General features: G+C 60.9%; 98 protein-coding genes, 1 tRNA gene and 1 riboswitch (1 of these 100 cut by a window edge). Of the genes, 60 read left to right on the forward strand and 39 right to left on the reverse strand.

Annotation, left to right across the window (positions count from 1 at the left end; translation table 11 throughout):
* The first annotated feature begins 155 nt into the window (after nucleotides 1-155).
* The 3 genes from NCHU2750_RS18290 (at nucleotide 156) to NCHU2750_RS18300 (ending at nucleotide 6,087) form a co-directional block, all read left to right on the forward strand.
* Nucleotides 156-1,382, forward strand: coding sequence for an efflux RND transporter periplasmic adaptor subunit (locus NCHU2750_RS18290; RefSeq protein ID WP_119941899.1), 1,227 nt, complete (start codon nucleotides 156-158; stop codon nucleotides 1,380-1,382).
* A 34-nt stretch (nucleotides 1,383-1,416) separates the two neighbouring features.
* Nucleotides 1,417-4,527 carry an efflux RND transporter permease subunit gene (locus NCHU2750_RS18295; protein WP_119941901.1) on the forward strand — a complete coding sequence of 1,037 codons (3,111 nt, stop codon included), beginning with the start codon at nucleotides 1,417-1,419 and terminating at the stop codon, nucleotides 4,525-4,527.
* Nucleotides 4,528-4,635: 108 nt separating this feature from the next.
* Nucleotides 4,636-6,087, forward strand: a complete 1,452-nt coding sequence (locus NCHU2750_RS18300; protein WP_119941903.1) for an efflux transporter outer membrane subunit — start codon at nucleotides 4,636-4,638, stop codon at nucleotides 6,085-6,087.
* Between the two features lie 121 nt (nucleotides 6,088-6,208).
* Here the strand turns inward: NCHU2750_RS18300 and efp are convergent, their stop codons facing one another.
* Complete coding sequence (gene efp, locus NCHU2750_RS18305) at nucleotides 6,209-6,778, reverse strand: elongation factor P (RefSeq protein ID WP_119941905.1); 570 nt, start codon at nucleotides 6,776-6,778, stop codon at nucleotides 6,209-6,211.
* Between the two features lie 138 nt (nucleotides 6,779-6,916).
* Between efp and epmA the strand changes: the two genes are divergently transcribed.
* Complete coding sequence (epmA, locus tag NCHU2750_RS18310; RefSeq protein ID WP_245480282.1) at nucleotides 6,917-7,996, forward strand: EF-P lysine aminoacylase EpmA; 1,080 nt, start codon at nucleotides 6,917-6,919, stop codon at nucleotides 7,994-7,996.
* The gene (locus NCHU2750_RS18315; protein ID WP_119941907.1) at nucleotides 7,993-9,039 is read left to right on the forward strand and encodes a lysine-2,3-aminomutase-like protein; all 1,047 of its coding nucleotides are present in this window, start codon (nucleotides 7,993-7,995) and stop codon (nucleotides 9,037-9,039) included. Before epmA ends, NCHU2750_RS18315 begins: the two co-directional genes overlap by 4 nt.
* A gap of 538 nt (nucleotides 9,040-9,577) precedes the next feature.
* On the opposite strand, the gene NCHU2750_RS18320 is transcribed toward NCHU2750_RS18315, so the two are convergent.
* Both NCHU2750_RS18320 and NCHU2750_RS18325 read right to left on the reverse strand, forming a co-directional pair.
* Complete coding sequence (locus NCHU2750_RS18320; protein ID WP_119941909.1) at nucleotides 9,578-11,302, reverse strand: peptidoglycan D,D-transpeptidase FtsI family protein; 1,725 nt, start codon at nucleotides 11,300-11,302, stop codon at nucleotides 9,578-9,580.
* Between the two features lie 129 nt (nucleotides 11,303-11,431).
* A complete protein-coding gene (locus tag NCHU2750_RS18325; RefSeq protein WP_119941910.1) occupies nucleotides 11,432-12,445 on the reverse strand; it encodes a glycoside hydrolase family 5 protein in 1,014 nt (337 codons plus the stop codon).
* Nucleotides 12,446-12,780: 335 nt separating this feature from the next.
* Here NCHU2750_RS18325 and purU point away from each other — a divergent pair, with 335 nt between their 5' ends.
* From purU to NCHU2750_RS18345, 3 genes are all read left to right on the forward strand, one after another.
* Nucleotides 12,781-13,665 (forward strand): formyltetrahydrofolate deformylase, encoded by an 885-nt coding sequence (purU, locus tag NCHU2750_RS18330; RefSeq protein ID WP_119943519.1) that lies wholly within the window; start codon nucleotides 12,781-12,783, stop codon nucleotides 13,663-13,665.
* A gap of 86 nt (nucleotides 13,666-13,751) precedes the next feature.
* The gene (locus NCHU2750_RS18335; RefSeq protein ID WP_162939676.1) at nucleotides 13,752-16,460 is read left to right on the forward strand and encodes an aminotransferase class III-fold pyridoxal phosphate-dependent enzyme; all 2,709 of its coding nucleotides are present in this window, start codon (nucleotides 13,752-13,754) and stop codon (nucleotides 16,458-16,460) included.
* A 401-nt stretch (nucleotides 16,461-16,861) separates the two neighbouring features.
* The gene (locus NCHU2750_RS18345) at nucleotides 16,862-17,059 is read left to right on the forward strand and encodes a hypothetical protein (protein ID WP_119941916.1); all 198 of its coding nucleotides are present in this window, start codon (nucleotides 16,862-16,864) and stop codon (nucleotides 17,057-17,059) included.
* 84 nt (nucleotides 17,060-17,143) lie between these two features.
* Here NCHU2750_RS18345 and NCHU2750_RS18350 read toward each other — a convergent pair whose 3' ends face one another.
* Both NCHU2750_RS18350 and NCHU2750_RS18355 read right to left on the reverse strand, forming a co-directional pair.
* Nucleotides 17,144-17,380, reverse strand: coding sequence for an Lrp/AsnC ligand binding domain-containing protein (locus tag NCHU2750_RS18350; protein ID WP_119941918.1), 237 nt, complete (start codon nucleotides 17,378-17,380; stop codon nucleotides 17,144-17,146).
* Nucleotides 17,381-17,430: 50 nt separating this feature from the next.
* Complete coding sequence (locus tag NCHU2750_RS18355) at nucleotides 17,431-18,354, reverse strand: LysR family transcriptional regulator (RefSeq protein WP_119941920.1); 924 nt, start codon at nucleotides 18,352-18,354, stop codon at nucleotides 17,431-17,433.
* 99 nt (nucleotides 18,355-18,453) lie between these two features.
* Between NCHU2750_RS18355 and NCHU2750_RS18360 the strand changes: the two genes are divergently transcribed.
* The 3 genes from NCHU2750_RS18360 to NCHU2750_RS18370 all read left to right on the forward strand — a co-directional run bounded on the left by NCHU2750_RS18360 (nucleotide 18,454) and on the right by NCHU2750_RS18370 (nucleotide 22,368).
* Nucleotides 18,454-19,737 carry an NAD(P)/FAD-dependent oxidoreductase gene (locus NCHU2750_RS18360; RefSeq protein ID WP_119941922.1) on the forward strand — a complete coding sequence of 428 codons (1,284 nt, stop codon included), beginning with the start codon at nucleotides 18,454-18,456 and terminating at the stop codon, nucleotides 19,735-19,737.
* 83 nt (nucleotides 19,738-19,820) lie between these two features.
* Entirely contained in the window at nucleotides 19,821-21,362 is a 1,542-nt protein-coding gene (gene amaB, locus NCHU2750_RS18365; protein WP_119941924.1) for an L-piperidine-6-carboxylate dehydrogenase, read from the forward strand.
* A 10-nt stretch (nucleotides 21,363-21,372) separates the two neighbouring features.
* Entirely contained in the window at nucleotides 21,373-22,368 is a 996-nt protein-coding gene (locus tag NCHU2750_RS18370; RefSeq protein ID WP_119941926.1) for a P1 family peptidase, read from the forward strand.
* Here the strand turns inward: NCHU2750_RS18370 and cobD are convergent.
* Complete coding sequence (gene cobD, locus NCHU2750_RS18375) at nucleotides 22,365-23,369, reverse strand: threonine-phosphate decarboxylase CobD (RefSeq protein WP_119941927.1); 1,005 nt, start codon at nucleotides 23,367-23,369, stop codon at nucleotides 22,365-22,367. The two genes, NCHU2750_RS18370 and cobD, sit on opposite strands and share 4 nt — an antisense overlap.
* A 19-nt stretch (nucleotides 23,370-23,388) precedes the next feature.
* On the opposite strand from cobD, the gene cbiB reads away from it, so the two are divergent.
* On the forward strand, nucleotides 23,389-24,354 hold the full coding sequence (cbiB, locus tag NCHU2750_RS18380; RefSeq protein WP_119941929.1) for an adenosylcobinamide-phosphate synthase CbiB: 966 nt from the start codon (nucleotides 23,389-23,391) through the stop codon (nucleotides 24,352-24,354).
* Here cbiB and NCHU2750_RS18385 read toward each other — a convergent pair.
* Both NCHU2750_RS18385 and cobO read right to left on the reverse strand, forming a co-directional pair.
* Nucleotides 24,338-25,795, reverse strand: a complete 1,458-nt coding sequence (locus NCHU2750_RS18385; RefSeq protein WP_119941931.1) for a cobyric acid synthase — start codon at nucleotides 25,793-25,795, stop codon at nucleotides 24,338-24,340. The genes cbiB and NCHU2750_RS18385 overlap by 17 nt on opposite strands.
* Before the next feature lie 3 nt (nucleotides 25,796-25,798).
* Nucleotides 25,799-26,368, reverse strand: coding sequence for a cob(I)yrinic acid a,c-diamide adenosyltransferase (cobO, locus tag NCHU2750_RS18390; RefSeq protein WP_502703855.1), 570 nt, complete (start codon nucleotides 26,366-26,368; stop codon nucleotides 25,799-25,801).
* A 269-nt stretch (nucleotides 26,369-26,637) separates the two neighbouring features.
* Nucleotides 26,638-26,884, forward strand: a riboswitch (cobalamin riboswitch).
* Nucleotides 26,885-26,987: 103 nt separating this feature from the next.
* Here cobO and NCHU2750_RS18395 point away from each other — a divergent pair.
* From NCHU2750_RS18395 to NCHU2750_RS18425, 7 genes are all read left to right on the forward strand, one after another.
* Nucleotides 26,988-27,416, forward strand: coding sequence for a DUF1636 family protein (locus tag NCHU2750_RS18395; RefSeq protein ID WP_119941935.1), 429 nt, complete (start codon nucleotides 26,988-26,990; stop codon nucleotides 27,414-27,416).
* Nucleotides 27,413-28,462, forward strand: a complete 1,050-nt coding sequence (cobW, locus tag NCHU2750_RS18400) for a cobalamin biosynthesis protein CobW (protein ID WP_119941937.1) — start codon at nucleotides 27,413-27,415, stop codon at nucleotides 28,460-28,462. The genes NCHU2750_RS18395 and cobW overlap by 4 nt, the downstream gene beginning before the upstream one ends.
* 46 nt (nucleotides 28,463-28,508) lie before the next feature.
* The gene (cobN, locus tag NCHU2750_RS18405; protein ID WP_119941939.1) at nucleotides 28,509-31,805 is read left to right on the forward strand and encodes a cobaltochelatase subunit CobN; all 3,297 of its coding nucleotides are present in this window, start codon (nucleotides 28,509-28,511) and stop codon (nucleotides 31,803-31,805) included.
* Nucleotides 31,802-33,208, forward strand: a complete 1,407-nt coding sequence (gene cobG / locus NCHU2750_RS18410; RefSeq protein WP_119941941.1) for a precorrin-3B synthase — start codon at nucleotides 31,802-31,804, stop codon at nucleotides 33,206-33,208. Before cobN ends, cobG begins: the two co-directional genes overlap by 4 nt.
* Complete coding sequence (locus tag NCHU2750_RS18415) at nucleotides 33,205-33,834, forward strand: precorrin-8X methylmutase (protein WP_119941943.1); 630 nt, start codon at nucleotides 33,205-33,207, stop codon at nucleotides 33,832-33,834. Before cobG ends, NCHU2750_RS18415 begins: the two co-directional genes overlap by 4 nt.
* A 62-nt stretch (nucleotides 33,835-33,896) precedes the next feature.
* Complete coding sequence (locus NCHU2750_RS18420) at nucleotides 33,897-34,586, forward strand: precorrin-2 C(20)-methyltransferase (RefSeq protein ID WP_245480423.1); 690 nt, start codon at nucleotides 33,897-33,899, stop codon at nucleotides 34,584-34,586.
* A complete protein-coding gene (locus tag NCHU2750_RS18425; protein ID WP_119941947.1) occupies nucleotides 34,583-35,347 on the forward strand; it encodes a precorrin-3B C(17)-methyltransferase in 765 nt (254 codons plus the stop codon). The genes NCHU2750_RS18420 and NCHU2750_RS18425 overlap by 4 nt, the downstream gene beginning before the upstream one ends.
* On the opposite strand, the gene NCHU2750_RS18430 is transcribed toward NCHU2750_RS18425, so the two are convergent.
* On the reverse strand, nucleotides 35,311-36,078 hold the full coding sequence (locus NCHU2750_RS18430; RefSeq protein WP_119941949.1) for a cobalt-precorrin-6A reductase: 768 nt from the start codon (nucleotides 36,076-36,078) through the stop codon (nucleotides 35,311-35,313). The two genes, NCHU2750_RS18425 and NCHU2750_RS18430, sit on opposite strands and share 37 nt — an antisense overlap.
* A gap of 19 nt (nucleotides 36,079-36,097) precedes the next feature.
* Here NCHU2750_RS18430 and cbiE point away from each other — a divergent pair, with 19 nt between their 5' ends.
* Genes cbiE through cobM form a run of 3 tightly spaced genes read left to right on the forward strand, consistent with a single transcriptional unit; the run spans nucleotide 36,098 to nucleotide 38,498 of the window.
* The gene (gene cbiE / locus NCHU2750_RS18435) at nucleotides 36,098-37,330 is read left to right on the forward strand and encodes a precorrin-6y C5,15-methyltransferase (decarboxylating) subunit CbiE (protein WP_119941951.1); all 1,233 of its coding nucleotides are present in this window, start codon (nucleotides 36,098-36,100) and stop codon (nucleotides 37,328-37,330) included.
* Entirely contained in the window at nucleotides 37,327-37,713 is a 387-nt protein-coding gene (locus NCHU2750_RS18440) for a cobalamin biosynthesis protein (RefSeq protein WP_119941953.1), read from the forward strand. The genes cbiE and NCHU2750_RS18440 overlap by 4 nt, the downstream gene beginning before the upstream one ends.
* Nucleotides 37,710-38,498: a precorrin-4 C(11)-methyltransferase gene (gene cobM, locus NCHU2750_RS18445; RefSeq protein ID WP_119941955.1), complete on the forward strand. Its 789-nt coding sequence runs from the start codon at nucleotides 37,710-37,712 to the stop codon at nucleotides 38,496-38,498. Before NCHU2750_RS18440 ends, cobM begins: the two co-directional genes overlap by 4 nt.
* Here the strand turns inward: cobM and NCHU2750_RS18450 are convergent.
* Complete coding sequence (locus NCHU2750_RS18450) at nucleotides 38,468-39,595, reverse strand: cobalt-precorrin-5B (C(1))-methyltransferase (RefSeq protein WP_119941957.1); 1,128 nt, start codon at nucleotides 39,593-39,595, stop codon at nucleotides 38,468-38,470. The genes cobM and NCHU2750_RS18450 overlap by 31 nt on opposite strands.
* A gap of 47 nt (nucleotides 39,596-39,642) precedes the next feature.
* Here NCHU2750_RS18450 and cobA point away from each other — a divergent pair, with 47 nt between their 5' ends.
* The 9 genes from cobA to NCHU2750_RS18495 all read left to right on the forward strand — a co-directional run bounded on the left by cobA (nucleotide 39,643) and on the right by NCHU2750_RS18495 (nucleotide 51,268).
* Nucleotides 39,643-40,428 (forward strand): uroporphyrinogen-III C-methyltransferase, encoded by a 786-nt coding sequence (cobA, locus tag NCHU2750_RS18455; protein ID WP_119941959.1) that lies wholly within the window; start codon nucleotides 39,643-39,645, stop codon nucleotides 40,426-40,428.
* On the forward strand, nucleotides 40,425-41,738 hold the full coding sequence (locus NCHU2750_RS18460; RefSeq protein WP_119941961.1) for a cobyrinic acid a,c-diamide synthase CobB: 1,314 nt from the start codon (nucleotides 40,425-40,427) through the stop codon (nucleotides 41,736-41,738). The genes cobA and NCHU2750_RS18460 overlap by 4 nt, the downstream gene beginning before the upstream one ends.
* 349 nt (nucleotides 41,739-42,087) lie before the next feature.
* Entirely contained in the window at nucleotides 42,088-43,677 is a 1,590-nt protein-coding gene (locus tag NCHU2750_RS18465) for an ABC transporter substrate-binding protein (protein WP_119941963.1), read from the forward strand.
* Between the two features lie 92 nt (nucleotides 43,678-43,769).
* Nucleotides 43,770-44,777 (forward strand): ABC transporter permease, encoded by a 1,008-nt coding sequence (locus NCHU2750_RS18470; protein ID WP_162939677.1) that lies wholly within the window; start codon nucleotides 43,770-43,772, stop codon nucleotides 44,775-44,777.
* Nucleotides 44,774-45,601, forward strand: coding sequence for an ABC transporter permease (locus NCHU2750_RS18475; RefSeq protein ID WP_119941967.1), 828 nt, complete (start codon nucleotides 44,774-44,776; stop codon nucleotides 45,599-45,601). Before NCHU2750_RS18470 ends, NCHU2750_RS18475 begins: the two co-directional genes overlap by 4 nt.
* Nucleotides 45,594-47,231: an ABC transporter ATP-binding protein gene (locus NCHU2750_RS18480; protein WP_119941969.1), complete on the forward strand. Its 1,638-nt coding sequence runs from the start codon at nucleotides 45,594-45,596 to the stop codon at nucleotides 47,229-47,231. Before NCHU2750_RS18475 ends, NCHU2750_RS18480 begins: the two co-directional genes overlap by 8 nt.
* Before the next feature lie 21 nt (nucleotides 47,232-47,252).
* Nucleotides 47,253-49,259 carry a CocE/NonD family hydrolase gene (locus tag NCHU2750_RS18485; RefSeq protein WP_502703803.1) on the forward strand — a complete coding sequence of 669 codons (2,007 nt, stop codon included), beginning with the start codon at nucleotides 47,253-47,255 and terminating at the stop codon, nucleotides 49,257-49,259.
* A gap of 73 nt (nucleotides 49,260-49,332) precedes the next feature.
* Nucleotides 49,333-50,031: a peptide-methionine (S)-S-oxide reductase MsrA gene (msrA, locus tag NCHU2750_RS18490; protein ID WP_119941971.1), complete on the forward strand. Its 699-nt coding sequence runs from the start codon at nucleotides 49,333-49,335 to the stop codon at nucleotides 50,029-50,031.
* A gap of 298 nt (nucleotides 50,032-50,329) precedes the next feature.
* A complete protein-coding gene (locus NCHU2750_RS18495; RefSeq protein ID WP_119939839.1) occupies nucleotides 50,330-51,268 on the forward strand; it encodes an IS110 family transposase in 939 nt (312 codons plus the stop codon).
* Between the two features lie 14 nt (nucleotides 51,269-51,282).
* Here the strand turns inward: NCHU2750_RS18495 and NCHU2750_RS18500 are convergent, their stop codons facing one another.
* The 5 genes from NCHU2750_RS18500 to NCHU2750_RS18520 all read right to left on the reverse strand — a co-directional run bounded on the left by NCHU2750_RS18500 (nucleotide 51,283) and on the right by NCHU2750_RS18520 (nucleotide 55,396).
* Entirely contained in the window at nucleotides 51,283-51,693 is a 411-nt protein-coding gene (locus tag NCHU2750_RS18500; RefSeq protein ID WP_119941973.1) for an ACT domain-containing protein, read from the reverse strand.
* Nucleotides 51,690-52,613: an alpha/beta hydrolase gene (locus NCHU2750_RS18505; RefSeq protein ID WP_119941975.1), complete on the reverse strand. Its 924-nt coding sequence runs from the start codon at nucleotides 52,611-52,613 to the stop codon at nucleotides 51,690-51,692. The genes NCHU2750_RS18500 and NCHU2750_RS18505 overlap by 4 nt, the downstream gene beginning before the upstream one ends.
* Nucleotides 52,614-52,751: 138 nt before the next feature.
* Nucleotides 52,752-53,423, reverse strand: a complete 672-nt coding sequence (locus NCHU2750_RS18510; protein WP_205583866.1) for a DUF6946 family protein — start codon at nucleotides 53,421-53,423, stop codon at nucleotides 52,752-52,754.
* A gap of 441 nt (nucleotides 53,424-53,864) precedes the next feature.
* Complete coding sequence (locus tag NCHU2750_RS18515; protein ID WP_119941979.1) at nucleotides 53,865-54,962, reverse strand: Kelch repeat-containing protein; 1,098 nt, start codon at nucleotides 54,960-54,962, stop codon at nucleotides 53,865-53,867.
* A 344-nt stretch (nucleotides 54,963-55,306) separates the two neighbouring features.
* Nucleotides 55,307-55,396 (reverse strand) — tRNA-Ser (locus tag NCHU2750_RS18520).
* Nucleotides 55,397-55,713: 317 nt separating this feature from the next.
* Here NCHU2750_RS18520 and rplU point away from each other — a divergent pair.
* The 4 genes from rplU to NCHU2750_RS18540 all read left to right on the forward strand — a co-directional run bounded on the left by rplU (nucleotide 55,714) and on the right by NCHU2750_RS18540 (nucleotide 57,686).
* On the forward strand, nucleotides 55,714-56,025 hold the full coding sequence (gene rplU / locus NCHU2750_RS18525; protein ID WP_119941981.1) for a 50S ribosomal protein L21: 312 nt from the start codon (nucleotides 55,714-55,716) through the stop codon (nucleotides 56,023-56,025).
* Nucleotides 56,026-56,054: 29 nt separating this feature from the next.
* Nucleotides 56,055-56,324, forward strand: coding sequence for a 50S ribosomal protein L27 (gene rpmA, locus NCHU2750_RS18530; RefSeq protein ID WP_119941983.1), 270 nt, complete (start codon nucleotides 56,055-56,057; stop codon nucleotides 56,322-56,324).
* Between the two features lie 130 nt (nucleotides 56,325-56,454).
* On the forward strand, nucleotides 56,455-57,102 hold the full coding sequence (locus NCHU2750_RS18535) for a GNAT family N-acetyltransferase (protein WP_119941985.1): 648 nt from the start codon (nucleotides 56,455-56,457) through the stop codon (nucleotides 57,100-57,102).
* Nucleotides 57,099-57,686 (forward strand): GNAT family N-acetyltransferase, encoded by a 588-nt coding sequence (locus tag NCHU2750_RS18540; protein WP_119941987.1) that lies wholly within the window; start codon nucleotides 57,099-57,101, stop codon nucleotides 57,684-57,686. Before NCHU2750_RS18535 ends, NCHU2750_RS18540 begins: the two co-directional genes overlap by 4 nt.
* A gap of 36 nt (nucleotides 57,687-57,722) precedes the next feature.
* Here the strand turns inward: NCHU2750_RS18540 and NCHU2750_RS18545 are convergent, their stop codons facing one another.
* A complete protein-coding gene (locus tag NCHU2750_RS18545; RefSeq protein WP_119941989.1) occupies nucleotides 57,723-58,586 on the reverse strand; it encodes an endonuclease/exonuclease/phosphatase family protein in 864 nt (287 codons plus the stop codon).
* Nucleotides 58,587-58,688: 102 nt separating this feature from the next.
* On the opposite strand from NCHU2750_RS18545, the gene obgE reads away from it, so the two are divergent.
* The 10 genes from obgE to NCHU2750_RS18595 all read left to right on the forward strand — a co-directional run bounded on the left by obgE (nucleotide 58,689) and on the right by NCHU2750_RS18595 (nucleotide 68,700).
* Complete coding sequence (gene obgE, locus NCHU2750_RS18550) at nucleotides 58,689-59,750, forward strand: GTPase ObgE (protein ID WP_119941991.1); 1,062 nt, start codon at nucleotides 58,689-58,691, stop codon at nucleotides 59,748-59,750.
* On the forward strand, nucleotides 59,747-60,931 hold the full coding sequence (gene proB, locus NCHU2750_RS18555) for a glutamate 5-kinase (RefSeq protein WP_119941993.1): 1,185 nt from the start codon (nucleotides 59,747-59,749) through the stop codon (nucleotides 60,929-60,931). The genes obgE and proB overlap by 4 nt, the downstream gene beginning before the upstream one ends.
* Complete coding sequence (locus NCHU2750_RS18560) at nucleotides 60,921-62,201, forward strand: glutamate-5-semialdehyde dehydrogenase (RefSeq protein ID WP_119941995.1); 1,281 nt, start codon at nucleotides 60,921-60,923, stop codon at nucleotides 62,199-62,201. The genes proB and NCHU2750_RS18560 overlap by 11 nt, the downstream gene beginning before the upstream one ends.
* 49 nt (nucleotides 62,202-62,250) lie before the next feature.
* Nucleotides 62,251-62,847 (forward strand): nicotinate-nucleotide adenylyltransferase, encoded by a 597-nt coding sequence (locus tag NCHU2750_RS18565; protein ID WP_205583908.1) that lies wholly within the window; start codon nucleotides 62,251-62,253, stop codon nucleotides 62,845-62,847.
* A 132-nt stretch (nucleotides 62,848-62,979) separates the two neighbouring features.
* Nucleotides 62,980-63,429, forward strand: a complete 450-nt coding sequence (gene rsfS / locus NCHU2750_RS18570; protein WP_119941999.1) for a ribosome silencing factor — start codon at nucleotides 62,980-62,982, stop codon at nucleotides 63,427-63,429.
* Nucleotides 63,430-63,532: 103 nt separating this feature from the next.
* On the forward strand, nucleotides 63,533-64,015 hold the full coding sequence (gene rlmH / locus NCHU2750_RS18575; protein ID WP_119942001.1) for a 23S rRNA (pseudouridine(1915)-N(3))-methyltransferase RlmH: 483 nt from the start codon (nucleotides 63,533-63,535) through the stop codon (nucleotides 64,013-64,015).
* Nucleotides 64,016-64,118: 103 nt separating this feature from the next.
* A complete protein-coding gene (locus NCHU2750_RS18580) occupies nucleotides 64,119-65,555 on the forward strand; it encodes a murein hydrolase activator EnvC family protein (RefSeq protein ID WP_119942003.1) in 1,437 nt (478 codons plus the stop codon).
* On the forward strand, nucleotides 65,545-66,876 hold the full coding sequence (locus tag NCHU2750_RS18585; RefSeq protein WP_119942005.1) for a S41 family peptidase: 1,332 nt from the start codon (nucleotides 65,545-65,547) through the stop codon (nucleotides 66,874-66,876). Before NCHU2750_RS18580 ends, NCHU2750_RS18585 begins: the two co-directional genes overlap by 11 nt.
* A gap of 83 nt (nucleotides 66,877-66,959) precedes the next feature.
* Entirely contained in the window at nucleotides 66,960-68,153 is a 1,194-nt protein-coding gene (locus NCHU2750_RS18590; protein WP_119942007.1) for a divergent polysaccharide deacetylase family protein, read from the forward strand.
* Nucleotides 68,154-68,166: 13 nt separating this feature from the next.
* A complete protein-coding gene (locus tag NCHU2750_RS18595) occupies nucleotides 68,167-68,700 on the forward strand; it encodes an RNA pyrophosphohydrolase (protein ID WP_119942009.1) in 534 nt (177 codons plus the stop codon).
* Between the two features lie 63 nt (nucleotides 68,701-68,763).
* Here the strand turns inward: NCHU2750_RS18595 and bfr are convergent, their stop codons facing one another.
* From bfr to NCHU2750_RS18620, 5 genes are all read right to left on the reverse strand, one after another.
* On the reverse strand, nucleotides 68,764-69,249 hold the full coding sequence (gene bfr / locus NCHU2750_RS18600; protein ID WP_162939678.1) for a bacterioferritin: 486 nt from the start codon (nucleotides 69,247-69,249) through the stop codon (nucleotides 68,764-68,766).
* A complete protein-coding gene (locus tag NCHU2750_RS18605; protein WP_119942013.1) occupies nucleotides 69,215-69,526 on the reverse strand; it encodes a (2Fe-2S)-binding protein in 312 nt (103 codons plus the stop codon). Before NCHU2750_RS18605 ends, bfr begins: the two co-directional genes overlap by 35 nt.
* Before the next feature lie 158 nt (nucleotides 69,527-69,684).
* Nucleotides 69,685-73,128, reverse strand: a complete 3,444-nt coding sequence (locus NCHU2750_RS18610) for an error-prone DNA polymerase (RefSeq protein ID WP_119942015.1) — start codon at nucleotides 73,126-73,128, stop codon at nucleotides 69,685-69,687.
* Entirely contained in the window at nucleotides 73,128-74,546 is a 1,419-nt protein-coding gene (locus tag NCHU2750_RS18615; protein ID WP_119943523.1) for a Y-family DNA polymerase, read from the reverse strand. The genes NCHU2750_RS18610 and NCHU2750_RS18615 overlap by 1 nt, the downstream gene beginning before the upstream one ends.
* 40 nt (nucleotides 74,547-74,586) lie before the next feature.
* On the reverse strand, nucleotides 74,587-75,522 hold the full coding sequence (locus NCHU2750_RS18620) for an ImuA family protein (protein ID WP_119942018.1): 936 nt from the start codon (nucleotides 75,520-75,522) through the stop codon (nucleotides 74,587-74,589).
* 171 nt (nucleotides 75,523-75,693) lie between these two features.
* Here NCHU2750_RS18620 and NCHU2750_RS18625 point away from each other — a divergent pair, with 171 nt between their 5' ends.
* Entirely contained in the window at nucleotides 75,694-76,131 is a 438-nt protein-coding gene (locus NCHU2750_RS18625) for a metallopeptidase family protein (protein WP_119942020.1), read from the forward strand.
* 12 nt (nucleotides 76,132-76,143) lie between these two features.
* Here NCHU2750_RS18625 and NCHU2750_RS18630 read toward each other — a convergent pair whose 3' ends face one another.
* Both NCHU2750_RS18630 and NCHU2750_RS18635 read right to left on the reverse strand, forming a co-directional pair.
* The gene (locus NCHU2750_RS18630) at nucleotides 76,144-76,350 is read right to left on the reverse strand and encodes a DUF1737 domain-containing protein (protein WP_119942022.1); all 207 of its coding nucleotides are present in this window, start codon (nucleotides 76,348-76,350) and stop codon (nucleotides 76,144-76,146) included.
* Nucleotides 76,347-77,255, reverse strand: a complete 909-nt coding sequence (locus NCHU2750_RS18635; protein ID WP_119942024.1) for an HpcH/HpaI aldolase/citrate lyase family protein — start codon at nucleotides 77,253-77,255, stop codon at nucleotides 76,347-76,349. The genes NCHU2750_RS18630 and NCHU2750_RS18635 overlap by 4 nt, the downstream gene beginning before the upstream one ends.
* Nucleotides 77,256-77,361: 106 nt before the next feature.
* On the opposite strand from NCHU2750_RS18635, the gene NCHU2750_RS18640 reads away from it, so the two are divergent.
* From NCHU2750_RS18640 to leuB, 3 genes are all read left to right on the forward strand, one after another.
* Nucleotides 77,362-77,589 (forward strand): hypothetical protein, encoded by a 228-nt coding sequence (locus tag NCHU2750_RS18640; RefSeq protein ID WP_119942026.1) that lies wholly within the window; start codon nucleotides 77,362-77,364, stop codon nucleotides 77,587-77,589.
* 137 nt (nucleotides 77,590-77,726) lie between these two features.
* Nucleotides 77,727-78,332, forward strand: a complete 606-nt coding sequence (leuD, locus tag NCHU2750_RS18645) for a 3-isopropylmalate dehydratase small subunit (RefSeq protein WP_119942028.1) — start codon at nucleotides 77,727-77,729, stop codon at nucleotides 78,330-78,332.
* A 108-nt stretch (nucleotides 78,333-78,440) separates the two neighbouring features.
* Entirely contained in the window at nucleotides 78,441-79,550 is a 1,110-nt protein-coding gene (leuB, locus tag NCHU2750_RS18650; protein ID WP_119943525.1) for a 3-isopropylmalate dehydrogenase, read from the forward strand.
* 79 nt (nucleotides 79,551-79,629) lie between these two features.
* Here leuB and NCHU2750_RS18655 read toward each other — a convergent pair whose 3' ends face one another.
* A complete protein-coding gene (locus NCHU2750_RS18655; RefSeq protein WP_119942030.1) occupies nucleotides 79,630-81,513 on the reverse strand; it encodes an MFS transporter in 1,884 nt (627 codons plus the stop codon).
* A 214-nt stretch (nucleotides 81,514-81,727) separates the two neighbouring features.
* Between NCHU2750_RS18655 and NCHU2750_RS30840 the strand changes: the two genes are divergently transcribed.
* The 3 genes from NCHU2750_RS30840 to NCHU2750_RS18665 all read left to right on the forward strand — a co-directional run bounded on the left by NCHU2750_RS30840 (nucleotide 81,728) and on the right by NCHU2750_RS18665 (nucleotide 84,012).
* Entirely contained in the window at nucleotides 81,728-81,865 is a 138-nt protein-coding gene (locus NCHU2750_RS30840; RefSeq protein ID WP_205583867.1) for a hypothetical protein, read from the forward strand.
* A gap of 114 nt (nucleotides 81,866-81,979) precedes the next feature.
* The gene (locus NCHU2750_RS18660; RefSeq protein WP_119942032.1) at nucleotides 81,980-83,014 is read left to right on the forward strand and encodes an aspartate-semialdehyde dehydrogenase; all 1,035 of its coding nucleotides are present in this window, start codon (nucleotides 81,980-81,982) and stop codon (nucleotides 83,012-83,014) included.
* Between the two features lie 185 nt (nucleotides 83,015-83,199).
* On the forward strand, nucleotides 83,200-84,012 hold the full coding sequence (locus tag NCHU2750_RS18665) for a lytic murein transglycosylase (protein ID WP_119942034.1): 813 nt from the start codon (nucleotides 83,200-83,202) through the stop codon (nucleotides 84,010-84,012).
* A 3-nt stretch (nucleotides 84,013-84,015) separates the two neighbouring features.
* Here NCHU2750_RS18665 and NCHU2750_RS18670 read toward each other — a convergent pair whose 3' ends face one another.
* Together NCHU2750_RS18670 and pdxY are read right to left on the reverse strand one after the other, a co-directional pair.
* Nucleotides 84,016-84,702, reverse strand: a complete 687-nt coding sequence (locus NCHU2750_RS18670) for a carbonic anhydrase (protein WP_119942036.1) — start codon at nucleotides 84,700-84,702, stop codon at nucleotides 84,016-84,018.
* Nucleotides 84,703-84,765: 63 nt separating this feature from the next.
* Entirely contained in the window at nucleotides 84,766-85,638 is an 873-nt protein-coding gene (gene pdxY / locus NCHU2750_RS18675; protein ID WP_502703856.1) for a pyridoxal kinase PdxY, read from the reverse strand.
* A gap of 138 nt (nucleotides 85,639-85,776) precedes the next feature.
* On the opposite strand from pdxY, the gene NCHU2750_RS18680 reads away from it, so the two are divergent.
* Together NCHU2750_RS18680 and NCHU2750_RS18685 are read left to right on the forward strand one after the other, a co-directional pair.
* Nucleotides 85,777-90,537 (forward strand): NAD-glutamate dehydrogenase, encoded by a 4,761-nt coding sequence (locus NCHU2750_RS18680; RefSeq protein ID WP_119942041.1) that lies wholly within the window; start codon nucleotides 85,777-85,779, stop codon nucleotides 90,535-90,537.
* Nucleotides 90,538-90,553: 16 nt separating this feature from the next.
* Nucleotides 90,554-91,939: an MFS transporter gene (locus NCHU2750_RS18685; RefSeq protein ID WP_119942043.1), complete on the forward strand. Its 1,386-nt coding sequence runs from the start codon at nucleotides 90,554-90,556 to the stop codon at nucleotides 91,937-91,939.
* Nucleotides 91,940-91,949: 10 nt separating this feature from the next.
* Here NCHU2750_RS18685 and purH read toward each other — a convergent pair whose 3' ends face one another.
* From purH to htpX, 4 genes are all read right to left on the reverse strand, one after another.
* The gene (gene purH / locus NCHU2750_RS18690; RefSeq protein WP_119942045.1) at nucleotides 91,950-93,566 is read right to left on the reverse strand and encodes a bifunctional phosphoribosylaminoimidazolecarboxamide formyltransferase/IMP cyclohydrolase; all 1,617 of its coding nucleotides are present in this window, start codon (nucleotides 93,564-93,566) and stop codon (nucleotides 91,950-91,952) included.
* A gap of 84 nt (nucleotides 93,567-93,650) precedes the next feature.
* Nucleotides 93,651-95,333, reverse strand: a complete 1,683-nt coding sequence (locus NCHU2750_RS18695) for a heparinase II/III family protein (RefSeq protein ID WP_119942047.1) — start codon at nucleotides 95,331-95,333, stop codon at nucleotides 93,651-93,653.
* Between the two features lie 97 nt (nucleotides 95,334-95,430).
* Nucleotides 95,431-96,828, reverse strand: a complete 1,398-nt coding sequence (locus NCHU2750_RS18700; RefSeq protein ID WP_162939724.1) for an RsmB/NOP family class I SAM-dependent RNA methyltransferase — start codon at nucleotides 96,826-96,828, stop codon at nucleotides 95,431-95,433.
* On the reverse strand, nucleotides 96,819-97,793 hold the full coding sequence (htpX, locus tag NCHU2750_RS18705; RefSeq protein WP_119943527.1) for a zinc metalloprotease HtpX: 975 nt from the start codon (nucleotides 97,791-97,793) through the stop codon (nucleotides 96,819-96,821). Before htpX ends, NCHU2750_RS18700 begins: the two co-directional genes overlap by 10 nt.
* Nucleotides 97,794-97,914: 121 nt before the next feature.
* Here htpX and NCHU2750_RS18710 point away from each other — a divergent pair, with 121 nt between their 5' ends.
* A complete protein-coding gene (locus tag NCHU2750_RS18710) occupies nucleotides 97,915-98,133 on the forward strand; it encodes a DUF1674 domain-containing protein (RefSeq protein WP_119942051.1) in 219 nt (72 codons plus the stop codon).
* A gap of 67 nt (nucleotides 98,134-98,200) precedes the next feature.
* The gene (locus tag NCHU2750_RS18715) at nucleotides 98,201-98,644 is read left to right on the forward strand and encodes a thermonuclease family protein (protein ID WP_119942053.1); all 444 of its coding nucleotides are present in this window, start codon (nucleotides 98,201-98,203) and stop codon (nucleotides 98,642-98,644) included.
* A 12-nt stretch (nucleotides 98,645-98,656) separates the two neighbouring features.
* Here NCHU2750_RS18715 and acs read toward each other — a convergent pair whose 3' ends face one another.
* Nucleotides 98,657-100,612, reverse strand: a complete 1,956-nt coding sequence (acs, locus tag NCHU2750_RS18720) for an acetate--CoA ligase (protein ID WP_119942055.1) — start codon at nucleotides 100,610-100,612, stop codon at nucleotides 98,657-98,659.
* 251 nt (nucleotides 100,613-100,863) lie between these two features.
* Between acs and NCHU2750_RS18725 the strand changes: the two genes are divergently transcribed.
* Nucleotides 100,864-101,577: a DUF1013 domain-containing protein gene (locus NCHU2750_RS18725; RefSeq protein ID WP_119942057.1), complete on the forward strand. Its 714-nt coding sequence runs from the start codon at nucleotides 100,864-100,866 to the stop codon at nucleotides 101,575-101,577.
* A 64-nt stretch (nucleotides 101,578-101,641) separates the two neighbouring features.
* On the opposite strand, the gene NCHU2750_RS18730 is transcribed toward NCHU2750_RS18725, so the two are convergent.
* On the reverse strand, nucleotides 101,642-103,576 hold the full coding sequence (locus NCHU2750_RS18730; protein ID WP_119942059.1) for an AMP-binding protein: 1,935 nt from the start codon (nucleotides 103,574-103,576) through the stop codon (nucleotides 101,642-101,644).
* Between the two features lie 88 nt (nucleotides 103,577-103,664).
* Entirely contained in the window at nucleotides 103,665-104,324 is a 660-nt protein-coding gene (locus NCHU2750_RS18735; RefSeq protein WP_119943529.1) for a YggS family pyridoxal phosphate-dependent enzyme, read from the reverse strand.
* 179 nt (nucleotides 104,325-104,503) lie between these two features.
* On the opposite strand from NCHU2750_RS18735, the gene leuS reads away from it, so the two are divergent.
* Genes leuS through holA form a run of 3 tightly spaced genes read left to right on the forward strand, consistent with a single transcriptional unit; the run spans nucleotide 104,504 to nucleotide 108,709 of the window.
* A complete protein-coding gene (leuS, locus tag NCHU2750_RS18740) occupies nucleotides 104,504-107,137 on the forward strand; it encodes a leucine--tRNA ligase (RefSeq protein ID WP_119942061.1) in 2,634 nt (877 codons plus the stop codon).
* Nucleotides 107,130-107,687, forward strand: a complete 558-nt coding sequence (locus tag NCHU2750_RS18745; protein ID WP_245480285.1) for a hypothetical protein — start codon at nucleotides 107,130-107,132, stop codon at nucleotides 107,685-107,687. The genes leuS and NCHU2750_RS18745 overlap by 8 nt, the downstream gene beginning before the upstream one ends.
* On the forward strand, nucleotides 107,675-108,709 hold the full coding sequence (gene holA / locus NCHU2750_RS18750; RefSeq protein WP_119942064.1) for a DNA polymerase III subunit delta: 1,035 nt from the start codon (nucleotides 107,675-107,677) through the stop codon (nucleotides 108,707-108,709). Before NCHU2750_RS18745 ends, holA begins: the two co-directional genes overlap by 13 nt.
* 70 nt (nucleotides 108,710-108,779) lie before the next feature.
* Here the strand turns inward: holA and NCHU2750_RS18755 are convergent, their stop codons facing one another.
* The 6 genes from NCHU2750_RS18755 to rho all read right to left on the reverse strand — a co-directional run.
* Complete coding sequence (locus tag NCHU2750_RS18755) at nucleotides 108,780-109,661, reverse strand: ParB/RepB/Spo0J family partition protein (protein WP_119942066.1); 882 nt, start codon at nucleotides 109,659-109,661, stop codon at nucleotides 108,780-108,782.
* 24 nt (nucleotides 109,662-109,685) lie between these two features.
* Nucleotides 109,686-110,480: a ParA family protein gene (locus NCHU2750_RS18760; protein ID WP_119942068.1), complete on the reverse strand. Its 795-nt coding sequence runs from the start codon at nucleotides 110,478-110,480 to the stop codon at nucleotides 109,686-109,688.
* Between the two features lie 13 nt (nucleotides 110,481-110,493).
* Nucleotides 110,494-111,105: a 16S rRNA (guanine(527)-N(7))-methyltransferase RsmG gene (gene rsmG, locus NCHU2750_RS18765; RefSeq protein WP_119942070.1), complete on the reverse strand. Its 612-nt coding sequence runs from the start codon at nucleotides 111,103-111,105 to the stop codon at nucleotides 110,494-110,496.
* A gap of 5 nt (nucleotides 111,106-111,110) precedes the next feature.
* Nucleotides 111,111-112,988, reverse strand: coding sequence for a tRNA uridine-5-carboxymethylaminomethyl(34) synthesis enzyme MnmG (mnmG, locus tag NCHU2750_RS18770; RefSeq protein ID WP_119942072.1), 1,878 nt, complete (start codon nucleotides 112,986-112,988; stop codon nucleotides 111,111-111,113).
* Between the two features lie 25 nt (nucleotides 112,989-113,013).
* Nucleotides 113,014-114,306: a tRNA uridine-5-carboxymethylaminomethyl(34) synthesis GTPase MnmE gene (gene mnmE, locus NCHU2750_RS18775; RefSeq protein WP_119942074.1), complete on the reverse strand. Its 1,293-nt coding sequence runs from the start codon at nucleotides 114,304-114,306 to the stop codon at nucleotides 113,014-113,016.
* 85 nt (nucleotides 114,307-114,391) lie between these two features.
* Nucleotides 114,392-115,343, reverse strand: partial view of a transcription termination factor Rho gene (gene rho, locus NCHU2750_RS18780; protein ID WP_119942076.1) — the 3' portion only. Its footprint extends 314 nt past the window's final position; only the last 952 of its 1,266 coding nucleotides appear in the window; its start codon lies beyond the right edge, outside the window; it ends in the stop codon at nucleotides 114,392-114,394.

Genomic DNA, 115,343 nt, shown 5'->3' on the forward strand with positions numbered 1-115,343 from the left:
AATCGGCTTGCAAAGTGACGTTTTGTAAATTACGTCACTTTTCTCATCGCGACATCCGGGCGGTAAATTCCGATTCGGTGCCAGCGACCATGATTTCCTGTCGCGCGACCGCCTTGCGGACGAAAGCGATCAAACGCCTGGCCAAGGAAGATGCCATGACCGGTTACAAGACAAACCTGCCTCTCGTCATTTCCCTCACCTGTGTCTCGCTGGCATTGGCCGGCTGCAGCGACCAGGGCGGCAGTCAGGGTGGAGGCCAGTCAGCGGCCCAGCGCCCACCACAGCCTGTCAGCGTCGTGACGATCAGCAGGACGGAACAGCCTCTGACCGCCGTCCTGTCGGGGCGTGCCGAAGCCTATCGTACCGCCGAGATCAGGCCTCGCGTTGGCGGCGTCATCAAGCAGATCGAGGTCAAGGAAGGCAGCTTCGTCAAGGCCGGCGACCTTCTCTACAAGATCGACGACGACACCTATCTTGCGGCGCTCGCGGAAGCGCAGGCAACGGTCGAGAAGGCCGAAGTCAGCGTGCCGGCCGCCCAGGCCAATCTCCAGCGCTACGAGAGGCTCGCCAATAGCGGTGCCTCGCAGCAGGAATATGAAACCGCCCAGACGACGCTCCTGCAGGCGAAGGCATCGGTTTCCGAGGCAAAGGCTGCATTGCAGACCGCACAGATCAACCAGGATTTCACCGAGGTCCGCGCACCTTTCGACGGGGTCACTTCTGCCACGAATTTCTCGATCGGCAATGTCGTCACCGCCAGCCAGACCGATTCGCTGATGACGCTGCGGCAGATCAACCCGATCTATATCCAGCTCAACGAATCGAGCGTCAACATTCTGCGCCTGCGCGACGCGATCGCCGCCAGCAACAAGAAATACAATCTCCCGACCGACAAGACGGATATCCGCCTGACGCTGGAAGACGGCTCGGACTATCCCAAGGTCGGCAAGCTCGACATGTCGGAAATGGCGGTCAGCACCACGACCGGCACGATCTCCATCCGCACCCTGTTCGACAACCCCGATAACCTTATTCTGCCCGGCATGTTCGTGCGTGCGACAGTTACCATCGGTCAGGACAGTGGCTACGCCATTCCCCAGCGTGCCGCCAGCCGCAATGCCAATGGCGACCTGACGGCGAAATTCGTCACGGCCGACAACAAGGTGGAGACCCGGACGTTCCGTTCCAGCCGGCTATCCGGCAATAACTGGCTGGTCAATGATGGTGTCGCCGATGGCGACAAGCTGATCGTCGACGGCTTCCAGTGGATCGCCGACAACGCCGCCGTCACGCCCGTTCCGGCCGAAATCGATGCCAAGGGCTTCATCATCGAAAAACAGGCACCCGCTGCCGGCCAGACCGCGCCGGCGCCAAAATCGTGATGCCCCTGCAAACTCCGTGATCGGGAATTAGAACATGGCTAAATTCTTCATCCGGCGGCCGATCTTTGCATGGGTCATCGCCATCGTCATCATGCTGGGCGGCGTCCTCGCGATCAACACTCTGTCGATTTCGCAATATCCCGAAGTCGCCCCCCCGACCGTACGCATCAGTGCAAGCTATACCGGCGCCAGCGCCGACACCGTGCGCAAGACGGTGACACAGATCATCGAGGACGGTATGACCGGCCTCGACGGCTTGACCTACATGACGTCCTCGTCCACCACGGGCGCGGCCTCGATCACGCTGACCTTTGATAATAGCGTCGATCCCGACATCGCCCAGGTACAGGTGCAGAACAAGCTGCAGCTCGTCACCTCCCAATTGCCCTCCATCGTCCAGCAGCTCGGTATCGAGGTGACCAAGTCGACATCGAGCATCCTTCTCGTCGGCGCGCTCGTCTCAACCGACGGCAAGCGCTCCTCGGCCGATCTCGGCGACATTTTCTCCTCGCAGATCGAGGACCAGGTGAAGCGGCTCGAAGGCGTCGGCAGCATCAACGCCTTCGGTTCTGCCTTCGCCATGCGCGTCTGGCTCGACCCGTTCAAGCTGAAGAAATTCCAGCTGACGCCTGCCGACGTGACCTCGGCGATCGAATCGCAGAACACCCAGGTTTCCGTCGGCTCCGTCGGCGACCTGCCGGCAGTCGAAGGCCAGCAGCTCAACGTCACCATGACGGCCCAGAGTCAGCTGACAACCGTGTCGGATTTTGAGCGAATCATCCTGCGCGTCAACACCAACGGTGCTAATGTCCGCTTGAGCGATGTGGCGAGGGTGGAGATCGGCCAGGAAAGTTATACGACGACCTCGCGCTCGGACCGCCAGCCGGCCTCAGGCTTTGCGGTGAACCTGGCGACGGGCGCCAATGCGCTCGATACCGCGGCTGTGGTCAAGGCAAAGATGGCGCAGATTGCCCCGAGCCTTCCGGCGAACGTCAAGATCATCTATCCTTACGACACCACGCCCTTCGTTTCCCTCTCGATCGAGAAAGTGGTGCATACGCTGATCGAAGCGATCGTACTCGTCTTCGTCGTGCTTCTCGTCTTCCTGCAGAATTTCCGCGCCACCTTCATACCGATGATCGCCGTTCCGGTGGTTCTGCTCGGCACGTTCGGCATTCTTGCCGTGACCGGATACTCGATCAATACCCTGACCATGTTCGCCATGGTTCTTGCGATCGGCCTTCTCGTCGACGATGCCATCGTCGTTGTCGAAAATGTCGAGCGCATCATGGACGAGGAAGGGCTGAGCCCGCTCGAGGCCACCGAGAAATCGATGGGCGAGATTACCGGCGCCATCGTCGGCATCGCCCTGGTCCTGACGGCGGTCTTCATTCCGATGGCCTTCTTCGGCGGCTCGACAGGTATCATCTACCGGCAGTTTTCGATCACCATCGTCTCCGCCATGCTGCTCTCGGCGCTGGTCGCCATCGTGCTGACGCCGGCCCTTTGCGCCACGATCCTGAAGCCCATCAACCACGAGAAGAAGGGCCGTGGCCCCGGCGCCTGGTTCAATCGCGGCTTCGACCGCACCACCAAGGGCTATGTCGGAACGGTCGGCTATCTCCTGAAGCGCCCGCTGCGCGTGATGGTGATGTTTGCGCTGATCGTCGGCGGATGCGCCTTCCTCTTCACCCGCCTGCCCTCATCCTTCCTGCCGCAGGAAGACCAGGGTGCGCTGATGACCATCATTCAGCTGCCCAACGGTGCCACTGCGGCGCAGACGCAGAAGGTCATCGAGAAAGTCGAGAATTACTATCTCGACAAGGAGAAGGAAGGCGTCGATTCGGTTTTCGCCGTCAACGGCTTCTCGTTCGCCGGCCAGGGACAGAACAACGCCATTGTCTTTGCCAGCCTCAAGCCCTTCGACCAGCGCACTGACGCCAAACTTGCCGCAGCCTCGATCGTGCAGCGAGCAATGGGCTATTTCTTCACCATTCGCGAGGCGCAGGTCTTCCCGCTTCTGCCGCCGGCCATCCAGGGCATGGGCACCTCCTCCGGCTTCTCCATGTATCTGGTGGACACCGGTAACCACGGCGCCGACGCATTGGCGCTCGCCGCCAAGCAACTGATTCAGACCGCCAATGCGGGCAGCAAGATCAGCGGCATGCGAGCCAATGACCGCGACGAGGAAAGCCAGGTCAAGCTGCTGCTCGATCAGGAAAAGCTCAGCGCCATGGGTGTCAGCATCGCCGACGCCAACTCGATGCTGACCACTATCTTCGCCGGCAGCCGCGTCAACGACTTTACGCTCAACAACAAGATCAAGCATGTCTACGTGCAGGGCGAAGCACCCTACCGCATGCAGGCAGAGGATCTGAAATATTGGGATGCGCGCAATTCCAATAATGAAATGGTGCCTTTCTCCTCCTTCACCGACACGAAATGGGTGAACGGCCTTCCTTCCCTCTCGGCATTCAATGCCGTCACCGCTTATTCGATGGAAGGCGCGGCGGCAGCAGGTGTTAGTTCCGGCGACGCGATGAATGAGGTGGAACATCTCGTCTCGCAAATGGATGGCGGCTATACCGTCGCATGGCAGGGCATTTCCTATCAGGAACGCCTGTCCGGCTCCCAGGCTCCGTTACTCTATGCACTCTCGGTGCTGATCGTTTTCCTGTGCCTTGCGGCACTCTACGAAAGCTGGTCCATCCCCTTCTCGGTCATCCTCGCCGTGCCGATCGGCGTGCTCGGCGCGCTTGCGGCAGCACACTTCCTCGGCCAGTCGAACGACGTCTATTTCAAGGTCGGCCTGCTGACGACGATCGGCCTCGCTGCGAAGAACGCGATCCTGATCGTGGAGTTCGCCAAGGACCGGCAGGAGGCCGGCATGAGCATGATGGAGGCCGCGCTCGAAGCAGCCAGACTGCGCCTGCGCCCGATCATCATGACCTCGCTCGCCTTCATTCTCGGGGTCGTCCCATTGGCCATCGCCACCGGAGCGGGCTCCGCAGCACAGAACGCAATCGGCATCGGAGTGCTCGGTGGTATGCTTTCTGCAACACTCATCGGAATTTTTTTCGTTCCGACGTTTTTTGTGGTCGTAAGGCGGTTATCAAATCATAAAAAACAGGCGAAGAATGGTTAAATGCGATGACGGATCGATGGCTTTCGGCTGGCGAATCGGATTCTGATTGTCAGTTCAATAGTGTCTGCTCCGCAACGCGGACTAGTTAGTAAGGGCTTTGGGACAAATATGATTTCCACTCGCGCAGCCGCCCCGCTCGTTTTGCTTCTCCTGTCCAGCTGTACGCTCGGTCCCAATCACACGGCGCCGCAGGTTTCCCTGCCGGCAAAGTTCGGTGAAGGGTCGACAGCAAGCAATGGCGACGTCTCCAAGAATGCTTGGTGGACGGCATTTTCCGATAAACGATTGAATGGTTACGTCGCTGACGGTCTTGCACAGAACCTTGATGTTCTGCAGGCCCTCGAACGTATCAACCAGGCACAGGCGAGCGTCATTACCGCTGGCGCCGGCGGCCTTCCGTCTCTCGACGTCTCGGCTGATGCCGGACGCAGCGGCGCCAGAGATATTGGCGGCAACGCTGGCGCTTTGTCTTCGACTTCCGCTCGCACCAGCGTTAGCGGTGGTGCGACGGCAAGCTGGTTCCTCGATCTGTTCGGCCTTTATCGCCGGTCCAAGGAAGCCGCCCTTGATAACCTCGACGCCGCATATGCAAGCGTTGATGTGGCGCGCCTGTCGCTTCTGTCCTCCGTCGCAGACGCTTATATCGACGCGCGTTATTACCAGGAACTGCTGAAGATCTCGAACGACAACTTGAAGTCGCGTCGCGAGACCTTGAACCTGACCAAGCTGCAGCTCGACGCTGGCGCTGCCTCCCGTCTCGACGTCGTTCAGGCCGAAGGTCTGGTCAACTCGACGCTCGCAGGCGTTCCCGGCATCGAGACCTCGTTCCGCACGTCGGCACATAGCCTGGCAACCCTGCTGGCTCAGCCGGCAGGATCGCTGGTCAGCGAATTGCAGAAGGGCGGCCACCAGCCGGTTGCGCGCTTCAGCACCAAGGCCGGTATCCCGGCGGACCTCATTCGCAACCGTCCTGATATCCGCGCGGCTGAACGCACACTCGCAGCAGCCGTTGCCAATATCGGCGTGGCGGAAGCCCAGCTCTATCCGGCCATCACGCTCGGTGGTTCGATCACCCCGTCCTACACGAAGGCCGGCAAGTCCGAGGCAGGCCTGTTGTCCTGGTCGTTCGGCCCGTCGCTCAGCCTGCCGATCTTTGACGGCGGAGCGCTGCGCGCCAACGTCTCGTCGGCCAAGTCGTCTGCGCGCGAATCCTACCTGGCATGGAAGCAGACGGTTCTCACTGCCGTACAGGACGTGGAGAACGCCCTTTCGGCTTATTCGCGTGACGGCCGCACCGTTGCAGCCTATCGCCAGACCGTCAAATCCTACCAGGAAGCTCTGGAACTCGCGACCGCAAGCTATCGCGATGGCGCCTCTTCGCTGCTCGACGTTCTCGACGCCCAGCGTCAGGTATCCGACGCACAGCAGAGCCTCGCAGCCGCGGTACAGACCATGGCAAAGGACTATGTGGCTCTCAACATCGCTGTTGGTGGCGGCTATGCCGTCGGTACGCCCGCCGCAAAGACGGAAGTTGCGTCTGCCAAGGTCATCAAGGACTGAGTTCAGGGCCGGCTCGCCGGCCCTCTTCCGTTTACCGAACAACAAAAGACCTCCGCAGCATCGCTGCGGAGGTTTTTTAATGCCATCTGAATGGCCGGGGACGATGCCCCGGCATAATTTATCAGTTCTTGGCGCGCTCGACGTAGGAATTGTCTTCCGTGGCGATGACGACGCGGGTGCCGGCATCGATATGCGGCGGAACCGCCGTGCGGATGCCGTTCGACAGCATGGCCGGCTTGTACGACGACGAAGCGGTCTGGCCCTTGACGACCGGTTCGGTCTCGGTGATCTCGAGAATGACGTGACGCGGAAGCTGCAGCGCCAGCGCCACACCTTCATGCATCGACAGGATGCAGGTCATGCCTTCCTGCAGATAGGCCTTCTGGTCGCCCATCGTATCGACGTCGACGACGACCTGGTCGTAGGTTTCCGGGTTCATGAAGTGGAAGCCTTCGCCATCCTCGTAGAGGAACTGGAAGTTCACGTCTTCGACGAAGGCGCGCTCGACCTGCTCCGTCGTGCGCCAGCGCTCCGAAACCTTCACGCCATCAACGATGCGACGCATGTTGACCTGGGTGACCGGAGTACCCTTGCCCGGGTGGAAGTTCTCGGCGGTGAGAACCACATAAAGCTTTCCATCGACGTCGATGACGTTGCCCTTGCGGACGGAGGAGGCGATGACCTTGACCATAAGACTTCCTTGTAACTCGGCCTGCCACGTCGTAGAGGACTGGCGAAATGGCCGTAGAGATGCTTTTCAGGTTTCCTTGCCGGCGCAACTAACGCAAAATCCGTCAAATAGCCAGCCCCGGCTTTGTTCGAGACGGCGATGAAGGCCCGATACATGAACCGCCCCGGCACATCAGCATCCCCCTGGTGGACGAAAGACAGCCATGCCGACCGCCGACCCTTCCTGATCGGCCGCAACCGGATCCAGTCCGCCCTGCGCAATTATTTCGGCAGGCGCGACTTCATCGAGGTCGACACCGCGACCCTGCAGGTCTCTCCCGGCAATGAGACGCATCTTCATGCCTTCGCAACGCAGGCCCTGGCGATCGACGGCCGGGCAGCGCCGCTATATCTCCACACCTCGCCCGAATTTGCCGCCAAGAAGCTTCTGGCGGCCGGTGAGAGCCGCATCTTCACCTTCGCCCATGTCTACCGCAATCGCGAGCGCGGCCCGCTGCACCATCCGGAATTCACCATGCTCGAATGGTACCGGGTCGGCGAAACCTATGAACGGCTGATGGCCGATTGTGCCGACATGCTGAAGCTTGCCGCCGAAACGACCGGCACCAGACACTTCTCCTTCCGCGACATGCAGAGCGACCCCTTTGCCGAACCGGAACGTCTGACGCTGGCCGAAGCCTTCGACCGCTTTGCCGGCATCGACCTCCTGTCCTCTGTCGCGACTTCGGGCGAGACTGACCGCGAGGTTCTGGCCCAAGCCGTGATCAGGGCCGGCATGCGCGTGGCCATCGACGACACCTGGGCCGATCTGTTCAGCAAGGTTCTGGTCGAGAAGGTCGAACCGCATCTTGGCCAGGGTCGGGCGACGATCCTCTGCGAATATCCTGTCTGCGAGGCAGCCTTGGCACGGCCTTCCGCCCGCGACCCGCGGGTGGCCGAACGCTTCGAGCTTTATGCCTGTGGCGTCGAGCTTGCCAACGCCTTTGGCGAACTCACCGATGCCGGAGAACAGCGCCGCCGCTTCGAGCATGAAATGGCCGAAAAGGCACGCATATACGGCGAGACCTATCCGATCGACGAGGATTTCCTCTCTGCGCTCGCCGAAATGCCCGAGGCAAGCGGTGCAGCCCTCGGCTTCGACCGGCTGGCCATGCTGGCGACAGGGGCAAGCCGCGTCGATCAGGTCATGTGGGCGCCGGTGGCGGAGGTTCTCGCGTGAGCATCGCCCGCGCCCTGAAGACGCCGGACGAACTGAGGATTGCTGGCCTCGTCTCGACCGAGCGTCTCGATGAAGTCCGCGCCGTCGCCGAGCGCTATGCGATCGCCATCACCCCGACCGTCCTGTCGCTCGTCGATCCGGCCGATCCGGCCGATCCGATCGCCCGGCAATTCGTGCCGGACGTGGCAGAACTCGTCACCGTGCCGGAAGAACGTGCCGATCCGATCGGGGATGCCGCCCATAGCCCGGTCAAGGGCATCGTGCATCGCTATCCCGACCGGGTGCTGCTGAAGGCTGTGCATGTATGCCCCGTCTATTGCCGCTTCTGCTTCCGCCGCGAAATGGTTGGCCCGCAGGGCGACGGCATGCTCTCGCCGGCGGAACTGGCTGCAGCCTTCGATTACATTCGCAATCACTCGGAAATCTGGGAAGTGATCCTGACCGGCGGCGACCCGCTGGTTCTGTCGCCGCGCCGGCTTGCCGAGATTATGCGTGGTCTGGCGGAGATCGACCATGTAAAGATCGTCCGCTTTCACACCCGCGTGCCGGTCGTCGATCCCGGCCATATTGATGACGCGCTGATCGCGGCACTGAAACAGGCCCGCAAGACGGTCTATATCGCCCTTCACGCCAATCACCCTCGCGAGATGACTGCGGAAGCACGTGCCGCCTGCGCCAGACTGGTCGATGCCGGCTTCCCGATGGTCAGCCAGACCGTGCTATTGAGAGGCGTCAACGACGATCCTAATGTCCTCGGCGACCTGATGAAGGCTTTCGTCGAGACGCGGGTGAAGCCCTATTATCTCCACCACCCCGACCTCGCCCCCGGCACCGGCCATTTCCGTCTCGATATCGAGGAAGGACAGAGGATCGTCGCAAGCCTGCGCGGCACCATTTCCGGTCTGTGCCAGCCCACCTACGTGCTGGATATTCCCGGCGGCCATGGCAAGGCCGATATCGGCAGGAGCGCCATAACGGGCGATGACGGCTGCTATTCCGTCAGCGATTTTCGCGGCAACGCGCATCAGTATCCGCCGAGATGAGGCTGCGGTGACCGGCGGGGAGGTGACGTGATCGTTTGACGGCTGCGCCAATCCGGCCCCCGCGCAGATCCTGCCGTGGCTTTCAAAGATCGTTCCGGAGAAGCACACGCATATGCGGGACCTCTGGGAAATTACAAAAAATGGCTCCGCATATGCGTGGCCCTCGGCGTCTTCTCGGGACTTCCGGTCCCTACGGATGATCCTCTCGCCTCACTGCGTGGCCTGAACTGGCCACTTGCACGGCTCAACCGAACCCGACATGGCTGCCGGGGGGAGGCTTGACAGGAGAGTGAAGGTTTGACACCGCGCTCTCCACGAGTTTCACCCCTTCCGCCCAAGCCGCACGTTACGGCTTGAGACAGAAGCGCCGGCCCCCACCTGCCCGCGAACGTCTCGCGAAACACTCCGGCGATGGAGGCGGGAGAATTGTAGGCATGACTTGTGAGCGCGGGGACGAAGCGCAGACGAAAATTTTCGACACCTGTCGGAAACGAGGGAGATGGCCCCGACATCGCCGGAGCCATCTCTGAAGGGCCAATCAGTAATTGGCGACCATTGTCGGCGTAAAGTCGGGCTCTACGCCAAGAAGCGGCGCGGCACGGCTGATGATGTCATGCACCATCGGAGCCGCCGTTTCGGTGGCAAGGTTCAGATTGTGCAGGCCCGTCAGCGGCTGATCGATGAAGGACAGGACCATATATCTCGGGTCCGTCATCGGGAAGGCGGCCAGAAACGAGTTGAAACTCAGCTTGTGCGAATAGACGCCATGGATGACCTTGTTGGCCGTGCCGGTCTTGCCGCCGACATGGAAGCCCTGGACGTCGGCGGTTCTACCCGTGCCCTGCTCGCCGTTCAGCTTGAAGAGATAGCGGATGACGTCGCTTGTGCTCTTGCTGACGACCCGCTCTTCGGTCTTCTCCGCCTCTTCGCGAGTGCGCGGCAGGAAAGTCGGCTCGATCAGTTCACCGCCATTGATGAGGGCGGCACCGGCAACGGCCGTCTGCATCGGCGTCGTGGCAACGCCATGGCCGAATGCGGCGGTAATCGAGTTGATCTTCTTCCACACCCGCGGCTGGCTCGGCATTTTCACCTCGGGCAGTTCCGTCTGCATCTTGGTCAACAGGCCGAAGCGGTTGAGATATTCCTTCTGGATATCCATGCCGACCTTGTCCATGATCTTGCCGGTACCGACGTTGGACGAGTAGCGGAAAATTTCCGGCACCGTCAGGACCCGCCGCGGCACGTCCCGGTCGTCATGGATGGTAAAGCCGCCGTAGTGCAAGGGCGTACTGGCATCGAACGTGTCCGTCAGCTTGATCTTGCCCGTATCGATGGCCATCGCGATGGAGAAGGTCTTGAAGACGGAACCCATCTCATCCGTGCCGTTCGACATGCGGTTCAGCCAGCCCTTGCTGCCACCATCCGCCTGCGGGTCATTGGGATCGAAATCGGGCGCCGAGGCCATGGCCAGCACTTCGCCGGTATAGATATCGAGAATGACCGCGCCGGCCGATTGCGCCTGGTATTTGCCGATTGCCTCAGACACCACATCATGCACGATGTTCTGGACACGCAGATCTATCGAAAGCTTCACCGGCTGCAGCTGGTCGACGCTGGTCAGCCCGACGCTCTTGAGGTCCGACAGACCCTGCGTGTCGATGTATTTCTCCATGCCGACCACGCCGCGATTGTCGATATCGACATAGCCGAGCACGTGCGCGGCAATGCGCCCTTCCGGATAGAAGCGCTTCACTTCCGGACGGAAGCCGATGGCCGGAATGCCGAGCTTCAACACGTCGCTCTGCTGCTTCGGCGTCAGTTGACGGCGGATCCAGATGAACTTCTGCCGCTTGTCGGAAAGCTTCGCGTACAGCGACTTGCGGTCGAGATCGGGGAAGAGGCCGGAAAGCTTCTCTACCGTCTCGTCCACGTCGACGATGCGAAACGGCTCGGCAAACATCGAGACGGTATGGACGTCGGTTGCCAGCAATTCGCCATTGCGGTCGGTAATGTCGGGGCGCGCGGCAATGCTGGTATTGGCGGGAATGGATGCCGTCATCTCCGGCGGACTGAAGCCGTAATAGGTCAGCCGGCCGAACGTCGCGATATAGGCAGCAATAAAACAGCCCGCGAGAATGATCACGCGCGACTTGGTCTGTTTCATGCTGCCGGCCGGCTTGCGCCGCGCCCATGTGGAACGTCCGGTCGCAACCAGCGTCTTTACGCGACCACTTTTGCGGAGAGAAAAGGAGATAACTGACATAGAGGTCTTTTTGAGGTCCTTGGCGGGCAGTCATCGGCCAGCATGCACCCTACTTTTTTAGACCTCGATGGTTAATGAGATACTAACCGCAGACCCCAACAGGTCGCAAAAGCGCACCCGATGCTGCCGTCATCCGCCGCAGCTCTGGTGGTCGGCGAAGTAACGCTGAAGTGTCTGCATTTGCGGACGGTCGCCGCTCTCCGTCGGCTGGATGTTGAGCGGTTCGGTCGGCTTCCACCAGTCGCCTGCCGCCCAGTAGGACCAGCCGATCCACACATCCGGCCGGCTTTCGACGGCCGACACCATATCGGTCAGCGCCTGCTGGCAACCGGGCGCGGTCGGCACCGCGAACTCACCGAGAAAACCATGTCGGCCGTGGCTTGCCAGCCAGTCGCCCATTGTGCCGATGGCTTTCACCGCATCGGCCGCACGGCTGCACTCGTCGTTCTTGCCGGAAAAATCGGCATCCATGTATTGATGGACTTCGTAGGCGTAATTTCCTGCGGGGTCGGTGACCCCGGCCATCACCTCGGAATTCGGCGTGCCGTAATCGCCGCCGGACCAGCTGTGTGCGCCGGTCCAGGATGTCCCCGGCACGAGGACGAGATTATTCGCCCCAGTCTGGCGGATGGCGGCGATCGCGCCATTGGCCGCCGACAGCCAGTCTTCAGCCGAAATCCCGTGCGGCTCGTTCATCAGCCCGAAAATGACGCCCTCCTGGTTGGCGAACATCGCCGCCAGCCGTCGCCAGAAATCGGAAAACGCGCTTTGCGGTACCGCATCCGAACCTATCAGCTGGTCCTTGTAGCGTGCGTAATTATGCGGATCGACGATCACCTGCATTCCGGCCGAACGGATATCCTTCACCGTCGCTCTCAGGCGCCGCATCTCCGCGGCATCGAACTTGTCGTAGAGTTTCGGCTGCAGCCGCTCCCACAGGAACGGCAGCCGCACGCCCCCGAACCCCTTGTCGCGGAAATAGGAAACCGTCTTCTCGGACGGATAGGTATAGCCCTCGCCATAGGCCTGGCCGAGACTGCCGAATTCCGCTCCGGCAAGGTTGATGCCACGGATGCATTGCGCCGACTGCGCTGGTCCGGCAGCCAGCACGGAACATGAAATGGCTCCGGCCAGAAGCCGCATTCTCGGCCTTGCACTCTGCCCCACCTTTTGTCCCTTACCGGTCACGCCTATTGCCACCATGCTTCTCCGCTTAGCCGCGCAAACCTCGCACCGCCAGCTTATAAAATCGCTAATAAACAGGCGAGTCGCTTCCCGACCTTGCCTGCGACGGGGATACACCTTCCGAAGACGCAACCGGAACGGAATTTTGCGCCGCCCTGCCTAATGTGACGCGTCAGAAGGCGATGACAAGCGGCACGTAAAATCTGGTCTCGGGACCATCGAGCCGTTCCAATCGTTCCAACTTGGCGTATAGGTCATTGCCGCAAATTTAGCCGCAGGGGAAACTATCCATGATCAAGAGCTATGTCCTGACCGTATCGTGCAAGTCCACGCGAGGCATCGTGGCGGCGATATCCGGCTTTCTGGCCGACAAGGGCTGCAACATCATCGATAGCTCGCAGTTCGACGACCTCGACACCGGCAAATTCTTCATGCGCGTCAGCTTCATTTCCGAAATGGGGGCCGATCGCAGTGCACTGGTCGACGGTTTCGCCCCCATCGCGCAGAAATTCGACATGGAATGGCAGGTTTTCGATTCGGAAGAACGGATGAAGGTGCTGCTGATGGTGTCGCGCTTCGGCCACTGCCTGAACGATCTTCTCTATCGCTGGAAGATCGGTGCCCTGCCGATCGATATCGTCGGGGTCGTTTCCAACCATTTCGACTACCAGAAACTGGTGGTCAACAACGACATCCCCTTCCACCACATCAAGGTGACCAAGGACAACAAGCCGCAGGCGGAAGCCCAGCTTTTGGACGTGGTCGAATCGAGCGGCACCGAGCTTGTGGTGCTCGCCCGCTACATGCAGGTTCTCTCCGATCAGCTCTGCGCAAAGATGTCCGGGCGGATCATCAACATCCACCATTCCTTCCTGCCGAGCTTCAAAGGTGCCAATCCCTATAAGCAGGCCTATCAGCGCGGCGTAAAACTGATCGGCGCGACCGCTCACTATGTCACCGCCGACCTCGATGAAGGCCCGATCATCGAACAGGATGTCGCCCGCATCACCCATGCCCAGTCGCCCGACGACTACGTGTCGCTCGGCCGCGACGTCGAAAGCCAGGTTCTCGCCCGCGCCATCCACGCTCATATCCACCATCGCACCTTCATCAACGGCAACCGCACGGTCGTCTTCCCGCCAAGCCCGGGCTCCTATGCGTCGGAACGAATGGGTTGAGTAGTCAAGCCAAGGCTTAAAAGCCCTATGGACGCAGCGTTTTCACGCGCTATCCTCTTCCGGACATGATGTTTCCGGAGACGTGTATGGCAGACGCTGCGACCGACAAGCCTGATATTGCCGAAAGCGCCATGCCAATGGAGGACGAGAGTACGCCTGAGAGGGTGGAAGCGCTTCTGCGCGAGCATTGGGGGCTTTCCGGCCAGGTCTTCCCGGTCGAGGAAAATCGCGGGGTCGGATATCTCGTCGACAATGGCCACCTGCGTTACCTCCTCAACATCAGGCTCCCTACCGACGAAGCATCTCTGAAGCTCGAACACGAGGTCATGCGCCACATCATCCGCAGCCCGGATGGCCCGCAGGTTTGCGAACCGGTGCCGACCAGGGACGACGAAGAGATTCTGCCGGCAACCATCGGCGGCGAGGACAGGATCCTGCGCCTTCTGACCGTGCTGGAGGGAACGGCACCGGCACCCGTCGGAAAACTTTCTTCTGCCACCGGTGTATCGCTCGGTGGTCTTGCGGCAAGTCTCGCCAGAAGCCTCGTCGATTTTGACCAGACGCTCTGGGGCAGTGAACACGAGGATGAGCTGCGCAAGGCAGGCCCGCGAACCGTCTCCCTGCTTTCCGAGGTGACCGACCAGGAAGCGAGGGATTTCATCGCCAGAGCCATGGTCGCGGCCCTGCGCCGCATTCATCCGCTCACCCCGGATTTCCGCGTCGGCCTCACCGTGCAGGACCTCGCCCTCGATATCCTCGCTGGCACTGACGAGGGCGGCGAGTTGCGCGCGACCGGGATTACCGATCTCGGCGGACTGGCCAAGGGCTGGTACGTTTCGGCTCTGGCCAAGACCTGCGCACGCATCCTTTCCAGCCGCGGCGGGGAACCTATGTCCATCCTGCCCGCAATCGGCGCCTACCACGCCATCGATCCGTTGAATAACAGCGAGATCGAAGCGCTCTGGCCGCTTGTCATCGGCGAACTCGCTCTGAATGCCGCCATAGCGGAAAACGCCAAGGCGCGTGCCGCCGATAACAGCGAGGCTGCCTCTTTTGCCGCCCGTGCCAAGGATGTTCTGAGCGCGGCCTCGGCAGCCACCGCCCCCTTCATGCAGGCCGCCATCCTAACCGCCTGCGGCATCGAACCTCCACCGCTCGATATCGGCCCGCTTCTGCCCGATATCGATAGCGACAGGGTGCGGCTGGTCGATCTCGGCGTCACCAGCCCTCTGTTTCACGACGGCAACTGGACGGATGCGGATTGCGACTGGAGGCTTCTGGCCCGCATAGCCTGGGAAACCGGCATGGGCAGCACGCGTTACGGAGAATACCGCCTGTCGAAAGCGACGGCGCTGGCGGACGCCGCGCCGGATGGTGAGGCCGAACCCGCCAATGTCGCCTTGCATGTCGATATCTGCCTGCCGGCGGGAACCCCGCTCATGGCCCCCTTCACAGGCATGGTGACCGAGACGTCGCCACGCCTGTCCATTCGCGGATCCCAACTGACGCTGCTGCTGGAAGGCGTTGCCACCGATCTTGCCGACGGAGCGGAGATCGCCGGGCAAGGCGTGATCGGCAAGGTGGCGGGCGAGGACGGAGCCGTCGGCGGCATCAGGATCAGACTTTCCCGCGACCCCGACAATCCACCGCCCCTATTCTGCGCGCCGTCGCAGGCCGGGATCTGGCGCCATCTCGCGCCGTCCCCCGCGCCCCTGCTTAAGCTCGATTGCGATGCGCCGGCGGTGAGGCCTGAGAGGATTGGCCGCGCCTGGCGCGAATTCCTCTATGACGAGGCAGGCCGCATCCGCCTCGATTTTACCGGTACCGCCCCGCTTGTTGGCCACGGGCACCCGGCCGTCGCCACGGCGGGCTATCGCCAGCATATGTTGGCGGCCGTGGCAAATGGCGAGATAGCCGTTCACGACGATCTCCGGCAGGCACTCGCCGAAGTCGCCCCGCCAAGCCTCGGCCATGTCGTGCTGTTTGCCGGCCGCTCTGAGGCACTTGCAGCACTGACCTCACTCGCAGTCAACGCAGCGCCACCCGGGACATCCGAAACGGGCGAAGCCGCAAGGGCTGATCTGCCTGCGGACGAGGACATTGGGGAAGTCATCTCTGAACTCCGTGAAAGCGACGGCGATGGCGAAGAGCCCGATGAAGCTGCTGTCCCGGCGCTGAAGACCGGTATGACGGTTATCGAGCCCCTGCCCAGTATTGTCGGACTGGTGGAGACGATCGCAATTGCCAGGAAGCAGGGCCATATCGTCGTCGCCGACGAGACGCGCACCGGCTATGGCCGACTTGGCGACGCATTCTGGGCCATCGAACAGGAAGGGCTTTCCGTCGATGCCCTGCTGGCGGGAAGCTGCCACGGGGATACGCTGTCCGTCGTCTTCTGCGGCTCAGATCTTGCAGACGGGCTGTACGAATTGTCATCGCCGGTGTCTCCGATCGCCGCAGCGACCGCGCTTGCGGCACTTCGCGTTCTTCGCGACGAGCAGATGCAGGCCAATGCCGCGACGATCGGCGAAATCCTCGGGCACGGCCTGCGGCAACTTTCCGAAGACAGAAATGGCGATATCGAAATCACCGGTCAGGGTTTCTTCTGGAAAATTCAACTTTCGGGGGAACCGGCCAAAATCGGACCTGTGCTCAGCCGGACGGTGCAGCATGACACCGGCAACAACGGTACGATTCTCTTTCTACCCCCTCTCTGCGCCGGCGAGCAGAGCGTGAAGCAATGTCTCGCGAGCCTTCGCCAGGCATTCGGACCGATCCCCCAATCGGAAATTTAAACGGGCCTCACCCTTGTTTGGATGACACCAGCACCTAAGTTAGCTTCGCTGGCGGAAGCCGCGAGATTGCGAACGTAATTTCACAATATCGCCTTTCTCCTGTCATCATGCAGAAAAATATTCTGTTTAATTAGGATTTGATTGATCGGGACACTCGTTTCGAATACCCTGATCAACGGTCGGAAAATGATTCTGACTGTATCGCGCAACGCTTTGAAAAGGAGAGTGGCATGCTGAAATCTGTCTTCGTCGCTGTCCTCAAGCGGCAAGCGCTCGATATGAATGGCACGGATCGCCGCTCCCTTCCGTGCTGTCGAATGTAACGCTTCCGGTTCCTATCGTTCCTGAATTTTACCATTCGTTTTGAGCTGCACCCTCTGCAGCCCATGCGGGAGTCTGTTATGCAAAAGCAAGTTATTGAATTCGCCGGCGAGCCCGTCGGCATTGTCGTGCCGGATGAAAACCGGCTGAAGTTCATCGCCGTCAAGTTCCACGTCATCGATCTCGATGAGCAACGTTTCGATTCGCCCGACGATGTCAGGCTGGCGATCAGCAGGCTGGTCGCCGCCAGAAACGCGGCACCGGCAGCTCATGTCTGAACCGCGGCATCACCCCACCGAAATACAAAAAGCCGCCCTCGAGGCGGCTTTTGTTTATGAAAAAGGCTGCACCGCCTCGAGGCGTTAAAAGGCGGTAAAGGTGATCGTCGTCAGCGAACGCTCGATATTCGGAATGCAGGCGATCTTCTCGTTGACGAACCGGCCGATCTCCGCGTCGTCCTCGATATAGACCTTGAGCAGCAGATCCCATTCGCCGCTGGTGGAATAAAGCTCCGACACGAGCTCCGTCTTGTATATGGCGTCCGCGACCTCATAGGTCTTGCCGGGCTTGCAGCGCAATTGCACAAAAATGGGTTTCATCGACTGTTCTCGTCTTTGGACCGCAACCGGTCTAGCTGTTCATGAATTGACTATTGGCCGATGGCACCCTTGAGCGCAAGCGCATCGGACCTGATCTCCTCCATGATCCAGTCGCGGAAGGCGACGAGCGGCGGATAGCTCACCCGGTCGGGCAGGTAGGCAAGGTAATATTGCCCGGTCGGCATCGCCAGCCCCTCGGCCGCCTGCACCAATTGCCCTTCCTCCAGTTCGCGCGCAATCAGGAAGCGGGGAAGCAACGCAGCGCCGAGCCCGGCACGCGCCGCCTCCACCATGGTGGTGAACTGGTCGAACAGCATGCCGTGGACCGCATCGAAGGCCACGCCGTTTCGGTTGAACCACAATTCCCAGGCATCGGGGCGGGTACTCAGATGCAGAAGCGGCGCACGCAGGATATCGGCAGGTGTCGAAATGGCGTGCCGTGCCTTGAAATCCGGACTGCAGGCCGGCACCGTGTCCTCGTCCATCAGATGCGTCAAAGCCGCTCCCGGCCAGCGTGCAGCACCGAAATGAATGGCCGCATCCAGCGTGTCGAAGCGAAAATCGAATGGCTCCAGCCGCGTGATCAGGTTGACGACCATGCCCGGATGCAGGTCGAGAAACCGGCCGATGCGCGGCGTAAGCCAGCGCGTTCCGAAAAACGGCAAGATGGCGAGATTGAGCGTACCGCCGGCCGGATTGGCCCTCAGATTGAGCGAGGCGTTCGATATGCGCCGCAGCGCCTCGCGCACCTCGCGCGCATAGCTGTCGCCCGCAAGCGTCAGCTTTATCGTCTGCCGCTCGCGCAGGAAAAGCGCCACCCCGAGCTGCTTCTCAAGCGCCGAGATCTGCCGGCTGACCGCACTCTGGGTCAGGCCCAGTTCGTTGGCAGCAGCCGTGACGCTGCCGGTGCGGGCAGCGGCCTCGAATGCGGACAATAGCGAAAAGGACGGAAGAAACCGTCTTGGCGGCAGCATGTCATTCCTCCAGCGAATGACCTGTTGAGATTATGTCGATATTCACCGCCAAATCCGCTCTGTAAAGTCGCCCTAACAATAAAATCCGGGAACTTTTTCATGTTGAATGATCCACGCTCGCACGGCCTCTGGGAGAGGACCGCGCCGCCCGCGCCTGCGACGTCTTCCCTCAGAGGAAATGTCGGCGCGGATGTCGTGATCGTCGGTGGCGGTTATACCGGCCTGTCGGCGGCCCTCCACCTTGCCGAACGTGGTACCAGTGTCGTGCTGCTGGAAGCAACGGAAGTCGGTTTCGGTGGCGCTGGCCGCAATGTCGGCCTCATCAATGCCGGCATGTGGGTCATGCCCGATGATTTCCCGAAGGAACTTGGTGAGCATTACGGCGAACGCGCCCTCGATCTGCTCGGCAACGGCCCCTATCTGGTGCGTGAGCTGATCGAAAAGCATGGCATCGCCTGCGAACTCGAAACCAGCGGCACGCTGCACTGCGCCGTCGGCGCAGAAGGCATGACGGAGCTCGAAGAACGCGCCCGCCAGTGGCAGAAGCGCGGCGCAGCCGTCACCATGCTCGACGCCGCAGAGACCGAGCGCCGGATCGGCACCAAGGCCTATGCCGGATCGCTGCTCGACATGCGCGCCGGCACCCTGCAGCCGCTCGCCTATGCCCGCGGGCTGGCCCACGCGGCAATCAAGGCCGGAGCCACGATCCATACCGGCAGCGCCGTGATCGCCACCGGTGAGACGAACGGCAAGAAAATCGTCAAGACGGCACAGGGCGAAGTCTCCGCCGACTGGATCATCGTTGCCAGCGATGCCTATTCGACCGGGCCCTGGGAACAGGTTCGCCGCGAACAGGTTCATCTTCCCTATTTTAACTTCGCCACCAAGCCGCTTTCGGCAAACCTGCGCCAGACGGTACTGCCGCAATCGGAAGGCTGCTGGGATACCAAGGAGGTTCTCTCCTCCTTCCGCATGGACAAGGCGGGACGGCTCGTTTTCGGTTCGGTCGGTGCATTGCGCGGAACCGGCCTTGCCGTCCACAAGGCATGGGCGCGGCGCTCGCTGAAGCGGCTTTTCCCGCAGCTGGCAGACGTCGAATTCGAAGCGGAATGGTACGGCCGCATCGGCATGACGGACAATGCCCTGCCGCGCTTCCACCGGTTTGGTCATAAGGTCATCGGCTTTTCCGGCTATAACGGCCGCGGCATTTCGCCGGGCACGAATTTCGGCAAGGTTCTGGCACAGCATATCCTCGGCGAGATCGCCGAAACGGATCTGCCGCTGCCGCTGACCGAGGTAAGGGAACCGAGCTTCCGCCCGCTCAAGGAAGCCTATTACGAGGCAGGAGCCCAGATCGCCCATTTTACCGGCGAACGCTTCTGACCGAAACTAATCTCTGCGGCGATGTTGCGAAACCGCCGCCGACTTGTAGATTGACCCCGAAATTTCGACACCCGGAGACAGACATGACGCTCGCCAAACTCGACCTCGCCGCCGAAGTGGACAAGATCTTTGCAGATCTCGGCGTTGCCACAAGCCAGTACAAGGGTGGCACGCTCACCGTCCGTTCGCCGATATCGGGCACCGAAATCGGCAAGCTGCCGGAAATCAGCGCCGCCGACACGAAGAAGGCGATCGACGCTGCCCATCGAGCCTTTCTCGAATGGCGCCTCGTACCTGGCCCGAAGCGCGGCGAACTGATCCGCCTTCTCGGCGAGGAACTGCGCGCAGCCAAGGCTGCACTCGGTCGTCTCGTCTCGATCGAAGTCGGCAAGGTAACCTCCGAAGGCCTTGGCGAAGTGCAGGAAATGATCGACATCTGCGATTTCGCCGTCGGCCTCTCCCGCCAGCTTTACGGCCTGACGATCGCCACCGAGCGCTCCGAGCACCGGATGATGGAAACCTGGCATCCGCTTGGCGCCATCGGCATCATTTCCGCCTTCAACTTCCCGGTTGCCGTCTGGTCCTGGAATGCGGCGCTCGCTATCGTCTGCGGCAACTCCATCATCTGGAAGCCGTCGGAAAAGACGCCTCTGACGGCACTTGCCAGCCAGGCCATCTTCGACAAGGCCGTCGCCCGTTACGTCGCCGATGGCGGCAAGGCGCCCAAAAACCTCTCGACGCTGCTGATCGGCGGCCGCGAGATCGGCGAAGTCCTGGTCGACCACGAGAAGGTTCCGCTGGTTTCCGCTACCGGCTCGACCCGCATGGGTCGCGAAGTGGGTCCGAAGCTTGCCCAGCGCTTCGCCCGCTCGATCCTCGAACTCGGCGGCAACAATGCTGCGATCGTCACCCCGACCGCCGATCTCGACCTGACGCTGCGCGGTGTCGCCTTTGCCGCCATGGGCACGGCCGGCCAGCGCTGCACGACGCTTCGCCGTCTCTTCGTCCATGACAGCGTCTACGACGCATTGGTTCCGCGTCTCGCCAAGGCCTACCAGTCGGTTACGATAGGTTCGCCGCTCGAAAACGGCAATCTGGTCGGCCCGCTGATCGACAAGACCGCCTTCGACAAGATGCAGTCCGCCCTTGAGGCAGCCAAGGCTGCCGGTGGCAAGGTTGTCGGCGGCGAGCGTGTTCTCGATGGCGAAGCTGCAGACGCCTATTATGTCCGCCCGGCAATCGTCGAAATGCCGACCCAGACCGGTCCGGTGAAGGACGAAACCTTCGCGCCGATCCTCTACGTGATGAAATATTCGAGCTTCGAGGAAGCGTTGGAACTGCATAACGGCGTGCCGCAGGGCCTATCGTCGTCGATCTTCACCAACGACATGCGCGAAGCCGAAATCTTTGTCTCTGCCAGCGGTTCGGACTGCGGCATCGCCAACGTCAATATCGGCCCTTCGGGTGCCGAAATCGGTGGCGCGTTCGGCGGCGAAAAGGAAACCGGCGGCGGCCGCGAATCCGGCTCGGACGCCTGGAGAGCCTATATGCGCCGTGCCACCAACACCCTGAACTACGGCCGTACCCTGCCGCTGGCACAGGGTGTCAAGTTCGACATCGAGTAACGAAAACGCCGTGGCGCCGCTCAATCTCCTGACCGATATCGAGGGCGTGGCCGTTGGCCATGCCACCGATCTCGCGCTCGGCTCCGGCGTCACGGCCATCATCTTCGACGAGCCGGCGATTGCCTCCGGCTCGGTTCTCGGCGGCGCACCGGGCGGCCGCGATACAGCCCTTCTCGACCCGTCGATGACGGTCCAGTCCGTCGATGCCTTCGTGCTTTCGGGCGGTTCCGCCTTCGGCCTTGATGCCGCCGGCGGCGTGCAGGCAGGCCTTCGCCAGATCGGCCGCGGATTCGAGGTCAGCACGGCCAAGGTTCCGATCGTGCCGCAGGCGATCCTGATGGACCTCCTGAACGGCGGCAACAAGGACTGGGGCCTCCATTCCCCCTATCGCGACATGGGCTACGACGCCTTCACGGCCGCCGGCAAAGGCGCTTTCGCTCTCGGCACGGTCGGGGCCGGCACGGGCGCCACCACTGCCACCTTCAAGGGCGGCATCGGTTCCGCAAGCGCTGCAACATCCTCCGGCCACACGATCGGCGCCCTGCTCGCCGTCAATGCCATGGGTTCGGCAACCATTGGCAATGGTCCGCATTTCTGGGCAGCCCCGTTCGAAAAGAACGGCGAATTTGGTGGCCTCGGCCAGCCGCAACACTTCACCGACAATGACACCGCCATGCGCATCAAGGGTGTGAAGCTGAAGGCAACGACGATCGGCGTGATCGTTACCGACGCAGTGTTGACCAAGGCACAGGCTCACCGTCTCTCGATCATGGCCCATGACGGCCTCGCCCGCGCCGTGCTGCCTGCACACTTGCCGGGCGACGGCGACACGATGTTCTCCGCCGCAACCGGCCAAAAGCCGCTCGCCGACATGGCCGCTTTCGCCGAACTCTGCCATCTGGCGACACTGGTCACTGCACGCGCCGTGGCCCGCGGTGTTTATGAAGCGACTGCCTTGCCCGTTTTGAATGCACAGGCCGCGTGGCGGGATAAATTCACCGGCTAAAAGCTTTTCAGCGCTTCTTCCAATCTCCGCCAGCCACTCTCATCCGGCAGGCCGATCCGTAAGTCATCCGGTCGCTCATCGAAGCGTCTGGTCATGATGCCACGACGTCCGAGATGCTGGTAGAGTGCCTGAGCACGAGGGTCCCGGACAAGGCAGAACAACGATGTCCCACCATGAATGGCGATGCCTGCATCGTGCAGGCACGCCTGAAGAGTAGCGGCCTCCGTGCCAAGCCGCTCCCGCATCTGGATCTGCCATTCCCGATCGGCAAGCGCCTCACGCGCGACATGCAAAGCGGGCCCGGAAACGGCCCAGGGGCCAAGCCGCGTCTCGATCGTCCTTACTATCTCCGGCTGGGCAATCGCAAAGCCGAGCCTCAGGCCCGCCATGCCATAGAACTTACCGAAGGAGCGCAGCACCAGCACGCCGCCGTCACCGACCATGCCGGCAAGGCTTTCTGCTTCCGACACATCCACAAAAGCCTCGTCCACCACCAGCAATCCACCCTTGGCGCGCATGACGGAGGCAAGCGCCAGCAGATCGTCCCGCTTCACCATGCGGCCGGTCGGATTGTTGGGATTGACGATGATGGCAAGATCGGCCTGCTCCATCCGGCAAAGCTCGTCCGTCTCAGTCACGTCGAACCCGGCAAGCCTTGCCGCGCGGGCATGCTCGGCATAGGTGGGCGACAGGACGGCGGCTTTTCGCCCGCCTATCAGACTTGCGACAATCGGCAGCAGGATCTGCGTGCCCGGCCCCGCTGCAATATGGGCCGCAGAGGCAGCACCATAAGCATTGGCCGCGACTGTCTTGAGGTCATCCAGCATTGCAGGCTCGGGCAGGCGCGCAAAAACATTGCCGGGAATTGGTGAATGCGGATAGGAATGCGGATTGATGCCGGTCGACAGATCGATCCACGGCTCTGGCGCTTCAGGAAACAGCGCGCGGGCCTTGGCAAGATTTCCACCGTGCTGGATCGGGTCGCCCACATCAGAGCCCATATCAGAGATTGCCACTGAAATGTTCCTTCTCGCATTCTTCGCGCTGATCGTAGAGCGCTTTACCGGCTACCCGGACTGGCTGTTCAGGTTGATCGGCCATCCCGTGACCTGGATCGGCCGGCTGATATCCGACCTCGACAGGCGATGGAACCGGGAAGCCGACGATTTCGCCACCCGCAAGAATATGGGCATCAGGGCGCTGGCCGTCATCCTTGTCATCGTCATCCTGATCGCCTTTGCGGTGCAAAAGGTTCTTCTCGTCCTGCCGCTCGGACCGATCCTGCTCTTGCTGGTGGCCGCAAGCCTTCCGGCGCAGAAAAGCCTGGAGCGGCATGTGCGTGAGGTTGCCTCCTCGCTCAAGCATCGCGGCCTGCCGGCCGGCCGAATGGCCGTCTCCCGCATCGTCGGCCGCGATGTCGAACAGCTTGACGAGGCGGCGGTCTGCCGCGCGGCGATCGAAAGCCTGGCGGAAAACTTTTCCGATGGCGTTGTCGCGCCGGCCTTCTGGATGGGAATTGGCGGCCTCCCGGCCGGTGCCGCCTATAAGGCGGCGAACACCGCCGACAGCATGATCGGCCACCGCTCGCCGCGCCATGAGGCCTTCGGCTGGGCGGCAGCGCGCTTCGACGATCTCGTAAATCTGCCTGCCTCGCGGCTGACGGCAGCACTCTTCGTCATCGCCGCCCTCTTCGTCCGTGATGCATCGCCCGGCAACGCCATCAAGGCGATCCGCCGCGACGCAAAGAACCACCGCTCTCCCAATGCCGGATGGCCGGAAGCCGCCATGGCCGGCGCGCTCGGCATCGCGCTGGCTGGGCCGCGCAGCTATGGCGGGACGATGATCGAGGCCGGCTACATGGGCGAAGGCGGCCGTACCGAGCTGGTCTACGAGGATATTTACGACGCGCTGAGGATCGCCCGCATCGCCGACCTGCTGCTGATCGGCCTCTTCGGCCTCCTGGCGATCGTCATGTGGCAAGTCTGAGCAATCCGGTGAGATCGAGATGCCGCTCCATGTGCGCGGCGAGCCGATCGAGAATGGCATCCACATTCGCCTCGTAGTCGAGGCCCGATGACGACCCGCCAAGCCGGGAAAGCCAGGCGGAGCGTTGGCGGTCGTCTGCAAACAGCCCATGCACATAGGTGCCCATGACCCGGCCATCCGTCGAACGCGCGCCTTCCGCCTGCCCGCCGATCACCGAAAACGGCCGGACGCAATCGACACCGGCCGTCTGTCCAATATGCATTTCATAGCCGGCAAACGAAATCCCGTCGAAACTGGTGCCGGAAACCGCCTCCAGCCGCTTGGCACCGGAAAGCACCGTCTCCACTTCGATGAGGCCGAGGCCGTCGACCGCGCCGGGTGGCCCTTCCGTTCCCTCGGGATCGGACAGACGCCTGCCGAGCATCTGGTAGCCGCCGCAAAGACCGAGAATTTTTCCGCCGCGCCGGTGATGGGCGGCAATGTCGATATCGAAACCGGCTTCGCGCAGCGCCGCAAGATCCGCAATCGTCGCCTTCGAGCCAACCAGAAGCACAAGATCGCAATCGCCCGGAATGGCCTCCCCGCGACGCACGCGGATCAATTCCACCTCCGGCTCGGCCTCCAGCGGATCGAGATCGTCGAAATTGGAAATATGCGGCAGGATCGGTACCGCGATGCGGATTTTCGCATCCGGCTTGCGGGCAAACGACTGGTTCAGACCGAGGGCATCCTCCGCCGGCAGGAGAGCCGCATCGGCAAAATGCGGCAGAAGCCCGACCGATTGCCAGCCGGTAAACCTCGAGATCAGATCCATCCCCTCGGCAAACAGCGCCGGATCGCCGCGGAACCGATTGACGATGAAGCCACGGATCATCGCCGCATCATCCGCATCGATCACGAGTTTCGTCCCCGCGATACTGGCAATGACGCCGCCGCGATCGATATCGCCGATCAGTATGACCGGCACGTCGGCGGCACGCGCAAAACCCATATTGGCAATGTCGTTCTGGCGCAGATTGATCTCGGACGCGCTGCCCGCACCTTCAACGAGAACGAGATCGGCCTTTGCCCGCAGGATCTCGTAGCTTTCCATTACCCGCGACAGCAATCTTGGCTTCAGTTGCTGATATTCCGACGCTTTCGCATTGCCTTCCACCCGGCCCTGAACCACGACCTGCGAGCCGATATCGCTTTGCGGCTTCAACAGAACCGGGTTCATGTGGACGCTGAGCGGCACACCCGCCGCCCGCGCCTGCAAGGCCTGCGCCCGGCCGATCTCACCACCATCGGCCGTCACGGCAGCATTGTTGGACATGTTCTGCGGCTTGAACGGCAAAACCTTGAGACCGCGCAGCGTAAACGCGCGCGCCAGGCCGGCGACGATCAGCGACTTGCCCACGTCCGAACCCGTTCCCTGGAACATCAGCGAGCGAGCAGCCATGGTTCAGAACTCGATACCGGCCTGGGCCTTCACCCCGGCCTTGAAATGGTGCTTGACCAGCGTCATCTCGGTGACGAGATCGGCAGCCTCGATCAGCGCCGGCTTGGCATTGCGGCCGGTCACGACCACATGCAGGTCGGGGCGCCGCGTCGCGAGCGAAGCAACGACGCTCTCAAGATCGAGATAGTCGTAACGCAGCGCGATATTGAGTTCGTCGAGAATGACGAGACCGATCGAGTCGTCGGCCATCAGGTCGAGCGCCTTGGCCCATGCCCTCTCGGCAGCGGCAATGTCCCGCTTGATATCCTGGGTTTCCCAGGTGAACCCCTCGCCCATCGTGTGCCAGACGACACGATCGCCGAATGTCGCAAGCGCCGGCTGTTCACCGGTCGACCAGGCGCCCTTGATGAACTGTACGATGCCGACGCGGCGATTATTGCCGAGCATGCGCAGCGCCAGCCCGAAGGCCGCCGTCGATTTGCCCTTGCCCGGTCCGGTATGGACGATGAGAAGCCCTTTTTCGACGGTTTTCTCGGCCACTTCCGCATCCTGAACAGCTTTGCGGTTGACCATCTTGGCGCGATGGCGCTCCTCAGTGGACTGATCGATATCCTTCAACCTGCTGCAAGCTCCTGCTTGGGTCCTGACCGGCGGCCGCAAAAGCAACCTGATCCAGCATATGGCCCTCATTCAAATCCGTTACGGAAAAACCGGGCGGTTGGCGAAGAGCCCGCCACGCCGCCTTGTGTCCGCAACCACCCTCGTGCGTCGGCGACGACTATAGGCAAATCCGTTGCCTCGGCAATCGCTTCTGCGACATTGACAGCACCCCGCGGGAGCGCTTACTTGATGGTTACGACGGTCTCTTGCCGGCAACGGCAAGGGCTAAGAGAGAATGCGGTGCGGATTCGGCGTCTTCGCTGGGATCCAATGCCGCGGCTGCCCCCGCAACTGTAGGCGGCGAGCCATCTTGCCAAAGACGCCACTGGAGAGATCCAACCTAGGAGATAGGGACCGGATCCATCTGGGAAGGCAGGCAGGTGGCGACGACCCGTGAGCCAGGAGACCTGCCGTTCCACATTCATGCTTTTCCGGGCGGGGTGCTCCGGGCAAGGCCTTGTTTTCACTGCAGGATGGTCCGCCACCTGTCGCGCACCCCGATTTTTTGAGAAACCCGGCGGTTTGCGGCCTGATGACGGATGAAGTGCAAAAAGACGATGGAAGTCTGGCCGACGACGGCAATGCCGGCGAGATCGACGTGACGATCTTCGTCTGCACCAATTGCCGCGAGTCAACCAACAGCACGGTCCGCCCCGGTGTCGCACTGATAGAGGCATTGAGAGAGGCGGCCGAAGGCAAGCCGCTTGCGATAAAGCCCGTCACCTGCCTTTCCAATTGCGACAAGGGGCCGAGCGCCGCCTTCAATCGCCGCTCCGGCTGGTCCTATGTGTTCGGCCATCTCTCGACCGAAAATGCCGACGACATCGTCACCGGCGCAATGATGCTGGCCGCCGACGAACGCGGCCTGCTTCCCCTTCGCAGCCGCCCGACATGCCTGCGCGGCAAGGGCATGACGGCCCGCATCCCCCCCTTCCATCATCACGAGGACATGCCTGCATGAGCGTCAATTCCGCCCCCAAGTTCGATCGCGTACCCTGCACCGTCGTCACCGGCTTTCTCGGTGCCGGCAAGACCACGCTGATCCGCAACCTGATCGAAAAGCTCGACGGCAAGCGGCTGGCCATCATCGTCAACGAATTCGGCGATGTCGGCATCGATGGCGAAGTGCTCAAAGGTTGCGGCATCGAAAGCTGCCCAGACGATAACATCATCGAGCTCGCAAACGGCTGCATCTGCTGCACGGTCGCAGACGATTTCGTCCCCGCGATCGACCAGATCCTCGCCCGCGAACCGCGCGTTGATCATATCCTGATCGAAACCTCGGGCCTCGCTCTGCCCAAGCCGCTCGTCCAGGCCTTCCAGTGGCCGGCCGTCAAGGCTCGCGTCACCGTCGATGGCGTCGTTGCCGTCGTCGATGGCGTGGCGCTGGCCGAAGGCCGTGTTGCCGACGACCATGTGGCGCTCGAAGCCCAGCGCGAGGCAGACGGCTCGATCGACCACGACGACCCGGTCGAGGAAGTCTTCGAGGATCAGGTTGCCTGCGCCGACATGATCGTGCTGACCAAGACCGACCTGCTCGATCAGGCGTCGCTCGCTGCCGCCAAGGGCCGTGTCCAGGCGCATCTGCCGCGCGCGGTGAAGATCGTGCCGGCTGCCAAGGGCGCCGTCGATCCGGGCGTGCTGATTGGCCTTGGCCTTGCTGTCGAGGACGATATCGAAAACCGCAAGACCCATCACGACGACGAGGAAGACCACGATCACGACGAATTCGACAGCTTCGTCATCGATCTTCCGGCCGTGACTGACGCGGAAGCTCTGGCAGAGCGTATCTCCGCCACGGCGGAAGCGGAAAACGTGCTGCGCATAAAGGGCTTCATCGACGTCGCGAACAAGCCGATGCGCCTGCAGGTTCAGGCAGTAGGATCGCGCGTGAACCATTATTTCGACCGCGCCTGGGCGCCCGGCGAAATCCGCCAGAGCCGCCTCGTCGTGATCGGCGAAAAGGGTATTGATCGCGCTGCAATCGAGAAGATGCTGGCGGCCTGAATCCCGCGCAAGGCAATTCCGGAATTGCGGCAGACAAAGGAAGAGGATGCATATACTCGCCACCACATCGTCGTCGCTCGACGATCTGATCGAACCGGTAGACCTCAATCAGTCGCCGGCCGATGTGGTGGTGCTGTCCTTTTCCGGCAGCGACCTGAACGGCGTTGCGGCGGGATGGGGTGAAGGCAGCCTCGCGCTCACCAATCTCTCCGACCTGCACCATCCCATGTCCGTCGATCTATGGCTGGACAAGACCGCATCCCATGCGAAGGTCATCCTCGTCCGCATTCTCGGCGGCTACGACCGCTGGGCCTATGGCGTGGACGAGCTTTCCCGCCTCGCAAGGCGCCGCAAGATAGCGCTCGCACTTCTACCGGGCGAATGCAGCATTCGCGATGAGCGCTTGGCCAGCGCGTCGACAATGTCTGATGAGACGCTGGCCGGCATCCTTGCCTGCTTCCGGGAGGGCGGGCCGGACAATATGCGGCTTCTGGCCCGACGGCTCTCGGCTCTGGCTGATGGCAGCACGGGCACGCTGCCCGCGGCACTGCCGATGCCGAAGGCGGGCTTCTACAAGCCGGGGCACGGCATTGCCGACGAAGAGGAGCTTCTGGCAGACCTCGCGGCGGCAGCGCCGCGCCTGCCGATCCTGTTCTATCGCTCCATGCTGCTTGCCAACGACGCCGCCCCGATCGACGCCCTGTTTGCAGCGCTTGGGGCACGCGGCTTCGCGCCGGTGCCGGTCTTTGTCAGCGGGCTGAAGGATCAGGAGGCAATCTCCTTTGTCGAGGCAACGATCGCAAGGCTCGGCGCCGCAGCGATCCTGACCACCACCGCCTTCGCCAGCGGTACAGATGCCAATAGCGACACGCTTTTCGATCGCACCGGCATTCCCGTCTTCCAGATCGTCGTCGCCACGACGCGGCGGGACGGCTGGGCCGAAGGAAGGCGCGGCTTGAACCCGGCCGATCTCGCCATGCATGTCGTGCTGCCGGAACTCGATGGCCGCATTCTCGCCGGCGCTATCTCTTTCAAGCAGGGCGACAATTCCGCCGCCCTCTTCAACCAACCAGAACCCGACCGGGTGGAGCAGGTGGCGGATCGCATCGCCTCTTTCCTGCGGATGAAGATGGCGGCACCGGCAGAACGCCGGGTCGTCATCATGATGCCGGACTATCCGAGCACACCGGGCCGTACCGGCTACGCCGTGGGGCTAGACGTACCGCAAAGCGTGCTGTCCATGCTGCACGAACTCTCGCAGGCCGGCTATTCGGTTTTGGATATGCCGGCGACGCCGAAAGATCTGCTGGACCGTCTTGGCCGGCAGACGGGTGCTCTGCCGGTCGAGGAATACATTCCCGCCCCCGGCACCGAGGCGGCCTGGGGTTCAGCGCGGGATGATGGCGACATAGAAGACGGTGCCTGGCGTTTTCGCGCCGCGCAATTCGGCAACATTACCGTGGCGCTGGCGCCGGATCGCGGTCGCAATGCCGACCGCCGTGCCGACTACCACAGCCCCGACCTGCCGCCCCGCCATGCACTCGTAGCCTTTGGTCAATGGATGCGCCACCGGCTCGATACCCATGCCATCGTCCATGTCGGAGCTCACGGCACGCTGGAATGGCTGCCGGGCAAGACAGTCGCCCTGTCGAAAGATTGCTTCCCGGAACTGATCACCGGCAGCCTGCCGGTCATCTATCCCTTCATCGTCTCCAATCCCGGCGAGGCAGCGGTGGCCAAACGGCGGATTTCCGCCATAACCATCGGCCATCTGCCGCCGGTCCTCACCGGTGCCGGCCTTTCCAACGACGAGAAGAAACTGGAACTGCTGGTCGACGAATATGCCCAGGCCGACGGCCTCGACCGTCGCCGCCGCGACCGGCTGGCAAAGCTGATCGTCGAGGCCGCCCGCGACACGACGATCGCCACCGATGCCGGCGTATCCCGCAACGACGATCCGGATACGGCACTCGCCCGCATCGATGCCTTTCTCTGCGATCTCAAGGATTTCGCCATCAAGGATGGCCAGCACGTGTTCGGCACTGTCGCCGAAGGTGACGGGGATCCGCTGCGGATCGCCAGCGCCGCGGCCGAAAGGCAGGCGCTGATCGATGCGCTCGACGGCAAGCACATCCGCCCCGGCCCGTCCGGCGCGCCGGCACGTGGTCGCCGCGATGTCATGCCGACCGGCCGCAACCTTTATGCTAGCGATCCACGCACCCTGCCGACCCCGACCGCCTTCGAGCTTGGAAAACGCGCTGCCGACGAGATCCTGCGCCGCTACCTGCAGGATCACGGTGACTGGCCGAAAAGCCTCGTCTTCGATCTCTGGGGCAGCGCCAGCCTGAGAAGCGGTGGCGAGGAAGTGGCGCAGGTTCTGGCACTGATGGGCGCAAGACCGGTCATGGATACGGCCACAGGCCGCGTGACCGGCATCGAGGTTCTTCCGCCGGCGCAGCTCGGCCGCCCTCGAGTAGACGTGACGCTGCGCATTTCCGGCCTGTTCCGCGACATGTTTCCGGCCTTGATCGCACTTCTCGACGCCGCCATGCGGGCGATTGCCGCCCGCGAGGAAGCACCGGGAGACAATCCGCTTTCGGAAGCCGCACAGGCAGCCGGTTCCGTCCCGCCGCGCATCTTCGGTTCGGCACCGGGCACTTACGGCTCCGGCATAGAGGAAAAGCTCGCCGACGGCCGTTGGGCCGAGCGCGAGGAGCTTGGCCGCATCTATCTCGATGCCACGAGCCACGCTTTCGGTGGCGCCGATGGAGAGGCAAGCCACGTCCCAGGCGAATTTGCCGGGCGCGTCGGCAATGCCGACCTCCTCGTCCATACAGGCGACGATCCGGGCCGTGATCTGCTCGATGGATCGGCCGACGTGGCCTTCATCGGTGGGTTTTCGGCAGCGGTCGCGGCCCTCGGCGGCAAGGCGGACGTGATCGCGCTCGATACGACCGACCCGGCAAAGCCGAAGGCAAGGTCGATATCGGAAGCCGTCACCCGCGTGGTCCGCGCCCGCGCCGTCAACCCGCGCTTCATCGAAGGCCAGATGCGCCATGGTCCCCGCGGTGCAGCCGAACTGGTCGAGACAGTGGACCGGCTGATCGGCTTTGCTGAAACCACCCATGCCATTCCGCAGTCGTTGATCGACGCAACCTATGATGCCTATCTGGGTGACGAAACCGTGCGCGATTTCCTGCTGGCGCAAAATCCCGAAGGCGCCCGCTATATGGCGGAGCGCTTCCGCTCGGCGATGAACCGCGGCCTCTGGCACCCGCGACGCAACGCCGTCGATGCGGAACTGGAAATGCTCGTCCCGTCCCAAAAGGGAGGGGTCGCATGACGACGCTCCCGCTCGATCACGACACGCAGGACATGCGGCGCGGCGCCTGCCCCGCCCTTTCCGCGCCGATGATGACCGGCGACGGGCTGCTGGCGCGCATATCGCTGACCGGGGCGATCACCCCAAAAGAACTTGCCGATATCTGCCGGCTGGCAAAAAGACACGGCAACGGCATGATCGACATTTCAGCCCGTGGCAATCTCCAGATCCGCGGCCTCAGCGAGACCTCGGCACCACGTCTCGACGCCGATGTGCGGGCGCTGAACCTTCCCCTGCGCGACGGCCTGGCGGTCGAAGTGCCACCGCTTGCCGGACAGGATGAAAGCGAGATCGCCGACCCTCGGCCACTGGCTGAAGCCATCCGCGACGGCGCCCGCACCATCACCGGACTGGCACCGAAAATGGCCGTTGTCGTCGATGGCGGGGGGCGTTTGCGGCTCTCCCATCTGCTGGCGGATATCCGCCTTGTGGCCATCTCGGAAACGGAGTGGCGGCTCACCCTCGGCGGCACCGAGCAATCCGGTCGTATTTTCAATGTTTTACGTGAAACACTTGTTGTCGACACGGTTCTTGCCCTGCTGAAGCGACTGGCCAGCCTGGGAAACAAGGCTCGCGGGCGGGATCTGGCGAGAGATATTCCGGTGAGCGAAACGGCGCCCCACACTCAACCGTCATCCTCGGGCTTGTCCCGAGGATCTACCGGTGTCGAGGTTTTCGATGCGGATCGGATGCCCGGGACAAGCCCGAGCATGACGGCCCAAAATGCGTCCGCCTCCCCCTTCGATCTCTTCGCGCTCTCCGATGACCTGCACGCCGTCGGCATCGGCCCCGCATTCGGCCAGGCGAAGTCGGAAAGCCTGATCGCGCTCTGCGACGAGGCTACACGGCTCAAAGTAAAATCTGCAAAGCAGGCACTCGATCATGCGCTGCTCTTCACCGGCCCCGAAATCGCCTGCCGGAAATTACAGGCCTTTGCCGGAGACTGCGGCTTCATCACCTCGGCCAGCGATCCGCGCAGCCATATCGCCGCCTGCCCGGGCCGCCCTGCCTGCAATTCGGCAACGATTGCCACGCATGAGATTGCCGCGGCGGCCGCAGCCGAGTGTGGCGATCTTATTGACGGCTCGTTCAAGCTTCATGTGACGGGCTGCGCCAAGGGTTGCGCCCATCCTGAACCCGCGGCCCTGACGCTTTGCGGCACGGCGGATCGTGTTTCCCTGATCGCTGCGGCAAAAGCATCGGGACAACCCTTTGCTTTCGCGCACTTTGCCGATACCAACGCCACACTTCGCCGGCTTTCCGATCTCGTCAGACGGGAGAGACGGCCGAATGAAAACTCCGCCGACTGCCTCGCCCGGATCGGTTCCGCGCGATTGGCAGCAGCAGCCACGGGACGACCATGACGAATTACGACTATATCCGCGAAGGCGACGCGATCTACGAAAAATCCTTCGCGATCATCCGTGCGGAAGCCGATCTCTCCGCCTTTACCCCGGAACAGGCCGATATTGCCGTGCGCATGATCCATGCCTGCGGACTGGTTGAGGCGGCCGAACATTTCCGCTTTTCCAATGATTTCGTCGAGGCCGCGCGCGGCGCGCTGCGTGCCGGACGGCCGATCTATTGCGACGCCGAAATGGTGGCGCATGGCGTCACCCGCACCCGCCTGCCCGCCGAAAACCAGGTGATCTGCACGCTGCGCGATGGCCGCACGGTGGAGCTGGCGAAAACCATCGGCAACACCCGTTCGGCCGCCGCGCTCGATCTCTGGGACGAGATGGAAGGGTCGGTCGTGGCGATCGGCAATGCGCCGACGGCGCTGTTCCGCCTGCTCGAAATGCTCGATGCCGGGGCGCCGCGCCCAGCCGCCATCATCGGCATGCCTGTTGGCTTCGTTGGTGCCGCCGAATCGAAGGAGGCGCTGATGGTTTCCCATCACGATATCCCCTATGCCGTGGTGCGTGGCCGCATGGGTGGCTCGGCGATGACGGCTGCCGCCGTCAACGCGCTGGCGAGGGCGGGCCTGTGAGCGGCGAAATCACGAAGGGCCGGCTTTCCGGCGTCGGCACCGGTCCGGGCGATCCGGAACTGATGACGCTGAAGGCGGTGCGCGCCATCGCGGAGGCCGATGTCGTCGCCTTCTTCTGCAAGAAGGGCTCGACCGGCAATGGCCGCGCCATCGTCGAGGCGCATATCCGTCCCAACACAATCGAACTGCCGCTGGTCTATCCGGTGACGGTCGAAACCCACAAGGACGAGGCCGACTACAAGAACCCGATCAACGATTTCTTCGATCGCTCGGCCGAAGAGATCGCCGCCCATCTCGATGCCGGCCGCAATGTCGCCGTCCTGAGCGAGGGCGACCCGCTCTTCTACGGCTCCTACATGCATCTGCATCTGCGGCTGAAGGATCGCTACCAGGCCGACGTCATCGCCGGCGTCACGGCCATGTCCGGCTGCTGGTCGATGACCGGCCTGCCGCTCGTGCAGGGCGACGATATCCTGAGCGTTCTCCCCGGCACCCTGCCGGAAGAAAAACTCGCTGAACGGCTCGCAGTTACGGATGGTGCCGTCATTATGAAAGTTGGCCGTAACTTGCCGAAGATCCGCCGGGCCCTGGCAGCAGTCGGCAAGCTCTCCGGCGCCCTTTATGTCGAGCGCGGCACGATGGCGAACGGCGCCGCCGAAAGGCTTGAAACCCGCGACGAAAGCCCTGCCCCCTATTTCTCCATCGTTCTAGTACCCGGCTGGACAACCCGCCCGAACGGAGACGAAGCATGACCGGTTCGCTGACCGTCGTCGGCCTCGGGCCAGGCAATCCGGACCAGATGACACCCGAGGCGCTTGCTGCAGTTACGGCATCGAGCGACTTTTTCGGCTATTTCCCGTATATCGATCGGCTGAACCTGAGGCCTGACCAGCATCGCCATGCCTCCGACAACCGCGAGGAACTGGCCCGCGCCAGGGCTGCACTGGACATGGCGGCCAAAGGCAGCCGCGTTTGCGTCGTCTCCGGCGGCGATCCGGGCGTGTTTGCCATGGCCGCAGCCGTTTGCGAAGCAATCGACGATGGCCCGGCCGAATGGCGCGAGATCGAGCTGTCCGTCGTGCCGGGCGTGACCGCCATGCTCGCAGTCGCGGCAAAGGCCGGCGCGCCACTTGGCCATGATTTCTGCGCCATTTCGCTGTCGAACAACCTGAAGCCCTGGGCAATCATCGAAAAGCGCCTTGTTGCGGCGGCGACGGCAGGCTTCGTCATGGCCTTCTACAATCCAATCAGCAAGGCAAGGCCGCACCAACTCGGCGAGGCCTTCGACATTCTGCGCAACCACCTGCCCGGCAGCGTGCCTGTAATCTTCGGCCGCGCCGCCGGCCGCCCGGATGAGGCGATCCGCATCGTGCCGCTGGCGGAGGCTGAGGGCGAGATGGCCGACATGGCCACCTGCGTCATCGTTGGAACGGCGGAAACCCGCCTGATTGAACGCGGCGACAAGCGGCCGATCGTCTATTCGCCACGCTTCCTTACGGAGACGGCGCGTTGAGCAATCATCCCGGCCAGCTCCTCGACACTTTTGGCCGACGCCACCTCCGGCAGGCGCGGGCGCTCGATCAGCACGACATCGATGCCGAGCCGCCGCGCCGCGTCGATCTTGCCGACGCTCGCCGTACCGCCACTGTTCTTCGACACGATCAGATCGATCGCATGCTTTTCAAGCAGGGCGATCTCGTTCGCCTCAGAAAACGGACCGCGCGCGGTGATATAGGAAATATTGGGCAGATCGAGCGGCGGATCGACGGGATCGACGCTACGCACCAGATAATGATGCTGTTTCATCGCCTCGAAAGGCAGGAGCTCCTGCCGTCCGAGCGTCAGGAAAACCCGCCTCGGAGCAATATCGAGGGCCTGGACCGCCGCCGCGATATCGGCAACCTCCCGCCAGCGATCACCCTCCTGCCGCAGCCATTCCGGGCGCCGCAGGGCGACGACGTCCGTACCGGTCGCCGCAGCCGCTTCGGCCGCATTGCGCGAAATCCGTGCCGCGAAGGGATGCGTGGCATCGACAAGCAGGTCCACGCCGCGTTCGCAGATGAAACGAGCGAGGCCTTCGACGCCGCCGAAGCCGCCGATACGGACCGGCACCGGCTGCACAGCCGGCGCCTTGGTGCGCCCCGCCAGCGACAGCAGGATCTCGTAGTCGGGATGGACGGAAAGCCGGCCGGCCAGCGCCTTGGCTTCCGCCGTACCGCCCAATATGAGGATGGAGTAGGTCAAATTGCCTCCTGAATCAGGAATGAGAGCTTTAAACCAAAGCCGCTGGCTGTCCATCGTCGGGATCGGCGAAGACGGCGTTAAGGGGCTCGGCGACAATGCCAGGAGAGCCGTTGCCGATGCGGCCGTCGTGTTCGGCGGCAGGCGGCATCTGGAACTGGCAAAACCGCTGATTTCGGGTGAGGCAAGGCCGTGGCCGGCGCCTTTCGATCCGGCCATGCGCGATGTCGTGGCGCTGCGCGGCACCAGCGTTTGCGTGCTGGCATCCGGAGATCCGTTTTTCTTCGGCGTCGGCGCAACCCTGTCGCGCCATGTCGCGGCAGAGGAGATCATCACCTACCCGTCGCCCTCGGCCATCTCGCTTGCCGCCTCACGCCTCGGCTGGCCACTGCAGGAAATCGAGACCGTATCGCTGCATGGTCGCCCGCTCGATCTCATCCGTCCGCTCCTGCATCCCGGCCGGCGGATCATTGCACTGACATCGGACGAGAAAGGCCCCGCGGAACTTGCGGCCCTGCTTGCCGCCCAGGGATTTGGCCGATCCACGTTGACCGTGCTGGAAGCCCTCGGCGGAGAGGCGGAGCGCATTCGTTCGAGCATTGCCGGCGAATTTGCACTGCTGGATATCAATGTCCTGAATGTCGTTGCGATCGAGGTCGTGGCGGAGGCCGGCGCGCGGATACTGCCGCGCGGCTTCGGACTGGACGATGCGCTGTTCGAGCATGACGGCCAGATCACCAAACGCGAGATCCGCGCATTGACGCTCTCCGCACTCAGCCCCCGCCGCGGCGAACTGCTCTGGGATATCGGCGCAGGTTCGGGCTCGATCGGTATCGAATGGATGCTGGCCGATCCGTCGATGAAGGCGATAGCGATCGAGGCGCATCCCGAACGCGCCGCCCGTATCCGGCGTAATGCGCAGGCCTTTGGTGTGCCGGGCCTGGTACTGATCGAGGGCGAAGCGCCTGCCGCACTGGTCGGCTTGCCACAACCGGATGCGATCTTCATCGGCGGCGGCGGCAGCGAGCCGGGCGTCTTCGATGCGGCTGTCGCAATGCTGAAACCCGGCGGCCGGCTGGTCGCCAACGCCGTGACGCTGGAAATGGAAGCCGTGCTTCTGGCAGCGCAGGCAAGGCTCGGCGGAAACCTGATCCGCATGGATATTTCCCGAGCTGCCCCCGTGGGCACGATGCAGGGCTGGAAACCGGCCATGCCGGTGACGCAATGGACCTGGATTAAGGGAGACCAATCATGATCGTCGCCGGTCTCGGCTGCCGCAAGGGCAGCACAAGCGAAGAACTTCTTTCGGCGCTGGATGCGGCATGCAGCCAGGCCGGGATTTCACGTGAATCAATCACCGCACTCGCAACCGGCGAAATCAAGAGGGAAGAGCCGGGCATGCTTCAACTGGCGGAAGCACTGCATCTGCCGCTCCACATCGTCTCCGATGACGCACTGATGAACATGGAGCCCCGCACCAAGACGGTGTCCCGACACAGCCTTGCCAAGACGCTCTCCTCCAGCCTCTCTGAGGCGGCAGCACTTGCCGTAGCCGGAGAAACATCGGAAATCATCGTTCCACGATTGATTTCGCAGGGCGCGACCTGCGCCCTCGCCCAAACGAAAGAAGCTGCATGACCGTCCATTTCATCGGTGCCGGACCGGGTGCCGCAGACCTGATCACCGTGCGTGGCCGCGATATCCTCGCCCGCTCGCCGGTCTGCCTCTATGCCGGTTCGATCATGCCGAAGGAATTGCTCGACTGGTGCCCGAAGGATGCCCGCGTCGTCGATACGGGCTCTCTCTCGCTGGACGAGATCGAGGCCGAATATCTCAGCGCTCACAGGGCTGGAAAGGATGTCGCCCGGCTGCATTCCGGCGATCTTTCCGTCTGGAGTGCCGTGGCTGAACAGATCCGCCGGCTGGAAAAGCACGGTATCGACTATACGCTGACACCCGGCGTCCCCTCCTTCGCCGCCGCTGCCGCGGCCCTGAAGCGGGAACTGACGATCCCGGAAGTCGCCCAAAGTCTCGTGCTCACCCGTGTCTCGGGCCGTGCCTCGAAAATGCCGGAAGGCGAGACGCTGAAGGCATTCGGCGCCACGGGTGCGACGCTGGCGATCCATCTCGCCATTCATGCGCTCGGAAAGATCGTCGAGGAACTGACACCGCTTTACGGCGCCGATTGCCCGGTGGCGATCGTCGTGCGCGCCTCATGGCCGGAAGAGCGGATCATCCGCGGCACGCTTGTCGATATCGAGAAGAAACTCGCCGAAGAACCTGCCGAGCGCACCGCGCTGATCTTTGTCGGCAAGGGGCTGGGTGCTTCGGATTTCGTCGAGAGCCAGCTTTACAATGCCGACTATGTACGCCGTTTCCGGCCCGGCTGGGATCAGATGACCGAAGGCAAGGGATCGGAATGATCGGAAGGCGTGAATTCGGTCTTGCCGACAAGCTGCCCCTGCCGGTCGAAGACCAGGATTTCGAGCGAGATCGCCGGATCGCGAAGCGCCTTGGCGGCCGTTTTCCAGGCGAGCGCCGCAATGCGACCGCCAAGCGTCAGGCCGCTTTCGCCGGCAAGCTGGAAGGCATGCGAGACGGTGTTCGCGCCGGCGATTCGGGCGACAAGACCGTCATCCGCGCCGGCCTCGGCCGCCAGTTTTGCGAGCGCCTCAAGATCGGCAAGTCCGCGCTTGGAATGTACATCGAGCATGCCCTGGGCGAGCTTGGTCATCTTGGCAACGCCGCCGGCGATCGTCACCTTCGCCACCGGATGGCTGCGGACATATTTCAGCATGCCGCCAACGAAATCGCCCATGTCGATCAGCGCGATCTCGGACAGGCCATGATGCGCCTGCGCCGCTTTTTCGGATGTATTGCCGGTCGCACCGGAAATATGATCGAGACCGGCTGCCCGCGCGACATCGATGCCGCGCCAGATGGAATGGATCCAGGCCGAGCAGGAAAACGGAATGACGATCCCGGTCGTGCCGAGGATCGATATGCCGCCCAGGATGCCGAGCCGGCCATTCAATGTCTTCTCGGCGATCTTCTCGCCATCGGCGACGGAAATCTCGACTTCGAAATCGCTCCCCTCGCCCGCCACCTCGGCAATCGCCTGGGCAATCATCTGCCGCGGCACCGGATTGATCGACGGCTCGCCCGGCGGCAGGGGCAGGCCCGGCCGTGTGACCGTGCCGACACCTGGTCCCGCCTTGAAGGTGATGCCGCTACCCGGCGCCCCACGCCGCACCGTGCTCATGATCAGGGCGCCATGCGTGACATCGGGGTCGTCCCCGGCATCCTTGACGATGCCCGCCTTGGCAAAGCCCTCGCCTCTTTCCTCGATCGCCAGCGCGAAGCCCGGCCGCTGCCCGCCCGGCAGGGTGACCTCCACCATTGTTGGGAATTCACCGGAAATCAGCGCGAGGCAGGCCGCCTTGCTGGCAGCCGCAGCACAGGTTCCCGTGGTCCAGCCACGCCGCAGGTTCTTGCTTTCTTCGTCAATGGCCGCTTCCATGGCCGTTTCTATAGCCCGGCCGCTCCCGGCCGGCAAAAGGTTTGCATATGTCCGTGAATGAGTTGTTCGAAACGATCGTCGAGGCTCCGGAATTTGCGCCCGGCCATGTCTGGCTGGCCGGTGCCGGACCGGGCCATCCCCGTTACCTGACACTCGAAGTCGCAGATGCGCTGGCCAAAGCGGATGTCATCGTCCATGACGCATTGGTGTCCGATGCCGTCCTGGCACTGGCAAAGACGAAGGAACTGGTGTTTGTCGGCAAGCGCGGCGGCAAGCCCTCCGTGGCACAGGAAGATATCACCGCAAGGCTGATCGAACTCGCCAGAGCCGGCAAGCGCGTGCTGCGGCTGAAGGGGGGCGATCCCTTCATCTTCGGCCGTGGCGGCGAGGAAGCCGAAGCGCTGGTGAAGGAAGGCATCCCTTTCCGCGTTCTTCCCGGCATGACCTCGGCACTGGCAGCCCTCGCCTCTGCCAATATTCCCGCCACCATGCGCGGCATCAGCCGCTCGATCACGCTCGCAACCGGTCATGCGGCCGGAACGCCCGGCGATCTCGACTGGAAGGCGCTGGCCAAGACCGGCGAACCGATCGTCGTCTATATGGGCGTGGGCACGATCGGCACGATCGCGAGGCTCTTGATGGAAGGCGGATTGCCGGCTGACACGCCGGTCGCGGTCCTGATGGCGGCCACGACGCCCGACGAACGGTCTATGACGGCAACGCTCGCCACCGTCGAGGAGGAGATCCAGCGCCAGAATTTTGCCGCTCCGGCACTGATCGTCATCGGCAAGATCGTCTCGATGCAGGCGGTTCTTTCGGGTACGGGCGCATGACGGCCCGCGCACTCATCATCGGGGCACCCCGCTCCGGCTCCGGCAAGACGAGCGTGACGATCGGCCTTCTCAGGGCATTTCAACGCCGCGGCGTCAAGGTGCGCGGCATCAAGACCGGCCCCGACTATATCGATCCCGGTTTTCATCAGGCGGCAACCCGCCTGCCCGGCCTCAATCTCGACAGCTGGGCAATGGCGCCCGATCTCCTGCGCCACCTGGCCCGCGAACAGGCGGAAGACGCCGAACTGCTCTTGATCGAAAGCGCCATGGGCCTGTTCGACGGTATCGTCACCGAGCCCAATCGCTCGGGCGCGGCATCGGATCTTGCGCGTCTCTTCGGCCTGCCGGTTCTGCTGGTGCTAGACGTGTCCGGCCAGAGCCAGACGGCTGCGGCGATTGCCTGCGGCTTCATGCATTATGACGCTCAGGTGAAGATCGCCGCCTGCATCCTGAACCGAACCGGCAGCGAGCGGCACAAGAAGCTCTCGGGCGATGCGATCGAGGCGCTCGGCCTGCCGGTCGTGGGTACCATTCTGCGCGATCCGACGCTGACCTTGCCGGAACGCCATCTCGGCCTCGTCCAGGCAAGCGAACATCCCGAAATGGATGCCCATATCGACCGGCTGGCCGATGTGATGGAGCAATCGCTCGATCTCGACGCGATCTTTGAGGCTGCCAAACCCTTCGATATCCCGACCGGATCGACCGAAAGGGCGCTCCCGCCGCCCGGCCAGCGGATCGCGCTTGCCGAAGATGCGGCCTTCACCTTCCTCTATCCGCATATCAAACGGGAGTGGCGGGCCATGGGGGCGGATATCGTCTCCTTCTCGCCGCTTGCCGATGAAGCGCCGCCGGCCGATTGCGATATCTGCTGGCTGCCCGGCGGATATCCCGAACTGCATCCCGGCAGACTGGCGGCCGCAGAAAACTTCATCGCCGGCATCCGCACCTTTGCCCAAACCCGGCCGGTGCATGGCGAATGCGGTGGCTACATGGTGCTCGGCGAGGCGCTGGAAGATGCCGATGGCGTGACCCACGCCATGACCGGACTGCTGTCGCATTCGACCAGTTTCGCAAAGCGAAAGATGAATCTGGGCTATCGCCAGGCAAGCCTGCTCGACGCCTGCGCGATCGGCACGGCCGGCGAAATGATTCGCGGCCACGAGTTCCATTACGCCCGGGTCATCGATGCCGGAAGCGACCAGCCTCTCGCCATGATTGCAGATGGCCGTGGCGTCGAAATCGGTCCGTCGGGCGCAAAACGAGGCCATGTGAGCGGCACGTTTTTCCATGCAATAGCGCGCGCTTGAGCGCCTGAAGCACCCTCACGGCAACGGCGTTCTTTTCGCAACCCATGGGAGGTTGCCAAATGTGTCGCAGAGACGGCACTTTTTGTCGTAGCGAAGGCTCACCCGCGCGACACCGCGCCCTTACCATTCATCAAGCCTCAACGGGCCTTCGATCGCTAAGCAGAAATTCCCCGAGGCAAAAAGCTCCAGCAAGGAGTGGGGACTGCGCAAGAAAGGAAGTTATGTCGGCGGCAACCGAACCATTTCCCACGATCGACAGCATGAAACACCACCCGCCACGGAAGAGGAAACCGGGCTGGATGGTGCCACAAGAAGCAGATTTCTGCATCGGAAAAGAGGGAACCGGGAAATGAACGACTTCACCAAATATCTGGCCGGACGCGTGACGGCAGGTGGCATGAACCGCCGCGAATTCATGGGCCGCGCCATGGCCGCCGGCCTGACGCTGACGGCGGCAGGCGAGCTTTTCGCCACCAGCGCCGCAGCACAGACGCCCAAGAAGGGCGGCAACCTGAAGCTCGGCCTCGAAGGCGGTGCAGCAACCGACAGCATCGACCCCGCCAAGGCAACCTCGCAGGTCATGTTCGCCGCCGTACGCAGCTGGGGCGATACTCTGGTCGAAACCCACCCGCAGACCCGCGCGCCGATCCCGTCGCTGGCCGAATCCTGGGCACCGTCACCGGACGCCACGACCTGGACCTTCAAGATCCGCAAAGGCGTCAAGTTCCATGACGGCAAGGACATGACCACCGACGACGTGGTCGCCACCTTGAAGCGCCACAGCGACAGCAAGACCGAATCGGGTGCTGCCGGAGTGATGAAGTCGATCAAATCGATCGAGAACAAGGGCGGCGATCTGGTCGTCACCCTCGACACGCCGAATGCTGACCTGCCGGCGATCTTCACCGACTACCACCTCGTCATCCAGCCGAACGGCGGCGTCGACAATCCGACCGCAGGCGTCGGCACAGGGCCGTACAAGGTCAAGAGCTTCGAACCCGGCGTGCGAATGACCTTCGAGAAGAACACCAGCGACTGGCGTTCCGATCGCGGTTTCGTCGAGACCGTCGAAATCATCACCATGAACGACGCGACGGCGCGCATTGCCGCGCTGTCGTCCGGCCAAGTGCAGTTCATCAACCGCGTCGATCCGAAGACCGTGCCGCTTCTGACCCGCGCCCCGACCGTACAGCTGCTGACGACAGCCGGTGGCGGCCACTATGTCTTCATCATGCACTGTGACAAGGCACCGTTCGACAATAACGACCTGCGCATGGCACTGAAATATGCGATCGACCGCGAGGAAATGGTCAAGCGCATCCTTGGTGGCTACGGCAAGGTCGGCAACGACTTCCCGATCAACGACACCTATGCGCTCTTCCCCGAGGGCATCGAGCAGCGCAAATACGATCCGGACAAGGCAAAGTTCCACTACAAGAAATCCGGCCATAGCGGTTCCGTGCTGCTGCGCACCTCCGAAGTCGCCTTCCCGGGCGCCGTCGATGCCTCCGTCCTCTTCCAGCAGAGCGCCAAGAAGGCCGGCATCGAGATCGAGATCAAGCGCGAGCCGGGCGACGGCTACTGGTCGAACGTCTGGAACGTCCAGCCCTTCTGCGCTTCTTACTGGGGCAGCCGCGCCACTCAGGACCAGTTCTATTCGGGTGCCTATCTGTCGACTGCGGACTGGAACGATACGCGTTTCAAGAACGAGAAGTTCGACAAGCTCCTGATCTCCGCCCGCGGCGAACTGGACGAGAAGAAGCGCAAGGACATGTATCGCGAAATGGCGATGCTTGTGCGCGACGAAGGCGGCACCATCCTGCCGATGTTCAACGACTTCGTGAATGCCGGCTCCAAGAAGCTGCAGGGCTATGTCAGCGATATCGGCAACGACATGTCGAACGGCTACGTCGCAAGCCGCGTCTGGCTCGACGCCTGATCCCTGAAACGGGCTCTTGCCCACCGATGAACATGGATCGCAGGCAGAGCCTGCGATCCCATTCCTTCATGTCGGAAACGGGATCGCGCCAGATGTCAAATTCCACCGAGGCAGGCCAGCCGCCTGGCCGCAGCCTGAGGGAACGGTTTCCGCTCCTGACCCTCATCTTCGAGCGCTTCGCCCTGTCGATCGTTCTGCTTTTCGCCGTCTCCGTGCTGATCTTCGCCGGTGTCGAGGCCCTGCCCGGAGATTTCGCCACCACCTATCTCGGCCAGTCGGCAACGCCTGAGGCCGTCGCCAATATCCGCGCCGAGCTCGGCCTCGACCGCCCCGTCGTCACGCGCTATTTCGATTGGCTCGGCGGCGTCGTGCATGGCGATTTCGGCACTTCCTGGGCCAGCCGAAACTCGGTCTCCGAACAGGTCGGCAAACGGCTCGGAAACTCGCTGTTTCTTGCGGGCTTCGCTGCCATCATCGCCGTGCCGCTGGCCGTCGGGCTCGGCATGTTGTCGGTCCACTTCCGCGACCGGATGCCGGACAAGATCATCAACGTGATCTCGCTTGCCGCCATCTCGCTGCCGGAATTCTTCATCGGCTACCTGCTGATCCTCTATTTTTCCGTCAATTTCGGCATCGCCACCTTTCCCGCCACCGTCTACGAGGGCATGGGCTTCCTTGAACGCATCCAGACGATCGCGCTGCCGACGGCAACGCTGGTTCTCGTCGTACTCGCCCACATGATGCGCATGACCCGTGCGGCAATCCTTTCCGTCATGTCGTCTGCCTATATGGAAACGGCCGAACTGAAAGGGCTCTCCAGCTGGCGGGCGATCATCAAGCACGCTGCGCCGAATGCGCTGGCGCCGATCATCAATGTCGTGGCGCTGAACCTGGCCTATCTCGTCGTCGGCGTCGTCGTCGTCGAGGTCGTCTTCGTTTATCCTGGCATGGGCCAGTACATGGTCGATGCGGTGACGGTGCGCGATATGCCGGTCGTGCAGGCCTGCGGCCTGATCTTCGCCGCCGTCTATATCCTGCTCAACATGATTGCCGACATCCTCGCCATCGTCGCCAACCCACGCCTGAGGCACCCGCGATGAGAGTGCGAGACATTCCTATCACCGCCTGGATCGGCCTTTTCGGCATCGCGCTGGCGGCTTTTTGCGCCGTCTTCGCCCCGCTGATCGCGCCCTATGGCGAGACCGACGTGGTCGGCGGCGTCTGGCAGCTGGCCGACGGCCAGTTTTTCTTCGGGCTCGACAATCTCGGTCGCGACATTCTCTCCCGGCTGATCTACGGCGCTCGCACAACGCTGTTCGTTGCACTGGCCGCAACCGTCATCTCCTTTTCGCTCGGCATCATCCTGAGCTTCGTCGCCGCCGTCTCCGGCGGCCTGATCGACACGGTCTTTTCCCGCTTCAACGACCTGATGATGTCGATCCCGACGCTGATCTTTGCGCTCGTGGTTCTGGCGGTCCTGCCGCAGCACCTGCTGATCCTCATCCTCGTCATGGCGATCCTCGATTCCACCCGTGTCTATCGGCTTGGCCGCGCCGTGGCTCTCGATGTCGCGGTGATGGAATTCGTCGAGGCGGCAAAACTGCGCGGCGAGGGCAAGATCTGGATCATCTTCCGCGAGATCCTGCCCAACACCCTGTCTCCGCTGCTGGCTGAATTCGGCCTGCGCTTCGCCTTCGCCATCCTGTTTCTCTCCACCCTCTCCTTCCTTGGTCTCGGCATCCAGCCGCCAACGGCGGACTGGGGCGGCATGGTGAAGGACAACAAGGATGGTATCATATTCGGGGTCCCCGCCGCCCTGGTGCCAGGGACGGCGATCGCCGCTCTCTGTGTCAGCGTCAATCTGGTGGTCGACTGGCTCTTGAAACGAACCTCCAGCCTGAAGGGAGGGCGCGGCGATGCCTGACACCAATCTCCTCTCCGTCCGCGACCTCAAGATCGAAGCGACCAGCTATCCGCCGGGCGAGCCGCCGAAGCGCATCACCATCGTCGATGGCGTCTCCTTCGATCTCCAGAAGGGGAAGGTTCTCGGCCTGATCGGCGAATCGGGTGCCGGTAAATCGACGATCGGCCTCTCTGCGCTCGCCTATGGTCGCGGCGGGGCGGAAATTGCCGGCGGCGAGGTCAAGCTCGACGGAGCCGACATCCTGAAGCTCAGCAAGGGTGGCATCCGCAAGCTGCGCGGCGCCCGCATCTGCTATGTCGCCCAATCCGCCGCCGCGGCCTTCAACCCGGCCCACAGGCTGGGCGACCAGGTGATCGAGGCGACCGTCAAACATGGCCTGATGACGAAGCAGGAAGCGCGCAAGCGGGCGCTCTACCTCTTTCAGGTTCTCGGCCTGCCGAACCCGGAGAACTTCGGTGACCGCTTTCCGCATCAGGTCTCCGGCGGACAATTGCAGCGCGCCATGACGGCCATGGCACTCTGCTCCAATCCCGACCTCATCGTCTTCGATGAACCGACGACTGCACTCGACGTCACTACCCAGATCGATGTCCTGGCAGCCATCAAGCACGCGATCGAGGAAACCCATACGGCAGCCCTCTACATCACCCACGATCTCGCGGTGGTCGCGCAGATCTCCGATGACATCATGGTCCTCCGGCACGGCAAGACGGTGGAATACGGCTCGGTGCAGCAGATCATCGAGGCACCGAGGGAGGACTATACCCGCGCGCTCGTCAATGTCCGTCAGGCGGCCCGCGAGGAAGCACCGGACCAGTCGGCTGCGGTCTTGACGGTCGACAATGTCAGCGCGCAATATTCCAACGGGTTCAAGGTTCTGCACGGCGTATCGCTGCATCTGTGCAAGGGCCAGACGCTGGCAATCGTCGGGGAATCGGGCTCGGGAAAGTCGACGCTGGCGCGCGTCATCACCGGCCTCCTGCCGCCGAGCGAAGGCAGGATCACCTTTGACGGAAAGCCGCTCACGCCCGCATTGAGCAACCGCCCGCGCGACGACCTGCGCCGCATCCAGCTGATCTACCAGATGGCCGATACGGCGATGAACCCGCGCCAGACTGTGCGCGACATCATCGGCCGGCCGCTGACCTTCTATGACGGCTTGCGTGGCGCAGCAAAGACCGCGCGCGTGAAGGAATTGCTGGAGCAGATCGAGATGGGCAACGGCTTCATCGATCGTTATCCGGCTGAGCTGTCCGGCGGCCAGAAGCAGCGTGTGGCGATCGCCCGGGCTCTCGCGGCAAGACCGGAACTCATCCTCTGCGACGAGCCGACATCCGCGCTGGACCCGCTGGTGGCAGAAGGCATCCTGAAACTCCTGATGAAGCTGCAGGAGGAACAGCAGCTCTCCTATGTCTTCATCACCCACGACATCGCCATCGTGAAGGCGATCGCCGATTCCGTTGCCGTCATGCATCGCGGCAGACTGGTGCGCTTCGGCCCGAAATCACAGGCGCTGTCGCCGCCCTTCGACGACTATACCGACCTTCTCCTCAAGTCCGTGCCCGAAATGCAGCTCGGCTGGCTGGAGAAAGTGCTCGCCACACGGCGCATGGAAAGCGCCGGAAATTGAACAACAGATGTTGAAAGCAGAATGCGCATGGCAGACCGTTCCTTCACCGTCATCGAAAACCAATGGATCAGGCTGAAGGACGGGACCCGGCTCGCGGCCCGGATCTGGATGCCGGACGGCGCAGACGCCGATCCGGTGCCGGCCGTGTTCGAATTCCTGCCCTACCGAAAGCGCGATGGAACAAGCCCGCGCGACGAATCCACTTATCCGGTCTTTGCCGCGGCCGGCATTGCCGGCGTGCGTGTCGATATCCGCGGCTCGGGTGAATCCGACGGCGTGATCGATGGCGAATATACCGAGCTGGAACTGGCAAATGCCTGCGAGCTGATTGCATGGATTGCCGAACAGCCATGGTCCAATGGCTCCGTCGGCATGATGGGCATTTCGTGGGGCGGCTTCAACAGCCTGCAGGTGGCAGCGCTTAGTCCGCGGGCCTTGAAGGCGGTGATCTCGATCGCCTCGACCACCGACCGCTACAACGACGACATCCACTACAAGAACGGCTGCCACCTCTCCGCCCAGCTTTCCTGGGCGGCCACCATGCTCGCCTATCAATCCCGCTCGCCGGATCCGGAGATCGTCGGCGACCGCTGGCTCGACATGTGGATGGATCGGCTGGAAAACGAGCCTTTCTTCATGGAGGAATGGCTGTCTCATCAGCGTCGAGACGATTTCTGGAAACATGGTTCGGTCTGCGAAGATTACTCGGCTATCGAAATCCCGGTATTGGTCATCGCCGGCTGGGCGGACGGCTATCGCAACACGCCGTTTCTCGCCGCCGAAGGGCTGGGTGACAAGGCCAAGGCGCTGGTCGGCCCATGGATCCACAAATACCCGCATTTCGCCTGGCCGAAGCCGCGTGCCGATTTCCACGGCGAGGCGATCGCCTTCTGGAACCGCTGGCTGCGCGGAGAAGAAAACGGCATAGAAGATCTGCCGCAGGTTCGTGCCTACATTCTCGACGGCCCGAAACCGACCAGACGTCGCGATACCGATCCGGGCCTCTGGGTATCGAAATCACGCTGGAGCGAGCCGGAAGCCGAGACCTTCTATGTCGATCAGTTCGGAATACTGCTTGAAGGCATGCCGATCCCGCACGCGCCGACGCGCGAGATCTACCTGAAATCGCCGCTCGACACGGGCACCGCCGCTGGCGAATGGTTCACCCTGAAACCGGATGCGGAATTGCCCGGCGACCAGCGCGGCGACGATGCCGGCTCCCTGACGTTCCAGACGCCGCCGCTCGCGGAGGCGAAGACCTATCTCGGTCGCCCCGTCATAACCCTGACGCTCAGAGCCGATGCCGAGCTTGCCAATCTCTGCGCCCGCATCGTCGATATCCATCCCGACGGCACGGCGACCCGCGTCTCCTTCGGCGTCATTAATCTTGCCCACCGGAATAGCAACGAAACCCCGAAGCCGCTCGTACCCGGCGAACCGGTGACGATCCGGCTCGAACTCGATGCCTGCGGTTACCGCTTCGGCGAAGGTCACCGAATCCGGCTATCCTTGTCCACCGCCTACTGGCCAACCGTGTTGCCGCCGCCGGTCGATCCGGGTGTGACACTCGACATCGCCTCGCTCGGCCTCGCCATGCCGCTGCTCGGCGACCATGATACGTTCGAGATGAAGCAACCGGACAATCCCGATCCTCTGCCGAAATATATCGAGCACGCACCGGCCGAAACGCGCCGCAGCGTTACCCGCGATCTCGCCGCCAACCGGACGATCTATGAGGTTGCCGAGGATACCGGTCTGTTCGAACATCCGGGCACCGGCCTTGCCACCCGCCAGTTGAAGGGGGAGCAGTGGTCGATCGACATGGACGACCCACTGTCGATGACCGGTACGTCGACATGGACCTGTGACATGAAGCGGGCCCGCTGGTCCGTGCGGACCGTCTCGGTGGCGAAGATCGCCTGTACCTCCACGGACTGGCTGATCAGTGCGTCGATCAGGGCCTATGACGGTGACAGGCAGATCTTCGAAAGGAGCTTCGACAAGGCCATCCCGCGTGACCTCATGTAGGTGCTGCCACGCCGAAGTGAGTTGACCGTGACCTCGCCTAGGCACACATTTGGCGACAACCGGAGAAGTTGTCATGGGATCGACTGCCCGCGGATATCTGAAAGCGATACTGGCCATCATGCTCGCGGCTTCGCCGGCTATCGCAATAGCGGCAGAACCCGCCATAGCCATCCCGGCACCGGCCATGGACGAGCCGACCAAACTTGCCAGTGAAACCGCCGTTTTCGCCGGTGGCTGCTTCTGGGGCGTGCAGGGCGTGTTCCAGCATGTCAAAGGCGTGACCAACGCCGTTTCGGGCTATGCAGGTGGAACCGGGGAGACGGCGAATTACAAGACTGTCAGTGGTGGTAGCACCGGCCATGCGGAATCGGTCGAAGTCACCTTCAATCCGCAGGAAATCAGTTACGGCAGGCTGCTGCAGATCTTCTTTTCCGTCGCCCACAATCCGACGCAGCTGAACTATCAGGGGCCGGATCATGGGACGCAGTATCGCTCTGCCATCTTTGCCTCAAGCCAGAGCCAGGCAGATGTCGCCGCCGCCTATATAGCCCAGCTGGACAAGACAGGCCTGTTCCACACCCCGATCGTGACCAAGATCTCGACACTTCAAGGCTTTTATCCGGCGGAAAAATACCATCAGGATTTCCTCACCCTCAACCCGTCATACCCCTACATCGTCTATAACGACCTGCCGAAAATCGACAATCTGAAGGTCATGTTCCCGGCGGACTTCCGGGCAAATCCTGTTCTCGTCTCCAAGGCGAAGAGCTAAAACAGTTCCAGCAAAAGTGCGTAGCGGTTTTGCGTCCGGAACTGTTTCAAATCAGAGATAGAGAGATTTCGCGATTCGAAGAAAAGCGGAATTGCTTGTCTTATGACTATCTGCGCTTCTTGTGAGAAAAAGAAGCGCCGGAGAGGAGGGCCATCCTCTTCCGGCGATGGAGGATGGATCGAGAAATGCCTGGCCGTTTTGGGGCCGAGCTAGAGTGTGATCGCCTCCATCTTTTCCAATCGTCCTGAACGGATACCCGAGCTTTGGGCTCGGATGACAAGCATGGGAGACGGAAAAGATGAGTGAGATTACCATCGGGGCCGATATCTCGAAAGACCATATCGATCTCCATCGGTTGCCAGATGGTGACAGGATGCGCGTCACCAACGACCGCAAGGGATTTGCCGCGATCCTTGGCTGGATCGGCGACACGCCTGTCGCGCGTGTGGTCTATGAGCCGACCGGTGCCTACCACAAGCCTTTCGAACGCTTCATGCTCACCCGTGGCCTGCCACTTTCCAAGGTCAATCCGCGTCAGGCGCGACGGTTTGCCGAGGCAACTGGGAAGCTGGCCAAGACGGATCGCGCGGATGCCGCGATGCTGGCCCAATTCGGCATGGTACTGAACCCGCGTCTCTTATCCCCGTATGCCGTTTCTTTCGCTGAACTCAAGGAATTGCATGCTGCACGTCTGGCGTTGGTGAAGGACAGAACGGCTGCGAAGAACCGGGCCAAGAATATCACTCAGCCGCTCCTCAAAAGGCAGAACCTCGCCCGGCTGAAGCAGATCGAAGCGCAACTCGTCCAGGTCGAGCAGGTCATGACCGACCACATCGCAACGGACGAAAGCCTCAAGGTGCGCTTCGATATCCTTGTTTCCATACCTGGCCTGTCGAGGATCACAGCCTTTACACTTCTCATCGAAATGCCCGAGCTGGGCGAAATCGATGAAAAGGCAGCCGGCAAGCTATCGGGTCTTGCCCCAAACGACAGGCAGTCCGGAGGGTGGACCGGACGCGCCTTCATCGCTGGTGGAAGAGCCATCGTCAGGCAAGCCCTTTACATGCCGGCTCTTGTCGCTATCCGTTTCAACCCGGATCTTAAGGCCAAATACGACGCACTCAGGACAGCAGGAAAGCCGCCCAAAGTCGCAATCACCGCTATCATGCGAAAGCTGGTCGTCCTTGCAAACGCACTCCTGCGCAAACAGCAAATATGGACACCAAAACCGGCTTGATCAAAACGGATACTCTAGATTCCGGCAGCTTTGGAAAGCGACGTCAGAACCTCGACCGCGCGGGTTGCGTCACCTGCCGGGACAAGCACATGATCGTGGTAATAGGCCGCAACGACATTGGCGCTGATCCCCTCCTTCGTCAGCGCCGTGGCGATCGCGGCGGTCAGGCCGACGGCTTCCAGCGACGAATGAACATTCATCGTGATGCATCTGAGCGGGGCGCTGGTTGCAAGGTCTGAGGCGGCAGCCGTCTCGACAGGAAGAATGAGCGTCAGTCCTTCCGCCTCGAAGAACAGGCCGAGAGGTTTCAGATGCAGATAATCCTCCGGCCTGCCCGGCGGCACGCTTGCGTAAACGAACTCTCCCTCGATCAGAACCGGATCAAGCGTGGCGAGAAGCGTCGCAAGGTCCAGAACGCCGCTCATCGGTTGCCTCTCGCCATGGCGCCGATCGCTTGGCAAAGCGCCGCAAACCCAGCCCGCGCGCCGTCGCTCATATGGCGTGCCCGAAGCCAAGCATGCACCATCTGCGGTTCGTCACGAAATGTCGCCGCAACACCCGCCTGACGCAAACGTTCTGCATAGAGCCTGCCGTCATCCCGCAGCGGATCGAAATGCGCGACCGTGATATAGGCCTGCGGCAGGCCGGAAAGCTCTGCCGACTTGAGCGGATGGGCAACCGGCTCGTCCTCCGGCGCCTTCAGCACGGCACGGTAATAGGCGACGTCGGCAGTCGTCAGCCCCGGCGCATTGGCCATCTCGAGATAGGAGCCCGATACCAGATCGCCGCCCAAGGCCGGATAGATCAGCACCTGCCCCACGATGCCTGCAAGCCCCTCGTCGCGCGCCCGCAAGGTGAGCCCGGCCGCCAGATTGCCGCCGGCACTGTCACCGATCACCACGACCTGTCTGCCCTGACCCAAAAGCTGCTTCAGCACGCCAAAACAATCGTCCGTCTGGGCCGGCCAGAGATGTTCCGGCGCCAGCCGATAATCGACGGAAATCAGCTCCGCGGCAGCAAAATTGGCAATTTCTGCACAGATCGCATGATGGCTCTGCCGCGAGCCGACCACGAAGCCGCCGCCATGGAGATAGAGCAGGATTGTCCCAGTTTCGATTTTCGATGGTCGATAACGGCGGATGGGCGCAAACAGCAGCTCGTCGCTAAAGTCCATGCCCTCAGGCAGAGGCTGGTCGAAACGGGCGCAGAGCGCATCATACCATTGTCTTTGCTGCGCAATGGAAGCGTCCACCGCGTCATCCGGATAGAACCGGGCGCAGATATCGAGAAACTCCAGAATGCCGGCCTCTTGCGGCATCGGCGAGGATGAAGGCTTGGTATCCATGGCGTGATCACCGGTCGCGTATTGGCGATCAAGCTAGGCAAGATGCAGCCGTCACACAAGCCGGTCCGTAGCCGTCCGTGACCCTCTCGAGAACAAGGGATGCAATTTGCGCCGGATGAATGCATTTCATTCGAACCATCAGGCCGCCAGAAACGACATATCTCCGCTCGCCCAACCCAGGCGGAGCAGCATGCCATCGGGAAGCCGCACCTCTGCGGGCTGGTCGGGCATGACGGAACAGCCGAGCAGATGGACAAAGGCTGCAAAGTCCTGAAACCACATCCTGTCGGGCGAGAACGAATGAACGAACATTGCAGCCTCGTCCGTCTTGAAGCGTTTCGCCTCAATGATCGCCGAAGCCGTCCGGTGAAGAAGTTGATACCGGATCGTCGCCTCGGGGCGAACAGGAAGACCGAGCAGATCGCACAGATAGGTCATCCGGTTCAGCTTTCCCTGCGAGGCTTCTTTCATCCAATCGCCGATGGTTGGCCCGAACGGCTCGTTGACCTTGCCCTCGATCATGGAGGCACAGGTTAGATCGCCATGGCGTATCAACGCGAAGACATCGTTCTGGCTTTCCCGCCCGCCGCCGGGCAATGCAACCTTGTGCTCAGGGATGGCGATCAGCAGTTCGCTCTCATTGGGAAACATCCGGGCCACTTCCAGGGGAAGACCCTGGCTCATCTCCCAGCTATGGGCGAGCGTTCTGGCAGAATAGCCTGTTCGCCACTGCTTCTCCGGCTCTGCCAGAAATTGCTTCCAGGCCGACGGACCGGAACTTGGGATGTAGATCCTGTTTGCTTTTGCCAAGGTCGGCCCCTCGTAAATGTGCTGCGCACATGATTGGCCGGGATTTCAGCTTGCGACAAGGCCTGCCCGCATGCGCCGGATTTGGATCTATAACTTGAACGTCTTGACGACATTGCCGCGTTCGATTGAACGATTGGCAGTAACGCGCTCCAACTTTACCGTCTCCATCCTCCTGTTTTCAAGATGCTGCAGCATGGAAGCGAGCCGTTGGATCATCGACTGCGACGGTACCCAGCAGTCGCAAGCGATTTACAGCCTTGTCCGGCCGCAGTTTTCGCGACGGAAGATTAAACTTGAATAACGACATTCCGCAACCAATGTCGTTGCCGATCAGCAGCGGGTGCACCCGCTCGGACAAAACGGCGGCCCATCGCATCATCTTCGCCGGGATGGAGATCCGGAAAAGCCGAGACGACCCGGACACCGGATAACCGCGCAAAGTCAGGCCAGCGTGAACGCTTCATTGGTCGCTGCCTGCAGCGCACCGCCGGCCACCGGACCGCCCCCGACCGTGTAGATCATGTCGGCGATCACGGCGGCCCCTGGCCCGTGGCGAGGCGTTGGCATTCCGGCGTGCTGCTGCCATGTATCGGTTGCAGGATCATAGCTTTCCATCTGCCCGAAAACATGGGCCCACACGACCTTCTTGTTGATAACGAGGCTGGCCTCGCCTCCCATGGCAAAGAGCCGGTCGCGATAGACGACAAGGCCATGCGCCGAACGCGGTGTCGGCATTGGCGCTCTGGGTTCCCAACTGTCGGTGTCTGCGTGATAGGCGTGATGGAAATCGCTGTTGAACGATGAGAGGTTGAAGCGTCCCCCGATCGCGTGGAGATTGCCTTTGTAGGCAGCGACGCCCAGGTGATCACGTCCGCCCGGTATCGGCTGGAGCATGCTCCACTTGTCCGTTTTCGGATCGTAGGCTTCATGCCAGCTGATGCTGGTCCGCTCGCCATTCCACGACGTGGCACCTCCGACAAGATGGATCCTGCCGTTGACGACATCTGCAGCGCCTGCGCCCCTGCCGCGCAACAGCGGTGCAACCGTCGACCAGCGATCGAGCTGTGGATCGTAGACATAGACATCCGTGAAGGGATCGCGGTTGGCGCCGGCAAATCCGCCAAGTGCGTATAGGCGGCCGTCGAGGACGGTGACCGGCACATGATTGCCGCCGCGAGGCAGAGGAGCTCCTTTCATCCACTTGTCGTCGGCCGCGTCATAGATGAAGTGATCGCTCTTGCTCCCCCATCCGCCAACAATGTGAATCTTGCCATTAAGAGCCGCCCCGCCGCCCATTTCGGATTCCGGGGTCGGCAACGCCGCTCTGGAAAGCCATGTCCCGGCCGGCCCTTTGGGTGCAGAACTGTCGAAAACGCGCTCAGCCAGATCATCAGGCGAAAGCGTATCGGTCAGCGCGCCGCCCTTGTCGAACTGGCCATATGGCTTGGGCGAGGATGCGGCGCTGGACAGCGACTGCGCGAAACCGGGAGTGGCCGCCGCCATCGCCAGGCCGGAAAGTAAAAAGCGACGCCGGTTCATGAATGATCCTTCCCGATGATGAAACATGGCCCGGTCGGCGAGCAGTGACGCGCCGAATCTGGACTAAATTCGAGCTGATGGCCGATCAAATAAGGACACGATCAGGTGACCGGATCAGCACAGATGATCAGGACAGATAAAGCGCTCGACCATGGATGTTTTTCCGACGGAAGACTCAAGATGCCGCCCCTAGCGCCAATGTCGGCGGGCTGTTTCATACATGCAGCGAAGCGCTAGGCGGTCCATGTAATGGGCGAATCGCCGAAATCCTCGCACAACAAAATCTTCGCCGGTGCCCTAGGGACAAACGGTGACCTATGTCTTCGGTATGGATAGAATAGTTATGGCGGAGAGGGTGGGATTCGAACCCACGATACGGTTGCCCGTATGCCGCATTTCGAGTGCGGTGCTTTCGACCACTCAGCCACCTCTCCGCTTTGCTGGTCGGCGCATATGTTGCGCGGGCTGTCTCATAGCGGCGAAAAATGGGGCTGGCAAGGGGCGAAATGCAAGTCTTCATATCCTTTTACCTTGACAGTTTTTTGTCGCTCGCGTAAGCCCGCGTGCGTTCAGGTTGTGGAAATGCGTCCACGCTTGGCCGTTGCGGGGAAATCAGGTGTTTTCGCGCAATTTCACCGGCAGATCCGTTTTGAACGAGACCTCTCTTTCCTAACTCCCTGCTAAAGACCGACTGACAAAAAGACGGCCCTTCCCTTGGAAGAGAGCCGGAACGAACATGAAAGGATATAAAATGTTCGCAGTCATCAAGACCGGCGGTAAGCAGTACCGCGTGGCCGCCAACGACGTGCTGACCATCGAAAAGCTGGAAGCCGAAGCTGGTGCAGTAATCGAATTCAACGAAGTCCTGGTTGTCGGCGTAGGCGCCGATGCCAAGATCGGCGCTCCCTTCGTTTCGGGTGCATCGGTCAAGGCCGAAGTTGTCGAGCATAACCGTGGCAAGAAGGTTCTCTCCTTCAAGAAGCGTCGTCGCCAGAATTCCAAGCGTATTCGTGGCCATCGCCAGCATCACACGGTCGTCCGCATCACCGACATTCTCGGCTAATCAGGTTTCGAAGGTAAAGGAGAACTCCCATGGCACATAAAAAAGCTGGCGGTTCCTCGCGCAACGGTCGCGATTCTCAGTCCAAGCGCCTCGGCGTGAAGAAGTTCGGTGGCGAAACCGTCGTCGCCGGCAACATCATCGTGCGCCAGCGCGGCACGCAGTGGCATCCGGGCGCCAATGTCGGCCTCGGCACCGACCACACGATTTTTGCACTTACCGCCGGCAACGTGAACTTCCGTACGAAGGCCAATGGCCGCGTGTACGTATCCGTAATGCCGAAAGCGGAAGCAGCGGAATAAGCCGGTAGCGCTCTAAAACAGCCGGCGTCTCATCGACCCGGCTGAAGCGTAAGGTTCAGTCTGAAAGAAAAGGGGAGATGGGGCGCCACCCACCTCCCCTTTTTCTTTTAACCCTTGAGGAGACTGAACCATGCAAGTCGAATTGTTGAGGGCGAGCCAATCCCGGCCGCCAGAAGAACGGCTGCGGCCGGATCGGTCCGAGGACCGGTCGAGAAGCGAGTGCCCCGTCTTATTGTCGCCGAGACTGGTTCTCCGCGCCCCCCACAAAGAAGACATTGACGCACTTGCCCATCTCGCCAACAATGCCGCTATCGCGACCATGGTGTCGCGCATGCCGCATCCCTACACGGCGAAAGACGCAGCCGATTTCGTGCGACGCACGAATGCCGGCGAGATTGGCAAATGCGTCTATGCCATTACCCGAGGTAACGACGGCGCCTTTCTCGGTTGCTGCGCATTGGAGCCGCAGGAGGACGAGCGCACGCTCGAAATCGGCTATTGGCTCGGCGAACCTTACTGGAACAAGGGCTATGGCACCGAAGCCGCCCACGCATTGATCGACATGGCCTTTCGCACCAGAAGCGAAATCGACCAGATCGATGCGCGCTGCCGGGTTACCAATATCCCATCGAGGCGCGTCATCCAGAAATGCGGTTTCCAGTTTCAGGGCGCCGGCATGATCGATTGCCTTGCTGAAGGTGCCATGGTGCCGGTCGAATGGTTCCGCCTGGACCGCAAGACCTGGATATCCTTGAGAAGCTGGGGAGAACCGAGATGAACGCCGCAGTCGTCGAAAGAATAGTCGAGGGCTTGCTGTCGCCCGGCCCCTGCCCGGTCATCCGCTCGCAGAGACTGATCCTGCGTCCGCACCGGCTTGCCGATGCGGATGCGATCTCAGCCTCGCTTGCCGATTTCAAGGTGGCCCGCATGCTGGCGCGCGTACCGCAGCCTTACCATCGGGAGGATGCGCTGGACTGGCTGGTGCGCCAGACTTCCGGCCTTATCCCGGACTGGAACCTTGCGATCACCACCGGTGACGACATCCATATCGGTGTCGTCGGCATCGAGCTGCGTAAAGACGGCTGGCATCTCGGCTTCTGGCTGAACCGCTATTACTGGGATCGCGGCTACATGACGGAAGCGGTCGGCGCGGTTCTCGAACGCTTCTTCCGGCGCATGCCGGAAGCAGTCATCCGCTCCGGTGCCTTTGCCGACAATCTGGCTTCGCTCAACATCCAGAGAAAGCTCGGCTTCCGGATCACCGATGCGGGCGACATCTTTTCCGTGGCGCGCAACCGCATGGTGCCGCATATCGAAACCAGGCTTGACGCAGGCGACCTGACCCTGCCGCAGGTACGATGAAACCACGATCTCCCCCGGCCCCGGGGCCTGGGGAGATCACTCTATCTCCAGCCAGACCGGAAAGTGATCGGAGCCCAGAACCGCATTATCGACAGAGGCGGATCTGAGGCGCGGCACTAGACCGGCATTGATGAAACCATAGTCGAGATGCATCCTTACCGTCCCCTCGCCCGGAGGCTCTGCCCAGCTGTAGCTGTCGGCCGAGAGCGCGCCGACATGGTCAAGCGCATCGACGAACTGGTTGGCACGCAGCGATCTGCCGTAATAGCGGTCAGGTCGCCCGACAGCGGCAGTATATTCGTCCGAACCGGGCACCATGTTGAAATCGCCCATCACGACGAAATCCTCCGGCAGCGGCAGCTGGGGAAAGCCGCTTGCGGCAGGCGCCGTGAGCGCCCCGCCTTCCGCCGCGAAATTCAGCACCCGCTCCTTCAGATAGAGGATCTGGGCGATCCGCTCATCCGGCGAGACGTGATCCAGATGGACGGAATAAGCCCTGATCGGCCCCGATGGCGCATCGATCAACGCCTCGACGGCGCCGCGCTGCAGGTTGAGCTTGTCGAAGCTGCGGCTGCGCGGCAAGAGGAAATGGCGGGTGGACAGGATCGGCCAGCGCGACAGGATCATGTTACCGAACTGGAAGCGCCGCTCCATGCGTCGGCCATCGGTGATATCGCCACCGAGAAAAACGTCGCATGGCGCGGCAAAGACGGAAAAGTGATCCGGCAACAGCTCCGCAAAACGGCCGGCAAGATCGATGCCGCCATTATCGGGCGATCCTCGGGTAATCTCCTGAAGCGCGATGACATCTGCCTCGCGGATGATGTCGGCGATCCGTTCCGGATCGAACCGTCCATCCATGCCGATGCCGTATTGAACGTTATAGCTCACGAACTTCATGATAATCTTTGACCTCCAAGGCAACGAACGGTATCGAAACGCAAAAGAACGCGTCCAGAGATCCCTGATGACGTTGCGTAACACAAGACTGACGGCAGCAAGATGAAATTTCTCGACGAGGCAAAAGTCTATATTCGCTCCGGCGACGGCGGCGCGGGCGCAGTCTCGTTCCGGCGGGAAAAGTTCGTTGAATTCGGCGGGCCGGACGGCGGCGACGGCGGACGCGGTGGTGATGTCTGGGTCGAAGCGGTCAACGGCCTCAACACGCTGATCGATTTCCGCTTCCAGCAGCATTTCAAGGCCAAGATCGGCACCCACGGCATGGGCCGCAACCGCACCGGTGCCAACGGTGAGAGCGTGACACTGAAGGTTCCGGTCGGCACCCAGATCTTCGAGGAAGACAACGAGACCTTGATCATCGACATGATCAAGGAAGGCCAGAAGTTCCGGCTTGCCAAGGGCGGCAATGGCGGCTTCGGCAATACCCATTTCAAGTCGCCCACCAACCAGGCGCCGAACTGGGCGAACCCGGGTCTTGAAGGCGAGGAAAAGACCGTCTGGCTCAGGTTGAAGCTGATCGCTGATGCCGGTCTCGTCGGCCTGCCCAATGCCGGCAAGTCGACCTTCCTGGCATCCGTCACCCGCGCCCGACCGAAGATCGCCAACTATCCGTTCACCACGCTCCATCCCAATCTTGGTGTTGCGGCAATCGATGGGCGCGAGTTCGTTCTGGCGGACATTCCCGGTCTGATCGAAGGCGCTCATGAAGGCATCGGTCTTGGCGATCGCTTCCTCGGCCATGTGGAGCGCACCCGCGTTCTGCTGCACCTCGTGTCGTCGATGGAGGAAAAGGTCGGCCAGTCCTACAAGACGGTCAAGGCGGAGCTCGAAGCCTATGGCGGCGGCTTGACCGATAAGCAGGAAATCGTCGCGCTGTCGCAGATCGATATTCTCGACGAAAAGGAATTGAAGAAGAAGGCCAAGGAACTGGAAAAGGCCTGCGGCCAAACCCCGTTCCTGATTTCAGCCGTCACCGGCAAGGGTATGACCGAAGTGCTGCGCGCGCTGCGTGACGTCATCATCGAGGCAAGCGAAGGCGACGACACCGCCCTGCCCGACCGCTCGACAGCGGTCATCGATTTCGATGAGGACGGCGAGCTATGACCGGCTCCGCTAAGACCATTCGCAAGGCGCTTGGCAGCCACAAGCGCGTGGTCATCAAGATCGGCTCGGCCTTGCTGGTGGACCGCAAGACCGGGCTGAAATCAGCCTGGCTCGATTCCGTTTGCAGCGATATCGCCAGGCTCAAGGCCGGTGGCGCCGATGTTCTGGTCGTCTCTTCCGGCGCCATCGCGCTCGGCCGCACCGTACTCGACCTTCCTTCCGGCGCGCTGAAGCTCGAGGAAAGTCAGGCGGCAGCGGCCGTCGGCCAGATCGCGCTGGCCCGCGCCTGGTCGGAAAGCCTGTCGCGCGACGGGATCGTTGCCGGCCAGATCTTGCTCACGCTCGGCGACACGGAAGAACGGCGGCGTTATCTCAATGCCCGTGCCACGATCAACCAGCTGCTCGGCATCGGCGCGGTGCCGATCATCAATGAGAACGATACCGTCGCCACGTCGGAAATCCGTTATGGCGACAATGACCGCCTGGCAGCCCGCGTCGCCACCATGACCGGCGCGGATCTCCTGATCCTGCTTTCGGATATCGACGGACTTTATACGGCCCCTCCCCATCTCGATCCCGAGGCGAAATTCCTCGAGACGATCCCGGCGATCACGCCGGAGATCGAGGCGATGGCAGGAGGCGCTGCATCCGAACTGTCGCGTGGCGGCATGCGCACCAAGATCGATGCGGGCAAGATCGCGACCGGCGCCGGCTGCGGCATGATCATCGCATCGGGCAAGACCGACCATCCGCTGCAGGCAATCGAGCAGGGAACCCGTTCCTCCTGGTTTGCGCCTTCCGGCACGCCCGTCACCGCGCGCAAGACATGGATTGCCGGCCAGTTGCAGCCGGCTGGCGAGCTTCATATCGATGAAGGTGCCGAACGCGCGCTCGGCACCGGCAAGAGCCTGCTTCCTGCAGGCGTGCGCCGCATCGAAGGCCATTTCCACCGCGCCGATACGGTCGCCATCATCGGTATGGACGGGCGTGAGATCGCTCGCGGTCTGGTGAGCTACGACGCTGACGAGGCGCGCCAGATCATCGGCCGCAAATCAATCGAGATCGAGGAAATCCTCGGTCATGCCGGCCGTGCCGCCATGGTTCATCGCGACGACCTGGTCGTGACCGGTGGCACGAGACGCAAGACAGTCAGCAAGGAGGATATCGCCCATGCTGGATAAGGTTTCGACGACAGACGTCGCCACGATCATGGCCGAAATCGGCCGCAATGCGAAAGCAGCCGGCCGAAAGCTTGCCATCGCCTCGACCGCAGCGAAAAACAAGGCGCTCCTTGCCATGGCCGACGCGATCATCGCAGCCAGAGAAGAGATCCTCGCAGCCAATGCGAAGGACCTGAAGCAGGTCGAAGGCAAGGACCTGCTGCCCTCCTTCATCGATCGCCTGACGCTGACGGAAAAAAGCATTGCCGGCATGGCGGAGGCGCTGCGCGAGATTGCCGAATTCAAGGATCCGGTCGGCGAAGTGATCGCCGCCTGGGATCGGCCCAACGGTTTGAAGATCGAGCGTGTGCGCACGCCGCTCGGTGTGATCGGCGTGATCTACGAAAGCCGCCCCAACGTCACCGCTGATGCCGGCGCCCTGTGCCTCAAGGCCGGCAATGCCGTCATCCTGCGTGGCGGATCGGATGGCATGCATTCGTCGCAGGCGATCCACCAATGCCTGTTGACCGGCCTCAGGGCCGCAGGCCTTCCCGAACATGCGATCCAGATCGTCCCGACCGCCGATCGCGCCGCCGTCGGCGCCATGCTTTCCGGCCTTGATGGCGCAATCGACGTCATTGTGCCCCGTGGCGGCAAGAGCCTTGTCGCACGCGTACAGAACGAAGCCCGCGTTCCCGTCTTTGCCCATCTCGAAGGCCTCTGCCACGTTTATGTCGATGCTTCGGCAGATCTCGACATGGCAAGGAACATCATTGTGAATGCCAAGATGCGGCGCACCGGCGTCTGCGGCGCCGCCGAAACGCTGCTGATCGACAGGGCTGCTGCGGCCACTCATCTCGTTCCGCTGCTTGATGCTCTCAAGGCAGCCGGTTGCGAGATCCGCGGTTCGGCGGATGTCCTGCTTGCCTATACCATGGCCAAGCCGGCGACTGAGGAAGACTGGCGCACGGAATATCTCGATGCGGTGATCTCGGTTGCCATCGTCGACGGCATCGATGGCGCCATCCGCCATATCGACACCTATTCATCCAACCATACGGAAGCGGTCATCGCGGAAGACCCGGCAGTCGTTGCCCGCTTCTTCAACGAGATCGATTCGGCGATCTTGCTGCACAATGCCTCCACCCAGTTTGCCGATGGCGGCGAATTCGGCATGGGCGGCGAGATCGGCATTTCCACCGGCAAGATGCATGCCCGCGGTCCCGTCGGCGTGGAGCAGCTGACCTCGTTCAAATACCGCGTGCACGGCACCGGCCAGATACGCCCATAGAGACGCGGCCGACGTGGAGGAGCACAGGATCGACCGCCGTTACCTGACCATGCCGCATGTCGAGCGGGGCATGGCCATCGGCCTGTTTGGCGGATCCTTCAATCCGCCCCATGAGGGTCATGTTCTGGTCGCCGAAATCGCCCTGCGGCGCCTCGGTCTCGACCAGCTCTGGTGGATGGTGACGCCGGGCAATCCGCTGAAGAGCCGGGCCGAGCTCGCTCCGCTCTCCGAGCGGATCGCTTTGAGCGAGGATCTGAACCATGACCCGCGCATCAAGGTCACCGCTTTCGAGAAGACGCTCGGAGGCTCCTATACGGCCGATACGCTTGCCCACGTGAAATCCAGGAACCCCCAGGCGCATTTTGTCTGGATCATGGGAGCCGACAGCCTGCAGTCCTTCCATCTCTGGCAGAAATGGCGCGAGATCGTCTCGATGTTTCCGATTGCCGTTATCGACCGCCCGGGCGCAACGCTCTCGTTCCTCTCGTCCAAGATGGCGCGCACCTTCGATTATGCCCGCGTCGACGAAGACGATATCGGCACCTTGTGGAAGCGCAAGGCGCCCGCATGGACCTTCATTCACGGCCCTCGATCCACATTGAGCTCAACTGCTCTGAGGGCCGGCGGCAAGAAAAAGGCACCATGACGCTTGGCCGATAGTACATGGATAACGGTTTCGCGTATTGCGATCACCTTTCATTCTTCTCCCTTGAAAGATTAACCATTCGATGCCAACTTCAACGAAGCGGCCGACCATGATCGGATTCGCTGAAACTGGATGTTGCTGTTACCTGGTAAGAAAGGACAAACCCTGACAACAGTACACGCCAAGGGCAGGATGGCTTCCATTCTCCCGCAGAGTTCCGAACGTGGCGCCGATGCCGCTGCTCGTGCTCTCGAACTGATCCTCGGCAGCCTCGAGGATTCCAAGGCAGAAGATATCGTCACCATCAACATTGCCGGAAAATCGGCGCTGGGCGACTACATGGTTGTGGTCACCGGGCGATCGAGCCGCCATGTCGTGGCTATCTGCGACCATCTCGTGACCGACCTGAAGGACGAGGGCTTCGGAACGCCCCGCGTCGAAGGGCAGGAGAGCGGTGATTGGGTCCTGATCGACACCGGTGACGTGATCATCCACGTGTTCCGCCCCGAAATCCGCGAGTTCTACAACATCGAAAAGATGTGGGCGGCTCCGGAGATCGAAGAAGGACCGCTTCTGCATTGAGCGGTTTGGGCTTGGCCTGAACCGTCAAAAGCCGCTAAAGCGAAACCGACGCCTTGCGTCGGTGCAGTTGTGTTTGGCTGCTTGAATTCGGACGGATCAGGACATGCGTATAACCCTTTTTGCCGTGGGACGGCTGAAAGCCGGGCCCGAGAAGGATCTTGCGTCCCGTTATCTGGACCGCTTCGCAAAGGCCGGCCCAGCAATCGGCCTTGAACTGGCTAAACTCGTCGAGATACAGGAAAGCCGCGCCTCCAACGCCGAGACGCGCAAGCGTGAGGAAGCGGCAGCGCTTGAAAAGGCCCTGCCGGAGGGCGCTGTTCTGGTTCTTTTGGACGAGCGTGGCAAGGCGCTCGATAGCCAGGCCTTTTCCGATGTCGTCGGCCGTTATCGCGACAACGGCAAGCGGGATATGATGCTGGCGATCGGAGGCGCCGACGGGCTCGATCCGGATCTGCGCGCCAAAGCCGATCTCGTCCTCAATCTCGGCAGCATGACCTGGCCGCACCAGCTGGTGCGCATCCTTATTGCCGAGCAGCTTTACCGGGCCGTGACGATCCTTTCCGGCCATCCCTATCACCGCGTTTAACCTTTCGTTCAGGTGCAGATACCATGGTGCCCGAACACAATCTTGTTTGTGGCGCGACGGAGCAAATCACCCTAGTTTTTGCGACCTGTCATACGGAGCGGGAATGGGCGCACGTCTAAAAAGGCCTGTCGGACGTGGATCAGCTCTGGCCAGCACGCTGGCCATGGCGGGTCTTCTGCTGTCCGTGCCTTATTCCGCACCCGCGCAGGACGTTTCGCCGACGCAAGTCCCGGCAACCAATCCAGCAACCAGCAATACGGATGGCGCGGCACCGGCAGCCGATCCGACGGCGGAACTGCAGCACAAGCAGGAAGAAACCCGCAAGCAGTTGGAAGACCTCGGCAAAACGATGAAATTGTCGGCTGACAAAGTCACGTCGATCGAGCAAAGCATCGCCAATACCAACAAGAACAGCGCCGATATCCGTCAGGCGCTGATCGAATCGGCCGCGAGACGAAAGGGCCTCGAACAGAAGATACAGGATAGCGAAAAGAAGATCGCAAGCCTCGGCGTGCAGGAAGACAAGATCCGTAATTCACTTCGCGACAGGCGAGGGGTTCTCGCGGAAGTCCTCGCCGCCCTGGAGCGCATGGGACGCAATCCTCCTCCTGCATTGCTGGTCACGCCGGAAGATGCGCTGGCATCCGTCAGAAGCGCCATTCTGCTCGGCGCCGTGGTTCCGGGAATGCGGGCAGAGGCGGACCGCCTCGTGGCAGATCTGAAGACCCTGAGCGAGACACGCCAGGCCGCCGCGACAGAGAAGCAGTCGGTGACCGATACGATTGCAACCAGCCTTGAAGAAGACAAGCGCATGGATCTTCTTCTCGCCGAAAACGACAAACTGAATAACCAGAACAATGCCGATCTGGACGCGGAGCGGCAGCGTGCAACTGAGCTCGCCAACCGCTCGACATCGCTTGAAGGCCTGATCGGCTCGCTGGAAGACCAGATCGCATCCGTTCGTGATGCAATGGACCGCGCACGGGCCGAGGAAGAGCGGCAGAAGCAATTGTCGGAAAGCGAGCGGGAGAAGGCAAGGCAGCTGGCCGAAAGCGGAGTGCCCGACAAAAACCGCATTGCGCCAGCATATCCCTTTTCCAGCCTCAAGAACAAGCTGGAGCTTCCCGTCGCGGGCGATGTCGTGCGGTGGTACGGCGACCCTGACGGCACCGGACATCCGGCTCGGGGTATCACCATTGCATCCAACCCCGGCTCGGTGGTTACCGCGCCTGCGGACGGATTGGTGGTGTTTGCCGGCGCTTTCAGAAGCTACGGACAAACCATCATTCTCAACGCCGGCGATGGCTATTACGTTGTCATGACCGGTATGGAAAAGGTCAATGTCAATCAAGGCCGCTTTGTTTTTGGCGGCGAGCCTATCGCTGTGATGGGTGAGAAAAGAGTAGCAAGTGCAACTGCGTTGGCGCTGGAAACGGATCGCCCAACGCTTTACATTGAATTTAGAAACAACGGCACACCGGTTGATTCCAAGCCATGGTGGACCGCCAAGGAAACTGGAAGGGCGCGAAATGATTCGTAGGGCTTCGCTTGTCATCGTCGGTGCACTCATGGGTGCAACAGCGATGAGTGTCATCTATTCGGCCGGCGTGCCGGCTCAGGCAGCTGGAGCCTCTACCTACAAGGAACTGTCCCTTTTCGGCGATGTATTCGAACGCATCCGCGCCCAGTACGTGACCCCGCCGGATGAACAGAAGCTCATCGAAAGCGCCATCAATGGCATGCTGAGCTCCCTTGATCCGCATTCGAGCTTCATGAATGCCCAGGATGCCGAAGATATGCGGACCCAGACCCGCGGCGAGTTCGGCGGTCTCGGCATCGAAGTGACGATGGAAAACGACATGGTCAAGGTCATCGCGCCGATCGATGACACGCCGGCCGCCAAGGCGGGCATTCTTGCCGGCGACTTCATCTCCGAAATCGACGGCCAGTCGGTGCGCGGGCTGAAGCTCGAAGACGCCGTCGAAAAGATGCGCGGCGCGATCAACACGCCGATCAAGCTGACTATCATTCGCCAGGGCGCCGACAAACCGCTCGAAATCAGCGTCATGCGCGACGTCATCGCTGTGCGGGCCGTGAAGTCGCGCGTCGAAGGCGGCGACGTCGGTTATGTTCGCGTCATCTCCTTCACCGAAAAGACCTATGATGACCTCGAAAAGGCGATCAAGAAGATCAAGGAAGACGTGCCGGCCGACAAGCTGAAGGGCTACGTCCTCGATCTCCGCCTCAATCCGGGCGGCCTTCTCGATCAGGCGATCAACGTATCCGATGCGTTCCTTGACCACGGCGAGGTCGTCTCGACCCGCGGTCGCAATGCCGACGAGACCCGGCGCTTCAACGCTAGCCCGGGCGACCTGACGGATGGAAAGCCGGTTATCGTCCTCATCAACGGCGGCTCCGCATCCGCATCGGAAATCGTTGCCGGCGCTCTTCAGGACCAGAAGCGTGCCACACTTCTCGGTACGCGTTCCTTCGGCAAGGGTTCGGTACAGACCATCATTCCGCTTGGCGACGCTGGTGCTCTGCGCCTCACCACCGCGCTCTACTACACGCCGTCCGGCAAATCGATCCAGGGCACCGGTATCAATCCGGATATCAAGGTCGAGCAGCCGCTTCCCCCGGAATTGCAGGGCAAGCTCAAGCCGGAAAGTGAATCGAGCCTCAAGGGCCATATCCAGGGTGTCGCCGAAACGGATGAAGGCTCTGGATCTGCGGCCTATGTACCGCCGGAGACCAAGGATGATATCCAGCTCAACTATGCGCTGGACCTTCTTCACGGCGTCAAGACCGATCCAAGCTTCCCGGCCAACCCGGACAAGGCAGCCGCCAACATAAAGAAGTAAGCCCATTGCCGGGGAGTTTCGCGAAAGCTCCCCGGCATATGCTTCCCTTGATGATAGACTAGCGGCACAGCACGGACATTCGCTTGGGCACTGATCTCCATGCTCCCCTGGGACAAGGGCGGGGGCCTCAACGCAAGCCCCCCCGGCAGAATCGTGCCATCGCTTGTGCCGTCGTCCTGGCAGCGATCGCAATCGCCGCGCTATCCATCTACGTATTGCGGGGAGATGACGGTCTGCAGAAGGTCGCGTCGACGCAGACAGACAAGCCTGCCGGCGATGGCTCCGTGCCGGCCGACACCGCAGGCAAGAGCAAGCCTGGCACCGATCGCAACGAGCCTGTTGCCGGCGTCTCCACCTCCGGAGCCAATATCGAGAAAATGCCGACCGGTGACGGCGGCTATGTGACAAAATACACGCCGAGCGACCGCCAGGGTCCGGTCGTTATGGACGCGCAGCGTCTTGGCCAGGACCCGCGCATGGCGGATCAACCCAATGCCGATCTCGTGGAAGAGACGAGTGACGGCAAGCTTCCGGTGATTGGACCGGATGGCCTTCGTCCGATGGATCAGTATGCGCGGCCGTGGTCGGGGGCGAGAGGGACACGGATTGCGATCGTCATAAGCGGCCTCGGCCTCAGCCAGACAGGCAGCCAGCGTGCCATCCAGCAACTGCCGGCCGGTGTGACGCTTGCATTTGCCGCAAGTGGCAATAGCCTCCAGCGCTGGATGCAGGAGGCACGCCGTAAAGGCCACGAAATCCTGCTGCAGGTGCCCATGGAACCACTGGATTATCCATCAGACGATCCCGGACCAGGCACTCTACTGACCAAAAACTCTGCCAAAGCCAATCTGGCTCTACTGCATAAAGCCATGGGCGAGATCACCAATTATACAGGCCTGATGAACTATCAGGGAGGTCGTTACCTCGCTGACGAGAAGGCGTTGCAACCCGTTCTGCAGGACGTGGCCAAACGCGGCCTGCTCTTCCTTGATGACGGCTCCTCATCGCTCTCAAAAACCGGCACCGTCGCAGATGCGGCCCAGCTGCCGCATGTCTTTGCGGATGTCGTGCTGGACGGACAGGTCAATACGCAAGCAATATTGCGGAAGCTGGACGAACTTGGTCGTATCGCCGATCGCAAGGGCACCGCGATCGGCGTTGCGGCGGCTTTCGACGAGAGCATTGATGCTGTAAGGCAATGGGCCGACGAGGCAACACAGCGCGGTGTCGAGATCGTTGGCGTGTCGGCCATCGCACGCGACGACAGCCAACCGTGAACGGAGAATTCTGATGTCCAAGAAGGGTGGGCCGTTAAAGGCCGAAGACCTGCCATATCGGCCGTGCGTCGGCATCATGGTGCTCAGTCGCGACGGTCTGGTCTGGGCAGGGCGCCGCATCAGCGAGGCCAATAGTGAATATGACGGCTCGCCGCAGCTGTGGCAGATGCCGCAGGGCGGGATAGACAAGGGCGAGGATCCGCTGCCGGCCGCCTATCGCGAGCTTTATGAGGAAACCGGCATGAAGACGGTGACCCTGCTTGCCCAGTCGAAGGACTGGATCAACTACGATCTGCCGGCCCATCTCATCGGCATCGGGCTGAAGGGAAAATACCGGGGGCAGACCCAGCGCTGGTTCGCATTCCGCTTTGATGGCGATGAAGATGAAATTGCCATCAATCCTCCACCAGGCGGCCATCAGGCGGAGTTCGACGCCTGGGAATGGAAACCTATGGGCGAGCTGCCTGGGCTGATCGTACCGTTCAAGCGCAAGGTGTATGAACAGGTCGTGGCGGAATTCGCTCATCTTGGAAGCGCCGCGGCGTAACCGGCGCGACGTCCATGGCTCAATAGGGCGAGAATGCCCGGCAATCGAGCCGGGCATAGCCTGTTACTCGGCAGCGTCGGCAGACTCGGCGTTCAGCTGGCCGTAGCGCTCTTCGCCGATCTTCGCCAGAAGGTCGAGCTGCGTCTCGAGGAAGTCGATATGGCCTTCCTCATCCATCAGCAGCGCTTCAAACAGCTTCATGGAGACATAGTCGCCTGCCTCATGACAGAGATCACGGGAGGCCTTGTAGGCGGTGCGGGCGTCATATTCGCCGGCGAGATCCGCTTCGAGCACTTCCTTGACGTTCTGACCGATGCGCAAAGGTGCAAGCGTCTGAAGATTGGGGTGACCTTCGAGGAAAATGATGCGATCGATCAGGCGATCGGCATGCTGCATTTCTTCGATGGATTCGGCACGTTCCTTCTTGGCGAGCTTGGTGAAACCCCAGTCGCTGAGAAGTCGATAGTGTAGCCAGTATTGGTTTACGGCTCCGAGTTCGAGGAACAGGGCCTCGTTAAGCCGCTCTATGACTCTTTTGTCGCCTTTCAATGTCCGCTCTCCTATTGTCCTCATGGAACTGTCTCAAGCGGGACATATATACAACGACTTCGTCTTCCGTCGAGTGACGGCGCGCGTGATATTCCTCCGTCGTTCGAATGATCAGATCGACGACGTTCGGAAAACAGCCACAACAGCGGCCACGTTTGCTCATCGCATGATAGACCTTGGCGGGAACGATGAGCTGCCAACAGTCCTCGTCAAGAAGCTGGACGATAACGTCCCTGATTTCCTTGTCGGTAATATAGTTGCAACTGCAGACGAGCATTCCCGGAAGACCTGTCAAACATGACGAAACTTATCTTCTTTTGAGAAAGAAGAGCTAATATGTCAAGAAAAATCCGGTCCGGAATGATCACAGACGGCTGACTATGGGTCGAGGGATAGCCGTTGGAGGACGGCTGGCGCATTGCGCCGCGTTGAGTATCAATGAAAGTTTCGCCCTCTCGGCATGACACGACCCGCATCCCGGACATCGGCTTCAGTTTGGGAATGAGACCTTGCGAGATCATCATCCCTCTGTGAAAGAGCCTGGACCGTCGGCTGGGATCGTGGCCGCCAGGATCCGCCGCCAGAGTTCAGTGCCTCGTCTGACCGCAGCGCCGCGAACCGACGCGCTTCCCTTTGTAGTAGCCCCAGCATCGGGGTAATGTCCTCGATATGCTCGACCACGGTATGGATCACGCCATGCTGGCTTTGCAACCTGCCGCGTATCTTCACCAGCCGTGCCCCCATCACAACCGAACGGTACCGCTCGAAAATCTTCGGCCAGACGATTGCATTGGCGACACCGGTCTCATCCTCGAGCGTGATGAAGATCACGCCTCTTGCAGAACCCGGTCGCTGCCGCACCAGCACGATACCGCCGATCGTAACCCTTTCGCCGTCTCTCACGCCGAGCAGATCGACACTGCGGGTAATCTCCATCGACCTGAATTCCTCGCGAAGAAACGAGACCGGATGCGCCTTGAGGGAAAGCGACAGATGACGATAATCCTCGATTACTTCCTCGCCGGGTAGCATCAGGGGCAATTGTACTGCCTGTTCCGACCTCAGATCCTCTCGCCCGGCCGCCTGGAACAAAGGAACGCTTTCTGGCGCGCTTCGAACCTCAAGCCCTCTGACCGCCCATAATGCCTGCCGGCGCGTAAGCCCGATCGACGCAAAACCGTCAGCATCGGCAAGTCTTTCGAGACTGGCTCTGTCGAGGCCTGACCGGAGCCAAAGATCATGGACGCTTCGGTACGTCTCACTCCGGTTTGCCACGAGCTTTCCTGCCATGTCCTTTTCGCTCAGGCCTTTGACCTGCCTGAAACCAAGTCTGACCGCGTATCGGGTTTTGATGACCTCACGCATGCTTTCATGTCGCCGATCGATGGCAGCCCGATTGAAATCAATCTCTTCCAGACTGTTGTCCCATTCGGAGCGGTTTATATCGACCGGCAGGACAGTTACCCCATGCTCTCGCGCATCGCGGACAAGCTGCGATGGTGCATAAAAGCCCATGGGCTGGGAATTCAGAAGAGCCGCACAGAAGACATCCGGATAATAGGTTTTGATCCAGGACGACGCAAAGACCAGAAGAGCGAAGGAGGCCGCATGGCTCTCGGGAAAGCCATATTCGGCAAATCCTTCGATCTGGCTGAAACATTGCTTGGCAAACTCCTCAGAATACTTGTTCTTGAGCATCCCCCCGATGAAATCGCGCTCGAACTCCTTGACCCGACCGGACCTCTTGAAAGTCGCCATCGACCTGCGCAGCTGATCTGCTTTCTCTGGAGGAAAACCGGCACCGGTGATCGCGATCTGCATCGCCTGCTCCTGGAACAGGGGCACGCCAAGCGTCCTCTCCAAAACCTTTTCGAGAGCGGGGCTTGGATATTCGATCGGCTTTCCGTTTCTCCGATCCTCGCGGCGCTTCAGATAGGGATGAACCATATTGCCCTGGATCGGCCCTGGTCGCACGATCGCCACCTCGATGACGAGATCGTAGAACTTCCGGGGCCGAAGACGTGGCAGCATGCTCATCTGCGCCCGGCTTTCGATCTGGAAAACGCCAATCGTATCGGCACGACAGATCATGTCATAGACGTTCTGGTCGCGATTTTCCTTCTGCAGGTCGGCAAGCCTCAATGCCTTACCGTAATGATCCTCCAGCAACCCGAAAGCCTTCTTCAGGCATGTCAGCATGCCGAGCGCCAATACATCGATCTTCAGAAGTTTCAACGTGTCGAGATCGTCCTTGTCCCACTCGATCATGTAGCGGCCCGGCATCGCCGTCTTCATGATCGGCACCACTTCGTCGAGCCGGTCGCGGGTGATGAGGAAACCGCCGACATGCTGGGTCAGGTGCCGCGGAAACCCCATCAGTTCCTTCGCATGAGTGATAACCTTCTTCGTCACGGAATCCGTGACATCCAGCCCCGCCACCTTGGCCTCACGCTCGGAAAGCCCATCCTCCGACCAGCCCCAGACCGTGCTCGAGAGCGCCGCCTGAACATCCTCGGAAAGACCGAAGGCCTTTGCCACCTCGCGCCCGGCCATCCGTGTCCGATAGCTCGTCACCGCCGCCGTCAACCCGGCATGGCGATAACCGTAATGCTCGTAGATATACTGGATGACCTCCTCGCGCCGCCCGTGTTCGAAATCCACATCGATATCCGGAGGTTCGTTCCGCTCGGTGGATATGAAGCGCGCAAAGAGGAGTTCCGATTTTTCCGGGTTCACCTCGGTAATTTCGAGGCAATAGCAGACCGTCGAATTGGCGGCCGAACCACGACCCTGGCAAAGGATATTCAGCTCATACCGCGCATGCCAGACGATATGGCGGACGGTCAGGAAATAGGGCTCATATCCCATCTCCTTGATGAGGCCGAGTTCCTCGCGAATTTGCTGTGAAACACCGGGCTGGATTCCATCAGGATAGCGCCGCCGTGCCCCTTCCCAGGTCAGACGCTCCAGCGTCTCCGATACGGTTTCACCGGGAACGCTTTCATCCGGATAATTATGCTGCAACTCCCCGAGGGAAAAGCTTAGTTTGCCAAAGAATATCGCCGTATTCGCCACAGCCTCCGGATAGGCGTGAAAGAGCCGCCCCATTTCATATGCCGGTTTGAGATACCGCTCTCCATTGGGGGCCAGCAGAAAGCCGGCCTCCTGTACCGTCACGTGATTGCGGATCGCGGTGACGACATCCGCAAGTGACCGACGCAAAGGCAGGTCGAAGAGCGGCAGGTTTGTTGCGATCAGAGAAACACGGCTCTGGCGCGCAACCTGGGCAAAACTGGCAAAAACAAAGGGATCACGCCCGTCATAGGTCGGCGACAGCGCCAGATACATATTTTTGCCGAATGCCTGTCGGTAATCAACAAGCCGCCTGGCCAGATCAGCGAGGTAGCTCCGGTCCTCGGCCCGCGAAAAATCGGGCACGACGGCAAGCATCATATCCCGGCACCATTCCAGAAAATCCCATTCCTCCAGAATGCACGAGCCTTTCTCAGTCCTGAGATTGCCTCTACTCAACAGTCGGCAGAGATTGGCCCAGCCTCTGCGGTTCATCGGATAGGCAAGAACATCAGGTGTTGCATCGGTGAAGACGAGCCGGGCACCGGGGTGAAACCGGCAGGGCTCAACCGCACCCTCCTCACCCTCTTCCTTGCCGCCAGCCCTATGACGGGCAAAACCCGCCTTCATCTCACAAATCTGATTATGGGCGCGCACCACACCGGCAACCGAATTCCGGTCGGCAATCCCCAGCCCGGAAAGTCCCAGGATGCTGGCGGACCTCACCATCTCTTCCGGCCTCGACGCGCCTTCCAGAAAAGAAAAATTCGTCCTGGCACCGATCTCAAAAAAACCTGGAGCCCCCATCACGCAAAAATTCCGTGCATGCGCCAGTCTGGTGCATCCTTGCCATTATAGGGCCCGAGCCGGAAAACCCAGAAAAGCCGGCCGAATTCTGCTTCAAGACGATAATAGTCGCGTTCTGGCGTCTCATCGTCATCAAGCCACCATTCCGGCGCGATCCGCTCCGGTCCCTCCGCACGAGTGACTATGTGCAGGACATGCCGCCAGCGGAACCGCTGCGGCGGCCCATCAGGAACGATGGCGGCAAAGGCTTCAATCGGCTCGGGGCGACGCAGGAGCCGCAAAGGGCGGCTTGATTTCGGTGAGAAGGGCAAGGCATCGCCCACATCTGCGGGACGCACCGCCGCTTCGATTGCCGGAACGGCTATTTCGGCCCGCTCAGGAATATGGCTCTGGCGCGACCTGAGGACCTCAAGGCAATCCACCCCGAACCGGGCGGCCACCTTGTCGATGAAATCGGCAAGCGACGTTTCCTGGCTTTCCTTGCCCGAGAAATCACTCTGCAGCAGGCCAAAGGCCGCATGCTGCAGCACGCTCAACCGCAGGAGTTCGAACCCGAAACCGGCCTCCAGATGATCGTGGACGGCATCGAGGCGTTCACAGAACAAGCCGGCGATCGTCTTTGGATCCCTCAATGCTCTTGATGCACCGACCTTGATACGGAACACCCTTCCATCGACGCGAAACAGGGAAAGTTCGAAAACCGTCCCCCCCACGCCCCTCTCCTCCAGGCTGGCCTTGAGCGAGACCGCAATCTCACGCGTCACACCGATAATGTCCTCTTCCGCCTGGACGGGTTCCGCCAGCTGCCGTTCTGCCGAGAGCGCGGCAACCGGACGCCGCGGCGAAATCGCTTCCTCGCAGGCCCCCAGCGCCTGATCGAGCCTCATCATCAAATGCGCACCGAATCTGCGCACGAGCGGCGCTCTCGGTATGGCCATCAGATCGGCAATCCGCTTCAGTCCCAGCTTGCAGAGCCCTGTAAGGGTCATCTCATCGAGACGCAGCGCATGAATGGGAAGCGCCGCCAATGCGCCTGCCATATCCTCCCTGGCAGTAATCCCACCACGGCCGAACCGGCTCATCGCCCAGGAGAGACCCGGAGAACCGGAAATAGCGCCGCACACGTCAAATCCCACCTGCTTCAGCCTGAGGAGAATATCGCCGAGCATGGCATCCTCCCCGCCGAAGAGATGGGCGCAACCACTGACATCGAGAAAGAGGCCATCCTTTCCATCCAGCGCGACGAGCGGCGTATAGCGGTCGCACCAGTCGGCAACCGCCTCGAGAAGCTCGAAATCCGCCTTCTCATCCTCGTCGAAAACAGCCGTTTTCGGATACATGACACGCGCCTCGGCGAGTGCCTGCCCCCGTGTCAGGCGAGACCTCTCGGCCACCTCGTCGAGTGCCGTCAGCCGCAATGCATTGTCGCGCCGGCCGGCACAGACGATCGGCGGATGCTCAGGACGCTCTTTCGAGCGCCATGACATGCCCCAGAGCCTGCGCGCTATCCTGTCGGTGGAAAGATGCGGGAAATACAGGGCCAGGATACGCTGGTCCCTGGCGAAGGCGAGGGTTTTCTGCCCCTCCGGCAAGACGAAATTGGCGGTCATGGGAATTCCACTCCAGAAGGAAGGAGAGCGGAGCCGGATTGCGGCTCTTCTCAAGGGTGATCCGGAAAACCGGATGGCCTATGCTGCCGCCAAGCATTGTGCCATCCGCAAGGCGCCGCTCCAGAGCCGGCGCCGGTTCGACGAGCATGCGGAAAGAAGCGCTGCTGGCCTCTTCATCTCCCGCATGCCGCAAAAGCAGAAGCGGCCGTCCCGCCGCCTCTGCCCGTAGCTTGAGCCTTCGGCTTTCCGTCAGGCCGAAGGGTTTGGGATTGCCATGAATTTCAAGGATCGTTGCCGCAAAGGCCTTGCTGGCAAGTGCCTCTTCCGCAATCCACAGCGCATCCCCCAGCCTGCGGGGCGACGCCTGAAAGACCAAGCGAGGATCGACACCGATCTGCCTGATACCCCCGCCATAGGGCACACCGCTCTCGCAGGCCGAAAGACCATCTGCGATCCAGAGCAGGGGAGCACCGGAAAATTTCCGGGTCATGATGAATGCCACCAGCGAAACAGCAAAGCCGCTGGCTGCCCCGGCATCATAGAGCGTGAGCGAGCGAATTTCGGAAAGACCGTCCAGCCTCAGGCCGCCATCCAGCGCCTCGTCCAGAAACGGAATATCAAAACCCAGCCTTGTCGGTTCGGCCTGCTTCGCATCCGCCCTACCCGGCACGGCAAGATCTTCATGTCGTGCCGCAACCATGCCCGGCAAAGCCTTGCCTTCCAGTCTGGCGATCTGTTCGCGCAGGGCAAAAACCCTCTCCCGCGCCGCGGCATTACCGGCCATGGCGTCAGCTCCAATCCATACGTTCACCTTATGTTCCTATGGATTCCAGAGGACACACAAAGAGTCAATCACTCCAGCACAGGAATCTTTTCCTCATTAGCTATAGCAATGAATCTTATCTCGAAAAAAAGCGGCAACAGCCTTATATGTGACCTGGAAAAGGGAGAACCCATGGCTCGCATCGACCAAACCGACGACTGGCGGGATCGCCATGCGCCAACGATCAGTGCGTTTGAATCGTTGGCGATCGAGGCCTATGGTCATCTTCCGCAGGAATTCAGAGCCCTCACCACCAACCTCATCATCGAGGTCGAGGACTTTCCCGACGACGACGTCTTCGAAGACATGGCGCTGGAAACGCCCTTCGATCTGCTCGGTCTTTTCGAGGGACGAGGTATCTCCGAACGCTTTACCGTTGAGACAGGGGAGCTGCCCAACCGGATCAGGCTCTATCGCCGCCCGATCCTGGATTATTGGGCCGAAAACGAGGAAACCCTCGGCGACATCATCACCCATGTGCTGATCCACGAGATCGGCCATCATTTCGGCCTGAGCGACGATGACATGGAACGGATAGAAGCCAGCGCCGAGGATGCGACCCAGCGCTGACCCCGTAAAGGCTTATTGCTCGCCGAGCTTGATATCCGGGTGATAATCCTTGCCATCGACAGTTTTCGTCACAGCCTGGCCGCACTGCATCTGCCCGCTCGTGGTGTTGAAGGAATAGGTCGGAGAGCCATGAAGCTCCCACCCCTTGTTCAACGCCGCCGTCACCTTGTGGCAGAAGGAGGCATCGTCCGGGCCGGTGAGAAAACGATAGAGCTTCATGATATCTTCTTTCTTGCAGCGATTTTGGCAACCTGGTTGAGAAGCGTCTTAGCCTCTTCAAAGTGAAGGCGCTCGACCATTTTTCCATCGATATTGACGACATTGAGACTTTCGGCGCCGGGCTCATTGAACGCCGCAACGATTGTCCTTGCCTCCTCAACGCTTTGAGGATCCGGTGCGAAATGCCGGTTGGCCAGTTCTATCTGGGCGGGATGGACAAGCATCTTGCCGGAAAACCCCATGGCACGGCCCTGGATGCAATCCGCATCGCACCCCGCCTGGTCCTTGAAATCGTTGAAAACGCTGTCGATCACATCGACGCCATGGGCGCGTCCGGCAAGCACGATCTGCATCAGCCACGGCACGAGATAGGCTCGCCCCTTCTGCGGCAGCACGCCGGTCGCCTTGCGCAGGTCGTTCAGGCCAACGACGAGACATTGCAATCCCTTTCCCTGCAATCCCTTACCGCCTGCAGCAATGGAACCCGCGTCCAGCACGCCTTTCGGCGTCTCGATCATGGCCCACAGGGCCACGGGCTTTGATGGGTTGAGACCTGCCAGACATTCCGCGGCTTTTTCGAGCTCGGCTGCGCTTTCCACTTTCGGCAGCAGCAGCGCATCCGGCAAAAGCCGGGCGACGAGATCCATGTCCGACCGCGAAAACTCGCTATCCAAGCCATTGATGCGAATGACCCGCTCCTGATGCGACGCCGGAAACCGGACAAAAGCATCAGCCAGATTGTCGCGTGCTTCCGCCTTGCGTCCGGGCGCCACGGAATCCTCAAGATCATAGATCACCGCATCGCAGTCCAGACCTGGCGCCTTTTCAAGCGCGCGCCGGTTATCTGCCGGAACGCTGAGAACGGAGCGGCGAACGGGTGGATCACTGTCTTTCAAGAATTCCATTGCCTTCTTCTGACGGTCTTTTCAGAGCTCTGCAATAAATCCCGCTCGAAAAGCCCTTGCAAGAGAAGAATGGAAGGCCCACATTTGAAATTAGAAAGGTTTGAACATGCAGAACATTCGTTCCTTCTTCATCATCGCCACCGCCATCGCTCTTCTTGCCGTTGCCGCCTTGCTGACGGCTTCCCTGACGATCGCCTTCATGGGCACCCTGGCCATTCTTTCCATCGGTAGGGCACTGTCGAACCGGCTGAAACCGGTACCGGTTCGTGCCAAGACCAAGCGGGAAGACATGCGCGTCTGGAATGACGGCCGCGGAACCATCATCGACATGTGATCCTTTTCGGGCGCTGCCTGCGAGATGCGGGCTGGATCCGGAGAAATGGCGCGTACCGATTGGTACTGAATCGGACTTCAAATCCGTCCAGAAATCCGCTATGGCAGCCTCCACCAAAGTCTTCATGGAGGCCGATCATGGAAAAGTTTGAAAAATTGACGGGCGTTGCTGCGCCTCTTCCGGTTGTCAACATCGACACCGACATGATCATTCCGAAGGATTATCTGAAGACCATCAAGCGCACCGGCCTTGGCAAGGGCCTTTTCGCCGAGGCGCGCTACAAGGAAGATGGTTCGGAAAACCCCGATTTCGTCCTCAACAAGCCTGCCTATCGCGGTGCCAAGATCCTTGTTGCGGGTGATAATTTCGGCTGCGGCTCTTCCCGCGAGCATGCTCCCTGGGCTCTGCTCGATTTCGGCATTCGCTGCGTCATCTCGACGAGCTTCGCCGATATCTTCTACAACAACTGTTTCAAGAACGGCATTTTGCCGATCGTCGTCAGCCCGGAAGATTTGGAAAAGCTGCTCGATGATGCCGATCGCGGTTCCAACGCAATTCTGACGGTAGACCTGGAAGCCCAGGAAATCACCGGCCCGGACGGCGGACACCTGCATTTCGACATCGATCCCGGCCGCCGCCATATCCTTCTCGAAGGTCTGGACGACATTGCCTCGACGCTGAAGAGCGATGCGGCTATCTCGAGCTTCGAGACCAAGAACCGCAGCGAGCGCCCCTGGCTCTGAAGACAAGCTGGTCATCTCATCCGCGGCAGGCCCGGATGAGATCTGCCGCGCGCATCTGAAATGCGCACAAGCATGGCGAGCCTGCAGAACTGCAAGGACAGCAGACGAATGGCAAAGAACCTCTTCCTTCTTCCCGGTGATGGCATCGGCCCCGAGGCCATGGGCGAAGTCCGCAAGGTCATCGCTTATATGAATGACAAGATGGGCGCCGATTTCTCCCTCGACGAAGGCCTCGTCGGCGGATCGGCCTATGATGCCCATGGCGTAGCAATCTCCGAAGGCGACATGGCCAAGGCCATGACGGCGGATGCAGTTCTTTTCGGCGCCGTCGGCGGCCCGAAATGGGATAGCGTCCCCTATGAGGTCAGGCCGGAAGCCGGTCTTCTGCGCCTGCGCAAGGATATGCAGCTTTTCGCCAATCTGCGCCCGGCAATCTGCTATCCTGCACTCGCTTCGGCTTCGTCCCTCAAGCCGGAATTGGTCGAAGGCCTCGATATCCTGATCGTGCGCGAATTGACCGGCGGCGTGTATTTCGGCGAACCGAAGGAGATCATCGATCTCGGCAACGGCCAGAAGCGCGGCATCGATACACAGATCTATGACACCTACGAGATCGAGCGCATTGCCAGCGTCGCCTTCGAACTGGCCCGCACGCGCAACAACACCGTCTGCTCGATGGAAAAGCGTAACGTGATGAAGTCTGGTGTCCTCTGGAACCAGGTCGTCACCGAAACCCACAAGCGTGCCTACTCGGACGTCAAGCTGGAACATATGCTGGCCGATGCCGGTGGCATGCAGCTTGTGCGCGCGCCAAAGCAGTTCGACGTCATCGTCACCGACAATCTCTTCGGCGACATGCTGTCGGACGTTGCCGCCATGCTGACGGGTTCGCTCGGCATGCTGCCATCGGCCTCTCTCGGCGCAACCGATGCCAAGACCGGCACCCGCAAGGCGCTCTATGAACCCGTGCACGGTTCGGCGCCCGACATTGCCGGCAAGGGCATCGCCAATCCGATCGCCATGATCGCCTCCTTCGCCATGTGCCTGCGTTATTCCTTCAACATGGTTGCCGAGGCCGACCATCTTGAAAAGGCAATCGCCACGGTGCTCGACAAGGGCATCCGCACCGGCGATATCATGGGCGATGGTTGCCGCCAGGTAGGCACGTCCGAAATGGGCGACGCCATCCTCAAGGAGTTCCAGGCTCTTTCGGCGTAAAGGCTGATAGAAGAAACCTAAGACAAAGCCCGGCACATGTGCCGGGCTTTGTTATTTTTGCGTCCGAACGAGAGGGCCATCATTCCGCGTGGATATCGCGATCCTTCGTTTCCGGCAGGAACAACACGCCAACCACCAGCGTGATCGCCGCAAATACGATCGGGTACCACAGGCCGTAATAGATATTCCCGGCCGCAGCGCTCATCGCGAAGGCCGTTGCCGGCAGAAGACCGCCGAACCAGCCATTGCCGATGTGATAGGGTAGCGACATGCCAGTGTAGCGGATGCGGGTCGGGAACAATTCGACCAGAAGTGCTGCGATCGGGCCATAGACCATCGTCACGTAGAGGACGAGGACGAACAGGACGGCGATCGTGCCGACCCAATTTACCCGTGCCGGATCGGCCACCATGCTGAACGTGCCGCCCTTAGCGATCGTATAGACCGGCATGGAGGTGACGCCGTTGGCTTCATCGGCCGTCAGCAGCTTCTGAGACACGAGATCGGCGGCCGGAACCGTCGCCTTGTCACCCGCGCGAACGGCTTCCGCGTTGAGCCCGAGTTCGGGATTGGCGGCAATGAAGCCATCAAGCTTAGAATCCGGCACCTTGGCCGCGCCGCGTGTCAGCGGGTAACCCGCATCATGGAGCGCAACGTTGATGCCCTTTTCAAGCGCTGCCTGCTTCGCCTTGCCGTCGGCGCCGGCGCTGATAGCGTCGTAGCTCGCCACCGTTTTGTCGCCGATCTTCACCGTCGCCGCCTGACCGGCGGGTCCCGGCACCACTTCATAGGGCACGGAATTCTTGGTCAGGAAGGCAGTGGCAATATCGCAGGAACTGGTGAACTTCGAGGTTCCTGTCGGATTGAACTGGAATTTGCAATCCGCCGGATCTGACGTCACCGTTGCACGAATGGAAGCCTGCGCCTCGGCAAGCGCCGGGTTTGCCATATGGGTCAGCGCCTTGAACAGCGGCATATAGGTCACCGCCGCAATCAACAGGCCCGCCATGATGATCGGCTTGCGGCCGATCTTGTCGGACAATGAGCCGAAGATGACGAAGAACGGCGTTGCCAAAAACAGCGCGACCGCCACCATGATATTGGCCGACTGCAGGTCGACCTTCAGCACGTTCTGCAGGAAGAACAGGGCATAGAACTGGCCGCCATACCAGACAACCGCCTGACCCATCGTCGCGCCGAGCAGGGCGATGATCGCAATCTTGGCATTCCTCCAGGTGCCGAACGCTTCGGTGAGCGGTGCCTTGGAACCCTTGCCTTCGGCCTTCATCTTCTGGAAGGCCGGCGACTCGTTCATCTTGACGCGGATCCACACCGACACGCCGAGCAGGACGACCGAAACCAGGAACGGAATACGCCATCCCCAAGCGGCAAAGGCCGTATTGCCCATGATCGACTGGACCGTCACGATAACGATCAGCGACAGGAACAGGCCGAGCGTCGCCGTCGTCTGGATCCATGAGGTGAAGTAACCCCGCCGGCCATGCGGCGCATGCTCGGCGACATAAGTCGCCGCGCCACCATATTCACCACCCAATGCCAGGCCTTGAAGCAGGCGAAGGACGATAAGGATGATCGGTGCTGCAATACCGATCGTTGCGGCACCCGGCAGCACGCCGACCAGGAAGGTCGAAAGACCCATGATCAGGATCGTGACCAGGAACGTGTATTTTCGGCCGACGAGATCGCCGAGCCGCCCGAACACCAGTGCCCCGAAAGGTCGAACGAGAAAGCCCGCGGCAAAGGCAAGCAAGGTGAAGATATTGCGTGTCGCTTCGGGATACTGGGTGAAATAGGTCGCGCCGATATAGGTGGCGAGCGAACCATAAAGATAGAAATCGTACCATTCGAATACGGTACCGAGAGAGGATGCGAAGATGACCTTCTTCTCCTCCCGTGTCATGGGGCCGGCCTTCGTATCGGCCGCCGCTGTGACGTTTGCCATTGTCGTCCTCCCAACAAGGTGAAACTCACGTACGGCTACTTCGGCTTTTCCTCCTCCGCCGAAACAACCTTATGCGATTGTCTCAGATTGACAGAAATCAGGACAACCGGTGAGTGATCCTTTGGGATTATGACTTTCGTCTAAATCGAACTCGGGCAGTGAAACCGATCAGCCGTCAAGCCAGCTTGACTCCATGGCAGAATGTTCTAAACACATGCGCGAACGGGAAAACGCCCAAATGATCGCTCGCGACTTTGACATCGCTGCATCTTGCCTGCCGGCCGAACAAGCCGGGCAGCGTTTTTTCGCTTTCTCCAAAACCATGGCCAAAACGACGACGAAAATCGTCTGACGTCTCTGGCCCGCCGCTCTCTCCCCGGCAAGGCCGGGGACAAGGAACACCGTGGTCTCCATGACACGGCTTCCCCCTCTAAAGACCGAGGAGAGACAGAAAGAGAGCATAGACATGGGTTTCAAGATTGCAGTCGCCGGTGCTACCGGCAATGTCGGCCGGGAAATGCTGAACATCCTGGCAGAACGCGGATTTCCGGCTGATGAAGTCGTAGCACTTGCATCCGCCCGCTCGCAGGGCACCGAAGTCTCCTTCGGCGACAAGACGCTCAAGGTTTCCAACCTCGAGAACTACGACTTCTCGACCACCGACATCTGCCTGATGTCCGCTGGCGGCACCGTATCGCAGAAGTGGTCGCCGAAGATCGGCGCACAGGGCTGCGTCGTCATCGATAATTCGTCGGCCTGGCGCTATGATGCCGAAGTTCCGCTCATCGTGCCGGAAGTCAATGCGGATGCGATCACCGGCTTCACCAAGAAGAACATCATCGCAAACCCGAATTGCTCGACCGCCCAGCTCGTCGTCGCGCTGAAGCCGCTGCATGATTTCGCCAAGATCAAGCGCGTAGTCGTCTCGACCTACCAGTCCGTTTCCGGCGCCGGCAAGGAAGGCATGGACGAACTCTTCACCCAGACCCGCGCCGTCTTCGTCGCCGATCCGGTCGAATCGAAGAAGTTCACCAAGCGCATCGCCTTCAACGTCATCCCGCATATCGATGTCTTCATGGAAGACGGATATACCAAGGAAGAGTGGAAGGTTCTGGCCGAGACCAAGAAGATGCTCGATCCGAAGATCAAGGTAACCTGCACCGCAGTGCGCGTTCCCGTCTTCATCGGCCACTCCGAATCGGTCAACATCGAGTTCGAAAACGAGATCACCGCCGATCAGGCGCGCGACATCTTGCGCGAAGCACCGGGCTGCCTCGTCATCGACAAGCACGAGAACGGCGGCTACATCACCCCGGTCGAATCCGCTGGTGAGGATGCCACCTTCATCTCCCGTATCCGCGAGGATGCAACGGTCGAAAACGGCCTCAACCTGTGGGTTGTTTCCGACAACTTGCGCAAGGGTGCTGCCCTCAACGCGGTTCAGATTGCGGAGCTTCTGGTCAATCGCGGCCTGATCAAGCCGCGCCAGGCCGCCGCCTGATCGATAGAATTCGTTAAGCATATTGCTCTAGAAAATCCCGCCGAAAGGCGGGGTTTTCTTTTGGAGGCATGTCCTCACGAACTATTCATGGCAACGCGCCCGGCAATTGCTTGCAAGTGGATGCTTTTACAACGAATAGTAATAAAGGACGACACCGCCGCTGATCGGCAATCACGGATTATCGAATGAACAAGATTTTAATGGCAGGCCTGATCTTGGCCGGATTGGCTGCAGCGACACCCGCAGCGGCAGCACTCCAGTGCGGCAATGATTCATCCGGCTTCAACCGCTGGGTACAGGACTTCAAGCAGGTCGCTCCCTCCAAGGGCATCAGCCCTGCCGTTCTCGACCGTGCCTTTGCCAATGTGCAGTATAATCGCCCCACGATCAGCGCAGATCGCGGGCAGAAAAGCTTCAGGCTTTCCTTCGACGAGTTTCTGAAGAAGCGCGGCGCCGCAGCGATCATTGCCCAGGGCAAGCGCAAGAAGGCGGAAAACGCCGCACTCTTCGATCGCATCGAACGCCGCTTTGGCGTACCGGCTGGCCCGGTGATTGCCATCTGGGGCATGGAAACCGGTTTCGGTGCCTATATGGGCAACCAGCACACGCTTTCAGCCGTTGCTACGCTGTCCTATGATTGCCGCCGTTCCGATTATTTCACCGAGCAGCTTTATGCCGCCCTGGAACTCGTTGCCCGTGGCGACCTGAACCCTTCCGCCCACGGTGCTGCCCATGGCGAGATCGGCCAGACCCAGTTCCTGCCGCTCAACGTCATCCGCTACGGCGCCGATGGTGATGGCGACGGACATATCGACATGGTCGGCTCACGCGCCGATGCACTCGCATCGACAGCCAACTTCCTTAAGGGTCATGGTTGGGTCACCGGTGCCGGCTATCAGCCGGGCGAGCCGAGCTTTGCCGCGATCCAGGGCTGGAACGCCGCTACCGTCTACCAGCGCGCCATTGCCTATATGGGCGCACAGATAGACGGCAAGTAAGCCTCAGGCGACAGGCGGCGCCTCGTCCGCTTCGGCAGGCGCCTGTTCCGCTTCCAGATCGGGGCGCATGAAATCGCCCTTCTGGTTCATCACCCACAATTCGCCGGTCGAAATATCGAACCATGCGCCGTGGACCGCAAGCTCACCCTTTTCGGTCAGTGAGCGAATAAAGGGGAAGCTTGCCAGATTGGCGATCGAATTACGGATCGAAACGCGCTCCAGCGCCGTCTGCCGCTCCGACGCGGTCATCAGGTCATTGCTCTGGATCTGCGAAGCGGCAGGCCTGACGAGGCCGATCCACTTGCCGATGAAGTCGCCGGGCGAAAGCGGTGCGAGTTCCGGATCGAGCGCCGCCTGGATACCGCCGCAGCGCCCATGCCCCATCACCACGATATCGCGGATCTTCAAAACCTGGATAGCGTATTCGAGTGCGGCCGAGGTACCGTGGAACTGGCTGTCCGGCTCATAGGGCGGCACCATGTTGGCAATGTTGCGCACGACGAACAATTCGCCCGGCCCACAGTCGAAGATCGTCTCAGGCGCGGCGCGGGAATCGCAACAGGCAATCAGAAGCGTATGCGGCTTCTGGCCGTTTTCGGCAAGCACACGGTAACGTTCGCGTTCGTCAATGTAACGACCGCTCATGAAATTGCGGTAGCCCGCAAGCAATTTGGCTGGAAATTCGCTCATGACCGCAACGATTATTACGGCTTTAACCCAAGATCAACGGTTCGTTGCGCGCAACATTGCGACTCATGCACTTCGCTTCGCGGAATGAACGATCTGCCGCATCTGCACGCCAGCCATCGGAGACTGAAGGCTAAGCGCATGGGCCGGGAGTATGAGTTCGTCGCTTCCTTCCGCAGAAGTCCGCGCAAGTATCTCGAAAATGCTGGCGGTCGCGAGCCTCAACGCTTCCTCTTCATCCATGCCGGACATCAGTCGTGACAGGAAAACCGCAGAAAGAAGATCACCGAGACCATTCGGTGGATTGTCCACCAGCCGGTGTTCGCAGAGAAACACACGCTTCTCCGTCACGAAAAGATTTCCGATAGCGGCATTCATCATCGGTATGGCCGATGTCACGAGCGCCCGGCTTGTTCCAAGCTTCCTGACCGCCTGCACGATCTGCGCGTTGCTGTCGACGCTTTCCCCCGAAAGCCATGCAAGCTCGTGGCGGTTCGGCGTGATGAGATCGGCAAGCGGCATGAGATCGGTCCGGATTGCCTCCGCGATTGCCTGGGGTACATAGAGACCACCCGTATCACCGATCACCGGGTCGCAGACATAAAGCATTTCGGGATTGCGCTGCTTCAGCGCCTTGATCAGCTTGGCGACCGCAGCCGGCTGCCCGGCATGGCCGAAATAGCCGCTGAGCACTGCCTTGACCTCGCCAAGCCAGGGCGCGCGGATGAGATCATCGATCGCCATCTCGAAATCCGCAACCGGATGATGCAGCCGTGTTGAAGGGCCATGCCCGGGATGCCACGGCAGGACAATCGTCGGAAAGGCCCAGACCGGATGCCCCATGCTTTCCAACGCGAAGACTGCCGCGCGATTTCCGACGGCGCCACGGATGACATGGCTGGAAATGACGATGACCGCGCCGTTTTGTGCCTGCATGATTCCAATCTCGATTTTGTTGCGTTTTGATGGTTGCTTTGCCACATCCTGTCAATAATGCTCGCTATAACGGTGCAACTTGCATCGCTTCGGACGATTCTGAGGGGTCCGGAGCAGAATTCAGCCTGAAGGGGAGAGGTCATGGTCTGGAAGCATAGCCCGAAACGCAGCAGACAGATGGAGGAGGCACGTTCCTTCGCCGACAGGATCGATGCGGACGCTCTTGATCCTTCCATCCTGTTCGGCAGGGCGAGTGACGATGACCTTGCTGCCTATACGCCGGAAATGCTCGGCATTGCCGCTGCCCATGCCGGAAGCCGCCTGAGAGACTGGAGCCGTCTCCGGGCCGATATCAGCCTCGTGCAGGTGCCGGGGGTCGAGCCCGGCGGCATGACGGCATGGATATTGAATGTCATCGACCGCAACATGCCGTTCCTGTTCGATTCCGTCATGGGAGAGGTGACGGCCAGCCATCGCAGCCTCATTATGGCCGTGCATCCGATCCTGACGATCGAGCCCGGCAAGCAGCCTGTTCTGCGCAGCAATGATCAGCCGACCGACCCCGCCCATCAGGTCAGCCTGATCCAGATCCATCTGGCGCAGATGAACCAGGAACAGGCCGATCATCTCGTAGCGCGTATCCGCTTCATCCTCGAGCAGGTGCATCTGGCCATCACCGACTGGTCGGCCATGCTCGAAACCATGAATGGCGCATCAAGCCAGTTGCTCAATGCGAAACCCAGAAAGGGCGCCGACCGGGATGAGGCGCTGGCCTTCCTCGACTGGCTGCGCGATGACAACTTCACCTTCCTCGGCATGCGCGAATATGTCTATTCCGGCAAAGGCTCGGCAGCCAAGGTGGAACGCGGCAAGGGCAGGGGGCTCGGCATCCTGTCGGACCCGGATGTGCTGGTTCTGCGGCAGGGCAAGGATCAGGTGACAACGACGCCGGAAATCCTCGAATTCCTCGACGGACCGCAATTCCTCATCGTTACCAAGGCCAATGTCAAATCGGTCATCCATAGACGCGCCTATATGGACTATGTCGGGGTGAAACGCTTCGACGAGAACGGCAATGTGGTGGGAGAGCTGCGCATCGTCGGCCTCTTCACCGCAACCGCCTATACGCAATCGGTCCGTGACATTCCAATGCTGAGGACGAAGGTCGCCGCGATCGACCGGCATTTCTCCTTCGACCCTCACAGCCATTCCGGTCGCATGCTGGAAAACACGCTGGAATCCTACCCGCGCGACGACCTATTCCAGATCGACGGGGACCTGCTGGCGAAATTCTGCGAGCAGATCATGGAACTCATCGAGCGCCCACGCGTGCGCGTGCTCGCCCGCATCGATCATTTCGACCGCTTCGTCTCGACCATCGTCTATGTCCCGCGCGAGGATTATAACTCGCTCGTTCGCGAAAAGGTCGGCGCCTATCTTGCCGATGTCTTCGAGGGCCATGTTTCCGCCTATTATCCGGCTTTCCCCGAAGGCGGCGTTGCCCGCGTCCATTTCATCATCGGTCGCCGTGGCGGCAAGACGCCCCGGATCGCGCAAGGCAAGCTCGAGGAGGCCGTCAGCCTGATTGCCACCCCCTGGGAGGAAAGCTTCTCGCTGCTTGCCGAACACGGGCCCCGTCTGAGCGTCACCAATGCCTTCCAGGAAGCTTTCACGCCGGAAGAGGCATTTTCCGATCTCGCCGATATTGCCGCCTGCGCAGCCGATGAGCCCATCCGCATCGAGTTCTACCGGCGACCAACCGATGCGACGAATGGCATATCGCTGAAGATCTTTCACGGAGCCCACCCCCTGTCGCTGTCGCGCCGCGTCCCGCTTCTGGAAAACCTCGGCTTCCATGTGGTCAGCGAACAGACCTTTGAAATTCATGTCGGACCGCAGGCACGGCTCGTCGTGCTGCATGATATGGAGCTCGAGCTTGGCGAGGGGCGCAGCGTCGACCTTTCCCGCGAAGGCCCGCTCCTCGAAGAAGCCTTCCTCACCGCCTTTGAAGGTTCCATCGACAACGATGGCTTCAACCGGCTTGTTCTTCTGGCCGGCCTGTCGGCCCGGGAAATCACCGTTCTTCGCGCCTATGCCCGATACCTCAGGCAGACCGGCATCGTCTATTCGCAGGCCTATATCGCCGATACGCTGGTGAAATATCCGCATATCTCGGCGGACATCCTCAACCTGTTCACCACCGGCTTCGATCCGGCGATCACCGACAAGGCGAGGGCGAAGAAACTCGCGCAGCTTCATGACTCCATAGAGGAAAGCCTCGGCGCGGTGCCGAGCCTCGACGAAGACCGCACGCTGCGCCGCTTCGTCAACACCGTCGACGCGACATTGCGCACCAATTATTTCCAGCGCGACGCCGACGGCGCTCCCAACAGAATGCTCGCCTTTAAGTTCGACCCCAAGCTCCTCGACGGATTGCCCGAACCGCGGCCGTTCCGCGAAATCTTCGTCTACGGCACAGAAGTTGAAGGCGTCCATCTGCGCTTCGGCAAGGTCGCCCGCGGCGGCCTGCGCTGGTCCGATCGTGGCGAGGACTACCGGACCGAAGTGCTCGGTCTGGTGAAAGCCCAGCAAGTCAAGAATGCCGTCATCGTGCCGGTCGGCGCCAAGGGTGGCTTCTTCCCCAAAATGCTGCCTGTGGGCGGATCACGCGACGAGATCTTCAACACCGGCCGGGAAGCCTACAAGACCTACATCCGCACGCTGTTGGCGATCACCGACAACATCGTCGATGGCGAGATCGTCGGACCACCCCAGACGATCCGCGTTGACGGCGACGACCCCTATTTCGTCGTTGCGGCCGACAAGGGTACCGCGACCTTCTCCGACACCGCCAACGGTCTGGCGCAGGAAGCCTCCTTCTGGCTGGACGACGCTTTCGCCTCGGGCGGATCGGCCGGCTACGACCACAAGAAGATGGGCATCACTGCCCGCGGCGCCTGGGAAGCCGTCAAGCGTCATTTCCGCGAAATGGACGTCGATATCCAGACGACCCCGTTCAACGTCGTCGGCGTCGGCGACATGTCGGGCGATGTCTTCGGCAACGGCATGCTTCTGTCGCCGAAGATCCGGCTCATCGCCGCCTTCGACCATCGCGATATCTTTATCGATCCGGATCCCGACATCGAAAACTCCTTCGCCGAGCGCGCACGCATGTTCAACCTGCCGCGCTCCAGCTGGCAGGATTATGACCGGTCGACCCTGTCGGACGGCGCGATGATCATCTCGCGCTCGGAGAAATCGGTAAAGCTGACGAAGCAGGCCGCCGACGCGATCGGCATCGACAAGACGACAGCCACGCCCTTCGAGATCATGACCGCCATCCTGAAAAGCAAGGCGGATCTCTTATGGTTCGGCGGTATCGGCACCTATGTGAAGGCTGCCTCGGAAACGGATACCGAGGTGGGCGACCGGGCGAATGACCCGATCCGCATTACCGCCGCTGAAGTGGGCGCGAAAGTCATCGGCGAGGGCGCCAATCTCGGCGTCACCCAGAAAGGCCGCATTGCCTATTCGCTCGCCGGCGGGCGCTGCAATTCCGACGCGATCGACAATTCCGCCGGCGTCAATTCCTCCGACGTCGAGGTCAATATCAAGATCGCGCTCAACGCGGCCATGCAGGACGGGCGCCTTCCCCGTGCCAAGCGCAACCAGCTTCTCGCATCGATGACCGACGAAGTGGCAGGCCTGGTCCTGCGCAACAACTATCTGCAGCCGCTGTCCATTTCGCTGATCGAACGGCGCGGCACGGCAAACCGCGAACAGTTGGCCCGGCTGATGTCCGTACTGGAGGCGCAGGGCAAGCTGAACCGCAAGGTGGAGACATTGCCCGACGATGCCGAGCTTGCCGAACGCTATGCAGCCGGAAAGCCTCTCACGCGACCGGAAATAGGCGTACTGCTCTCCTATTCCAAGATCGTGCTCTTCGACACCCTGCTCGAAAGCACCGTGCCCGACGATCCCTATTTCTCGACATTGCTGAAAGACTACTTCCCCGCCAGGATGCAGAAGCCCTATGCGGCCGATATCCAGAAACATCGCCTGCACAGGGAGATCGTCGCCACGATCCTCGCCAACGAGGCGGTCAACCGCGGTGGCCCCGGCTTCATTCAGGCCATGGTCGACATGACCGGTGCCACCGCGGCAAATGTCGTCAAGGCGATCTTCCTGATCCGCGACGGCTTCGGCCTGCCCGAACTCTGGTCTCAGATAGACGCACTGGACACTCGAGTCGCCGGCCGCATTCAGAACGATCTCTACGCCGAGGTCGGTCGAATAGTCCTCTTCGGCACCTACCTCGCGCTTCAGACGCAGATCGCTGCGTCGGACATGAGCGAAGCCGTTGCCCGGCTAAGGACAGCCATCAAGGGGCTTCGCCCGACCGTGACCAAAGATGTCATAGCAGAGACGGCGCCGTTTGCCGCCGAATTTGAAGCGGCTGGTGTTCCAACAGACCTGCTTGGCGAAATCCGCACACTGTCCGCTCTGGTCATCGTGCCGGAAATCATGCTCATCGCCGAAAAGACCGGCGAAGGCATGGCACGCGCAGCGGAGAGCTATCTCGCGGTAACCGAGACCTTCCGTATAAATCGCTTGATCGGGGCCGGTGAACGGATCGGGACGTCCGATCACTACGAGAGCCTGGCTTTGTCGCGCAGCCTTCAGCAACTTGCCTCGGCCCGCCGTGCCATCGTGATCGCCGCCTTGAGCGAGCACCGCAAGGACAAGAAACCGGTTGCCGCCTGGATCGCCGCCGATCGCCTGCGAATAAACCGGATCGGCGCCGAACTTGTTACGCTCGGCGAAAGCGGCGAGCTGACGCTGCCGAAGATTTCCGTCGCGGCCGGTCTGCTCGGTGACCTGGCCACCGGCAGGCTGCTCTAGAGGCCGGGGAGGAGAAATGGGCGTGGCAGACGTCAGTGAAGCGCCGACAAAACCCGGCCGGCGCGGCATCTGGGGCTGGATGCTGTTCGATTGGGCGGCACAGCCCTTCTTCACCGTCGTCACCACCTTCATCTTCGGCCCCTATTTCGTCTCGCGCCTGACCGACGATCCCGTTTCGGCGCAAGCCGCGTGGAGCAATATGGCGACGATTTCTTCGATCATCATCGCCATCCTTTCGCCGGTCCTCGGCTCGATCGCCGACCAGTCCGGCGCGAGAAAGCCATGGATCGCCGCCTTTGCTGCAGTGAAGATCGCGAGCCTGATGATGTTGTGGTTCGCCGCGCCCGGTTCCCCGCTCGTCTGGCCGATCACCTTCATGATTCTGGCCTCGATCGCGGCGGAATTTTCCATCGTCTTCAACGATTCCATGATGCCGCGGCTCGTCTCGCGCGAGGATGTCGGAAGGATCTCCAACACCGCCTGGGGCATCGGCTACCTTGGCGGCATGGTGGTCCTGATCGCCGTCGTGGCGCTGCTCGCTGCCAACCCGCAAACCGGCAGGACGCTGATCGGGATAACCCCGCCTTTCGGTCTGGATGCAAACCTGGGCGAGGACGCCCGCATCACCGGCCCGATCGCAGCAGTCTGGTATTTCCTCTTCATCCTGCCGATGTTTTTCTTCACCCCAGATGCCGAAAGGGGAAAGCCGCTGGGGCAGGCGATACGATCCGGCGTGGCGGAACTTGCTGGCACGTTGCAGGAATTGAAGCGGCGACCTGCCATTGCGAGATTTCTGCTTGCGCGAATGCTGTATCAGGATGGCGTCAACGGCCTGCTGATCCTCGGCGGCACATTCGCTGCCGGCATGTTCGGCTGGGCGACGATCGAGATCGGCCTTTACGGCATCATCCTCAACGTCGTGGCGATTTTCGGCTGCATCGCCGCCGGCTTTCTCGACCGCTGGCTGGGTTCCAAGATCGTCGTGGTCGTCAGTCTCGTCCTGCTGCTGACCGCAACCATAGGGATCGTGTCGATCAGCCCGGGCTCGGTTCTTTTCGGCCTGATGCCGCTTTCGACGCAAGACAGTGGCGGCTGGTTCGGCACCACCGCGGAGAGGGCCTACATCCTCTTCGGCCTGTTGATCGGCATCGCCTTCGGGCCCGTCCAGGCCTCGTCGCGATCCTATCTGGCGCGGTCGATCGATCTTGATGAAGCCGGCCGCTATTTCGGCATCTACGCCCTGTCTGGACGGGCGACGAGTTTTCTCGCCACCCTGTCCTTCTCGCTCGTCACCTATGCCACAGGTTCCGCCCATCTCGGCATGGCGACCCTGGTCATCTTCCTCGGGGCCGGCCTAGCACTGCTTGCCGCCACGCCCTATCCGGCATCCCGTTCGAAATGACCCCGGCTAATCAATGCCGGAAATGACGCATGCCGGTGAATACCATCGCGACATTGTGCTCGTCGGCTGCGGCAATCACCTCCGCATCACGCATCGAGCCGCCCGGCTGGATGACAGCGGTAGCACCCGCGGCGATGGCGGAAAGCAGGCCATCGGCAAACGGGAAGAACGCTTCCGACGCAACGGCAGAACCCTTGGTCAGCGGCTCGGCCCAGCCCATCGCTTTGGCGGCATCCTCAGCCTTCAACCCGGCAATGCGGGCGGAATCGATACGGCTCATCTGGCCGGCGCCGATGCCCGCCGTCTGCCCGTCCTTGGCATAGACGATGGCATTCGACTTGACGTGCTTGGCAACCTTGTAGGCGAACTTCAGGTCTTCCATTTCGGTCGCCGTCGGTCCGCGCTTGGTGACGACCTTGAGATCGACATCCTCGATCACGCCATTGTCGCGGCTCTGGACCAGCAGGCCGCCGGCCACCGTCTTGGCGGTGATGCCGCGCGAACGCGGATCGGGCAGGCCACCTGTCACGAGAAGGCGAAGATTCTTCTTGGCGGCAATGATCTGCTGCGCTTCGTCGGAAACCTCAGGCGCGATGATGACTTCGGTGAACAGCTTGACGATCTCTTCCGCCGTTTCGGCATCGAGAAGCTGGTTGACCGCGATGATCCCGCCGAAGGCCGAGGTGGAATCGCAGGCCAGTGCCCGCAGATAGGCTTGCTTCAAGGTCGAACCGGTGGCAACGCCGCACGGGTTGGCATGCTTGATGATCGCGCAGGCCGGGCCCTGATCGGCGGCAAACTCGCCGATCAGCTCGAAAGCGCCATCCGTGTCGTTGATATTATTGTAGGAAAGCTGCTTGCCCTGCAGGAGCTTCGCCGTCGCTACGCCGGGGCGATTTTCGCCGGTCACATAGAAGCCGGCGCTCTGATGCGGGTTTTCGCCGTACCGCATGGCTTCCTTCAACACGCCGCCGATCGTCCGGTAGGCCGGGGTTTCGATCTCGAGCGCTTCGGCAAACCAGTTGGAGATCGCCGTGTCATAGGCCGCGGTGCGGGCATAGGCCTTGGCGGCAAGCTTCTGGCGGAAGGCATATTCGGTTTCGCCGCCATTCGCCTTCAGCGCCTCGATCAGCGCTGCGTAATCGGAAGGATCGGTGACGATCGTCACATAGGCATGGTTCTTGGCCGATGCGCGGATCATTGCCGGGCCGCCGATGTCGATATTCTCGACGGTCGTCGGATAGTCGCCGCCTGCGGCCCGTACTTCCTCGAACGGGTAGAGGTTGATGACCGCAAGATCGATACCCTCGATCCCGTGTTCCTTCATCGCCGCGACATGCTCCTCGTCGTCACGGATCGACAGGAGACCACCATGGACATTCGGGTGAAGCGTCTTCACGCGACCGTCCATGATCTCCGGAAAGCCGGTAACCTCGGAAACGTCGGTCACCGCAAGGCCGGCGGCGGCGATGGCCTTATGCGTGCCGCCGGTCGACAACAGACGAACGCCCTGTTCGCTGAGCGCGCGCGCGAGATCGATGATCCCTGCCTTGTCGGAAACGGAAAGGAGCGCGGTACGGATCTTGACGCGATCGGGTGCGGGGATTTTCTTGGACACAACGGCCATCGGGTCTCTCCTGAAAGAGCTTGCCACAAAGGGGCGGGAAGGGGATGCGGGCCGGTTAGCACAGCTGGCGGCAAGAAGGAACGCTTATTCGCCGCGTCTGAGCATCCAGCGGATTTCCTTCAGGCCCGAGACCGCGCTTTCGAGCACCAGCTGCTGGCTGGGACGCATGCCGGAGACATCTGCAAAGAACACATCCTCGTCGATCTGGAGATCCAGACCCGGAGCCGCAAAAATCCAGCCCTGCCCATCGGCAGCCCTCAGCGCCACGCTCTCGGCATCGCGGCGGGTGATGGTGATTGCCGGATGGATGTGAAACCGGATGAAGGCAATAGAGTTTTTCGGCTTGCCCTCGCCACCTTCCCGCGGAATGAGCCGGTCGCATCCCTTTATCTTGTCACCCGTGGCACTCAGCGCGATTTCCCGCTCATGGGTATAGTCGAACTGCTCCAGATATCCGTCATGGCGGGCACGCAGCCAATCATTGCCATGCTTGTCGTCCCAACGTTCCACATCGACGGCCGAAACGCCGGGCATGAGAACCGGACCGGTGAAATTGGAGTTGATCACCCGGCTGGACGACACATCTCCAAGTGTCAGCGTCGAATGGGCCGCGGTAGAGCGCGCGAGATGCCTGTAGAACCGGCTGGCAAATTTCGGCGCACCGGAATTGACGATGAACCGGTGCCGGCCCGACGACATCTCGAACGAAAGCGTGCCGGCATGGGCACCTGTCGAGGCCGAAATCGCCTCCGGACAACCGGTATCGACAATGATGATCGTATTGTCTGCGGCAAGCCGGTGATATTGCATCTGCGGCAGGGCCTTGAACGGCTTGCCGGCGGATTCGTCATAGCGCAGCACAGACATCAGCTCGCTCGCCGAAGTCGAACTCGCGCCGTTGAACAGTGCCAGATCGCCGTCCTGATGACGGAAGAATCGTAGCGCCGGATACATGCGGTCGATCGCCGGGATGAGCTTCTGGGGCACATCGTAACCCAGATTGATATATGTCTGACGCAGCGGCAGAAGATCGACGAGAACGTCGAGGATCGCCCGCGGATTGCGCGATATATGCCCGCCATCGGCGAGAATCTGCCGATCGAGCTCGCGGTCCAGCGCCAGGCTCTCCCGATTGATCCCGCCGACCCTCGTGGGCAATGCGAGCGAAGCCATCGCAAGTGCCGTACGCACTCTCAGCCGGCTTTCCGCATCGGGGCAGGACGCCGCGATCTTTCGCAGGTAGCTGATCTGGTAGGCGAGGCTCTTCATGAAACGGCGATAGAAACCCGCTTCGGCAGCGTGAAGAACGATCGTGGAATGGGAAAGCCACGCTATGACCCGCGTCGCGACCACATTCGGCTCCCAGCCGATACCCCGGCGCCGGCGTCCGTGAATGTTGATCCAGTCGGAAACGATATGCCGGGCATGTGCGCAGCCCGCCTCTGTCCGTTCTGCCCTTATATGGCGCAGCCAGCCGAAGCCATGCAGTCTTTCGGCAAACGCACGCGACGGCAATTCGAGCTCGAAGGGTGAATCTCCAAGCGTTTCGAGAACACGGCCGGCGAGCGGAAAACGCCCGTCGAAAATTTCATGCGCGACGAACGGATCGACCGGGCGCAGGTCTGTCGGCGCGACAATCAATCGTTCCGGCACGGCGGAAAGCGGCGCGGAAAGAGCCACGCGATAGGGCGCCATGCGCAGGCGTAGGCGCCGGCGCATTTCCCGCATGCCGCAAGCCAGAAGCCGTCGGCGATCGGCGAGCCGCATGGTCACTCTGGGTTCTCCGCCGGAATGGCTGTCTGCTCGATCAGCTGAAACAATTTTAGTTGAATCGGAATTATCTGGGGTGATGGTGAATAATATCTTACTTGACGCTCAGCACGCTGGCAAAGAACCCGTCCATACCGCCGGCAAAACCCTCCGATGGCGGCAGCATCGCCGGTGTGGTTCGGAACTCTCCCTTGACCGTCACCGCCTCTTCAAGACCGGGCCAATCCTCCGGATCGATCGGCCGCCGCTGAAGCGAAGGTGTATCGGCGAGAACCCGCTCGACAAGTTCCTCACCCTCAAGCGGGTCGAGCGAGCAGTTGGAAAACACGATAATCCCGCCGCTTTTCACCAGCGTCACGGCATGGCGCAGCATCCGCTCCTGCAGGCTGGCGAGCTTTTCGATGTCCTGTACGCCCTTCGTCCACAGCACATCCGGATGCCGTCGCGTGGTACCGGTCGAAGAGCAGGGCGCATCGAGGAGCACGCCGTCGAGCTTCTCGTCTGGTGAATAGGCAAACAGGTCGCCCCCCACCAGCTCCGCCTCCATTCCAAGCCGGGCCAGATTTTCCTTGAGACGTGCAAGCCGGTTGGGCGACTGTTCGACGGCCGTCACCTGGGCGCCGGCGGCAATCAACTGTGCAGTCTTGCCGCCCGGCGCAGCGCAAAGGTCGGCCACGCGCTTGCCGCTCAAGTCACCGAACAGCTTTGCCGGAATGCTGGCCGCCACGTCCTGCACCCACCATTCGCCCGTCTCGAACCCTTCGAGCGCGGTGACCGAGCCTTCGAATTCACCAAGGCGAACGCTGCCGGTCGGAAGCAGCCGACCACCAAGCCGATCCGCCCAGGCCGCCGGATCCGCCTTCACGGTGAGGTCGATTGCAGGTGGCGTCAGCTGGGCTTCGGCAATGCGCTCCGCTTCCACCGCGCCATAGGCTTTGACCAGCCGCTCGCGGAACCAGTCGGGAACCGGCGACACCGAAGCAGTCGCCACCAGAACCTCCTCCTTCTCGCGCACCAGGCGGCGCAGCACGGCGTTCACCAGCTTGGCAAAGCGACGATTGCGCGGGTCGCGATTGGCCTGTTCCACCGCAAGATCGACAGCGGAATGGGATGGAACGCCGAGATGCAGGATTTGCGCGGCGGCAACGACCAGAACGTGATGAAGAGCGCGCGCGCCTTCCGGCAGCGGTGATTCGAGCAGGGAAGCGATGGCGGCTTCCAGACGCGGCAAATGCCGAAGCGCCGTCGTCAGGATCGCGCGGGCAAGCGCGCGGTCGGCATCGCTGAGCGTCTTGTAGGCCGGATTGCCGTGGGTGAGGTCCAGCATCCCGTCGAGCGAGATCTTCCGGTCGACGGCCGCCGCCAGAAGCTTTGCCGCCGTGGCACGCACTTCGAGCCCTGGTTTCGGCGGCTCATGAGAAACGCGGGCAGAGGCCGGCTTCTGAGGCGAGCGTTTGAAAGGCTTCTTTTTTTTCGTCTCGTTCAAGACCAGGGACCCTTGCGCGGTTCATCCGATCCGCGGCCCCATGGATTGTTTGCGCCGGTATTGGGAACGGAGCGAGCGGTGCGCTGGGGTCTAGCAGCCGAAAACGATCCCGTCGACCCACCACCGCGGAACTCTCCCGCCATCTGTTGCAGGGCGGCGATACGATTTTCGGTATTCGGATGGGTCGAGAAGAGATTGTCCATCCGCTCGCCGGACAGTGGATTGATGATGAACATATGCGCCGTGGCGGGGTTTCGCTCCGCCTCGTAGTTGGGAATGGAATGTGCGGCACCGGCGAGCTTGGCAAGCGCCGAGGCAAGCCACATCGGGTTGCCGCAGATTTCCGCTCCACGACGGTCGGCGGAATATTCCCGCGTACGGCTGATCGCCATCTGCACCAGCATGGCAGCGAACGGCGCCACCATCATGGCGACAAGAACACCGATGAAACCGAACGGATTATTGTTGTTTCGGTTGCCACCGAAGAAGAACGCGAAATTGCCGAGCATCGAGATCGCACCGGCAAGTGTCGCGGTAATCGTCATCGTCAGCGTGTCACGGTTCTGCACATGCGCCAGTTCATGCGCCATCACGCCGGCCACTTCCTCGTGGGTGAGGCGCTGCAGAAGCCCGGTCGATGCCGCGACGGCCGCATTCTGCGGATTACGACCGGTCGCAAACGCATTGGGCTGCGGATTGTCATAGACATAGACCTTCGGCATCGGCAGGCCGGCATTGGCAGCAAGGTCACGAATCAGGTGATAGAATTCCGGCGCCGTGCGCTCGTTCACTTCCTGGGCATGGTAGGCGGACAGCACCATCCTGTCCGAATTCCAGTAGGAAAACAGGTTCATGCCGGCAGCGATCAGAAGCGCGATCATCATGCCGCCCTTGCCGCCGATCAGAAATCCGACGCCCATGAACAGGGCAGTCATGAAGGCCAGAAGCATGGCGGTGCGCATCACATTCATCGTCATCTCTCCGTTGCCGATTTCATCCCCCTGCATGCCAAGGGTTTTCTAGCGGTGTCGAACAGCCTATCATGTGGTCAATTCAACCAGAGTTTTCAATAATCTTCCGGTAGTCAGACAAATGCAGGATGCAGACAACGATAACATGCAGGCCACCCTTGAGGAGGGTTCTGCCAGAAAGCCGCTCTCTCCGGCAGCACAGCGGGCTCTGAAGGAAGCCGAGGAGCGCCGTGTGGCAGCGGAAAATGTCGAGATGCCGGAAGAATTCGGCGGACGCGGTGGGGCAGATCCGGCCCGCTTCGGCGATTGGGAGATCAAGGGCCGCGCAATCGACTTCTGATCACCTCTTCCAGATATAAGATAAAATTCCTATTGACTTCATTCCGTGATCGGAATTTATTCCTTTCATGATCAAGTCACTGACCATTGCCGTTTCGATCCTTCTGGCTCTCGCCGCCGACGCGATGGCACGCGACGAGATTTCCGGCCCTGTCTCGGCCGAAATCATCCGGGTCATCGATGGTGATACGCTTCTGGTCGAGGCACAGCCCTGGCCGCAGCAGAAAATGGAAGTCTATGTCCGCATCCGCGGCATCGACACGCCGGAACTGAAATCCAAATGCCAGACCATTCGCGCAGCTGCATCAGATGCCCGACAGATGATGGAACAGCTCGCAGGCCAATCCACCCATATTCAGCTGATCCGGATTTCCGGCGACAAATATTTCGGCCGCATCGTCGCCGATGTCATCTTTGCCGACGGCCAGAGCGCTGCAGACAACCTTCTGCTTGCCGGCCTGGCCCGCCCCTATGACGGCGGCCGCAAGCCGAAAGAGGCTTGCGGCGACTGAGACACTTTCTCGTCAGGCATCGACCTTGTTCTGCCGATTGGCGATCAGGTCGTCGACGACAGCCGGTTCGGCAAGCGTCGACGTATCGCCGAGCGAACCGAAATCGTCTTCTGCGATCTTGCGCAGGATACGCCGCATGATCTTGCCGGATCGCGTTTTGGGCAGGCCGGGCGCGAACTGGATCTTGTCCGGTGCCGCGATCGGGCCGATCTCGTTGCGCACATGCTTGGTCAGTTCCTGGCGCAATTCGTCGGTGCCGGCATTCCCCGCCATCAGCGTCACATAGCAATAAATGCCCTGGCCCTTGATGCCGTGCGGATAGCCGACCACGGCCGCTTCCGAAACGAGATGATGCGAAACCAGCGCCGATTCCACTTCCGCCGTACCGAGGCGATGGCCGGAGACGTTCAGAACGTCGTCGACGCGGCCGGTGATCCAGTAATAGCCGTCCTCGTCGCGTCGGCAGCCGTCGCCGGTGAAATACTTCCCCTTATAGGTGGAGAAATAAGCCTGCACGAAGCGATCGTGGTCCCCATAAAGCGTACGCATCTGCCCCGGCCAGCTGTCGATGATGCAGAGATTTCCATCGGCCGCACCCTCGAGCACGTTACCCTCGTTGTCGACGAGCTGAGGCTTCACGCCGAAGAACGGCTTGGTGGCCGATCCGGGCTTGAGATCCGTGGCACCCGGCAGCGGTGTGATCATGTGGCCACCGGTTTCCGTCTGCCACCAGGTATCGACGATCGGGCAGCGCTTTTCGCCGACCACGTTGTAATACCATTCCCACGCTTCCGGATTGATCGGCTCACCGACCGTACCGAGCAGGCGCAGGCTTTCGCGCGACGAGCGCTTGACGAACTCGTCACCGGCCCCGATCAGCGAGCGGATGGCGGTCGGTGCCGTGTAGAAAATATTGACCTTGTGCTTGTCGACGATTTCCCAGAATCGGCCCTGATCGGGGAAATTCGGCACCCCTTCGAACATCAGCGTCGTGGCGCAGTTCGCCAGCGGCCCGTAGACGAGATAGGAGTGGCCCGTCACCCAACCCACGTCGGCCGTGCACCAGTAGACATCGCCATCCTGGTAGTCGAACACATATTCATGCGTCATGGCGGCATAGACGAGGTAACCGCCGGTCGTATGCAGCACGCCCTTCGGCTTGCCGGTCGAGCCCGACGTGTAGAGGATGAACAGCGGATCCTCCGCCTTCATCTTCACCGGCTCGCAATGCGGCTTCACGGTCGCGATTTCCTGATGATACCAGAGATCGCGTCCGGGCGCCCAGTTGGTCTTGCCGCCGGTGCGGCGCACGACCAGAACCTTGTTGACCGTCACATACTGGCGTGCAGCGATATGGATCGCCTTGTCGGTATTGTCCTTCAGCGAAACCGGCTTGCCGCCACGCACCCCTTCGTCGCAGGTGATCACGAAGGTGGATTGGCAATCGACGATGCGGCCGGCCAGTGCTTCCGGCGAAAAGCCGCCGAACACCACCGAATGCACCGCCCCGATGCGTGCGCAGGCCAGCATCGCATAGGCCGCTTCCGGGATCATCGGCATGTAGATCGTCACCCGGTCGCCCTTTTTGACCCCGTGCTTCTTCAGCACGTTCGCCATCCGGCAGACCTGATCGTAGAGCTGGTTATAGGTGATCTTCTTGTCGATATAAGGGTTGTCGCCTTCCCAGATGATCGCCGTGCGCTCGCCATGCGTCTTCAGGTGACGGTCGATGCAGTTATAGGAAACGTTGGTCAGCCCGTCCTCGAACCACTTGATCGACACCTTGCCCTTGAACGAGGTGTTCTTCACCTTTGTATAGGGTTTGTACCAATCGATCCGTCGGCCGTGCTTGCCCCAGAACTTGTCCGGATCCTCGACGCTCTCCTCATACCACTTTTCGTATTTTTCCTTGTCGATGAGCGCTTTAGCCCTGGTGGACTTGAGAACCGGATAGATTTTTTCGGACATGTTATTCCTCCCTCACATGCATCACCGACATGGCATTCGTCACCGATGCGACATTTTGGCATTCATAACAATTGGGGCGGAAGCGGCAATTAGACAAATGGCTGTGAGGCCATCAAACTCATCGGCAAGGATGACGTTTCAAAGAATTGCAATTCTGTCCTAATTCGATTATACGGCGGTAAATTCCCGGAAATTGTGGTTGATACCCACGGCCCGCGACACCGGCGCGGACGGACAGAGGAACTATACCCATGGCTCAAACATTGCTCATGCCGAAGGCAACCGCCGTCTGGCTCGTCGACAATACTGCCCTTTCCTTCGACCAGATCGCCCAGTTCTGCAAACTGCATCCGCTCGAAGTCAAGGCGATTGCCGATGGCGAAGCGGCGCAGGGCATCAAGGGCCTTGACCCGATCGCCACCGGCCAGCTGTCACGCGATGAAATCCAGCGCGGTGAAAAGGACATCAACTACAAGCTGAAGCTCTCCGAGCCCAAGGTTCGCGTCCCGGAATCCAAGCGTCGCGGCCCGCGCTACACGCCGGTGTCCAAGCGTCAGGACCGCCCGAACGCCATTCTCTGGCTGGTTCGCAACCATCCGGAACTCAAGGATGCGCAGGTATCGCGCCTCGTCGGCACCACCAAGTCGACTATCGAGCAGATCCGCGAGCGCACCCACTGGAACGCCGCCAACCTGACGCCGATGGACCCGGTCACCCTTGGCCTCTGCTCGCAGATCGACCTCGACCTCGAAGTCGAAAAGGCTTCCAAGAACCGTCCGCTGCCGACCGCTGCCGAACTCGGCGCTTCGCTCCAGCCGGCCTCCGAAACCGAAAACCTCGGCTTCGGCGATTACCGCAGCGAACGCGAGGAAGAGAAGGAAATCGACGCAGACGCAGTCTTCGCCAAGCTCTCCTCGCTCAAGTCGACCCGCAACGACGACGAAGACGAGGACGACCGCTTCTAAGCGATCGCTTCACACAGGATATTCGAAAGCCGCCGGGCATGCCCCGGCGGCTTTTCTTTTGGCCTTACCCGACCGGGGATGCCACGCTTTTCTCCTCATGGGCAAAGCCGTTTCGCCACAAGGTCTCCCGCACGACATCCAGCGTCTTCGGGTCCTCGATCGTCGCAGGCATGGTCCAGGGCAGATCGTCGGCAATCTTCTGCATCGTGCCGCGAAGAATTTTACCCGATCGTGTCTTCGGCAGTTTCGGCACCACCATCACGGTCTTGAATCCAGCCACGGGACCGATTTCGCCGCGCACCATCTCGGCCACTTCCCGAGCTATGTCGGCCGTTTCCCGTGAAACATGGTTCTTCAGTACCAGAAAGCCGCAGGGGATCTGCCCCTTGACGCGATCCCTGACCCCGATCACCGCGCATTCCGCGACATCGGGATGCCTGGCGCAGACCTCCTCCATGGAGCCGGTGGACAGACGGTGCCCGGCGCAATTGATGATATCGTCGGTGCGGGCCATGACGAAGACATAGCCGTCCTCATCGATCAACCCGGCATCGGCGGTCTTGTAGTAACCCGGAAAATCGGTGAGGCAGGCATCGCGAAAACGCTGGTCCGCATTCCAGAAGGTCGGCAGGCATCCGGGGGGAAGGGGAAGCTTGATCACGATGTTTCCAAGCGTTCCCTGCGGCACCTCATGCCCGGCATCGTCCAGCACTTCGACTGCATATCCCGGCATCGGCCGCGTCGGAGAGCCGTGCTTGAACGGCATCAGGCCGAGCCCGACGGTATTGGCGGCGATCGGCCATCCGGTCTCCGTTTGCCACCAATGGTCGATGACCGGCACTTTCAGCTTCTGCTCGGCCCATTTGAGGGTTTCGGGATCGGCGCGTTCGCCGGCGAGAAACAGCGCCCGCAGGCCAAGCAGATCGTGGTTATCGACCAATTCGCCATCCGGGTCGTCCCGGCGGATCGCCCGAAATGCGGTCGGCGCCGTAAACAGCACCTTCACATCATGCCTGGCAACGACCCGCCAGAATGTCCCGGCATCCGGCGTACCTACCGGCTTGCCTTCGAAGATGACGCTCGTATTGCCGTTCAGCAGCGGCGCATAGACGATATAGGAGTGCCCGACGACCCAGCCGATATCGGACGCAGTCCAGAACACCTCGCCGGGCGCCATGCCGAATATGTTCGGCATGGTCCAGGCAAGCGCCACCATATGCCCGCCATTGTCCCGGACTACACCTTTCGGTTGGCCCGTCGTGCCGGATGTACAGAGGATATAGAGCGGATCGGTGGCCTTCACCGGCACCCAGGCGATATCCCGTCCGCGTGCCTTGCCGACAAGCGCCTCGAAGTCGAATTCGCCACGTTGGGGATCAAGCGACACGACGAGTTGCGACCGCTGCAGGATCAGGCAGTGATCGGGCTTCGCCTTGGCCAGTTCGATCGCCTTGTCGATCAGCGGCTTGTAGGCGACCACCCGACCCGGCTCCAGCCCGCAGCTCGCGGAGATGATCAGTTTTGCCTCCGAATCATTCAGCCGTGAGGCAAGTTCCCGGGCAGCAAAGCCACCGAAGACGACCGAATGCACGGCGCCCAGCCTGGCGCAGGCCAGCATCGAAAACACCGCTTCGGGCACCATCGGCATATAGATGATCACCCGGTCACCCTTGCCGATCCCGAGATCCTGAAGCACGGCGGCAATCGCCTTCACCTCGCTAAGGACTTCTGCATAGGTGAAGGATCTTTCCTCACCTGTCATCGCGCTGTCGAAGATGAAGGCCCGCTGGGCGCCGCGTCCGGCTGCGACATGACGATCGAGGCAATTGAAGCAGGTATTGGTCTCACCGCCGCCAAACCAGCGGCCATAGACGCCCTGATCGGGATCGAAGACCGTGTCCGGCGGCCTGAACCAGTCTATCGCCCGCGCCGCGTCCCGCCAGAAGTCCTCCGGGCGCTCCTTCCACGCGTCATAGACGTCGAAATAGCGGCTTTGCATATGCACCTCCCGTTACACGAGCCTAGCCTTGTCAAGCCAATCTAGGTCGTGCTGGACGGTGCGGAAACCCCGACAAAGGGGGAAGGGATCAGCGCGCTCCGAAAACCGCCGAGCCGACGCGCACGCTCGTCGCGCCGAACTCGACTGCCGTCTCGAAATCGCCGGACATGCCCATGGAGAGCTTTTCCACGCCGCATTCCTTGGCGAGCTTCGCAAGCAGAGCGAAATGCGGGCCGGGATTCTCATCCGCCGGCGGAATGCACATCAATCCTTCTATGGTAAGCCCCAGATCTTTCCGGCAGAAGGCGACGAAGGCCGCCGTTTCCTTCGGTGCAATCCCCGCCTTCTGGGGTTCAAGCCCGGTATTGACTTGGACATAGAGCTTGGGCCGCTTGCCCTGCTTGCCCATCTCCTCGGCAAGCGCCCGCGCGATCTTCTCGCGATCGACGGTTTCGATCACATCGAACAGCGCAATGGCATCGGCCGCCTTGTTGGATTGCAGCGGTCCGATCAGATGCAGTTCGATCCCGGGCGTTTCGGCTTTCAGCTCCGGCCACTTGCTCTGGCTCTCCTGAACCCGGTTCTCGCCGAAGACCCGCTGCCCGGCCGCGATCACCGGCCGGATGGCGTCAGCCTCGAAGGTCTTGGACACCGCCACCAGCGTCACGCTTGCCGCCGCACGCTTGGCATAGGCCTCGGCCTTGGTGATCTTGTCCTTGACGTCCTGCAGTCGTTCTTCGACGGTCATGACCGGCATCCTTTGCGCATTTCTTGTGGGATTAGCGATTAATGCCCATATGAGCCTCTGCCAAGGGTATTCCCAATCAAAGTTTGCCGCAGGTCAGGCCTCAAAAACTTGACGCTCGAAGCCATTCATGATGAAGGTCTGCCCGACTCTTTATCCTGATTTCCCGGAATATCATCCAGATGGCGACTGAACGTTACAACCCGCGCGATGCCGAACCCCGTTGGCAGCAGAACTGGAACGAGGCGAAGGTTTTCGAGACCGACAATGCCGACCCGCGGGAGAAGTATTACGTCCTCGAGATGTTCCCCTATCCCTCCGGCCGCATCCATATGGGCCATGTGCGCAACTACGCCATGGGTGATGTCGTCGCCCGCTACAAGCGCGCCCGCGGCTTCAATGTCCTGCATCCGATGGGCTGGGACGCCTTCGGCATGCCGGCAGAAAACGCTGCCCGGGACAACAAGACCCATCCGAAATCCTGGACCTACCAGAATATCGCGTCGATGAAGAAGCAGCTGAAGGCCATGGGCCTGTCGCTGGACTGGTCGCGTGAATTCGCCACCTGTGACGTCGAATATTATCAGCAGCAGCAGCATCTCTTCCTCGACATGATGGAAAAGGGGCTGGTCTACCGCAAGCAGTCCAAGGTCAACTGGGACCCGGTCGACCAGACGGTCCTCGCCAACGAACAGGTCATAGACGGACGCGGCTGGCGCTCCGGTGCACTGGTCGAACAGCGCGAGCTGGTTCAATGGTTCTTCAAGATTACCGATTTCAGCCAGGATCTGCTGGACGAACTCGATCATCTGGATCAGTGGCCGGAAAAGGTCCGGCTGATGCAGAAGAACTGGATCGGCCGCTCCGAAGGCATGGCGCTGCGCTGGGAAATCGTCTCTTCCACAGCACCCGCCGGTGAGACGGAAGTGACCGTCTACACAACCCGTCCCGACACGCTGTTTGGTGCCTCCTTCCTGGCGATTGCCGCAGATCACCCGCTGGCCAAGACAGCGGCGGCAAAGAATCCGGCTATCGAATCCTTCGCCGAGGAATGCCGCCGCCAGGGAACGTCCCTGGCCGCACTGGAAACGGCCGAAAAGAAGGGCATCGACACCGGTATCCGCGTGAAGCATCCGCTGGATCCTTCCTGGGAACTGCCGGTGTATGTCGCAAACTTCGTGCTGATGGAATATGGCACGGGCGCCATATTCGGCTGCCCGGCCGGTGACCAGCGCGACCTGGATTTCGCCCGCAAATACGACCTTCCGGTCATCCCGGTTGTCATGCCCAAGGATGGCGACGCAGCAAGCTTTGCGATCGACGACACCGCCTTCGTTGATGACGGCATAATGATCAATTCGCGCTTCCTCGATGGCAAGACAACCGACGAAGCCTTCCAGATCGTCGCCGACAAGCTGGCCGCGCAGACGCTCGGTAATGCGGCCCAGGGTGAATTGAAGGTCAATTTCCGCCTGCGCGACTGGGGTATCTCCCGTCAGCGCTATTGGGGCTGCCCAATCCCGGTCATCCACTGCGAAGTGTGCGGCGTCGTGCCTGTTCCGAAGAAGGACCTGCCGGTCAAGCTGCCCGACGATGTCACCTTCGATCTGCCCGGCAATCCGCTCGATCGTCACCCGACCTGGCGCCATGTCTCCTGCCCGCAATGCGGACATGATGCGCGTCGCGAGACAGACACGATGGATACGTTCGTCGATTCCAGCTGGTATTTCACCCGCTTCACGGCCCCCTGGCTGAATGAACCCACCGATCCAAAGGTTGCCAACCGCTGGCTGCCGGTCGACCAGTATATCGGCGGCATCGAACACGCGATCCTGCACCTGCTCTATTCACGCTTCTTCACCCGCGCCATGCGCGAGACCGGGCATGTGGACGTCAAGGAACCCTTCAAGGGCCTGTTTACCCAGGGCATGGTCGTGCACGAGACCTATCGCCTCGGCGCCGAAGGCCAGAAGGGCGAATGGGTCTCTCCGGCCGATATCAGGATCGAGGAAGTCGACGGCAAGCGCGTCGCATCGCTGCTGAAGAGCGGCGAGGAAGTCACCATCGGCTCGATCGAGAAGATGTCGAAGTCGAAGAAGAACGTCGTCGACCCCGACGATATCATCGCCTCCTATGGTGCCGATACCGCCCGCTTCTTCGTTCTCTCCGACAGCCCGCCGGACCGTGACGTCATCTGGTCGGAAGCCGGCGTCGAAGGTGCCCACCGCTTCACCCAGCGTCTCTGGCGCCTGATCTCGGAAGCTGCCGACAAGCTCAAGACCGTTGCACCGGCAGCAGCGAAGGAAGGCGATGCGCTGGCGATCTCACAGCTCGCTCACAAGACGCTGCAGGCGGTCCAGGCTGATCTGGACAAATTGTCCTTCAACAAGGCCGTGGCACGCATCTATGAGCTTGTGAATGCGCTTGCAGCACCACTGACCGATGTCGCCGCCGGCAAGGGTGATGACGCCTATCGCGCCGCAGTCCGCGATGCCGCGGAAATCCTCGTGCAGATCGTTGCGCCGATGACGCCGCATCTCGCTGAGGAATGCTGGGCAGTGCTCGGCAATGGCGAGATGGTATCGAAGACCGCGTGGCCGACATTCGATCCGGCATTGGTCGTCGAGAGTGATGTCACACTGCCGGTACAGATCAACGGCAAGAAGCGCGCCGAATTGACAATCGCCCGCGACGCGGATCAAACTGCTGTCGAAGCTGCGGTTTTGGCATTGGATGCAGTCAAGGCGGCTCTTGATGGCCGCGCGCCGAAGAAAGTCATCGTCGTCCCACAGAGGATCGTGAACATTGTTGCCTGACCGCTCATCTCTGCCGCGTCGTTCCGCACTCCTGCTCGGGCTTGCGCTCTGCGCCGGCCTGGCCGGCTGCCAGGTTCGCCCGCTTTATTCCCAGGCTGGCGGCGTGCAGCCGAAGCTGGCCTCCGTCTCGTTTTCGCAGCCGACAAGTCGCGTCGAGCAGGTCGTCCGCAACGAGCTCGTATTCCTCGTTGCAGGCGGCGCTGGCGAGCCTCTGAAGCCCGCCTATGACGTCACCCTTCACGTGACCAGCACCGCATCCAACGTGCTGGATGACGATGGCCTTGTCGATCAGGACGTACCGGTAGCCGGCCGCGTTCAGGTGACCGGCTCCTACACGATCAAGCGGATCAGCGATGACAAGGTGCTGAAGAGTAGTGAGCATTCCAGCGTTGCCCTGATTGACGTATCCCGCCAGAGCTACGCCAAGCTTCGTGCCATCCGCGATGGCGAAAACCGCGCCTCGCGTGAGCTGGCCGAATTCATTCGCGCCGACATTGCGATCGTACTGGCCAAGGAGCCGCCGCTCCAGCAACCTGCATGGCAGAAATAAAGTCCCACGAGTTCGAGCGCTTCCTCGACAAGGGAGCAGAACTTTATCGCTTCTATGTCGTCTACGGGCCGGATCGCGGCCTGGTGTCGGAGCGCGCCGGTCTTCTGGCGAAGCGCAGCGGCGTGTCGCTTGATGACCCGTTTGCGCTGCTGAAGCTGGACGTCGCGGACCTGCAGGGATCGCCGGGCAGACTTCTAGACGAGGTCAACGCACTTGGCCTTTTCGGCGGGGACAAGCTGATCTGGCTGCGTGGCGTCAACAACGAGAAACCCGTTCTCGATGCGGTTCAGGCAATCCTGGAGCAAGGCACGCCCGCCAACACGCTTTTGATCGAAGCCGGCGACCTGAAGAAGGGAAGCGGCTTGCGCAAGATCGTCGAGCCCTCGCGATCCGTCGCCGTCATTCCCTGCTATGCCGACGACGTGCGGGCGCTCAATGCTCTTATCGATACCGAACTGGCGCTGGAATCGCTGACCATCACCAATGATGCGAGAAAGCAGCTGATCGATCAGCTAGGCGGCGACCGCGTCGCCTCGCGCAACGAGATCCGCAAGCTGGCCCTCTATTGCCGTGGCATGGGCAGGATCGAGGAGCACCACGTCGACGAGATCATCGGTGATGCGAGCAACATCTCCGCCGATGATGCCGTGGATGCGATCCTGACAGGCGACCTGCCCGCCTTCAACCGGGCCTTCCAGAAGATCCTCACATCCAAGACGCCGCTCTTCCTCATCCTGCAATCCTGCCTGAAGCAGTTCCAGCTTCTGGACCTGATGAAGATCGAGATGGAGGAAAAGCGCACGCCGGCGGGCCAGGTCATGCTGACGCTCGGCCGCCATATCCACTTCAAAAGAAAGCCCGTCTTGGAACGGGCGCTCGCCGCCTGGCGCCCGGACGTGGTGACACGTGAAGCCGAACGAATTCAATCCGCCGTTCTGATGTCGCGCCAGAGGCAAAGCCTGGAACCAAGCATCGTCTTCCATGCGCTGCTTGCGGCAGCAGTTCAGGCTTCACGCCGATAACTGTAGCTGCACGACACCCGCCGGACCTGCAGAAATAATCGCTCTTTCGGAATCGGGGCGAAGCCCCGTCTCAGCGCCGTTCCAGCAACCGGCAGATTTCTTCAAGCTGATCGAGGCTCTTGTAGGAAATCCTGATCTGGCCGGGACCGCCCTTGTGGCTGATCTTGACCTCAAGCCCAAGCGAATCCGTCAGCGTGCGCTCCAAAGCCAGCGTGTCGGAATCCTTTTCAGACTTGGCAACGGTCTGCGGCTCGGACTGCGACCGGATATCGTTCTGTGCCAGACGTTCCGCGTCGCGAACCGACATCCCCTTGGCCACCACCGCTTTCGCAAGCGCAGTCGGATCGGAGGTCGGAATGAGGGCGCGGGCATGACCGGCAGACAGTGTTCCCGACGACAGCATGTCGCGAACCGGGGAGGGGAGTTTCAACAGGCGCAGGCTGTTGGCGACATGGCTGCGGCTCTTGCCGATAATGTCGCCGAGATCGTTCTGTGTATAGCCGTGCTCGGCGATCAGCTGCTCGTAACCCAATGCCTCTTCCAGCGGATTGAGATCCGAACGCTGGACGTTTTCCACGATGGCGATTTCGAGCGCCGTCCGGTCGTCAACATTGCGGACGATAACCGGAACTTCCACCAATCCCGCCAGCTGCGCCGCGCGCCAGCGCCGTTCACCCGCAATGATCTCGTATTGATTATCGGCCAGCAGCCGCGTCACGACCGGCTGCACGATACCATGCTGGCGAATCGAGCTTGCCAGATCCTGCAGCTCGTTCTCGTCGAAATGTCGGCGCGGGTTCCGCGGATTACGGGTAATGTTCTCGATAGGAACGAGGCGATCGGCGCTTACATTCGTGGACGCGCTACCGCTTGCCGGCATCGGCTGGTCCATTTCGCCAATCAGTGCCGCCAGTCCGCGCCCGAGGCGCCGCTTGGAAATATCATCACTCATACGCTTCTACCCGTTTGCGCACTGCTAGGCAGCGACTTTCCGCTGTCGTTCCCGCTGGATAACTTCCGACGCGAGTTGGAGATAGGCTTGGCTGCCGGCACATTTCAGATCATAAAGGATAGCCGGCTTACCATATGATGGCGCCTCCGACACGCGCACATTGCGCGGGATCAGCGTTTGATAGACCTTCTCTCCGAGATAGGTCCTGACATCACTGACCACCTGCTGTGCAAGGTTGTTGCGCGCGTCGAACATCGTCAGGACGATACCCTGGATATCCAGTTGTGGATTGACCGTACGGCGCACCTGATCGACCGTTTCGAGCAGCTGGCTCAAGCCTTCGAGCGCAAAGAATTCGCACTGCAACGGCACCAGCACGGAATCGGCAGCCGCCATCGCATTCATCGTCAACAGGTTAAACGAGGGTGGGCAATCAAGCAGGATATAGCTGAAATCCCCAGCACCATCAGTTACAAGCGCCTTTTTCAGTCGATAGGCCCTGTCCTGAGATTGCGAGATCTCCATCTCGAATCCCAACAAATCCATGGTCGATGGCACGATCGAAAGATTAGGAACCGCCGTCTCGACCGCCGCCTCCCTCACAGAGGCCGCATCGACAAGAATGTCGTAGGAGGAGATCTTGCGGTCACGTCGATCGATACCGAGACCAGTACTCGCATTACCCTGCGGATCGAGATCAACGATCAGCACCCGCTCGCCAATAGCGGCCAGCGCCGTCGCGAGATTGATGGCGGTCGTCGTCTTGCCAACGCCACCCTTCTGATTTGCTATTGTAATGATCCGACGTTTGCCAAGCATATTGCACCCGATCCTACGGCATTCTCCTTCGGAGATTTCCGATCTCAAGAATAACCGAATCCGCCTGAATTGAACTCTGGTGTTTTACCAAATCGAAATCCCAACCGCTATGCGCTTTCGACAATTCCTTCTGGTAATCCCGGCCTTTGTGAAAGAAAGCGGTTGACGACCGGCCAATCATCCAGGGCGACGCATAACCCAAAAGCTTATCGAGATCAGCAAGCGCCCGCGCAGAAACGTAGTCGCATTCAGGAATAACGGCTGGCGCATCCTCGGCTCTGATCGAATGAATCGACCCCCGCGCACCCGTGGAGGAGAGAGCGACGCGAAGAAAAGACGCCTTTTTCTGATTGCTCTCAACCAGATGCACCCAGCCATCTCCGAGTTCCGCCATCATGATCGCGGTGATCACTCCGGGAAAACCACCGCCGGAACCGAGATCCACCCAGGTGGCAGCTTGGGGCGCCAGATTGAAGATCTGCGCACTATCCCAGATATGCCTGCTCCAGACATCCTCCTTCGTAGAAGGCGCAACCAGATTGATTGCCTTTGCCCATTTCATGAAAAGCGCGGCAAATATGTCAAGGCGCTCGCGCGTTTCACGTGAAACGTTCTGCATGCTCATTCGCTCTACGATGCCTCACTCAAGACTCTTGCCGACTTGCGCACCAATGCAAGCAGGAGCGTGACAGCCGCCGGCGTCATACCCTCAATCTTCGCCGCTTGTGCAATCGTCCTCGGCTTCAGTCGCACCAGTTTCTGCTTAAGCTCATTCGACAGGCCCGATATGGTCATGAAGTCGAAGCTCTCTGGGATGGTAAGCGCCTCATCTCTCTGGGCCGAGCGGATATCGTTGGACTGCCGATCCATATAGACAGCATATCCCGCCTCGATCTCGAGCGCGTCGCCCACCGCGGGCGACAAGCACGCAAGTTCCGGCCATACGTCGCGCAATCCCGCGATGAATGTGTCCGGATAGGACAACAGCTCGTAAGCGCTCCGGCGCTGACCATCCTTGTTTAGTTTCAGCCCGTGTCGTTCCGCTTCGTTCGGCGTCAGCGACAGCGAGCGCAAAAGCAGGCGGCCCTCTTCCATGTCCTGCCGGAAACGACCAAATTTCTCCGCCCGCGCGCCGCCGACGATTCCAAGCGACTGACCGAGTTCCGTCAGCCGCATATCGGCGTTGTCGGCCCGCAGCGAAAGCCTGAATTCGGCACGCGACGTGAACATTCGATAGGGCTCAGTCACGCCACGGCTGATCAAGTCGTCAATCATTACGCCGATATAGGAGTCGGTGCGGCTAAAGATATGCGGCTCAAGACCCTGAGCGCGCCGAGCTGCATTGAGGCCACCAACCAGGCCCTGTGCGCCGGCCTCCTCATAGCCCGTTGTACCGTTGATCTGGCCGACGAGATACAGCCCCCTGATGGCTCGAGTTTCCAGCCAAGGCTGCAACTCGCGCGGATCAACATGGTCATACTCGATCGCATAGCCCGGGTGGAAGATCTCGACCCGCTCCAGGCCGGGAATGGTCCGTATGAATTCTTCCTGGATCTCCGCAGGAAGCGAAGTCGATATGCCGTTCGGGTAGACTGTAGGATCATCGAGCCCTTCCGGCTCCAGGAAGATCTGATGGCCATCGCGTTCACCGAACCGGACAATCTTGTCCTCGATCGATGGGCAGTAACGAGGCCCGACACCCTCGATCTGCCCGGAATACATCGCCGAGCGATGGATGTTGTCGGCGATGATCTGATGCGTCCTGGACGTGGTCCGCGTTACGCCACAGGCGATCTGCCGGTTGGTGATGCGGTCGGTCATGAATGAAAACGGGGAGGGGATATCATCCGCCTCTTGGCTACCGATTGATGCCCAGTCGATCGTCTTGCCGTTGAGCCGCGCCGGCGTTCCCGTTTTCAGGCGACCAAGGGCAAGCCCAAAGCGCTTCAATGTTCCGGAAAGACCCAAGGATGGTGCCTCGCCAGTCCGCCCGGCAGGGGTCTTCTGGTCACCGATATGAATCAGACCGCGAAGGAAGGTACCTGTCGCCAACACGACGGAACGACAGCTAATACGCCGTCCATCCGCTAAAACGATACCCGTGAGCTCATTGCCCTTGTCGATCTCTATATCGAAGGCATCGCCTTCGACAACGATAAGTCCAGCATGCTCCCCGATTTCGCGCTGCATTGCTTCGCGATAGAGGCGTCGGTCGGCCTGGGTGCGAGGCCCGCGAACAGCGGGACCCTTCTTGCGATTTAACAGCCTGAACTGGATACCGGCAGCGTCCGCAACGCGTCCCATCAATCCATCCAGTGCGTCGATCTCGCGAACGAGATGACCTTTGCCCAGACCGCCGATTGCGGGGTTGCAGGACATGACTCCGATCGTGTCTCGTCGGTGCGTGACCAATGCGACGGACGCGCCCGCACGCGCAGCAGCACTTGCCGCCTCGCATCCCGCGTGGCCACCGCCAACAACAACGACATCGAAGGTCATGTCACTCATGGAAACCTCGCGTGTTTCACGTGAATCATTTGCCGATACAGAATTTGGAGAAGATCACATCCAGCAGATCCTCAACATCAACACGGCCGGTAATTCTGCCCAGTTCGTTTCCGGCGGCGCGCAGCGCATCTGCCTTCAACTCCAGTCGAGGTTCCTCTAGTGCATCTTGGAGAAATTTGGAAGCCGAACTTATATAAGTGATGTGACGTTCCTTGCCGCCGAGATCCGCGTTTACTGCCGCCGACCTCGCATGCGAGACAATCACCTCCCGCAATTCATCCAGTCCCGCAAGGGTGACGCACGATATGCACAGATAGAAATCCGCGGCCGCCTGGAAAAGGTCAGCTTTGGTGCCAATCCTGAGCGTCGGTACGGCGATATCTTCATATCGTTCTGCCAGCGAATCCAACGCGGTCAGATGCAATACGAGATCGGCATTGGCTGCGGCATTGCGGGCGCGGCGAATTCCCTCTCGCTCGACGATGTCATCGGCGTCGCGAATGCCGGCTGTATCGTAGAGCCGGATCAAATAGCCTTCCATATCGAGGTCTACCGAAAGCACGTCGCGGGTTGTGCCGGCAATATCGGTCACGATCGCAACATCCCGCTCAGCCATCGCATTCATCAGGCTTGACTTGCCGGCGTTCGGCGCGCCGATGATCGCCACCTTGAAGCCGTTGCGTATGATCTCTGCAGATGCCGTCGCACGTGCCGCCTGCGCCATTTCCGATGCAAGGACCTCAAGATCGACCGACACAAGGTCCATCGCCGACGAGGGAGCATCCTCCTCATCGGCAAAGTCCAGCTCGGCTTCGATCATGGCCCGCGCATAAGTCAGGCGATCTGCCCAGCCCGTGTATCGCTGGGATACGACGCCGAAGCCGATCTGAAGTGCCAGCTTTCGCTGCATTTCAGTCTCGGCCGATACGAGATCTGCGAGACCCTCTACCTCCACAAGATCCAAACGGCCATTTTCGAAGGCGCGCCGTGAGAATTCTCCGGCCTCAGCCTGCCGAAGGCCTAGTTTGAGAAGGCTCTGGCCTATGGCGTTGACCACCGCCCGGCTGCCGTGAACCTGTAACTCCGCGCAATCCTCTCCAGTAAAAGAATTGGGAGCGGAAAAATAAAGGACCAACCCTTCGTCCAGGAGATCACCGTTACGGCTCCGAATCTTTCTCAGTGATGCTGTGCGTGCAGATGGCACGCCACCGACGAGCGCTGTCAGTGCGGCGGCAGTCGCAGGGCCACTCACTCGTATGACGGCAATTCCAGCCGGAACTTGTCCGCTCGACAATGCAAAGATTGTTCCCTGCGTCATGATGCTGTGGCCTCGATATCCAAAAGACAAAAGGCGCCCGAAGAATCGAGCGCCTTGATAGATAGATCGTGAATCCGGCTAAGGATTACGTATTCATCGAGTCGAAGAAGTCACCATTGTTCTTGGTCTGCTTCAACTTGTCGATGAGGAATTCGATTGCGTCGGTCGTGCCCATCGGTGCCAGAATACGGCGGAGCACGAAGATCTTCTGCAGATCCTGGCGCGGAACAAGCAGGTCTTCCTTACGCGTGCCGGATTTGAGAATGTCCATCGCCGGGAAGATGCGCTTGTCGGCAACCTTGCGGTCGAGCACGATTTCGGAGTTGCCGGTACCCTTGAACTCTTCGAAGATGACTTCGTCCATGCGGCTGCCGGTATCGATGAGTGCCGTCGCGATGATCGTCAGCGAACCGCCCTCTTCAATATTGCGCGCGGCACCGAAGAAACGCTTCGGCCGCTGCAGCGCATTCGCATCCACACCACCGGTCAGAACCTTGCCGGAAGACGGAACGACCGTGTTATAGGCGCGACCGAGACGGGTGATCGAGTCGAGAAGGATAACGACATCACGCCCATGCTCGACAAGGCGCTTTGCCTTCTCGATCACCATCTCAGCGACCTGCACGTGACGCACTGCGGGTTCGTCGAAGGTCGAGGAAACCACTTCGCCCTTCACCGAGCGCTGCATGTCCGTCACTTCTTCCGGGCGTTCGTCGATCAAAAGCACGATCAGATAGCATTCCGGATGGTTCGCCGTGATCGAATGGGCGATATTCTGCAACAGCACGGTCTTACCCGTGCGAGGAGGCGCAACGATCAGACCGCGCTGACCCTTGCCGAGCGGCGCCACCAGGTCGATCACGCGGGCAGACAGATCCTTCGACGTCGGGATGTCGAGTTCCATCTTGAAGCGCTCGTTCGGATAAAGCGGCGTCAGATTGTCGAAATGAACCTTGTGCCGGATCTTCTCCGGATCGTCGAAATTGATCGTATTGACCTTGAGCAGGGCGAAATAGCGTTCGCCTTCCTTCGGGCCG

The organism is Neorhizobium sp. NCHU2750, assembly GCF_003597675.1.
Classification (GTDB): Bacteria; Pseudomonadota; Alphaproteobacteria; order Rhizobiales; family Rhizobiaceae; genus Neorhizobium.

Coding starts and splice junctions, on each gene's coding strand:
- NCHU2750_RS18580 (WP_119942003.1), top strand. CDS start 64,119: ATGGGCGCACGTCTAAAAAGGCCTGTCGGACGTGGATCAGCTCTGGCC.
- rpmA (WP_119941983.1), top strand. CDS start 56,055: ATGGCACATAAAAAAGCTGGCGGTTCCTCGCGCAACGGTCGCGATTCT.
- obgE (WP_119941991.1), top strand. CDS start 58,689: ATGAAATTTCTCGACGAGGCAAAAGTCTATATTCGCTCCGGCGACGGC.
- NCHU2750_RS18565 (WP_205583908.1), top strand. CDS start 62,251: ATGCCGCATGTCGAGCGGGGCATGGCCATCGGCCTGTTTGGCGGATCC.
- NCHU2750_RS18635 (WP_119942024.1), bottom strand. CDS start 77,255: ATGGAATTCTTGAAAGACAGTGATCCACCCGTTCGCCGCTCCGTTCTC.
- NCHU2750_RS18450 (WP_119941957.1), bottom strand. CDS start 39,595: ATGGAAGCGGCCATTGACGAAGAAAGCAAGAACCTGCGGCGTGGCTGG.
- NCHU2750_RS18470 (WP_162939677.1), top strand. CDS start 43,770: ATGTCAAATTCCACCGAGGCAGGCCAGCCGCCTGGCCGCAGCCTGAGG.
- NCHU2750_RS18760 (WP_119942068.1), bottom strand. CDS start 110,480: ATGCTTGGCAAACGTCGGATCATTACAATAGCAAATCAGAAGGGTGGC.
- NCHU2750_RS18440 (WP_119941953.1), top strand. CDS start 37,327: ATGATCGTCGCCGGTCTCGGCTGCCGCAAGGGCAGCACAAGCGAAGAA.
- NCHU2750_RS18725 (WP_119942057.1), top strand. CDS start 100,864: ATGGCTCAAACATTGCTCATGCCGAAGGCAACCGCCGTCTGGCTCGTC.
- NCHU2750_RS18630 (WP_119942022.1), bottom strand. CDS start 76,350: ATGAAGCTCTATCGTTTTCTCACCGGCCCGGACGATGCCTCCTTCTGC.
- NCHU2750_RS18385 (WP_119941931.1), bottom strand. CDS start 25,795: ATGGCTGCTCGCTCGCTGATGTTCCAGGGAACGGGTTCGGACGTGGGC.
- NCHU2750_RS18360 (WP_119941922.1), top strand. CDS start 18,454: ATGTTGAATGATCCACGCTCGCACGGCCTCTGGGAGAGGACCGCGCCG.
- NCHU2750_RS18500 (WP_119941973.1), bottom strand. CDS start 51,693: ATGAGCGGCGTTCTGGACCTTGCGACGCTTCTCGCCACGCTTGATCCG.
- cbiE (WP_119941951.1), top strand. CDS start 36,098: ATGAGAGCTTTAAACCAAAGCCGCTGGCTGTCCATCGTCGGGATCGGC.
- NCHU2750_RS18505 (WP_119941975.1), bottom strand. CDS start 52,613: ATGGATACCAAGCCTTCATCCTCGCCGATGCCGCAAGAGGCCGGCATT.
- NCHU2750_RS18620 (WP_119942018.1), bottom strand. CDS start 75,522: ATGGCCGGTAATGCCGCGGCGCGGGAGAGGGTTTTTGCCCTGCGCGAA.
- amaB (WP_119941924.1), top strand. CDS start 19,821: ATGACGCTCGCCAAACTCGACCTCGCCGCCGAAGTGGACAAGATCTTT.
- rlmH (WP_119942001.1), top strand. CDS start 63,533: ATGCGTATAACCCTTTTTGCCGTGGGACGGCTGAAAGCCGGGCCCGAG.
- rsmG (WP_119942070.1), bottom strand. CDS start 111,105: ATGAGCATGCAGAACGTTTCACGTGAAACGCGCGAGCGCCTTGACATA.
- cobM (WP_119941955.1), top strand. CDS start 37,710: ATGACCGTCCATTTCATCGGTGCCGGACCGGGTGCCGCAGACCTGATC.
- NCHU2750_RS18485 (WP_502703803.1), top strand. CDS start 47,253: ATGCGCATGGCAGACCGTTCCTTCACCGTCATCGAAAACCAATGGATC.
- NCHU2750_RS18295 (WP_119941901.1), top strand. CDS start 1,417: ATGGCTAAATTCTTCATCCGGCGGCCGATCTTTGCATGGGTCATCGCC.
- cobG (WP_119941941.1), top strand. CDS start 31,802: ATGACGACGCTCCCGCTCGATCACGACACGCAGGACATGCGGCGCGGC.
- leuS (WP_119942061.1), top strand. CDS start 104,504: ATGGCGACTGAACGTTACAACCCGCGCGATGCCGAACCCCGTTGGCAG.
- NCHU2750_RS18665 (WP_119942034.1), top strand. CDS start 83,200: ATGAACAAGATTTTAATGGCAGGCCTGATCTTGGCCGGATTGGCTGCA.
- NCHU2750_RS18465 (WP_119941963.1), top strand. CDS start 42,088: ATGAACGACTTCACCAAATATCTGGCCGGACGCGTGACGGCAGGTGGC.
- epmA (WP_245480282.1), top strand. CDS start 6,917: ATGAAGGCCCGATACATGAACCGCCCCGGCACATCAGCATCCCCCTGG.
- acs (WP_119942055.1), bottom strand. CDS start 100,612: ATGTCCGAAAAAATCTATCCGGTTCTCAAGTCCACCAGGGCTAAAGCG.
- cobN (WP_119941939.1), top strand. CDS start 28,509: ATGCATATACTCGCCACCACATCGTCGTCGCTCGACGATCTGATCGAA.
- NCHU2750_RS18685 (WP_119942043.1), top strand. CDS start 90,554: ATGGGCGTGGCAGACGTCAGTGAAGCGCCGACAAAACCCGGCCGGCGC.
- cobW (WP_119941937.1), top strand. CDS start 27,413: ATGAGCGTCAATTCCGCCCCCAAGTTCGATCGCGTACCCTGCACCGTC.
- NCHU2750_RS18420 (WP_245480423.1), top strand. CDS start 33,897: ATGACGCTGAAGGCGGTGCGCGCCATCGCGGAGGCCGATGTCGTCGCC.
- mnmE (WP_119942074.1), bottom strand. CDS start 114,306: ATGACGCAGGGAACAATCTTTGCATTGTCGAGCGGACAAGTTCCGGCT.
- NCHU2750_RS18425 (WP_119941947.1), top strand. CDS start 34,583: ATGACCGGTTCGCTGACCGTCGTCGGCCTCGGGCCAGGCAATCCGGAC.
- NCHU2750_RS18325 (WP_119941910.1), bottom strand. CDS start 12,445: ATGCGGCTTCTGGCCGGAGCCATTTCATGTTCCGTGCTGGCTGCCGGA.
- NCHU2750_RS18660 (WP_119942032.1), top strand. CDS start 81,980: ATGGGTTTCAAGATTGCAGTCGCCGGTGCTACCGGCAATGTCGGCCGG.
- NCHU2750_RS18335 (WP_162939676.1), top strand. CDS start 13,752: ATGGCAGACGCTGCGACCGACAAGCCTGATATTGCCGAAAGCGCCATG.
- NCHU2750_RS18755 (WP_119942066.1), bottom strand. CDS start 109,661: ATGAGTGATGATATTTCCAAGCGGCGCCTCGGGCGCGGACTGGCGGCA.
- NCHU2750_RS18670 (WP_119942036.1), bottom strand. CDS start 84,702: ATGAGCGAATTTCCAGCCAAATTGCTTGCGGGCTACCGCAATTTCATG.
- mnmG (WP_119942072.1), bottom strand. CDS start 112,988: ATGAGTGACATGACCTTCGATGTCGTTGTTGTTGGCGGTGGCCACGCG.
- NCHU2750_RS18345 (WP_119941916.1), top strand. CDS start 16,862: ATGCAAAAGCAAGTTATTGAATTCGCCGGCGAGCCCGTCGGCATTGTC.
- leuD (WP_119942028.1), top strand. CDS start 77,727: ATGGAAAAGTTTGAAAAATTGACGGGCGTTGCTGCGCCTCTTCCGGTT.
- NCHU2750_RS18560 (WP_119941995.1), top strand. CDS start 60,921: ATGCTGGATAAGGTTTCGACGACAGACGTCGCCACGATCATGGCCGAA.
- NCHU2750_RS18680 (WP_119942041.1), top strand. CDS start 85,777: ATGGTCTGGAAGCATAGCCCGAAACGCAGCAGACAGATGGAGGAGGCA.
- leuB (WP_119943525.1), top strand. CDS start 78,441: ATGGCAAAGAACCTCTTCCTTCTTCCCGGTGATGGCATCGGCCCCGAG.
- NCHU2750_RS18290 (WP_119941899.1), top strand. CDS start 156: ATGACCGGTTACAAGACAAACCTGCCTCTCGTCATTTCCCTCACCTGT.
- NCHU2750_RS18495 (WP_119939839.1), top strand. CDS start 50,330: ATGAGTGAGATTACCATCGGGGCCGATATCTCGAAAGACCATATCGAT.
- rplU (WP_119941981.1), top strand. CDS start 55,714: ATGTTCGCAGTCATCAAGACCGGCGGTAAGCAGTACCGCGTGGCCGCC.
- NCHU2750_RS18595 (WP_119942009.1), top strand. CDS start 68,167: ATGTCCAAGAAGGGTGGGCCGTTAAAGGCCGAAGACCTGCCATATCGG.
- purH (WP_119942045.1), bottom strand. CDS start 93,566: ATGGCCGTTGTGTCCAAGAAAATCCCCGCACCCGATCGCGTCAAGATC.
- cbiB (WP_119941929.1), top strand. CDS start 23,389: ATGTTCCTTCTCGCATTCTTCGCGCTGATCGTAGAGCGCTTTACCGGC.
- proB (WP_119941993.1), top strand. CDS start 59,747: ATGACCGGCTCCGCTAAGACCATTCGCAAGGCGCTTGGCAGCCACAAG.
- NCHU2750_RS18480 (WP_119941969.1), top strand. CDS start 45,594: ATGCCTGACACCAATCTCCTCTCCGTCCGCGACCTCAAGATCGAAGCG.
- NCHU2750_RS18710 (WP_119942051.1), top strand. CDS start 97,915: ATGCAGGATGCAGACAACGATAACATGCAGGCCACCCTTGAGGAGGGT.
- NCHU2750_RS18535 (WP_119941985.1), top strand. CDS start 56,455: ATGCAAGTCGAATTGTTGAGGGCGAGCCAATCCCGGCCGCCAGAAGAA.
- NCHU2750_RS18605 (WP_119942013.1), bottom strand. CDS start 69,526: ATGCTCGTCTGCAGTTGCAACTATATTACCGACAAGGAAATCAGGGAC.
- NCHU2750_RS18715 (WP_119942053.1), top strand. CDS start 98,201: ATGATCAAGTCACTGACCATTGCCGTTTCGATCCTTCTGGCTCTCGCC.
- cobD (WP_119941927.1), bottom strand. CDS start 23,369: ATGGGCTCTGATGTGGGCGACCCGATCCAGCACGGTGGAAATCTTGCC.
- NCHU2750_RS18730 (WP_119942059.1), bottom strand. CDS start 103,576: ATGCAAAGCCGCTATTTCGACGTCTATGACGCGTGGAAGGAGCGCCCG.
- NCHU2750_RS18395 (WP_119941935.1), top strand. CDS start 26,988: ATGACGGATGAAGTGCAAAAAGACGATGGAAGTCTGGCCGACGACGGC.
- NCHU2750_RS18545 (WP_119941989.1), bottom strand. CDS start 58,586: ATGAAGTTCGTGAGCTATAACGTTCAATACGGCATCGGCATGGATGGA.
- NCHU2750_RS30840 (WP_205583867.1), top strand. CDS start 81,728: ATGCGCGAACGGGAAAACGCCCAAATGATCGCTCGCGACTTTGACATC.
- holA (WP_119942064.1), top strand. CDS start 107,675: ATGGCAGAAATAAAGTCCCACGAGTTCGAGCGCTTCCTCGACAAGGGA.
- NCHU2750_RS18320 (WP_119941909.1), bottom strand. CDS start 11,302: ATGTCAGTTATCTCCTTTTCTCTCCGCAAAAGTGGTCGCGTAAAGACG.
- NCHU2750_RS18515 (WP_119941979.1), bottom strand. CDS start 54,962: ATGAACCGGCGTCGCTTTTTACTTTCCGGCCTGGCGATGGCGGCGGCC.
- cobO (WP_502703855.1), bottom strand. CDS start 26,368: ATGGTCAACCGCAAAGCTGTTCAGGATGCGGAAGTGGCCGAGAAAACC.
- NCHU2750_RS18475 (WP_119941967.1), top strand. CDS start 44,774: ATGAGAGTGCGAGACATTCCTATCACCGCCTGGATCGGCCTTTTCGGC.
- NCHU2750_RS18695 (WP_119942047.1), bottom strand. CDS start 95,333: ATGCGGCTCGCCGATCGCCGACGGCTTCTGGCTTGCGGCATGCGGGAA.
- msrA (WP_119941971.1), top strand. CDS start 49,333: ATGGGATCGACTGCCCGCGGATATCTGAAAGCGATACTGGCCATCATG.
- NCHU2750_RS18460 (WP_119941961.1), top strand. CDS start 40,425: ATGACGGCCCGCGCACTCATCATCGGGGCACCCCGCTCCGGCTCCGGC.
- cobA (WP_119941959.1), top strand. CDS start 39,643: ATGTCCGTGAATGAGTTGTTCGAAACGATCGTCGAGGCTCCGGAATTT.
- rsfS (WP_119941999.1), top strand. CDS start 62,980: ATGTTGCTGTTACCTGGTAAGAAAGGACAAACCCTGACAACAGTACAC.
- NCHU2750_RS18655 (WP_119942030.1), bottom strand. CDS start 81,513: ATGGCAAACGTCACAGCGGCGGCCGATACGAAGGCCGGCCCCATGACA.
- NCHU2750_RS18585 (WP_119942005.1), top strand. CDS start 65,545: ATGATTCGTAGGGCTTCGCTTGTCATCGTCGGTGCACTCATGGGTGCA.
- htpX (WP_119943527.1), bottom strand. CDS start 97,793: ATGAATGTGATGCGCACCGCCATGCTTCTGGCCTTCATGACTGCCCTG.
- NCHU2750_RS18355 (WP_119941920.1), bottom strand. CDS start 18,354: ATGCTGCCGCCAAGACGGTTTCTTCCGTCCTTTTCGCTATTGTCCGCA.
- NCHU2750_RS18735 (WP_119943529.1), bottom strand. CDS start 104,324: ATGACCGTCGAAGAACGACTGCAGGACGTCAAGGACAAGATCACCAAG.
- NCHU2750_RS18540 (WP_119941987.1), top strand. CDS start 57,099: ATGAACGCCGCAGTCGTCGAAAGAATAGTCGAGGGCTTGCTGTCGCCC.
- NCHU2750_RS18300 (WP_119941903.1), top strand. CDS start 4,636: ATGATTTCCACTCGCGCAGCCGCCCCGCTCGTTTTGCTTCTCCTGTCC.
- NCHU2750_RS18640 (WP_119942026.1), top strand. CDS start 77,362: ATGCAGAACATTCGTTCCTTCTTCATCATCGCCACCGCCATCGCTCTT.
- NCHU2750_RS18350 (WP_119941918.1), bottom strand. CDS start 17,380: ATGAAACCCATTTTTGTGCAATTGCGCTGCAAGCCCGGCAAGACCTAT.
- NCHU2750_RS18610 (WP_119942015.1), bottom strand. CDS start 73,128: ATGGGGGCTCCAGGTTTTTTTGAGATCGGTGCCAGGACGAATTTTTCT.
- NCHU2750_RS18415 (WP_119941943.1), top strand. CDS start 33,205: ATGACGAATTACGACTATATCCGCGAAGGCGACGCGATCTACGAAAAA.
- efp (WP_119941905.1), bottom strand. CDS start 6,778: ATGGTCAAGGTCATCGCCTCCTCCGTCCGCAAGGGCAACGTCATCGAC.
- NCHU2750_RS18625 (WP_119942020.1), top strand. CDS start 75,694: ATGGCTCGCATCGACCAAACCGACGACTGGCGGGATCGCCATGCGCCA.